This is a genomic window from Gemmatimonadaceae bacterium, assembly GCA_019637445.1.
Taxonomy (GTDB): Bacteria; Gemmatimonadota; Gemmatimonadetes; order Gemmatimonadales; family Gemmatimonadaceae; genus Pseudogemmatithrix.
This window is the reverse complement of the sequence record JAHBVS010000001.1, coordinates 2,017,077-2,132,419: the sequence shown is the minus strand read 5'-3', so window position 1 is coordinate 2,132,419 and position 115,343 is coordinate 2,017,077. Positions and strand designations below refer to the sequence as shown.

The following is a 115,343-nucleotide window of genomic DNA, read 5'->3' as shown; positions in this document are numbered from 1 at the left end:
GGTGCTGGTCTCACCGATGTGGCTCATCGCCTCCTACCTGTTCCAGACCATCGGCGAGCTCTGCCTGAGTCCCGTGGGCCTCAGCTCGATGACCAAGCTCTCGCCCCGCAAGTACGTCGGCCAGATGATGGGCATCTGGTTCCTCGCCTCCTCGGTGGGCAATCTCGTCGCCGGCCTCGTCGGCGGACACGTGGATCCGTCGAAGCTGGAGCAGACGCCGGCGGTGTTTACCGGGACCACGGTGGCGCTGGCGGTCGCGACGCTCATCCTCGGCCTGATGATTGTGCCAATCCGCCGGATGATGGCGAATGTGAGTTAGGCGCTACTCGCGCCCCAGCTTCTTCTTCAGCGCCTCGAGCGCGGCGTCCGCAGCGACGTCGCGCTCTTGGCGTCTCTGGGAGCGCGCCAGCCCATCCAGCTCGCTGCGCAACGGCGCATCGTCCGGCAGTCCCAGGTCCGCATCCGTCAGCGGGCGATTCCTCGCGTCCAACGCTGAGCCCGCCCCAAGGCTCGCCTGCTTGAGCTGCTTCAGCATCTCGTCGTAGTCGCGCTCGGCCAGTCCTGCCTCGGCCTGCTGCACGTCGAGCTTTCGCTCCAACACGGCGATGCGCTCCTGGTGTTGCGCCTCATACTTGCCCGCCAGCTCTGCCGTCTCCGCGTCGTTGATGCCTTCGGCAAGACCGCGACGTCGCGATGCCGTCGCCAGCTTTTCGCGCTCCTCGGCCAAGCGCTGGCGCGTCACCTCAGCGCTGGCCTGCAGGTCCTCCACGCCAAGCTTGGCCACGGCCAGCGCGCGCTTCATCTCGCCAATCACGGTCCGCCGGTCGGCCGGCGCCACGCGCCCGCCAAGCAGGTCGGCGATGGTTGCCTTGAGCTGCTCGAACATCAGCCGGCGCGCCGCCAGCGCGCCTCGTCCTGCACCTGCCGCATCAGTCGCTCCGGGGAGTGGTTCCTCGGGAACAGTAACGCATCGCTGATGCGGTTGAGGGCGATGCGCAACTGCGGGAATCGGGCGGCGGCGAGCGCGAAGAGCGTGGCGACGCCGTGCTCAGTGGCCAGGCGGTGCTCGGCAGCCATCCGAAACCCGCGGCGCCCCATTTCCTCGAAGTATCCGAGGTTCGGCCCACCGCGCCGATGCTCCCGTTGCGCGATGTGGTCGGGAAACATCCCGCTCATCCACAGGGCGTAGTTGCCAAGGTGTGCCCGGACGAGGAAGGCGCGCCGTGGCTCGGAACGCTCCGCATCCTGCAGCAGCGCCGCCAGCGTGTCGTAGGTCGCATCATCGGCATCGTGGATCCGCTGCGCCCGCCCGCGCAGCCCGAAATGCAGCACGATGCTCGCGGCATAGTCGGCCAGTACGCGGTCCTGCTCGCCGACCTGCAGGAGGGCGTGTCGAACGAGCACGTACGCGAACAGCGGCAGCGAGGCCCGACCGCCGCGAGGCGTCTCGACGAGGGCCGGGAGGAGCGCCGGATCGTCGAGCAGGGCATCGAGCCCTTGCTGGCGCAGGGTGTCCTCGCTGCGATCGCGCGCCTCGCTGCCGTGCTGCGCAATCAGCGAGAGAACCAACGCGACGTCATCGCGCGTGAGCCGGGAGCGGACATCGGCAACGATCATGCGGCGTTCCCTCCGTCGAGTTGCGCTATCATACACCACGTGCCTACCAGCCGACAGCCGTGACGACGCGTGTTGCCGCCGCTTCGCCCCGCATCCTGCTCGTGGACGCGGGCACGACCTGGCGCGGTGCGCAACGCCAGTTGCTGCTGCTCGCCCACGGCTTGCGGGCGCGGGGCATCGAACCGCTGGTCTGCGTGCCGCCCCGCTCCCGTTTGCTTGACGAGTGCAAGCGCGCGGGAGTTGCAACCGCCGTCCGTGCGATGCGCGCCGGGTTCGACCCGCTCGCCGTGCGCGGCCTGCGACGGCTCATTTCGACCTGGCATCCGGCGCTCGTGCACGCCCACGATCCCCGCAGCCACGCCCTGCTGCTGGCCGCGTTGGCGGCCCGGCGCGACCCCGCGCCGCTCGTGGTGACCCGGCGGATGGCAACGCCGCCGCGCGGCCGCTTGCGTCACGGCCAGCGCGTCGCGCGCTTCATCGCCATCACCGAGGCCGTGCGCGGCGCGCTGCGGGACGGCGGCGTCGCCGACAATCGCATCGTTCTCGTCCATCCCGGCGTGGCATTGCCCGACGTCGAGGCGCCACGCGACTGGCGATCCGAGGCGGGCTGGGCGCAGGGTCGCCTCGTCGCCGGCATTGTCGGACCGCTGACGGACGGGCACCACGAGCGGAGCCTCGAGCAACTCTGCGCGGCCTGCGCGCCCGCGCTGCGCCAGCGCGCCGCGCTCGTCGTGCTGGGCGGCCCTGCCACCGGCCGAACGGAGCTTGCCGGCATCCCCGCGTATCGCGCGGGATTTGTCCACGATGTTCCGGCGGCGCTCGCCGGACTCGACCTGCTGCTCCATCCCGGTGGCGCGGAGGGCCTCGGCACGGCGCTGGTGGAGGGAATGGCACTGCGGGTGCCGGCCGTGGCGTTTGCCACGGGAGGCGTCGGCGAAATCGTGGTTGACGGCGGGACGGGCCTGCTCGCCGCTCCCGGTGATACCGGCGGCTTTGCCGCTGCCGTTGCGCGAATCGTGGACGATGAGTCCTTGCGACGACGCCTCGCCGAGGCCGGGCCGCAGCGCGCCCGGCAGTTCAGCGACTCCGTAATGGTGGAGCGCACCTGGGCCCTGTACCGGGAACTCCTGGGCGCTCCGGATGGCTCTATCGGCGGGTAGTACGCCCAACGACCCCCTCATACCTTTAGGACCGTGCTGTACGTCTGCATTCCGACCCACAATGAGGCCGAGACCATCGGCCTGCTGCTCTGGCGCATCCGCAAGGTGTTCCAGGAGTACCCGCGCGAGTACGAGGTGCTGGTCTACGACGATGCCTCGTCGGACAGCACGCGCGAGGTGCTGCAGCCGTACGAGCGGGCCCTACCGCTGACGCTGATCGGTGGCCAGGAACGCGTGGGCTATGCGCGCGGCGTCGAGGCGTTGCTTCGAGAGGCCTCGAAACGTACGAACTATCCGCGGCGCGATGCCGTCATCGTGATGCAGGGCGACTTCAGCGACCGCCCTGAGCACATTCCGGACCTGGTGAAGCGCTTCGAGGGAGGCGCCGATGTCGTCGTCGGCGAGCAGACGCTGCCCGCCGACGCACCCGAGGCCGAGCGCCGCCTGCGCCGCTACCTCTCGTGGCTGCCACGCGTCTGGATGCTGCGGAACGCCGTCACGGTGCCTGGCGCCAGCGATCCCTGGAGTGGCTATCGCCTGATGCGCATCACCGTCGTGCGCGACGTGCTCCGCTCGATGGAGCGCAGCCCCGTGCGGGCGGAGTCCACGCTGCAGGCAAACCTCGAGATGCTGCGCACGACCTTCCCGCACGCGCGGCGCATCGAGTCGGTGCAGGTGACGCCGCGCTTTGATCTCCGTCCTCGCGCATCGCGCCGGCTCGAGGCCTGGCCCCAGGCCTGGGCGCTGGCGAAGGCCGCGTGGGCAGTCCGCAAGCAGCCGCTCGAGCCCCGTCCCGCCCCGCCGGCACGGACACGGCCCGCCTAATGTCGACACTGCGAGGTGCCACGCTGGCCCTCGCCCTCGGCGCCCTCGCCGTGGGGGACATGCGTGCGCAGACAAACCGCGGATCCCCAGTCGGCGCCGCGTCGCCAACCGCGACCGCCGCACGAGTCCCGTTCAACGTCGGCGAGGCGCTCACCTATGATGTGCGGTTCGGTGCCATCAAGGTCGGCACGGGCCGGATGCGCGTCGTGGGGAAGGAGGAGGTGCGCGGCCGCGAAGCCTGGCACGTGCGCTTCAGCGTCAGTGGCGGCACGTTCTTCTACAAGGTCAACGACGTCTACGAAAGTTGGATGGACGTCGTGACGTTGAATTCCCTGCGCTACGAGCAGGACCTGCAGCAGGGCTCCCGCGACCGCGAGCGGAGCTTCGAGATATTCCCGGAACGGGCCGTGTACCGCGAGACATCGCGCAACGGCAACGAGCGCCCGTCCGTGCCGAACCCGCTCGACGATGGGTCCTTCCTGTTCTTCATCCGGACGGTCCCCCTCGAAGTCGGCAACACCTACACGTTCAACCGATATTTTCGGCCCGACCGAAACCCGGTGATCATCCGCGTCCTGCGCCGCGAGACCGTGAAGGTGCCCGCCGGCGAGTTCCCAGCCATCGTGATCCAGCCCATCATCAAGACCACGGGCATCTTCGGCGAGGGCGGTCAGGCCGAGATCTGGCTGGCCGACGACAGCACGCGCATGATGCTGCAGATGAAGTCGCGCCTGCCGTTCGGCTCGCTGAACCTGTACCTGCGCTCGTATCGCCTGCAGGCAGATACGGCGACTGCCGTCCCTGAGGAAGATCCGCCCACCTGACGGGACCACTCGCGAGAAAAGCAGAAAGGGCGCGGCGACCGATTGGTCGCCGCGCCCTTCGCTGTAGCGTCGGAGGGCCGCAGAGCAGCCCTAGCGCTTCACGACTCCGACCCGCCGAACTTCTCGCGCATCCCCTTCGCCGTGTCAGGCGCAAAGATCAGCATGACCACGTAGATGAGGGCACCGATCACGAGCACCGGAATCGCCATCCCGAGGAGCGCGAAGAAGATCCCGAACAGCCCGCCGAGGATGCCGAAGACAAGCTTCAGCGCAAAGAGGCCGACGAGGGCGATGATGCCAAGGGTGAAGATGGTGCGAAGCATAGGTGCGTCCCGAGTTGGGGTCTGCCCAATCTACGAAGATCCTGGCGGCCCGGTTTCAGCACCCCTCCCGCATCCGTCTTCCGCGTCCGCTCCCCGCATCCGTCCCCCGCATCCGTCCCCCGCATCCGTCCCCCGCATCAAATCCCTCACCCCGCATCATCCCGAATCCCGTTCCCGCTTCCCTCTGCGCAGTTCCAACCCGCATCGCCGTTCGCATCCCGCAACCCAACCCCGCAACCTCATTAACCTTCAATAGTAAATAATGAAGGTTACGCGAAATGGCCGAACCCCCCCGCATCCACTATCGTAGTCCCATATGGCAGAGCACCTCTACCAGATCCTCGGCCGACACCAAGCCCAGCAACTCCCGCATCGCAAGCCGGAGTGGCTCAAGGTCAAAGCCCCGGGCGGCACGAACTATCTCCGCCTCAAGCAGCTGATGCGCGACCTCGACCTCCACACGGTCTGCGAGGAAGCCCACTGCCCCAACGTCGGCGAGTGCTGGGAACACGGCACCGCCACCTTCATGATCCTCGGCGACGTCTGCACCCGGAACTGCGCCTACTGCGCCGTCGCCCACGGCCGACCGCCCAAGTTCGACCCCGCCGAGCCCAGCCGCGTGGCCGAGGCCGCCAAGGCGATGAACCTGCAGCATCTGGTCATCACCTCCGTGGACCGAGACGACCTCCCAGACTTTGGCGCCTGGGCCTTCGCCGAGACCATCCGCCAGGTGCACGAGTCCGTGCCGGGCTGCTCCGTCGAGGTGCTGGTCCCCGACTTCCAAGGCAACGAGGACTCGATCCGCTCGGTGCTCGAGGCTCGGCCTGAGATCTACAACCACAACACCGAGACCGTCCCGCGCCTCTATAAGAAGGCGCGCCCCGGCGGCCGCTATCAGCGCGTGCTGGAGATCTTCCGCACCGCCAAGCGCATCGCCCCCGACATCCCCACCAAGACCGGCATCATCCTAGGGATGGGCGAGACCAACGAAGAGGTCCTCGACACCATGCGCGAGCTGCGCACGGTGGACGTCGACATCCTCACGCTGGGCCAGTACCTCCGTCCGTCCAACGACCACATCCCGCTTGACCGCTACGTGACGCCCGCCGAGTTCGCGATGTTCCGCGAGCAAGGCAAGAAGATGGGCTTCAGGCACGTGGAGTCAGGGCCACTGGTGCGGTCGTCGTACCATGCTTGGGAGCAGGTCCAGGCTGCGGAGCTGACGGGCAGATGAAGGACGGAGGATGAAGGGGGCGAGGCCGTGCGGCCTCGCCTTCCCGCATCAAGCCCCGCATCAAGCCCCGCATCAAGCCCCGCATCAAGTCCCGAGCCCCGCATCAAGTCCCGCATCAAGCCCCGCATCAAGCCCCGCATCAAGCCCCGCATCAAGCCCCGCATCAAGCCCCGAGCCCCGCATCATCCCGCATTCCGTTCCCGCTTCCCTCTGCGCAGTTCCAACCCGCATCGCCGTTCAACTCCCGCCTTCCGCATCCCAAGAATGGCCGCCAAGAAGAAACAGGACTCCAAGTCCAACGAGAGCCCCGAACTCCTGAGAGAACTCCTCCACGGCATGCTCCTCCAGCGCCGCTTCGAGGAGAAGGTCGGCGAGGCCTACGCCCTCGGTAAGATCGGAGGCTTCTGCCACCTCTACATCGGCCAGGAAGCCGTCTCCACCGGCATCATCTCGATGCTGCGCGAGGACGACTACGTGATCACGACCTACCGTGACCACGGCCAGGCCATCGCCCGCGGGATGACGCCGCGCTCCGTGATGGCCGAGCTCTTCGGCCGCGTGGACGGCTGCTCCAAGGGCAAGGGCGGCTCGATGCACCTCTTCGACCGCAACGTGAACTTCCTCGGTGGACACGGCATCGTCGGCGGGCACGTGCCGCTCGCGGCCGGTGTCGGCTTCGCCATCAAGTACCGTGGTGGCGACCAGGTCATCGTCTGCTTCATGGGTGAGTCGGTGGTGAACACCGGTGCCTTCCACGAGGCCTTGAACATGGCCGCCCTGTGGAAGCTGCCCTGCCTGTTCGTCATCGAGAACAACAAGTACGGCATGGGCACCGCAGTCGAGCGCGCCGCCGCCATCAAGGACCTTTCGCGCCGCGCCGATTCGTACGACGGGATGTACTCCGAGCACGTGGACGGCCAGGACGTGATGAAGGTGCGCGAGGCCACGGCCCGCGCCCTCGAACACGCCCGTAAGGAAGGCAAGCCCTGCCTGCTCGAGGTGCGCACCTATCGCTACATGGGCCACTCGATGTCCGACGCCGTCTCCGGCACCTATCGCACCAAGGACGAGCTCGACGAGTACCTCAAGCGCGACCCCATCAACCTCCTCAAGGCCCGCATGATCGACGCCGGCGACCTGAGCGACGACGACTTCGCCGCGATGGAAGAGGAGATCAAGGCCACGGTGCAGGACTCCTGGGACTTCGCCGACGCATCGCCCGAGCCGCCGCTCGAATCGCTCTTCGAAGACATCCTCGTCACCACGGAGAGCTGAGCGATGGCCATCATCACGTATCGCGAGGCGCTCAACCAGGCCCTGCGCGAGGAAATGGCGCGCGACGACCGCGTCTTCCTGATGGGCGAGGAAGTCGCCCGCTACAATGGCGCCTACAAGGTCTCCAAGGGCCTGCTCGAGGAGTTCGGCGAGATGCGCGTCGTGGACACGCCCATCACCGAACTCGGCTTCGCCGGCGTCGGTGTCGGCGCGGCGATGGTCGGCCTGCGCCCCATCATCGAGTTCATGACCTGGAACTTCGCCGTGCTGGCGCTGGACCAGGTGATCAACGCCGCCGCCAAGATGCTCTACATGTCCGGCGGCCAGTATCCGATCCCGATGGTCTTCCGCGGCCCCAACGGCGCCGCGCTGCAGCTCTCCGCGCAGCACTCGCAGGCCTTCGAGTCCTGGCTCGCGCACATTCCCGGCGTGAAGGTCGTGACGCCCGGCACGCCGTACGACGCCAAGGGCCTGCTCAAGGCCGCCATCCGCGACGACAACCCGGTCATCGTGCTGGAGGGCGAGATGCTCTACAACACCAAGGGCGAGGTGCCGGAGACGGACTACATCGTCCCCATCGGCAAGGCCGAGCTCAAGGCCGAGGGCGATGACTGCTCGATCATCACCAACGGCAAGATGGTGCTGGTGGCCATGAAGGCCGCCGACGAGCTCGCCAAGGAAGGCATCAAGATCGATGTCGTCGACCTCCGCACCGTCCGCCCGATGGACACCGAGGCCATCTACGCCTCGGTGCGCAAGACCAACCGTGCCGTCGTGCTCGAGGAAGGCTGGGAGCTGGCCGGCATCGGCGCGCAGGTGGTCGATTACATCCAGCGCGAGTGCTTCGACGACCTCGACCACCCTGTGGTCCGTGTCCACCAGGCCGACGTGCCGATGCCCTACGCCAAGGGCCTCGAGAAGGCCGCCAAGCCCGACCTCGCGAAGACAATCGCGGCGGTCAAGAAGGTGATGTATGTCGACTAAGGTCTTTATGGAGGCCCTCAGCCCCACGATGGAGGAGGGGCGCCTGGTGAAGTGGAACAAGGCCGAGGGCGACGCCGTGAAGAACGGCGATGTGCTGGCCGAGGTGGAGACCGACAAGGCGGTGATGGAACTCGTCGCGCGCGGCGAGGGCATCCTCCGCAAGCGGCTGATCGAGGAAGGCATCACCGCTGCCGTCGGCACGCTGGTCGGTGTGATCGCCGGGAAGGACGAGGACATCAGCGACGTGCTGAAGGGCGCGGGCGGTGGCGCCAGTGCCGCACCAGCCGCTGCACCCAAGGCCGCCGAGGCTGCGCCCGCCGCGGCTCCGGCCTCGGCGCCGTCAGCTTCGTCGTCTCCCGCGGCACCTGCCGCGGCCGCGGTTTCCTCGGGCGGCCGCGTGACGGCCTCCCCGCTCGCCCGCCGCATGGCCGGCGACCAAGGCCTCGACATCAACGCCATCCAGGGTTCCGGTCCCGGCGGCCGCATCATCAAGCGCGACATCGAGGCCGCGATGGCCGGCGGTGGCGCGAAGGCGGCTCCAGCGGCGTCCGGTGCCGCGGCCCCGAGCGGCGCCCGCCGCATCGCCGTCGACGGCGCCGAGTTCCAGGACGAACCGCTCACCCAGATCCGAAAGACGATCGCGCGGCGCCTCAGCGAGTCCATCGGCCCGATCCCGACGTTCTATCTCACGGCCGAGTTCGACCTCTCCCGCGCCGCCGAGATGCGCGCCGCCGCCGCCGAACTCGGCGACGCGTTCAAGTTCAGCTTCAACGACATCGTATTGAAGGCGACGGCCACGGCGCTGATGCAGCATCCCGAGGTCAACGCCCACTGGCTCGGCGACAAGATCCGCTACTTCAACACCGTGCACCTCGGCATGGCCGTCGCGACCGATGACGGCCTGATCGTCCCGGTGATCTTCAACGCCGAGCAGAAGCGGATGTCGGAGATTAGCGCCGAGGCCAAGGTGCTGGCGAAGAAGGCCCGCGAGCGGAAGCTCAAGCCCGAGGAGTTCACGGGCTCGACCTTCTCCGTCTCCAACCTCGGCATGATGCAGATCGACCAGTTCACGGCGATCATCAACCCGCCCGAGGTCGGCATCCTTGCCATCGGTGCCATCGAGGACAAGGTGATTGTCGCCCCCGACGGCAGCTTCGAGGTGAGGAAGAAGCTCCGCGTCACGATGAGCTGCGACCATCGCGTGATTGACGGTGCGGTGGGCGCCAAGTTCCTGCAGACGCTGCGCCGACTGATCGAGAATCCGCTGTTGCTGGTGTTTTGACCTGCTGACGAAAGACGAAGGACTAAGGACGGAACACTCCGTGCGTTCTTCTCCTTCGTCCTTCGTCCTCCGTCCTCAAACTCTTATGAACCATGGCGAACTTTGATGTGATCTACCTAGGAGGCGGCCCGGCGGGATACGTCGGCGCCCTCCGCTCCGCCCAGCTTGGCCAGTCCGTTGCCGTCGTCGAGCGCGAAGGGCTCGGCGGCACCTGCGTGCTCTGGGGCTGCATCCCCGCCAAGGCGCTGCTCGAAGCCGCCAGCATCGCGACCAAGGTCGCCAAGGGCAAGGAGTTCGGCGTCACCGCCGAGAAGGTCACGCTCGACTACGGCGTGGCGATGAAGCGCTCCCGCGGCGTGTCAGCCCAGAACTCCAAGGGCGTCGAGTTCCTCTTCAAGAAGAACAAGATCACTTGGCTCAAGGGCACGGGTACGCTGGGCCCGAACAAGTCGGTGAAGGTCACCGGCGCGGATGGCAAGACCGAGACGCACACCGCAACCAAGGGTGTCGTGATCGCCACCGGCAGCCGCGTGAAGGGCCTGCCGCAGATTGGCCTCGACCTCGACAAGCAGCTGGTGCTCTCGTCCGACGAGGCGCTGACGCTGGAGAAGGCCCCCGAAACCATCGCCGTGATCGGCGCCGGCGCCGTGGGCTGCGAGTTCGCCGACGTGTTCAACGCCTTCGGCTCCAAGGTCACGCTGCTCGAGGTGATGCCGCGCATCCTGCCCGTCGAGGACGAGGACTGCTCGGTGGAACTCACCAAGGCGTTCAAGAAGCGCGGGATCGAGGTCATCACGGGCGCCAAGCTCGGCACCGTAAAGAAGGGCAAGAAGAACGTCACCATCCCCGTCGAGGTGGGCGGCGAGAAGAAGGACATGACCTTCGACCTCGTGCTGGTTGCCGCCGGCCGCGCGCCGAACATCGAGAACATCGGCCTCAAGGAAGCCGGCGTGCAGACCACCGAGCGCGGCTTCATCAAGATCAACGACAAGTTCGAGACCAGCGCCAAGGGCGTGTACGCGATCGGCGATGTTGCCGGCCCGCCGATGCTGGCCCACAAGGGCTCGCGCGAGGGCCACGTGGTGGCCGACATCCTCGGTGGCCACAAGCATCACCCCGTCAACTACGGCAACATCCCCAACGCCACGTACTGCCACCCCGAGGTCGCGAGCATCGGCCTCACCGAGGCGCAGTGCAAGGAGAAGGGGCTCAAGTACAAGGTCGGCAAGTTCCCCTTCTCGGCGAACGGCCGCGCCCGCACCAGCGGCGAGACCGAAGGCTTCGTGAAGGTCATCCGCGACGAGAAGTACGGCGAGATCCTCGGCGCGCACATCTGTGGAGCGCACGCCACCGAGATGATCCACGAGTTCGCCGTGGCCCGCGAGAACGAGTACACGGTGGAGGAGATCGACCTCGCTATCCACGCGCACCCGACCTTGAGCGAAGCCATCGCCGAGGCAGTGCTCGACTCGATGGGGAAGATGCTGCACGCGTGAGCGCGCGCATCAACGTGCAGTGACGGAGTTTCTCGTTCACGACCTTGGCCTCCGCAGCTATGCGGAGGCCTTGGCGTTTCAGCGCGAGTTGGCGGCGAAGCGGATCTCCAAGGAGGTCACGCAGGACGTGCTGCTACTGGTCGAGCATCCACCGGTGGTGACCCTGGGCCGCTCGACCAAGCAGGAGAACCTGCTGTTCACGCCCGAGTTGCTCACGCAACGAGGCGTCGAGCTGTTCGAGGTGGAGCGTGGCGGGGATGTCACCTTCCACGGGCCCGGACAGATCGTGGGTTATCCGATCGTGGACCTCGCGGAGCACAGGCAGGACCTACATTGGTATCTGCGGCAACTCGAGGAAGTCATGATCCGCGCGGTGGCGCCGTTTGGCGTTGTCGCGGAGCGCGTGTCGGGGAAGACGGGCATCTGGACGCGACCGGCGCTCGACGACGCCGGAACGGTGGTGCGGCCCGCGCGGAAGCTGGCGAGCATCGGCGTACACGCGCGGCAGTGGGTGACCTGGCACGGGTTTGCGCTCAACGTCACCACGGACCTCAGCTACTTCGACCTGATGGTGCCCTGCGGGTTGCCGGGAGTCGACATGACGTCGGTGCAGCGCGAGATGCTGGAGCTGAGAGAGAGCGGGCTTTGCATGGCGCCTTCGCCGACACTGTTGGACGATGTTCGCGAGGCAACCGTCAGCGCGTTCTCGGCGGTGTTCGAGCGCAGGCCGCGTGCGGAGGCTGCGCCGACGCTGTAGGCGCTCGGCTGGCACGACGGCAGGTCCCTTGAAGTTCAGGCGGGAACGCCATGATTTCGTCGGCGGGCGCTTGGTGTCGCCTAGCCACAGCTTCGGGATATATTCAGGGTCCGATGTCCGGCGACCCCCGCGCCTACCCGCCCCGTGAGCGAACCGTCGAGCCACGCCGTACGGTGGACTTCGCCGGTGAGCTCAACGACGCGCAGCACCAGGCGGCCACGCACCCAGACGGGCCGCTGCTCATCGTAGCGGGCGCTGGCACGGGCAAGACCCGCACACTGGTCTATCGCGTCGCGCATCTCATCGAGCGGGGCGTCCCGCCCCAGCGCATCCTCCTGCTGACCTTCACGCGCCGCGCCGCGCAGGAGATGCTGGCCCGCGCCGAGCGCCTGGTCGGCAACACAAGCCGCGGCGTGCACGGCGGCACCTTCCACGGCACGGCCCATCGTCTGCTCCGCCGCTTCGGCCCCGAGGCCGGCCTGCCGGGCGACTTCACGATCCTCGACCAGTCCGACGCCGAGGACCTGATGGGCCTCTCGCGTACGGCACTCGGGCTCGGCGACAAGACCAAGCGCTTCCCCAAGAAGGAGACGCTGCACCACGTGTACTCGCGGCACGTGAACACGGACATCCCGGTGGGCGCGATCCTCCGCGAGGAGTATCCGCGCTTCATCGAGTTCGAGGACGAGGTCGCGAAGGTGTTCGCGGACTACACACAGCGGAAGCAACAGCGCGACCTCGTCGACTATGACGATCTGCTGCTGTACTGGGCGATGCTGCTCGAGCACGTGCCAGCCGTGGCGGACCGCGTGGCCGCGCTCTACGACCACATCCTGGTGGATGAGTACCAGGACACCAACGTGCTGCAGGCCCGCATCCTCAAGGGGATGTGCCGCGTGCACCGCAACCTCACCGTGGTCGGCGACGACGCACAGAGCATCTATGCCTTCCGCGGTGCGACCATCCGCAACATCCTCGACTTCCCGCGCGACTATCCCGGCGCGTCGGTGGTAACGCTGGAGGAGAACTACCGCTCCACGCAGCCCATCCTCGACGCGACAAACCTGCTGATCTCCCGCGCCGAGGAGCGCTACAGCAAGGAACTGTTCACCAAGCGCACGGGCGGTGAGAAGCCTTGGCTGGTGACGGCGCAGGACGAGTCGCAGCAGACGCGGTTCGTCGTGGACCGCATCCTCGAACTGCACGAGGAGGGCATCCCCCTGCGTGAAATGGCCGTGCTCTTCCGTGCGGGCTACATGAGCGCGGACCTCGAGATCGAACTCACCGCGCGCAACATCCCCTTCGACAAGTGGGGCGGGCTCAAGTTCCTCGAGGCGGCGCACGTGAAGGATGTGCTGGCCTTCCTGCGCGTGCTGGAGAATCCACGCGACGAGGTGAGTTGGTACCGTCTGCTGCTGTTGATGCCCGGCATCGGCGAGGTCACGGCGCGGAACGCGGTGCAGTCGATGGCCGACCTCGCGTGGTCGCACGAGTCCTTCGGGCGCTTCACACCCCCGCCCCGCGCCCGCGAGGCGCACGCCGCGCTGGTGCGGCTGCTCGCCGACCTCCGCACGCAGTCCGGCGGCGACGAGGGTCGCGTCGGCCGCGAGATCGCCCGCGTCCGCGCGCTGTACGACGACATCCTGCGCGAGCGCTACGACCGCGTGGATCCGCGCCTCAGTGACCTCGACCAGCTCCAGACCATCGCCGGCGGCTACCCCGACCGCGGCAGCTTCCTCTCAGCGCTCGCTCTCGAGCCGCCCAGCGCCACCAGCGACTTGGGCTTCGGCGGAGACACGGAGGACGACACGCTCATCCTCTCCACCGCACACAGCGCCAAGGGCCGCGAGTGGGACGCCGTGTTCGTCATCTGGGCCGTGGACGGCTGGTTCCCGATGTCGCGCGCGCTGGGCTCCGACGAGGAGATCGAGGAGGAGCGCCGCCTGATGTACGTCGCGATGACCCGGGCGCGGAACCACTTGGCCGTGAGCTATCCGCTCAATGTCTACGACACGCGGCGCGGCGCGGACTACTCGCTTGATCAGGTGTCACGCTTCTTGGACCGCGGGGTCCGCAGGGCCTTCCAGAAGGTCGTATTGCGGAATGAGATCGACACGGCGGGGTCCAACGCCTCCGACGCCCCGCCCCCCGCCGTCGAGGTGGACGTCCGGGCCTTGCTCCGAAACCGCTTCGGTCCGGGCACGCAGTAATCCGGCCTCCGCTGGCGGCACAAGCCAGGCGAACGCGGAGTCAGCCATCGCCGCGGGAATCAGGTGGCCACCCGTGTGCGTGATCAGCCTCGTCGGATATCCCCATGTCTCCAGCTGCGGGATGATCTTATCCGTCACGTTCGAGTACGGGAGGATTGGGTCGTGCGTCCCGTGCATCAGCAGGACCTCTGGCCGACCGCTGCGCTGCGGGGCAACCAAGAATCCCGCCGCAAACGCCGCAATCTTGGAGAAGCGGTCGCCGTTCGCGATCCCGAGCGAGAGGGCGTAGGTCGCACCATCGGAGTGCCCGGCAATCCAAGTCCGACTGCCCTCCACCCGCGAGCGCCGCAACACGTACTCCACCGCCTCGGAGATGCGCTCGATGTCGTGGCCGAACGCACCGGTGGCGATCACGTCCCAGGTCTGGAAGCGCGACTCGGGGGCGAGGATCAGAATTCCCGACGATTCGGCGTAGGGGACGAAGGCCTCGAGGATGTTCGCGGAGTGGCCACCGGCGCCGTGGAGCAACACGAGCATCCCGATGGGCGCGTCCGCTGCGTAGGTGGTCGGCGCATACACGTGCCCGAGGATCGTGGCATCCGCCCCGAGCACCGCGGATGTCCCGACGGGAAGCTCGCCGCTGCGCACGGGGTCCCAGCGCAGGGAGAGTCGCGCGTCCCCGAGCCCGCCGCCGCGCCCCGGGGCGAGGGCGCAGGAGGCGCAGACGACCACGCTGAGGACGGCCACGCGGAGTCGAACCGATCGATGCATCATTCGCGAGTCGTGAGAATCGCGGCGATCGCCGCCGGCAGGCGCCCGCCACTGGAGGAAAGCGCGGCTTCGAATTCCTCGATGCCGCTCAGATACACCCGCCGCGCCAGCAAGGCGGCGTTGTCCAACGGCACACGCGCTGCGTACTGCGCTGGGATGGTCCGGAGTCGTGGCCCAACCTCGGTCACCAGCGCCGTCCGGGCCGCCGTGTACATCGAGTCGCGGATCGCCATGCGCCGACCGCGCGCTGGATCGCCGGGGTTGGCCTTGAACGCCGAGTCCATCGACAGGTAGAGCCGCTGCCAGAAGCCAGCGAGCAACTGATCGTCCGCCCAGCGAGCAGCTGCCCGCAGCGCGTTTGCCGAGTCGCCCCGAGTCAGGAAGAACCACTCGGCCCCACGCGCTCCGACAAAGTTTGCGAAGCTCTCGTTGAACGTGGCGTCGCCTGGGATGAACACCCGATTGTGTGTGATTTCGTGGATGACGGTGTTCACCAGGTCCGTGGAGTCGGCGCGCGCCGTCGTGGACAGCAGGGGATCGTTGAACCAACCGAGCGTCGAAAAGGCCGCCGCGGGACGCAGGTAGGTGTCGAAGTCCTCGTCCTCGAGCGCCTGCCGCGCGTCCAACGCATCGCCACGCCGAAAGAACCCCTTGTACGGCAACCGCCCCACGAGGGGATAGCGCCAGAGCTTTGGGACCAGCGCGTCGCGTCGCGCGCCTGACAGAACCAACACCAGCGTATCCCGTTCCAACTGCGTGAACTGCGTGAACGCCTCTCGCACCGGGAAGCCCAGCGAATCCGCGGCGAAGGCGCGCGCCTCGAGCACCAGGGCCAGCTTGTCGCGCAGTTCCGCGCTCACCGTCGGATCGGCCACCACCTCGGCGATCGGACGGCGCGCCGCGAGGATCTTGCCCTCCTCCCACCCGGCGCGGACCAGATAGCGCCCCAGCGGGGTCGCCGCGAGCAGCGCGAGCCCGAGCGCGAGCAGCGTGCCCAGCCCCAAGCCGAGTCGCCGCAGCCACTTACGCCACCCAACCGTCGCCGTTGTCAAGAGGAAACCAGTCCCAAGTTCACGCCCCAAGCGGATGCGTCAGGCCCCCGACGCGGCTATCCTATTTCTGTGTCCTTCGTCCACCTGCACTGCCACTCCGAGTACTCGCTCCTCGACGGCGCGAACCGGATCGATGACCTGATCAAGCGGGCCCAGGAGTTCGAGCAGCCCGCCCTCGCCATCACCGACCACGGCAACATCCACGCCGCCTGGGAGTTCCAGGAAAAGGCCCGCAAGGCCGGCGTGAAGCCCATCATCGGGATGGAGGCCTACGTCGCCCCCAGCGACCGCCGGCAGAAGACCCGCGCCCAACAAGGCGAGAAGAACTATTTCCACCTCGTCCTACTCGCCCGGGACCTGCAGGGTTACAGAAATCTCGTGAAGCTCACGTCGCTGGGCTACACGGAAGGCTTCTACGGAAAGCCGCGGGTGGACCGCGAGCTGCTCGCCAAGTACAACGAGGGCCTCATCGTCTCCTCGGCCTGCATGGCCGGCGAGGTTGCGCAGCACCTGCTCGAGGACCGCTACGAGGAGGCCAAGGCCGCCGCCGCCTGGTACGCCGACGTCTTCAAGGACCGCTACTATCTCGAGGTGCAGGCCCACGAGGCCGGCGAGCAGCGCAAGCTGAACGACCTCGTCTTCAAGCTGAGCCGCGACCTCTCCCTACCCGTGGTCGCCACCAACGACGCGCACTTCCTGCGCGCCGAGGACCACGAGTCGCACGACGTGCTGCTCTGCATCGGGCTCAAGAAGGACCGGCTCGATGCCGACCGCATGCGCTACGATCGCGGGCTCTACTTCAAGAGCGCCCCCGAAATCGCGGCGCACTTCAAGGGCCACCCCGAGGTTCTCGAGAACACGCTCAAGATCGGCGACGACGTCAACGTCATCTTCGACAAGAAGTACTACGTGCCCTCGTTCCCGCTACCCAAGGGTGTGAAGAGCGAGAACGACCTGCTGGTGAAGATCTCCACCGAGGGCGCCAAGCAGCGCTACGGCGATCCGCTCCCGGCCGAGGTGAAGGAGCGCCTCGACTACGAGCTCGGCGTCATCACCAAGACGGGCTACGCAGGCTACTTCCTCATCACGGCGGACTTCATCAAGGCCGCCCGCGACCGCGGCATCCCCGTGGGCCCCGGACGCGGCTCGGCGGCCGGCTCGCTGGTCGCTTACGCCACCGGCATCACGAACGTCTGCCCGCTCAAGTTCGACCTGCTGTTCGAGCGCTTCCTGAACCCGGAACGCGTCTCGATGCCCGACATCGACGTCGACTTCTGCGAGGAACGCCGCGCGGAGGTCATCGAGTACGTGCGCAACAAGTACGGGCGCGACTCGGTGGGCCAGATCATCACCTTCGGGACGCTCAAGTCGCGCGCCTGCATCAAGGACGTGGGCCGCGTCCTCGGGTTCTCCCCGGCAGAAACAGACGCGATCGCCAAGCTGATCCCCAACCAGCCGAACTTCTCGCTCACGGTGGCCGAGGCCATCGAGAAAGTGCCCGAGGTCCGCAAGCTCTACGAGCAGGACGAACGGCACCAGCAACTATTCGACTTTGCAATTGCGCTCGAAGGCCTCTCGCGCCACGCCGGCGTGCACGCGGCCGGCATCGTCATCGCGCCTGGCCCGATCGATGAGTACGTGCCCGTCTGCACGCAGGAGTCCAAGGGCTCCGGCAGCGACGGCGATGAGCGCGTGGTGGTCACCCAGTACGACATGGTCGCGCTCGAGAAGGCCGGGATGCTCAAGATGGACTTCCTCGGCCTCACCACGCTGACCATCCTCACGGACGCGGTGCGCGCCATCAAGGAACGCCGCGGCGTGGAGATCGACCTCGACGCCCTGCCGCTGGACGACGAGGCTACCTACCGCATGCTGCGCGCGGGCCGCACCGCCGGCGTGTTCCAGTTCGAATCGCCGTTGGCCACCGACATGGTCCGCGCGATGCGTGCCGACCGCTTCGACGACCTCGTCGCCTCCAACGCGCTGATGCGCCCCGGCCCGCTCGACGCCGGGATGCACAAGGTCTACCAGCGCCGCAAGCGCGGCGAGGAACCGGTCAGCTACCAGCTGCCCGAGCTCGAGGAGATCCTCTCCGCCACCTACGGCGTCATCACCTACCAGGAGCAGGTGATGCGTATCGCGCAGCGGCTGGCGGGCATCTCGCTCGCCGAAGCTGACGTGCTGCGCAAGGCGGTGGGCAAGAAGGACGTCGAGCTCATCCTCAAGGAGCTCGGCAAGTTCCAGGAAAAGGCGGTCGCCAACGGCTTCCCACCCAAGGTCATCGAGGACATCGCCGGCCAGATCGAGACCTTCGGCCGCTACGGCTTCAACAAGTCGCACTCGGTCGCCTACTCGATCCTGTCGTACCACACGGCCTACCTCAAGGCGCACTATGCGCCGGAGTTCATGGCCGCGGTGCTCTCCGCGAGCATCGGCGACACGGACGCGGTCGTGAAGTACATCAACGAGGCCCGCGACCTCGGCCTCGAGATCCTCCCGCCAGACGTCAACGAGTCGGGCTGGAAGTTCACCGTGGTCGGCGACACGCGCATCCGTTTCGGACTCGGCGCCATCCGCAACGTTGGCCACAGCGCCGCCGAGAGCATCAGCTCGGCGCGCACCGAGAAGCCGTTCAGCTCACTCTACGACCTTACCGAGCGCGTCGACCTGCGCACCTGCAACAAGCGCGTCTTCGAAGCGCTGATCCACGCCGGCGCGCTCGACTCCCTGCCCGGCCACCGCGCGCAGTTCCTCTCCGCGCTCGACGGCGCCATGCAGCATGCATCGCTCGCGCAGGCGGAGATTGCGACTGGACAGGGCTCGCTGTTCGGCGACCTCGGCGGCAGCGAGGACGACGCGCCGCCACTCCAACCGACGCTGCCGACGGTGAAGGAGTTCAGTGAGAGCGAGCGCCTCACCGCCGAGAAGGCCATCCTCGGCTTCTACATCTCGGGGCACCCGCTCGAACCGTTCCGCGCCGAGTGTGAACTGCTCGCAACGCACACGGTCGCGCAGTTGGGCGAGTGGAGCCCCGAGGCCATGGCCCTAGGTGGCGTGATCACCGCCGTGCGCCGTCAGATCTCCAAGAAGTCCGGCGCAGAGTTCGCCCGGCTCACGGTCGAGGACTTTGCCGGCTCCGCCGAACTGCTGGTCTTCCCCGAGGCCTGGGCCGCCATCGGCGACCGCGTGCAGACCGACGTGCCGGTGCTCATCAAGGGCGGCTACTCGCGCCGTGATCAGGGCGCCGACAACCCCACCTTCATCGTGGAAAGCATCACGCGCCTGGCCGAACTGCGCGCCACGGGCCAGTTCGCCGTCTCGCTGGACCTCGACGCCGAGTTCAGCCTGCCGGCCGAGGTGATGCGCGACGTGCGGGCGGTGGCCGAGGCCCATCCCGGTTCCGCCCCGTTGGAGCTACGTTGGAAGGGTATCGATGGGAGCCCGGCCCGCCTGCGGTCGAGCTCCCTCAAGCTGTCCACCGCCGGTCCGGCCCTGCTGGAGCTCCGCTCCCTGCTCGGCCCCGAGCGCGTGCGCCTCGTACGCGGGAGCTGACTTGGGCACCTCTGCACTGGAATTCGAGAAGCCGCTGGCCGAGCTGGAGAAGCAGATCGAGGAGGTCCGCCGCGTCGCCGAGGAGCAGAAGCTCGACGTCGACAAGCAGATCGCCCCGCTGCAGGAGAAGCTCGGCGAGATGCGGCGTAGCATCTATCAGAACCTCACGCCGCTGCAGCGCGTGCAGGTCGCGCGCTCGGCCAAGCGGCCGTTTACGCTGGACTATCTGCGCCTCGCCTTCAGCGACTTCATCGAGCTGCACGGCGACCGCGCCTTCCGCGACGATCCGAGCATCGTCGGCGGCTGGGCCCGCCTCGACGGCGAGACAGTCATGGTCATCGGCCACCAGCGAGGCCGCGACACCAAGGAGAACCTGCACCGCAACTTCGGGATGCCGCATCCCGAGGGGTATCGCAAGGCACTGCGCCTGATGAAGCTGGCCGAGAAGTTCCACGTGCCGATCATCACGATGATCGACACACCAGGGGCCTGGGCCGGACTCGGCGCCGAGGAGCGCGGCCAGTCGGAAGCCATCGCGCGCAACCTCTATGAGATGAGCGACCTCCAGGTGCCGATCGTCGCGCTGGTGATCGGCGAGGGCGGCTCGGGCGGCGCACTCGCGTTGGGCGTGGCCGACCGTATCCTGATGCTCGAGAACTCCGTCTACTCGGTGATCACGGTCGAGGGCTGCGCGGCCATCCTGTGGAAGGACGGCAAGAGCCCGGAGATGCGCGAGAAGGCGGCCGCCTCGCTGCGCATCACGGCGGACGACCTCGTGAACCTCAAGATCGTGGACGAGATCATCCCTGAACCGCCAGGCGGGGCGCACGTCAATCACGCCGAGACGGCCAAGGCCGTGCGCGAGGCAATCCTGCGCAACGTCGATGAGCTGCGTGGGCTGAAGCCCGACAAGCTCGTGCGCCGTCGCCGCGAGAAGTACCTCAAGATGGGTGCCTTCAGCGAGTGACCGCTCCAGCCGTCGAGACGCAGACGCACCTCGTCGAAGTCGAGTTCAAGGGCAATCGGCGGGTCTTCTACCAGTTCCAGGCGGAGACCGCGCCGTCGCCCAAGGCCGCTGTCATCGTGCAGGTGGACCGCGGCGAGGACCTCGGGCGAATCTACAGCACCGGCGAGTTGGCCGAGACGCGAAAGGTGGGCACCACGCACGGCAAGGCTGCGCCGAGCGAACTGCCCAAGGTGGTCCGCCTCGCCAAGCCCGAGGAAGTCGACCGCAGCATCCGCCTGCGCGCCGACGAGCACGCGGTGCGCAAGGCAGCCATCGAGTTCGCCCGCGAACTGAAGCTCGACCTCAAGGTGAGCGACACCGAGTGGCAGTGGGACCGCCGCAAGATGACGGTCTACTTCACGGCCGAGGAGCGTGTCGATTTCCGCGAGCTCGTGCGTCGCCTCGAGCGCCGATTCTCGACGCGGGTGCACATGTGGCACATCGGCGTGCGTGACGAGGCGCGGCGGCTCGACGGCATCGGACGCTGTGGGCGGCAGTTTTGCTCCGCGTCCTGGCTGCCGGAGCTGCGTCCCGTGAAGTCGAGCACGGCCAAGGACCAACGCCTCTCCACGCTCAATCCGTCGCAGATCTCCGGCACCTGCGGCCGCTTGATGTGCTGCCTGCGCCACGAGCACGAATTCTACGTGCAGCAACGCAAGCGCTTTCCCAAGGAAGGCAAAGTCATCCAGACCGCGCTCGGCGAGGAAAAGGTCGTCAGCAACGACATCTTCCGTGACCTGGTGACGTTGCGCACGGTGGCGGGCGAACACCGGACGATCCCGCTGGCGCAGCTGCGCAAGGAAACCGCGCCGGGGGTGGTCCCGACCGACGACGAGGCCGCCGCGATGGCGGGCACGCTCGTGACGCTGGGACGCGGCGGCGAGGACGATGCAGACGACCAGCACGAATCCGAGTCGCACGACGGCGCGACCGCCGAGCTTGACGACGAGGCACTCGCGGAGGCCCGCAGGACGCGCGCGCTCGGAATCTCAGTCGACAAGACGCCCCGGGAAGGTGACCCCGGCTCTGGTCCGTCGAAGCGGTCCGCGGAGCACGTCGGGGCCGTCCCAGACAGCGCCGAACGTGATCAGGCCGAGCCTGACAGCGCGGAGCCCGACAGCGCGGAGCCCGACAGCGCGGAGCCCGACAACGCGGAGCCCGACAGCGCCGCGCCCGCAGGGTCCGACGGCGAACGCCGCCGACGGCGGCGGCGCGGACGCCGCGGGGGTCGGCGCGGACGTGGTCCGCGCGGCAACGGAGAGCCTGGCAGCGGCCCGTCCGGCGGGCCGGGCGGCGCCACACCGCCGCAGTAACTTTCGCCGATGGCCCGCTTCTACCTCACCACCGCCATCGACTACGCGAACGGCGCACCGCACCTCGGTCACGCCTTCGAGAAGATCGGCGCGGATGCCATCTGCCGCTTCCGCCGACAGGCGGGCGACGACGTCTGGTTCTTGGTCGGCATGGACGAACACGGCCAGAAGGTCGCCCGGACGGCCGCAGACGCAGGCCTCGAGCCCCGGGCCTTCGTCGATCGCATCGCCGAGCAGTTCGCAGCGATGTGGGCGCGGCTCTCGCTCTCGCACGACCAGTTCATGCGGACGTCCGCGCCCGAGCATCACGCGGCGGTCACACAGCTGCTGGAGCGCATCTTCGCCACCAGTCCCGACGACTTCTACGAGCGGTCGTACACAGGGCTCTACTGCGTGGGCTGCGAGAGCTTCAAGCAACCGGCGGATATCGTGGATGGGCGTTGCACGCTGCACCCGACGCGCACGCTGGACGAGGTGACGGAGCGGAACTGGTTCTTCCGGCTCTCGCGCTACGCCGACGCGCTCAAGGCGCATATCCAGAAGCACCCGGCGTTCATCCAGCCAACCTCGCGACGCAACGAGATCCTGGCGCTGCTCGACGAGGGCCTGGACGACATCTCGGCCAGCCGGGCGCGCTTCGACTGGGGCGTCCCCTTCCCGCGGCCGCTCTCCACGGGCGAGCGACAGACAACCTACGTGTGGTTCGACGCCTTGCCGAACTACTGGTCCGCGCAGTTCTTCCCGGGATCTGGCGCCACGTGGCCTGCCAGTGTGCACGTCATCGGCAAGGACATCACCCGCTTCCACGTGGTGATCTGGCCGGCCATGCTACTCGCCGCCGGGCTTCCGTTGCCGGAGCGCGTGTGGGCGCACGGCTTCGTCACGCTCGGTGGCGAGCGTTTTTCGAAGAGCGCCGGTGTAAAGCTTGAACTGGGTGAGGCGGTCGAGCGCTTCGGGCCCGACGCCTTCCGCTACTTCCTCCTCCGCGAGATTCCGTTCGACGGCGACGGGTCGTTCTCCTGGGAGCGCTTCGAGGCCGTGTATACGGCCGAGCTGGCAAACGGCCTCGGCAACCTCGCAAGCCGAACCATCGCAATGGTCGAGAAGTACTGTGAGGGCGTCGTGCCGGCTGGAGATCCGACGGCCAGCGATGTCGCCGATCGGGCGGACTACGAGGCGGCACGCCGGGCTATGGACGGCTCGCGTGGCTACCTGATCCACGAGGCCCTCGAAGCCATCTTCAACACCGTGGCGCGCGCGAACCAGGCGATCCAGGACGCCAAGCCATGGGTGCTGGCCAAGGACCCCACGCAGCGCCCGGCACTGGAAACGGTGCTGGCCTCCCTGATGCGTCAGCTGGCCCGTCAGGCTGTCTACCTCGCCCCTGTCATGCCGGGAAAGGCGCAGGCGCTCTGGGACGCCCTGGGCGGGCCAGGGAGCGTGCACGGCATCCGTTTCGACCAAGCGGACGCTCTGGACTGCGCGGGGTGGCATGTCGCCAAGGGAGAAGGGCTGTTTCCTCGACCCGAACCCACAGGTGGGGCGGCCGCGCGCTGAGCGGCCGATACTTGGGGAGACTGACCGACCTCCGGTGACCGGGGCCAGGGCCTAGCGGTCATCTCCAATGCCCAGACTCAGCAGCCACTGAGTCGTATCGGATTTTCTTCGGTCCTGACCAAACCCCTGTCCGCGTAGATTTCTGGGATGCCCGCGAAGCGCCGCTGGACCCTAGTCCTAGTACCACCCCGCAACGAGAATGCCCGGACCTTTTCCCTCCCGGTCTGGACGTTTCGTGCGTTGGGTTGGTCGCTCGCGGGCGGCATCCTGCTGGTGGGATGGGCCGTGGTCGTGTTGTTCACGCCCTGGGGCACGCCGGGAGCCCGCGTGGTCGCGGCGCAGAACGAGGCGCTGCAACAGGACATCGCGCTCATCGAGCAGCGCTTCCGCGTCCTTGACGATACCCTCCGCTCCATCGCGCGGCGCGAGGAGCAGATGCGGATGCTTGCCGGCCTTCCCGTCGAGGCGTCACCGGTTCGCGAGGCCGACATCGGCGAACTCGACAGCGAGGCGAGCACTGAAGTCGTCGCGCTCGACGCCAGCCTCAGCGACGTCGGCGGCGGCTCACGCCCGACGGCGAGACGACCCTTCCTCGGCCGCCTGGGATGGAGCGCGCGCCCGGACATCGACGGCCTTATCAACCGCGCGAGCTCGCTGGCCAGCGGCTTCCGCGACGTCTCGGACACGTTGGAGAGCAACTTCCGGCGCTTTGCCAACACGCCGAGCATCCTGCCAACCGCAGGCTGGCTCTCGAGCCAGTTCACGAAGAGCCGCTTTCACCCGATCCTGCACGAAAATCGTCCGCACAAGGGCATCGACGTCACGGCCCCGACGGGAACACCGATTGTCGCGCCCGCCGCGGGACGCGTCGTCTTTGCCGGCAACGACAAGGGCTACGGCCTGACGGTGGAAATCGACCACGGCAACGGGATTCGCACGCGCTTCGCGCATTGTTCGCGACTGGCCGTGCGCGTGGGGCAGCAGGTGACACGCAATCAGCTGATCGCCGCGGTAGGCTCTACCGGCCTCTCCACGGCGCCGCACCTGCACTACGAGATCCACGTCAATGGCCGGCCGGTGGATCCGCTCACGTACGTGTTGCCGGACGCGGGGCCGTAACGGCAACAGCACCTGCTTGCCAAAGAGACACAGAGGGCGTCGACGCGAGACCCCTCTGTGTCTTCTTTCTTTGGAACTGATTGGGGCGCGGCGGAACGTTTTGTCCGCCGCGCCCCTTAGGCTGTTGCAGTTGGTTTGGAGACAGAGGCGAACCTGCATTCTCAAACCTCTGTGTCTCTGTGCCTCTGTGGCGGCCGTTGCAGTTCAGACGCTAGAACTTCACTTCAGGCGCCTCACGCGCTCCTGGCGAGGTCACCTCGAAGTACTCCCGCGCCTTGGCCCCGGTGACCTTTGCCGTCAGCACCGCCGGGAAGCGCCGGATGTACGCGTTGTAGTCGCGCACCGCGTTGTTGTAGTCCGTGCGCGAGACCGCGATCCGGTTCTCGGTCCCCGTCAGTTCGTCTTGCAGGCGCAGGAAGTTCTGATCGCTTTTCAACTGTGGGTAGTTCTCAGCGATCGCCAGCAAGCGACCCAAGGAGCCGGTGAGGCCTTCATTGGCATTGGCCATCTCACCGATGTTGCCGCCCCGCACCGCACCCGAGAGCGCGGCCCTGGCCTGGGCCACTTCGGTGAAGATGCGCTCCTCCTGCGCCGCGAAGCCCTTCACCGTGTTGACGAGATTCGGCACAAGGTCCGCACGGCGCTGCAGCTGCACCTCAATCTGCTGGCGCGCGGCGGCGGCGCCCTCGTCCATCGTCTGGATCGTGTTGTAGCCGCAGGCCGAGAGCAGCAGCGGCAGGACCAGCAGGTACCACTTGGCCTTCATCGGGATACTCCTCCTGGAAGTCATTGGAAGATAAGGCGCGGGCACGGTGCAGGCTCAGTCGATGCCGGAAGATCCCGGGTGCACCAGCGCGTCGACGTAGGCAACAAATCGCTGCAGCCCTGCGTGGTACGCGGTCAGCAGCTGCGTGACCCCTGCAGCATCGAGGGCCGCCGTCCCCGCAGTGTGCGCCAGCAGGCGCTCAAACGGCAAGGCCTCGAATCCCGCGATCGCGGCAGCGGCCTGCACGACTGCCTCGGGCTTTGGCGGCACCTCCCAGCCCTCCAGGCGCAGCAGCGTGCGGAAGAGCGTGAGGACCGTTCCCTTACTGACCAGGAGCAGTTGCAGCGAGCGTTCCGCGTCGCCGGCACCCACCAGCATCCCCTGCCGAAGGTGGATCAGCGCGCCCATCGCCTCGTACTCGAGCTGGCTACGCAGGTCCTCCGGGGAGGGGGCGGGCTCTGCGGGCAGCTGCCCAGCCACGAGCTCGTGCCGGGCGGCAATATCTGCGTGCTCCATCGCGAACACGTCGCGCGTCGACCGCCACTCGCCCTCCGTCAGGATCAGGGGTGCCGGCTGGCCTGAGGCGGTCCACTCGCGCACCGCCTCGCCAGCCGCGGCACTGGTGGCGTCACGCCATCGTCCGACCAGCACCAGCAGGTTCATCGTGCCACGGCTGGGCTCCGGGCGACCAACCGCGGAGCCGTAGAGCACCACGGCTCGCAACTCCTCGCCAAACGCCGTCGCTAGCCGGTCTGTGAATCCCCGCAGTGTCTGCTGGGCCATCCTAGAACCCCCCACTTGAGCCGCCGCCAGAGAAGCCGCCACCGCCACCGAAGCCGCCGAAGCCACCACCGCCAAAGCCACCGCCCCCGAAGCCACCACCGCCGAACCCGCCGCGACCCATCGGCAAGATCACGATGCCGCCGCGCCGCCGCCGGCGCCCGCCGCGACCACCTCGACCGCCACCGCCGCTCAGCAACGCCACGAGCACGAAGAACGCGATGATGATCAGGATCGGCGGAATCCCACGCTCGCGCACCTGTCTCCGCGGCGGCACCAGGGCCGAGTCCAGCGAGAACCCGAACTCTGCCGCGTACCGCTCGGCGAGCCGGGCCGTGATCAAGGCGAGCCCGCCGCCGTAGTCCCCGGCGGCAAGCAAGGGAGTGGCCTCACGACGAATGTCGCCGGCCACCGCATCCGGGACGAAGCCCTCAGCGCCTTGGCCGACTTGGATGCTGATGTGTCCGCGGCCGTCCCGGCTCGTCTCGCGGGGCACCAAGAGCACCACGATGCCCGCGTTCCGCGCGCGGTCGCCGACATCGGCACGCGCGCCGACGCCCCAGGCCCGACCAATCTGCAGCGCGATATCCCCGACATCGCGTCCCTGGATGTCGGCGAGGGTCACCACCGCAATCTCGCCGCGCGAGCCCGCACGGACTCGTTCGATGAGCTCCGTGATCTGGGCTTCGCGATCCGCTGGGATGACGTTCGCCACATCGGTGACGAATCCGCTGGGTCGCGCGGGGAACAGCGGCTCCTGCGGCAGCGCGAGCGCGGCCGCGAGCGCCAACGTGAGGATCACTGCGGCGGGCGACGGTCTTGCATACGGGCGGTGTAGAGCATCACCACGCCGTGCTGCGCACGATTGCCGTAGGTAATCAGGGCCTCGGTGGGCCCGATGACCGCGACGAACTCGATGTCGCGGACGTTGATCTGGTTGAAGGTCACCTGCCCAAAGTACTGGTCGTCGATGAACACCGTCATGCAGCCGTTCGTGACCAGGCTCCGGATGCAGTTGGCCGAGATCATAACGCTGGACAATCCCAACGCCTTCAGCATCGCATCGAGGTTCATCGCCCGCTCACGGATCGGACGGACCCGCTCGGGGGGATAGACGCGCCATCCACGGCTCCGCGCGTTCCGCAGCCGCTCCTCCGTGGCGACACTCATGGTCTCCGTGGTGCGACTCTCCTCGAGGATCGCAGGGCTCTCGTCGACCAGGAGATCCACGTCCACGGTATCGCGATCGACAAACTGCAGGGCGTCCGTCAGGGTCGGCGTAATGCCGATGCGCCGGATGCGAATCCGGAACTCGCCGAGGGTCGTCACGTGCAGCATGAACTGGCCTGCCGAGTCGGACCGTGCCGCGGCGACCACCTGCCGTAGCGTGTCCAGGGCCTCGACCGTCGCGTTCGCCATTGGCGTCCGGGACTGGTTGGAGATGATGCGGCCGCGGACCACCTGGGCTGCGGCGTCGGCGGCCGAAAGGGCGCCGAGGCCGAGTGCAAGAACAAAAAACAACGCAACACGCGGGACCCTCAGGCGAGGGCCCCGCGTGCCGCGAGCTGTGCTGCCAGAACCGAGCACGCCCGTCCGCTTATTCCGGAACGGTCGGCGGCGGCTGGCGATCCATCACGATCGAAACAGAGTTCGCCGCCGCGCCGGTGCCCGGCGCGAAGAGGAACGCGGACATCTGCGAACCGGCCACGCTGTAGCCACCGATCGGATCGGCGGTCTCCGTCCCTGCGAGCCCGACGAACGGCGTGGCGCTGGCCAGCGACACCAAGGTGCCGTTGGCGGCCGTGTGCAGCGTGAACGTCGTCAGCGCGGCACGCGCCGCGTACGTCGTCTTGGTCCCGGTGGCCACGTTCGCGAACAGCGGCGTGCCAGCCGGCGCACCGATGAACACGTCCTGAGCGGCCATCGAGGCGTTGGTCACGCTGATGTGCGTGCCGGCATCCTGGGTCGGGAGGGTTTCCGTGATCAGGACGACGGAGTTCGACGCCATCGTGCCACGGTGCAGGATCGTGTACCGGGTGCCGGCGACGAAGTTCGTCGTGCCCTCGGCAACGACCTGCTGCGCGATGTTGATGTCCGTGGAGTTGCGGAAGACCTTCCACTGACGGTTACCAGCCTCGACACCCTGATAGATGCCGATGGTGCGGTAGGTCGAGTTCGCGTAGTGCGGCGAGTACTCGATCTGGTCAACGAACTTGAAATCCAAGGCCGCTGCATCGGTCACCGCGTGGACGTAACGGATGTACGCCAGCGGCGGCCGGTTGGCGACGGTCACGGACGCATCTTCTGCGCACGCGCCCGCGAACACCAAGGCTGCCAGTGGAAGGATACGGAGAAATCGCATGAAGGGCTCCGAAAAGTGCATTAAAGGAGTGTATGCCCAGTGCTTCAGGGCAACAAACGAACCGATTGACCCTCCGGCGGAACACCGGGAGACGTATCCCGGCCACCACCGATCAGGCTGCGAGACATCACGAATACAGCGAACGCCCCCGCGGCGGATGCCACCGCCACGACACTCCGCTGTTTGTCCAGGCTGCGCTCGGACACCATCTCCACACCGTCAACCGGCACATTCACCATCTCGCCGGTCCACGTGAAGACGTCGCCGCGCACATTGGTCAACCGATACACCGCCATCGAATACCACTCAGCCGTCTGCTCAACGACACGGCCTTCGACGGTACTGGCGCCAGGGCCCAGGGTGCGATTCATCGCAACCCGACCCTGATCATTCAACCGAAGCTCGACCCGCTGATCCGTCACAGGCCGGCCCGGCTCTGTCGCCGTGTACTGGTAGCAACCACTGGACAGGAGCGCCGCGGAAGCCACGGCTACCCGCCCGACGTTACGCCGCATCCGTGAGGACGAGGCGAGACCGCGCAGGAAGGACACCGTGGCTCCGAGGATGAACATCGATCAGTACCCGTAGGTCCCGACGCCAGCCGTCTTGCCCGTAGCACCCGGGTACGGCATGTCGTAGAACGCCTGGTTACGCGTATCCATCTCCGCGTTCGGGACCGGCCACTCCAGCACCGTGCCCTGCACCAGGTCGCCCCAGCGGCGGGAATCGAGGAACCACGCCATGTAGCCCGTCAGCTGGGTCTCCATGCGCTTCTCGTACTTCATGGCCTCGCGCAGGTTGCCGCAGGCGCCCGTGGGGAGCGTGGGCACGCAGTCCGGAGCCGTACCGGCCGGATCCGCGAAGGCCGCAAGGCCGTGCTGCGTACGCGAGTTGTTGACCAGCGTCATCGCCGCCGGACCGTTGCCAAGGGCGAGATTCGCCTCGGCCGCGATCATGTTGATCTCGTCAACGTCGATGAACGAATAGATGCCCACGCCGCCATTGTCGCGGATGGACCACCAACGGCGGCTCTCATACTGCGAGGAACCCCAGGGGTTCGTGCCGTCGAAGAAGTCCTCACCCTGACGGTTGGCGATGTACTGCCCCGCCGGCAGCGGCAGGCTGGAGTTCGCCTGCTGGGCGGCGCGGGTCGCACCGGCCGGCCAACGGGTGTCCGGCGTCACGACGAGCGTCGTCGGGCCGGGACGCGAAAGCAGCGGGACGGCCGAGAACGCCACGAAGTTGCCGGAGTTGTCAGCCATGCCGTTGTACATCAGCGAGATCTGGTGCCAGCTGCCGGGCACATGGTACTGCCCAGCGTCCATCGCCGACGACCACGTGCCACCCAACGCGATCTGGTGGTCAGCCGTGATGCCGTTGGTGGCGTCGGCCAACACCAAGGCCCAGTCAATCGTCGCGCCAGGCGTGCGCGCAACCGAGATCCGGAACTTCGCCTTGTAGGTCCGAATCAAACGAACCAGCTGCGCAGGCGTCAGCGCCGTTCCACCCATCCACTCGAGCGGAATCGTCGCATCGGCCGTCGACGGAGCAGACTGGATGATGGCGATGGCGGAGTCGAGCACCGACAGCGCCGTCGTCATCGCTTCAGCGGGACCGACGAAGCCCGGGATCGCCGAGGTCGGCGTCTGGGCTGTGGCGATGGCCACCGAGTCGTAGATCGTCGCCAGCGTACCCATCGCCAGGCCGTTCACCATCATGGCGAAGGCGCGGGCGCGCAGGTCGAGGCTTGGCGTGCCCAACGTCGCATCCTTGTCGAGGTAGGCGTCGATCGCCTGCACGACGGTGGCGGACGTACGCATCAGGCGCGAAAGGCTGTTCCACTCCGCCTGGTTGCCACCATTGACCTGGTTGCCACGCTGGTTGTTGATCGGCAGACGCGGGATTGCGGAGCGAATGCCGTTACCGAAGTTCGCGAGAGCCGAATAGCTCTCGAGGGACAGCATATCAGACTGCGGCTCGATGCCGCCGTTGCCTGCCGTGCCCTGGTGATACGAGCGGTAGAGCGTCGAAACGACGCCCTCCACGCCGGACGGATCCGCGTACACACGCGTCAGGTCCGGGTTGTTCTCGTTGGAGACCTGGAGGTTATCAGCGCAGGCCGTCATTGCGACGGACGCCAGCGCGAGAACCCCGAGGTGCCGAAGCTTGAATCGCATCGTGAAGTAACTCCTCAAGAAGGGGACCCGACCGGGCGGCAAGTTGCTGCCGCCCGGCCAGGCGCTGTCGTCAGAAGCCAACGTTGAACTGCAGCGTGAACGTGCGGAGGTTCGGGAAGTTGAACGCATCCGCGGCGTTCAGGATGCCCGAGCCGTTCGAGCCACCGCCCAGGCCGGTCTCGGGATCGAAGCCCGAGTAGTCCGACCAGGTCAGCAGGTTGCGACCCACGACGTTCACCGTCCAGTCACCGTAGCGGCCGAGGCGGCCGATGCGGTAGCCAACGGAGAGCTCGCGGAGCTTCACGAACGAGGCATCCTCGGTGGTGTGGCTGGTGGGCGCGAGGAAGTCATACAGACCGCCGACGCCAGTCGCGTCGGGCGGCGCGCCACGCCAGTAGTAGCCGATCGGCTTGGCGTTCTCGACCGACTTGCCGAACTGGTCCACGTCACCATTGGAGAAGTCACCGTAGTTCCAGTGCTTCACGAGATTGAACACCGAACGACCCTGCACGGCGTCGAACAGGATGTAACCCGTGAACTTGTTCCACGACACGTTGTGGCCCATCGACCAGCGCATGCTGGGGATCGCCGAGCCGAGCTCCTGGTTGAAGCCAGTACCGGTCGAGTCACGCTCGATGATGTTCATGCCCCAGTTCAGGCCGACGCCCCAGGGGGAGTCGCTGCCGGGGTTGGCGCCATTCCAAAGGTTCTTGGTGATGCCATCGCGCCAGGTGTTGCCGGCGCCGACCCACACGATGCGGCCGTCGTCGTTCTTCTGGTACTCCTTGCCCTCGCCGCAACGGGCCTGGAACGAGGCCGGCAGCTGGGTGCACTTGGTCACGAAGCCACGGCCGTAGATCACGCCGTAGTCGTTGCCAGCCGCGATGCGGAACATCGAGGTCGTGCCCTGCGCGCCAGCGGCGCTGACGAAGTACGGGAGCACGTCCAGCTGGGTGATCTTGCTCTCCGGACGGTCCATCGCCATACGGGCCGACCAGGACACGCCGCGGAAGCCCTCGAGGATCGGCACGTTCACCGCGGCCTCGATGATCTTGTTCTCAAGCGTACCGGCGTTACGCCACTGCGAACCGAAGCCAGTGACCGCAGGGGTCGGCACGTTCAGGATCTGGTTGTCCGCCTTGGCGTTGATGTACGAGAACTCGATGCCGTAGCGGTTGAACAGCTCGGCGTCGAAGCCGATGTCCGTCTCGGTGATGACCTCGGGACCCAGCAGCGGGTTGCCGAGCACGTTCGGCGTCAGCGTACCGCCCGAGCCGATCGAGAGGGTCTCATACTGGGCGCTGAAGATCGGGCGGTTGCCGGCGGTACCGACCGCCGCACGCAGCTTCAACTCGTTCACGATGTCCTTGGCCGGCCACCAGGCCTCCTCGGACGGACGATACAGCACCGAGCCACGGCCGTAGGTCTGCCAGCGGTTGTCCGAACCGAACACCGACGCACCGTCCTGACGGATCAGGCCGTCAAAGATCAGCTTGCCCTGGTAGTCCAGGCGGCCGGTGAGGAAGATGCCGATCTGCGAGATGCGGCTCTGGCTCGAGCCCACGCCGATCGACTCCTGCAGCGAGATGGCGTCCGCCGTGCGCAGGCCGGCCACGACGAGGTTGGTGCCACCAAGGTTGTCACCCTTGAAGTCCTGCTGCTCGTACAGGTAACGGAGCGAGATCGTGCCGTTGATGTCCTGCGTCAGCTGACGACGCATCGTCAGGTTGAGCGAGGTGTTGTACGAGATGGAGAAGCCGTTGCTGCGCGAGAACGAGCCATTGGTCTGCGGGCCGTTCTGCGCCGAGGTCCGGAAGCCCTTGTCGCGGAGGAACTCGCCCCAGCTCGACGAATAGTCGTAGCCGAAGTTCCACTCAGCGTCCGCCCAGGTCACCGGGCGGTACTTCACCGCCAGCGAGCCGAGGAAGCGGCTGTCGTCGTTGATCTGCTTGGCGCCAATGGCCTCGACGACGGGGTTGTAGTTCTGGTTGCCGACGTTCGTCGGGTTGTGCCGCGGCATGTAGCGACCCTGCGAGTCCTTCGCCAGGATGTTCGCAAACGCCGGCGTACGCGACAGGCCGAACCACACGCGGTTGTTCGAGCCGACGAAGTTGCCACCGTCGGACTTGCTCTTCGAGAAGAAGGCCGTGCCGCTCACGGTCCAGTCCTCACCGATCTGCTGGTCGGCATTGAGGCGGAAGCCGTTACGCACGAAGCCATCGAGGAAGCGAACCGAGCCTTCCTGCGAGAGGTTCGACAGCGAGGCGTAGACGTTGGCCGACTGGATGCGGCCGGACATCGACACGTTCGTGTTGAGGAACTGGCCGTTCGTCAGCAGCTGCTTGATCGGCTCATACGACACCGGGAACGGCGTCGACATGAAGTCGTGGCGCAGGCGCGTCGAGGACGGCGGGGCGCCGAAGCCAAGGTCACCCACGAAGGTGCGGGTGGTGAGCGTCAGCGGACCCGGGATGTCATTCACGCGACGGAGCTCCTGCTCCATCGTCGTGGTCCAGGTGCACTCACGCTGCGTGCCGACACCGGCGCCCGAGGGGACGACGCAGTACCGGTCGTAGGTCTCGTTGAAGCGAATCGTCGTCGCGCGCGCCAGGTCATACTCGCGCTCGATGTCCGACTGGCCGTACTCGGTGTTCACGTTGAAGCGGATGCCGTCTGACGTGGCGCCCTTGCCCTTCTTCGTGGTGATCTGGATGACGCCGTTACCCGCGCGCGAGCCGTAGAGCGAGGCCGCCGCGGCACCCTTCACGACCTCGATCGACTCGATGTCCTGGGGGTTCACGTCATTGATGCCACCGTTGAAGATGATGCCGTCAACGATGACCAGCGGGCCCTGACCACGGCCCGAGCCGTTGATCGAGAGCGGCGCGCGAAGCAGGATCGCCGGGTCGGAACCCGGGCGGCCGGTGGTCGACGTGATCTGCACGCCGGCGACCTTACCCTGCAGCTGCGCGAAGGCGTTGGTGCCCGGCACCGGCATGTCCGCCGCCGTCACCGTGGCAACCGTGAACGGCACCTTGGTCTTCTCGGTGCCTTCCGCCACGCCGGTCACGACGACCTGGCTCAGGCGGTTCACGTCCTGACGCAGCACGAAGTCGTGCGTCTGGGAGCCTTCTGATACCGTGATCGACTTCACCTGGGGCGCATAACCAAAAAGACGCGCCCGGAGCACAACCTGCTGCCCACGAACGCGCGCGCCCGGAATGGTGATGGTGTAACGGCCGTCCTCGCCCGTTCCCACCTGGATGGCAAGGGCCTCGATACCGACGCCCGCCCCAAAGAGTGGCTGCCCGGCCTCATTCGTCACCGTGCCAGTGATCGTCGCTGCGCCCTGCGCAGAAACGACATCGGCTGATGCGAACGAGAGGAGCACTGCGAGGATGGAGGCGCCTAGCCTCCGAATCCCGACTCGTTCCAGCATGTGCATACCTCGTGAAGGGGGTTTCCGACCGACGATCACGTGCTGCCACGCGTCGTCTCCCAGCGACGAATCCGTGATCGCTGGGAGCGAAACACGGGCACAACACCAACACCCCTCCAACGAGGAGGGGGGAACCGAAGGCGTGGTACGGTAACTTCTCGGTAACTGGGCCGCAACCCTGTGCCCCAGAAGCACATCCCCCCGGGGGGTCGGCCTGCCGGTCAGGAGGCCGCTTCCACCCGGTGTGAGACTCGTCACACGGAACCCTCGGATTCTGTCACGCTCTACCCAGACCTAGGTCGCCGCGTCACAATCCCGCCCGGGGACCCCTCGACCGGCCCTGGCCCGTTCTCCCCCAGCCCGACGGCCCTCACTATCCTTATCTATATGTATTCACGCCACGCCCGGACCCTGCTCGCCACCAGCCTGTTCGCGGTCGCCCTCACGGCCTGCGGGGCCGCCGACGCCGAGCCCCGGCGGGCCGAAACTGCCTCCCCGAGCACCCACGGGGCCCCCAGTGCCGCCGACTCCGCCCGGGACGCCCTCATCGCCCGGGCCGACCTCGGCCGCATCAAGGGCAGCGACTCCGCCAGCGTCTGGCTCGTGGTCATCTCGGACTTCGAGTGCCCGTTCTGCAAGCGGTGGCACGACGAGACTGCCCCGCGGATAGACCAGGCCTACGTCCGCACGGGCAAGGCCCGCGTCGCGTACCTGAACTTCCCGCTCAACACGCACCCCAACGCCCAGCCGGCCCACGAGTTCGCCATGTGCGCCGCGGAGCAGGGTGAGTTCTGGCGCGCCGCCGATCGCCTCTTCGCGACGCAGGACCTCTGGAAGCGACGCCGCGATGCCGCCGCGTATTTCGACTCGCTCGGCGTGGCCCTGCGGTTCGATATGCCGCGTCTTCGAGCCTGCGTGGGTGACGGCGTCCTCAAGGAACTCATTGCGGCCGACTACCAGCGCAGCGTGCGGATCGGTGTCGGCTCGACGCCAACCTTCCTTGTCGGCGACCAGGCAATCATCGGCGCCCAGCCCTACGAGGCGTTCGCCGCGGCGCTGGACGCCGCGATTGCGGCCGCCGCGTCGCGCCCCTCTCGTTAGCCACGGCGGCCGTCGCCGCGATGCATCCCCTGCTCAGGCTTCCGTACGCCGCGCTCGGCTGGTCGGCCGACGGCCTCGCCCGACTCCCGCTCCGAGGCGAGGGGAAGATTGCGCGGAGCCTGCGCGCGCGCCGCGATGCGGTGGCCAAGTTGGTGGCGTGGGCCGAGACACATCGCGACCGCTCACGACCCCTCGTCTGGATGCACGCGCCCTCCGTGGGCGAGGGCCTGCAAGCGAGACCCGTGCTCGAGCGCATGCGCGCGCGGCATCCCGAGTGGCAACTGCTCTACACACACTTCTCGCCGAGTGCCGAGCGGTTGGCGGCCTCGCTCAACGTGGACGGACACGGCTACCTGCCGTTTGATCGTGCCGTTCACGCCACGCGGCTCTTCGAGAGCCTGCATCCGAGCGCGTTGGTCTTCGCCAAGCTCGACGTGTGGCCGGTGCTCACCGAAGCGGCGGCGGCGCACGGGATCCCTGTGGCGGTGGTGTCCGCCACGATGAGCGTCCGCTCAGGCCGCCGTGGCCACGTGGCGCGCGCGCTATCACGCGATGCCTTCGCCAGTCTCTCGCGGGTCGGTGCCGTTGACGCCTCGGACGCCGAACGCTTGGTGGCGACTGGTGTGCGGCGCGACGCCATCTCGGTCACGGGCGACACACGATACGACCAAGTCGCGGCACGCGCCGCGTCCGTGCGATTCGACGCAGCGCCACTCGCGGCGCTGCGCAGCGATCGCCCCACGCTGGTCGCTGGCTCAACCTGGCCGGCGGACGAGCGCGAACTGTTGCCCGCCTGGCGCGCCCTGCGAGAGCGCGTGCCCGACGCCCGACTGATCATTGCACCGCACGAGCCGACGGCCACTCACTGCGCGCCCATCGAGCGCTGGGCCCGCGATGCCGGTCTTTCGCTGGCGGCCATCGACGTGGCGACCGCCGAGACCGACGTGGTGCTGGTGAACAAAGTCGGCGTGCTTGGCGACCTCTATGTCCTCGCCACCGCAGCCTTCGTCGGCGGCGGCTTCCACGCGGCCGGTCTCCACTCGGTCTTGGAGCCGGCCGCCTTCGGCAGCCCCGTGCTGTTCGGGCCACGCTGTGACGCGAGCCGCGACGCGGTTCTCCTGCAGCAATGCAAGGGTGCCGAGTCCCTGCGCAACACCGACGAGCTGGCCCGTGCCCTACGAATCCTGCTCACCGAGACGGACACCCGCGCGCGTGCAGGCCGCGCCGCACGGCAACTGGTGGACGCGGGCCTAGGAGCGTCGGATGCGAGCGTGGCCCTGGTCGAGGCGCTGGTCCGGCAGCCACGCTAGCCGGTCCGCAAACTTCGACGACCACTGGAGTGGACCGGGGCGGCATCTCGTCGAGATGCCGCCCCGGTCCACTCCAGTGGTCAGACGTGCCTTAACGCAGGCCGCGCGGCGACCACGCAAACGCGAAGCCAACGGAGTTCCCGTCACCCAACGTCGCCGCGAGTCGGATCTGCATCTGCGCGTTCAACTCGAAGTTCGCGCCGATGTCGAGGTCGAGATTCGTCTCGCTGTTGTCGCCGAAGCCGTCCACCGACACGCGGTCATACGACAGCCGCGGATGCACATACGGCGAGATGGCGAAGCTTCCCTCGAGCGGAAAGCGGTGGCCAATGGCCACGCCAAACGGCACACGCAGCAGGTTGAAGTTGTCGTGCAGCGTCATTCCGAGGCCACCGCCGAGCACCATATCGAACGGCATGTCCTGCGAGGCCGTCGTGAGCTGGTAGTGCAGCGAGCCACCGATGATCAGGCCGGTCTCATCTCCCACATCGGAGAGGCCGACATCGCCGGTGAACTGCAGGCGCGGGTTCCCCAGCCCTTCGCGCCACTGCGCGATGAGCGCGGTGCCGCCGTCAAAGTCGGCGAGACCGAAGTTGTACTCGCGCTCGGCGATACGCGTGGGCTGGAACGACGGATAGGTCGAGGCCTGCGCCTGCAGCGCGGCCGGAGCGATCAGGAGCAGTGCGGCGAGAATCGAAGTCTTGCGCATTGTGATGGGGTTTCGAGGAAGAGATTCATGCGCCGATGCGGCGCTTTCGTGATAGACGCGTAAACCGTGGGGTGGGTTTCTGTTCCTGTGATCTTGGCCACAGAGGCACAGAGGGCGCAGAGAACTGCGGATGCGAGCGGCGGGATGCGGGACAACGACGAAAGGCGGTGCGGGAACTGCAACTACCATGTGAAGGGGTCCCGTGGACAGATCTGCGCGCGGCGGACCCCTAAAGAAGCAGTTGCGTCTCCAGCATCGCCCCTCGCCGTTGTCCCGCATTCGCAGTTCATCCCGCATCCGTAGTTCTCTGTGTCTCCGTGTCTCTGTGGCAAAAAAACTCAGGGCACCAATCCCGAAGACCCCGAGACCGATGCCCTGCGTCACTTCAAGCCCACACGGCGCCTAGAGCCGCGACGCCTTCTCCGTCACGACGCGCACGACGTTGTCGACCACCTGCAGGAACCCACCCTCGACGGCGAAGCGCGACGCGCCATCGCCGACCGTGAGTGTGCCTTTGCCCAGCGTCGTCACCATCGGCGCGTGGTTCTCGAGGATGCCGACCTCGCCGTCGAAGGCCGGCGCCGTCAGCGACGACGCCTTGCCCTCGAACAGCGTCGCCTCGGGCGAGATGACCGAGATCGTCAGCATCAGCCCTGCAGCGCCTTGGCGTTCTCGACCACGTCGTCGATGCCGCCCGCCATGAAGAAGGCCTGCTCCGGCAGGTGGTCGAACTCGCCAGCCACGAGGCGCTCGAACGAGCTGATCGTCTCCTCGAGCTTCACGAACTTGCCCGGGCGGCCCGTGAACTGCTCGGCCACCGCGAACGGCTGCGACATGAAGCGCTGGATGCGGCGGGCACGGCCCACGATCTTCTTGTCGTCTTCCGAGAGCTCGTCCATGCCGAGGATGGCGATGATGTCCTGGAGCTCCTTGTAGCGCTGCAGGATGCGCTGCACCGAGCTGGCGACGTTGTAATGGCGCTCGCCGACGAACTGCGGGTCCAGGATGCGCGAGCCGGAGGCCAGCGGGTCCACGGCCGGATAGATGCCCAGCTCCGTGATGGCGCGCGAGAGCACGACCGTCGCGTCGAGGTGGGCGAAGGCCGTCGCCGGCGCCGGGTCCGTGATGTCGTCGGCGGGCACGTAGATGGCCTGCACCGAGGTGATCGAGCCGTTGCGGGTCGAGGTGATGCGCTCCTGCAGCTCACCCATCTCCGTCGCGAGCGTCGGCTGGTAACCCACGGCGCTGGGCATACGGCCGAGCAGCGCGGACACCTCGGAACCGGCCTGCGTGAAGCGGAAGATGTTGTCGATGAACACCAGCACGTCCGCGTTCTCCTTGTCGCGGAAGTACTCGGCCACGGTCAGGCCGGCGAGGCCCACGCGGAGACGCGCGCCCGGCGGCTCGTTCATCTGCCCGTAGATCAGGGCGACCTTGTCCAGGATGTTCGCTTCCTTGAACTCGAGGTAGAGGTCGTTGCCCTCACGCGTGCGCTCACCCACGCCGCAGAACACGGACTTGCCGCCGTGCGCCTTGGCGACGTTGTTGATGAGCTCCTGGATGACGACCGTCTTGCCCACGCCGGCGCCGCCGAAGAGCCCGATCTTGCCACCCTTCACGAAGGGGGCGATGAGGTCCACGACCTTGATGCCCGTCTCGAAGACTTCCGTCTTCGGCTCGAGGTTCACGAAGTCCGGGCGCTTGCGATGGATCGGCCAGCGCTCGACCGAGGCCGGGATGTCGGCGCCCATGTCCACCGGCTCGCCGAGCACGTTGAGGATGCGGCCGAGGGCGGCCTCACCCACCGGCACCGCGATGGCGGCGCCCGTGTCCACGGCGTCCATGCCGCGCGTGATGCCGTCGGTGGAGCTCATGGCGACGGCGCGCACCTGGTTGCGGCCGATGTGCTGCTGCACCTCGGCTACGACTCGGACGTCCTGGCCCGCGTCGGTGCGGCCCTTGATCTCGAGGGCGTTGTAGAGCTCGGGCAGCTGCTCGGCCTCGAACTCGACGTCGATGACGGGTCCGATGACCTGGACGATCTTGCCCGTGGTGTTGGCGGTAGCGGTAGTCATAGTGGTCAGCCCTGGAGCGCAGCGGCACCGCCGACAATCTCGGCGATTTCCTGCGTGATCTGCGCCTGACGGGCGCGGTTGTAGGTGCGACGGAGGAGCGTGAGCATCTCGCCGGCGTTGTCGGTGGCGTTCTTCATCGCCGTGCGGCGCGCGGCCTGCTCGGCCGCGGCAGTCTCGACGAGCGCGCGGTAGACCGCATTGCGCACGTACGAGGGCAGCAACTCGGTGAGGATCTCCTCGGCCGAGGGATACAGCAGGTAGTCCTTCTGTCCGCCCTTGGCGGACGGCGGCGTCACGGGCAGCACGCGCTCGGTGGTCGGCGGCGTGGAGAGCACCGAGTTGAAGCGCGAACCGACTACATACACAGCGTCGAGCTCGCCGTCGACAAAGCGCTGCATCAACCCGTCCACGAGGGAGGCGGCGTCCCGCGCGCTCGGCCGGTCCGTGATGTCCGTGCGCGGCACGGCCACGGCTCGGCCGATATAGCGGAAGAACCCGAGGCCCTTCTTGCCGACGACGTGCAGTTCGACCGCCGTGCCCGCCTTCTCCAGCTTGGCGAGCGCAGCCCGCGCTTCCTTGATCAGGTTGGCGTTGAAGGCGCCGGCGAGACCGCGATTCGACGTGAGCAGCACCAGCGCCGCCTTCTTCTCCGCCGCCGGCTGGCGGAGCAGTGGGAAACGCTCCGCGAGGTCAGGGTTGTACAGCGACGCGATCACATCCGCGAGCGCATTCGCGTAGGGGCGAGCGGCCACCACGCGATCCACCGCGCGCTTCATCTTGGACGTGGCGACCATCTCCATCGTCCGCGTGATCTTGCGGGTGTTCTCTACCGTCTTGATGCGGCCTTTGAGTTCGCGACCTTTTGCCATGATTCAGAGTTGAATTCGACGGAGGACGGAGGACGGAGGTGGCGAGGCCGTACGGCCTCGCCTCTTTCGTCCTTCGTCCTATGTCAGCCCTTGGTCTGCTTGTACTGCTCGATCGCGCGGCGGAGCTCGGCTTCGGTCTCCTTCGAGATCACCTTCTCCTTCTTGATCGCGTCGCCGACCTGCGGGAACTGCGCCTTCATGTAGGCGTGGAAGCCGGACTCCCACTCGCGGACCTTGGAGACCTCGACGTCGTCGATGAAGCCGTTGGTGACCGCGAAGATGATCATGGCCTGCTGCTCGAAGCCCATCGGCTGGTACTGACCCTGCTTCAGGATCTCAACCGTGAGGGCACCGCGCTCGAGCTGCTTCTTGGTGGCGGCGTCGAGGTCGGAGGCGAAGGCCGCGAAGGCCTCCAACTCGCGATACTGCGCGAGGTCGAGGCGGAGACGGCCGGCCACGGACTTCACGGCCTTCGTCTGCGCCGCGCCACCCACGCGCGACACCGAGATGCCGACGTTGATCGCGGGGCGGACGCCGGCGAAGAACAGGTCGGACTCGAGGAAGATCTGGCCGTCGGTGATCGAGATGACGTTCGTCGGGATGTATGCCGACACGTCGCCGGCCTGGGTCTCGATGATCGGCAGCGCGGTCAGCGAGCCGCCGGGCGCGAAGATGGTCTTGTTGTCGACGATCTTCTGGTCGTTCGAGAGCTTGGCGGCGCGCTCCAGCAGGCGGCTGTGGAGGTAGAACACGTCGCCCGGGAAGGCCTCGCGGCCCGGCGGGCGGCGCAGCACCAGCGAGAGCTGGCGGTAGGCGGCGGCCTGCTTGGTCAGGTCGTCATAGACCGCCAGCGTCGCCTTGCCCTCGTGGTACATGAAGTACTCGGCCATCGCCACACCCGAGTAGGGGGCGATGTACTGCATCGGGGCCGGGTCGGAGGCGGCGGCGACGACGACGATCGTGTACGACATCGCGCCGGCTTCCTTGAGCTTCTCCACGACGCTGGCGACCGTCGAGGCCTTCTGGCCGATGGCGACGTACACGCAGATGACGCCGCTGTCCTTCTGGTTGATGATCGTGTCGATGGCGATGGCGGTCTTGCCCGTGCCACGGTCACCGATGATGAGCTCGCGCTGGCCGCGGCCGATCGGGATCATCGCGTCGACGGCTTTGAGGCCGGTCTGCAGCGGCTCGCCCACCGGCTGGCGGACGATGATGCCGGGGGCCTCGGACTCCACCTTGCGGCTCATGGTGGTGTTGATGGGGCCCTGGCCGTCGATGGGGCGGCCGAGCGCGTCCACGACGCGACCGATCATGGCGGGGCCGACCGGCACCTCGAGCACGCGGGCGGTGCGGCGGACCTCGTCGCCCTCCTTGAGCTGGAGGTAGTCGCCGAGGATAACGGCGCCGATGTTGTCCTCTTCGAGGTTGAGCGCGAGGGCCGTGATGGTCTCGCCGGTCTCGGAGGACTTGATCTCGAGCATCTCGCCGGCCATCGCCTTCTGGAGGCCGTAGATGCGGGCGATGCCGTCCTTCACCTCGAGGACGGAACCGACTTCCTCGACGTCGAGGGTGTTGAGGTCGGCCGCTTCGATCTCGCGAAGCAGGATGTCCTTGATCTCGCCCGGGCGCAGCGCCGTCTGGGAAGCCATATCGGTCGTCGGAAAGAGCGTTTATGAAGCGTGATTCGTGCGCTCGTCTATGCCCTTGGAATCAGGGTTCGAGCGCGGTTCTTGTATAGCTTGTGAAAATAATCACAATCCCGGCTGGTTTGCAACTCATGCGGGGTTGGCTTTGGGACTGGTCGAGGCTGGATTCTGGCGTCCCCGCTCGGATGGCTTTGCGGGGGCTGCCACAGAGACGCAGAGGCACGGAGAACGGCGGATACGGGACCGACTGCAGATGCGGGACAACGGCGAACTGCGATTCGGGAACTTCAACTGCCTCTGGGGGGTCCGCCGCGCAGGGATCTGTCCCAGGGACCCCCAAAGTCAGTTGCCGTTGCCGTTCCCGCACCGCCGTTCGGGGTTGCCCGCATCCCGCACCGCGCATCCGCAGTTCTCTGTGCCTCTGCGTCTCTGTGGCAAGAAACTCAGCGCACAGAACCAGAACTACGAACGAGACCGCCCCCGCCCCTGCTTCACGAACCGGTCCATGAGATCCGCCGGCCGCAACCGAGCCAACGACGAACTCTTCACGCCGAACAGCCGCTGGCAGCAGGCCGAGAGGTGCGACGCGGAGGCGAAGCCGAGGATGCGCGAGACGTCCGGCAGGTCCAAGCCGGGATTCTTCGCCAAGGCCGCAGCCGCCAGCAGGCGGACGAGGTCGATCACGCGTTTCAGATTGGGAGCGCCATCCGACGAGAAGCGTCGGCTCAGGTGCTCGCGCGTCAGGCCCACCGCGTCGGCGATGGCTTCGGTGCGAACGATGCGGCCACCCTGCGCAACGATGTATCGCCAGGCCGAGAGTTGCACCGGAGTCGTCAGGCCGATCCGTGCCGGCGCATCCTGGAGCGCAGTTGCGAAGCGCACGGTAAACGTCGCCGGCAGCGTCAGCTCGCGAAGCACCTCGTCCTCCGCGCCCTCCACAAGGCAATCGACCAGCTCAAGCTTCGCCGCCCGTGCCTGCGTCGCCGCGTCCGCGGGACGCAGCGGGGCATAGCCCAGGAAGGGGATGCTGGGGTAGTCGCGGGCCAGCGCGGCCTGCGCCCAGGTCTCGTCGGTGGGCTGGGCGAGGTCCACCACCACCGCATCGACGAAGGCGGTCGCCAGGGTGCGGCGGAGCTCATCCGCCGTGCGCACGAGGAAGAGGTGGCCCCGGCGGCGCGGCAGGGCGCGGCGAAAGGCGTCCCGTGCGCGATCTCGGCCGGTGGCGGCGATGATCCCTGGGGCCGAGAGGGGCCCGAGCAAGCGGTCGGGCACGGTCAGGACGCGGCGCTGACGTCGCTGGCGGGCAGCACCGCGGCATCATCCGGCCCGACCGCGAGGAGTGCGTGTGCAGACTCTAGCACGGCGCGGGCGTTGTCGTAGGCGAGCATCTTGGTCGCCTGTTCGTACGAGGCCCAGCGGCAAGCCGTGATGCCTTCCTCACGCTGCGGCACGGTGCGGCGCTGCTCCGTCTCCATCAGGAAGAAGTGGCAGACCTTGTGGATCTTGCGGCCGCGAAACCGAAAGGTCCAATCGATGGTCTCCACGGGCGCGCGGATCTCGAGTCGGCCGATGCCCGTCTCCTCGGCCACCTCACGCAGGGCGGCGGACGATGGTTCCTCGCCGGCTTCGAGATGGCCCTTCGGGAAGCCCCAGTTGCGATAGGGATCGCGGATGAGCAGGTAGAACGTGCGCTCGCCGTCGCGGCGGAACACGATGCCGCCGGCCGAGACCTCCTCACGGGGCTTCTTCTTCCGCGTCACCGCGCGACGGGCTCGAACGGCTCCAGCTCGGCACGGCCTTCGATGAACTGCCTGACGATGGGATCCGTCGTGGCCTTGATCTCGTCGACGGTGCCGACCTGGCGCACCTGTCCCTCATAGAGCATGGCGATGCGCGTGCCGACAGTGTAGGCGCTGCGCATGTCGTGGGTAATCACGATGCCCGTGACCCCGAGCTGCTTCTGCATGCGGACCATCAGCGCGTCGATGATGGCGCTGGTGACGGGATCGAGGCCGGTCGTGGGTTCATCGTAGAGCAGGTACTTCGGGCGTAGCGCGATGGCGCGAGCGATGCCAACGCGCTTGCGCATACCGCCCGAGAGTTCGGCGGGGAGCCGCACGCCGACGTCGTCCTCGAGGTCGACCAGCTCCAATGCCTCGTGCACGCGATCCTTGATCTCGGACTCGGTGAGCTGGCCCTGCTTGCGCAGGCCCATGGCCACGTTGTCGGCGATGGTCAGGGAGTCGAAGAGCGCGGCGAACTGGAACACGTAGCCGATCTTGGCGCGGAGCTTGTAGAGCTCCTGTCGCGAGAGCTTCTGGACCTCGACGCCGTCCACGAAGACGCGACCGAGGTCGGGGTCGAGCAGCCCGACGATGTGCTTGATCGCGACCGACTTTCCCGTGCCCGAGTAGCCGATGATGACCATGGTCTCGCCCTCTTTCACCTCGAGGGAGAAGCCACGGAGCACTTCGTTGTCGCCAAAGGCCTTGTGGAGGTTGTCGAAGACGATCACGTGAGGGCGGACGGAAGACGAAGGACGGAGGACGGAAGCTTTGGGAATATGCGCCACGGAAGCGGCATCCGCATCGCGGAGCGGTGCAAAGGAAAGGGCGGCCCGAACGGGCCGCCCTCCTTCGTCCTTCGTCCTTCGTCAGCCGTTATGCGGCGAACGACCCCAGCGCGCGCCCCACATCCCCTTCACGGAGCCGCTTGAGCGCACGGTCACGCAGCTGCCGGACCCGCTCACGCGTGACGCCGAGCATGGAACCGATCTCCTCGAGCGTGTGCTCGCGACCGCCTTCGAGCCCGAAGTAGAGGCGCAGCACCTTGGCATCGCGGGGCGGCAGGGTGTTGAGGGCGTGCTCGATCTCGTCGTTGAGGAAGCGGTTCATCGCCTCTTCCTCGGTGTCGGGCATCTCGTCGGCGACGAAGCGCTCGATCAGGGAGCGATCGCCGTCGGGATCCATCGGGGCATCGAGTCGGACGTCGCCGGTGTTGAGCGCGGCGAGCGACTGCACGACGTCCACGGACAGTCCGGTGACCTGCGAGAGCTCTTCCGGCGTTGGCTCGCGGCGCAGCTTCTGGCGGAGGATTTCCGAGGCCTTGATGATGCGCGAGAGGTCGGCGGTGCGGTTGAGCGGCACGCGGACCGTGCGGCCCTGGCGGGCCAGCGAGCTCAGGATGGCCTGGCGGATCCACCACACGGCGTAGGAGATGAACTTCACGCCCTGGTCGGGATCGAACTTCCGGGCGGCGGTGAGCAGGCCGACGTTGCCCTCGCCGATGAGATCGATGAGGGGCAGGCCGCGGTTCTGGTACTTCTTGGCCACCGAGATGACGAAGCGCAGGTTGCGCTTGACCAGCTCCTGGAGGGCGTCCTGGTCGCCAGCGCGGATCTTCCGCGCGACCTCAATCTCCTCGTTCCCCTTCAGGAGGGGGTACGTGGAGACTTCGTAGAGGTACTGGTCGAGAATGTCGCGCTCGGGCTCGCTCGGGGCGATGCCAGCAGGCGCGGTGCGCCGCTTCCGACGCTTTACTTCGGTGGCCATTTCGTATGGATTCCTGGGCGCCAAGGGCGGCCCGGCTCAATTCGACAGCGAAAAGCGAACCCTAAGATAAGGATTTCCTGCGGTAGCGCCAGTCAGACCGCTTGACCGCCTACATATACCCAGATAGCTTCTACGGTTCCTGTCGGACACGCTCTTGAGCGTGCGTCGCGCGGGGGCGTAGCTCAGTTGGGAGAGCGCTTGAATGGCATTCAAGAGGTCAGGGGTTCGATTCCCCTCGCCTCCACTCCCCGCCCAAGGGTCCGGGCGGCGTGGATCGTAGGGTTCCAGAGGGTGCAATGACGCGGTGGCGGCGGTTGCGCTCCCGTCTGCGGGAATAGCTCAGTTGGTAGAGCACAACCTTGCCAAGGTTGGGGTCGCGGGTTCGAGTCCCGTTTCCCGCTCTGTCGCCACCAGCAGTATCGGCGACCGCAGTGCAACGCTTGATGCCGTCGGAACGTTAGACGTCGGCGTCGGGTATCCACGGGCGGTTAGCTCAGTTGGTTAGAGCGCCACGTTGACATCGTGGAGGTCACAAGTTCGAGTCTTGTACCGCCCATCGCCTCACGAGGTCATACTCGTGGGGCGTTCGTTTCTCCCCCCGCCGCTGGCCGTCGGCGTCCGCTGTCGGCCGGGCACTCCCCCAACTCCGCGACCGATGTCCCTTTCCATCCGCCTGTCCGCCGTCGCCGCGCTCGCCGCCCTGGTCCCCGTGACCGTGGCCGCGCAGGCCACTGAGTGCTCGGTGGACCTCTACAAGCCGTCGCAGCTCGCGCAGGCGACCATCTTCATCCAGCAGGCCGCCAACAATCCCGAGGGTGAGGACGGCGCCAAGGCCCTTCGCGACGCGGCCCGCCTCCTGCAGGACGAGCGCCGCTTCGCTTCGAACCCGAACGGGTTGGCCTACGCCAAGGGCCAGATGTTCATCCTCTGGCTGCACCAGGATGACGCGCCGGTCTCCATGACCGAACGCGACCTGAACCTCGGCCGCGACCGCGAGCGGCAGATCGACCTCGTGCACGCTGCCGACTCGATGTTCTCGATCGTCGAGCGCGCCGCGCCCGAATGCGAGCCCGATGTGGACCGCTGGCGGCAGTCGAAGCCCTGGAACGAGCGCATCAGCGAGGCGTACCGCCTGCTGAACGAGGGCGACGTCGATGGCGCGGAGGACTTTGCGAAGCAGGCCTTCCAGCTCGACCGCCGCTCGCCGTTCGTCTACAACGCCTTCGCGCAGATCGCCGCGAAGCGCAACGACGTGGACGGGATGCTCACACAGCTGGACAAGGCGATCGAACTCGCCTCGAAGGACACCGCGCTCGCCGAGACGACGCGCCAGCTCCAGACGCAGTACGCACAGACGCTGCAGACCCAGGCGATGTCGGAGTCGGCCGGCCCCGTGCGGAACGAGAAGCTGGCCAAGGCCGCCCGGATGTACATCGCGCTGGGCAACAACGATCCGATGGGCCAGGATGGTCCGGCCTACTTCTCGGCGGCGATGGACATCGCCTCGATGACGCAGAACCAGGCCTTGATGGCGGAGATCCTGCAGCCGCTGAAGGAAGACCCGTCGATCTATCCGGACCTCACACTGTTGATTGCGGCGGAGACCTCCCGGCTGCTCAACAAGAACGACGACGCGATGGCCTTCTACCAGGCCGCGCTGGAGAAGAACCCAAACATCCGCGACGCCAACTTCTTCCTCGCGTACATGTTGATCGAGGCCAAGAAGTCGGCGGAAGCGCTGCCGATGCTGGAGCGCCTGAAGACGCTGGACCCGGGCAACCCCGACAACCTGATGATGCAGACGATGGCCGCGCGCCAGGTCGCCGAGGCGGAGCAGAACACCACGCGCCGCGCCGAGCTCATCAAGAACGTCGAGGCCCTGATGCGTCAGGAGACGGCGATGCAGCACCGGGTGCAGATCACCCGCTTCGAGCGCCGCGCCGAGGGTGCGGTGGTGTCGGGGTCGGTGGAGAACCGAGGACGCGCCGCCAAGACGTTCACCCTGGAGTTCCAGTTCCTCGACATCGAGGGCAACGTGGTGGAGACGCTGACGACGACCACGCCGTCCGCCGAGCCGAACGGAATGTCGGAATTCGAGATCACGGCGACCCAGCCGGGCATCGTCGCCTGGAAGTACGTGATGAAGTGAGCCCCGCCGTGGCCGGCGGGAGTCGGACGGGGGGCGGCGCCAGCGGCGCCGCCCCCCGTCTCGTTGACTGCCCCTCCGGGCGCGCTTATCTTTGGGATTCCCTCGGAAACGTGTACGCCGTGTTTGCGTGGGTGCTGCGCGCTCGTAGCTCAATTGGATAGAGCATCTGACTACGGATCAGAAGGTTGGGAGTTCGAGTCTCTCCGGGCGCATTCCTTCTAGGACGAAGGTGGTAGGACGAAGGACGAAAGAGCACGATCGGGGCGTAGCTTAGCCCGGTAGAGCGCCTGCTTCGGGAGCAGGAGGTCGCTGGTTCAAATCCAGTCGCCCCGACTGGTATACATAGAGGCCCCGCAACGCGCGATGCGTTGCGGGGCCTTCTTGCTGCCATCTCAGCGCCCGCGCCGGGTCAGCGCCAGGGGTTCAGGCGGTATCCCTCGGCGTAGAACACGTTCAACGCCGTCATCGCGCTGATGGCGAGATCGACACCCGGCAGCAGTTCCTCGCGCTTCACGCCTCGGAACGCCGCCGTCTGCCCACACATCGCCAGACGCGCGCCCTGCTTGAGCAGCTCCTCGACCAACGGCCGGCTGGGGTTGGGGCGCCCGAATCGCGCAATGTGCGCGGAATCCGTGAGCAGCGCGTACCAACCGGTTCCGTGGAAGACCGCGGCCGCGTGCAGGCGCTCGACCGGGATCCCGTTGCGCGCGTGCAGGTTGTAGAACCGCGCCACGGTGCCGAGCTGCTGGTTGGCCAGGGAGTCGACGCCGACGTTGATCTCCCACATCACCTTGAAGACGTGGCCGTCCGGGATCTTGAACGTGGCGTCGGGCACGGCGGCGGACATCCCGCCGTTGCGGATGACCGGCCCGCTGCGCTCGATGCCCGCCGCCGGCGGCGCCTGTTGCGCCACCAACCGGCCAACCGGCAAGACGAGGGTTCCAGCCAACGCGAGGGCCGCGAGTCGGCCGGAGTCCGAAGCGCGACTCACGGTACCGGCTTCCCGTCGGCGTCGAGCGTGACCAACTGGTTCCAGTCCACGCGTAGCGACGTGCTGCTCTTCTTGCCCATCACTTCCCAGGACAACTCCACCGTGGTCAGCGCGGGTAGGTCGCAGAGGACCCAGTCCCCGCGATTCGAGCTGATGGCCTCACGGATCTCATCGCGCCAAAGGGGCACTTCGCCACCGACGTCGACGGCGACGCGCCAAGTGGCGCGGATACGGGAGTTGGCCACGGGCCGATCCTGCCACGTGAGGCGCCCGCGGGCCGCGCCGGTGCGGGCAAAGATCACTCGCTCCGAGCAGGCGCTGCGGATTGGTCCTTCGCGATCGTCATTGGCTGCCGCCTCGCTCATGAAGATGCGTCGCGATCCTTCCAGCAGTGCCGTCGTCTGCCAGGACAACAGCTCGTGGCCCATCACCTCGGGTTGCAGCACCCGGGCACGGTCCTGGGAGCGGAAGGTCTCAAGCTCAATGAACCCGACCTGCGGGAAGCGGATGAACCAGTCGGAGACCAGCCAGGTACCGCCGGCAGCACGGGCGAAGCCGACCCGCCCACCTCCGTCGCGCTTGTCTTCATCCGACGTGAGTCCTACGTACCGGTAGTTGATCTCCTGCAGGGCCATCGTAGCGCGTTCAATAAGCAGGGTGCCCTCGACGTCCACGTAGTCCCGCTTCCGTTCCTTCGGCTCGAAGCTCACGGTGAATGCGGTCGCCGACCCTTCGCGCGCCGTGAAGCAGTAGGAGCTCGCGAACCAAGGCGACAGCAACGTCGTCAGGTCGAAGCCGCGGAAGATCCGGTCCTTGCCGGCGACCACCACATAGCCGGAACGCTGCAGCTCCCCCAATACGGGAGTGCCGAACGCCGCGACCGGCGCTCCACTGCGGCGCGCGATCAGGAAGCGCGCCGTATCGCGCGCGTTGGCCGCGAGCCGGTGGTCGGTCACGGCCCAGCGTGCGACGACGCCCTGCCGAGTGGACGTGAGGTGCGCCGCCGTAATGGCCTTTCGTACCTCGTCCATCAAAGTCGCGACGTAAGTCTGGTCCACGGCCGAGTTGCCGCAGGAGCTCGGGGCCACGGATGAGCGCAGCGGCAGCACCCGAACGCTGGCGCCCAGCGTGGGATCCAGCGACACGATCTCGCCGGCCGCGACCGCCTGTTCCAGCGCGACCGTACGCTCGTACCCAACGCGCTCCAGCACGACGCGGGTGTAGCCCGCTCGCGGAAGGGGCAAGGCGTAGCGTCCGTCGTCGCTGGTCACAACGCGCAGCACTTCAGTGCCCGCGCTGTCCTGCGCAACCACAATCACGCCTCCGCCGCCGGTCGCGCCGCCGGGAAGCTTTACCTGACCGGAGACACGCTGTCCGAGCAGGGCCGCTGGCGACAGCAGCAACACGAGGGCCCCCGCTGCGGCCCTCAGGCGGCGGAGCGCGCGGCTCATCTCGCCCGGCGGCCGGTCGCGGCCTGGAACGTCATCCGGTTGTTCACCCACTCGAAGCGCAGCTGCGCCGCCTGCTCGATGGCGCTGATGGCTGCCTGCGACGACTCAAGTGGCACATCCATCGAGACGGGCTTCGCCGCTGAGGCGGAGTCAGCCAACATGATGTCGAGTCCGTACCAGCGATACAGCTTCTGCAGCGCGTCGCTGACCGGAAGCTCCTGCATCACGAGGCGATTCTCGGTCCAGCTCAGTTCGCGCTGGACGTCGGCGGCGCTGGCTGCCTGCGAGTTGCCGTCGCGGTCGATGGTCACGGCCGCGCCTTCGGCAAGCGTCTGCTCGGCATCACCCACCTTGATGCGGGCGCTGCCGGAGTCGACGCGCACCACGCGGATCATCTCCTCGGCATAGTCACGAACCGTGACGACACCGCCGGAGGAGAAGACGGAGACGTCGCCCAGCCTGGCCTCGAACTGCTCGGGATTGCCGCTTGCCACACGGAATCGCGCAGTACCCGAGACGGTGAGCGTGCGATACTTGGCGCCGAACTCGGGGACGATGACGAGCCGGCTCTCGGGACCGAGGTTGGCGACGCTGGCGTCGCCCAAGGTCACGCTGCCCAGCTGGCCGGCGCGAGTCGAGATCTGCTCCGCCTCCGCCGAGCCGAGCATCTGGTTGATGACGGAGGCGCGGCTGGCCATACCGAACCAATAGGCGCCGCCCAATGCCATGACGGCCGCGACCACGGCGATGATGACGGGCGTCTTCCAGTTGCCGCGCTTGGCGACGGTGTTGATGTGTTCGGCGACCCCGTGCGAGCTATGCTCACGGCGCCGCTTGGCGGCGGTCGCGGCGTCGACCTGCGGCTTGTGCAGCTCCGCGACCAGGTCGCGCCAGATCGCATCGGCGCTCGGCGCGGCGTGGGCGCTCGCCTGGACCCCCTCGGCCTTCTCGAAACGGTGGACCGCGGCCATACGCGCGCGCGTCGCGCGGGCGCGATGGCGCATCTCCTCGTTGAAGAAGGCCTCGATCTCGCCGCTATTGTGGAAGCCGTCGCGCTCGGCCCAGAACTCGCGCAGCGTGGCGATGAGCAGCCGCGGTGCGGCCGCGTCCTCGCCCTTCAGCCGTTCCAGTGCACGGGCCAGGAGCCAGTCGTAGTTGGAGCGATAGATCGTCTCCAGCGCCTGCTCGCTCCCACCGTTCAGTGCGGTGATGGTTGCGGCGTCAATGGGCGCGAAGGTGGCCGACATCAGGCAGTCCTCTTGTATTCGGGGGATGCGCGGGCGACTCGCGCCCTGGCGGGGTGTGCATACAATAGCCCGCGGGGCGTGGTGCCGCATCCCAGCAGAGGGCCCGGCGACCCCGGCCACCTACCCCGTGGCAGCCGAGCGGACTAGGTTTCACGGTTCGCGCGAGTAGCTCAGCTGGATAGAGCGTCGGCCTCCGGAGCCGAAGGTCGTGGGTTCGAATCCCGCCTCGCGCATCCATTCCCCTTCCGTCGCGCCCCTCCCCTCCCCGCCCCGATGTGCGGGCCGGCGCCGACCGTCGCGAGCTTCCCCCTCCAAGCCTCCCCTTCGCGTGGAAATCGCTTCCCTCCGCCACATGTCGGTGGACGAGTTGCAGGCCCTCGGTGCCTCGCTGGGCGTGGACACCGACGGGCGACAGCCCCCCGAGGATCTCTCGCTTCGCGTGAAGCGTGCGCTGCTCGCGACAGGCGAGCCGTTGATCGCCGAGGGCGCGCTGGAGCTGGTGAAGGGTGGTCACGGGTTTCTCCGCAGTCCGGAGCACAGCTACCTCGCCGGGCCGGACGATGTGTACGTGTCCTCGGCACAGATCCGCCGACTGGGTATCCGCACGGGTGACATGGTGCGCGGCCTCGTGCGGCCAGCCAAGGCCTGGGAGAAGTTCCTGGCCCTGATGCAGGTGGAGAGCATCAACGGCTTGCCGCCGGAGCAGGCGGCGCAGCGCGTCCCCTTCGACGCGCTTAAGCCTCGGTATCCCGACCAACGCATCCGACTCGAGTCCAAGTCTGGCGGACTGTCGATGCGCGTGGCCGACTTGATTGCGCCGCTGGGCAAGGGGCAACGCGGGTTGATCGTCGCTCCGCCGCGCGCGGGCAAGACGCTGTTTCTCCAGCGGATGGCGAACGCGATTGCCGAGAACCATCCGGAGATCGAGCTGATCGTGCTGTTGATCGACGAGCGGCCGGAGGAAGTGACCGACTTCATCGCGACGGTACCCGAGGCGGAAGTCGTGGCCTCCACCTTCGACGAGATGCCGAAGCGGCACGTGCAGGTGGCGGAGATGGTGATCGAGCGGGCGAAGCGCCTGGTCGAGGCCGGGCGTGACGTGGTGATCCTGCTGGACTCGATCACGCGTTTGGCGCGGGCGCACAACGCGGTGATCCCGATGTCGGGCAAGATCCTCTCGGGCGGCGTGGACGCGAAGGCGATGGAGAAGCCCAAGCGTTTCTTTGGCGCGGCGCGGCGCATCGAGAACGGCGGCTCGCTGACCATCGTGGCGACGGCACTGGTGAACACCGGCTCACGCATGGACGAGGTGATCTTCGAGGAGTTCAAGGGCACGGGCAACCAGGAAATCGTCCTCGACCGGGACATCGCGAACCGCCGGATCTATCCGGCCGTGGAGATCAACAAGTCGGGGACGCGCAAGGAAGAGCTGCTGCTCACGGACAAGGAGCGGAACCGCATCTTCCTGCTGCGACACTTCCTCGGCGACATGCCGCCCGAGGAGGCGACGCAGTTCCTGCTGCGCAAGCTGGCGGTGACCGCGACGAACGAGGAGTTCTTCCAGAAGATGGCCGAGGGCGGCTGATGCGACGCGCGCGTCGGTGGGTGGCGATCGACCTCGGCGATCGGCGCATCGGGCTCGCAGTGAGCGACCCGACGGGCATGATTGCCTCGCCGGCCGGGCACGTGGTGCGGCGCGCTGGAAAGCGTCCACCGTTGACGGCACTGTTGGCCCGCGTTCGCGAGTTGGAGGGCGAGGGATTGGTGGTGGGACTCCCACTCGACGGCCAGGGTGAGGACACGCCGCGTGCGGCGGAGGCGCGACGACTGGCGCAGGAACTCTCGACCCGGCTTGGCCTTCCCGCCGAGTTGGTCGACGAACGCTTCTCGACGGCGGCGGCACTGCGCGCGGTGCAGGAGATGGAGGGTTCGACGCGCGGCCGGAAGGGCGACGTGGATGCGTTGGCGGCGACAGTGCTGCTGCAGCACGCGCTGCGGGCGATGGAGCTGCAGGAGTCGCCGGCCGAGTCCGGTGGGGTCGCGGATGCGTAGCGCCGCGCGCTGGCGGCGCTTCTGCGTGGCGACCGGCGTGGCAGTGGTCGCCGGCTTCGCGGCGGCCTGCGGCACCGACGACCGCACACAGGTCACCGTGAATATCCGGAAGGGCTCGAACTTCCCGGAGGCCGCCGAGTCGCTGGCGGCGCACGGCGTGATCAAGAACCCGCGTCTCTTCGGCTTCTACGCATCGCGGCTCGGGCGCGACCGCAGCATCCGCTACGGGATGTACCTGCTGGAGCGTGGATCCTCCTGGAGCGACGTGTTGGACGCACTGGAGAAGGGCGAGGGGATGGTGACCCGCGTGCGCATCATCGAGGGCTGGGCGCTGTGGGACATCGTGCCAGAGCTCGCAACGAAGCTTGAGGTGCCCGAGGAGTCGGTGCAGGTGGTGGTGCGCGACACGGCACTGCTGCGGCGTCTGCGCGTGCCACGAGGGATCCGGGACATGGAAGGCTATCTGTTCCCGGACACTTATGACTTACCGGTAGGCGCGACGGCGCGCCAGGCGATCATCTACATGATCCGCCGCTTCGAACAGGTGTGGACGCCGGAGTGGGAAGCGCGCGCCGCCGAGCGGAAGATGACGCGCCACCAAGTGGTGACCTTGGCGTCGATTGTCGAAAAGGAAGTGCGGCAGGGCGCGGAGCGGCCGACCGTGGCCGGCGTGTACTCCAACCGCCTCACGCGCGGCATGCTGCTTCAGGCCGACCCGACGATTCAGTTCGCATTGAAGCGTCGGCGTCCGGCGCGTGTGCTCTTCCGCGACCTGCGCGTGGACTCGCCCTACAACACGTATCGACGGGCTGGCCTGCCGCCGGGCCCCATTGCCTCGCCGGGTGCGAAGTCGATCGAAGCGGCGCTGTATCCGGCCGACGTGGACTTCCTGTACTTCGTGGCGCATCCGGACGGACACCACGAGTTCCGACGCACGTATCGCGAGCACCTCGAGGCCATCCGGATGGTGCGCGACATCGCGCGGCGTGACACGCTGGAGCGTCGGCGGCAGGCGGCGCAGGCGCGGGTGGACTCGGCGCTGAGTGCCGCCGCGGCAACGAAGGTCCCGACCAAGGCGCCCAGCGATGCCGCCACAAAGACGGCGACCAAGGTGCCGCCCGACACGACCGGCCGGCAACGCGCGCCTTAGTCCGCCATCAGGTCGGCGCGGAGCAGCACGGCGTCGCGCAGGTACACGTGCCGGACTTCATTGCGCGCCAGCCGGCACTCGGCGTGGACCAGCACACGGATGCAGTGCGTCAACGCGCCCGGCACCGGCAGTTCCTGCGCGCAGAGCAGCGGGATGTCCGTCCAGCCGTAGAGTCGCGCCGCGTAGGCTGGAAACTCGCTGATGAGATCGGGCGTCGCGGTGAAGACGGCGGAGATGATGTCGGCGGGGACGAGGTCGTTGTCGTCGAGCACCGCCTCCAGCAACTCGGTGACCGCCTCGCGGATCAGCTCGGGGCGGTCGGCGCTGACGGTTGTGGCGCCGCGGACGGCGCGCACGCCGCGAGGACGTTCGGGGCGACGCTTCATCGCCTCGAAGATGCGGGCGGCGCGGTGAACTGTCCACGGCTGCGGTCGCAGATGCGCAACCGACGCTACCCTGGCAGCGCGGCGCCAGAGCGAGGCTCGACTCAGCCACGGTAGATTCCGGAATGTCGCGAGTTCAGCACGCAGTCGTCTCCACCCGCGGTGCCAAGCGCTGGCAGGGCGGGCATCCGTGGATCTTCCGTTCCGATGTGGTCGAGCGGCCGGCGGCGCCGGCAGGCACGGTCTCCGTGGTGGACCAGGCGGGCCGCGCGATCGGCGCGGCGCTGTGGAGCCCGGAGTCCGAGATCTCGCTGCGGATGCTTTCACGGGACGATGCGGCCCTCGCGCCCACCTGGTGGGCGGAGCGCCTACGCAGCGCCTTGGACCGTCGCCACGGTTTGCTTGATGCGGACACGAATGCCTGTCGCCTGGTACACGGCGAAGGCGACGGCCTGCCGTCGCTCGTGGTAGATCGCTACGACCGATGGCTGGTGGTGCAGTTGCTCTCGGCGGGACTCGAGGCGCGGCGCGACACGATTGTTTCGGTGCTGCGGGAGCTGAGTGGCGCCGAGGGCATCCTCGCGCGCAACGACGCGTCGGTTCGTGCGCGCGAGGGCCTTCCGAAGGCGGTGGAGCCGTTGTATGGCGATGTGCCGGCGACGGTGGAGGTTCGCGAGCACGGCGTGCGGTACCTCGCCGCGCCACACAGCGGCCAGAAGACCGGCGCGTTCCTCGACCAGCGGGAGGCGCGCGTGCTCGTGGGCAGCGTGGCGCGTGGTCGGGCGCTCGACGTGTTCAGTTACCACGGGTCCTTCGCACTGCACCTGGCCCGGCGTGCGGATTCGGTACGCGCGGTGGATGCCAGTGGCGCGGCGCTCGCACGCGTGCGGGAGAATGCATCGCTGAACGGCTACACGAACATCGAGCCGGTGGAGGCCGATGCGTTCGACTTCCTGCGTGCGGAGGAACGTGGCGGCTCACGTTACGAGACTATCGTGTTGGATCCACCGGCGTTCGCGAAGAACCGCGCCTCGCTGGCGGGTGCTGTGCGCGGCTACCGCGACATCAACCTGCGGGCGATGCGCCTGCTCGCGCCCGGCGGCGTGCTGTATACGGCGAGCTGCTCCTACCATCTCGGCAAGTCGGACTTCCTGGCGATGATCCAGGAGGCGGCGGCACACAGTGGACGCCGGATGATCCTGCGCGGGCTGACCGGGCAGCCGGTGGATCATCCCGAGGTGCTGACGATCCCCGAGACGGGTTACCTCAAGGGCGCGTTGCTGGAGGCGGGTGACTGAGGCTTTGGCGGCGAGTGACATCGCCCGCGGCTGACGCCCCATAAGCCGACGGGCTCAGCGCGCTTGGCAGCGCGGGCAGAAGTAGGTGCTGCGCCCCGCCTGCACGATTCTCCGGATGGCGCTGCGGCAGCGTCGGCAGGGCTCGCCCTCCCGGTCGTACACGCGAAACGGTACCAGTCGCTCGCCCCTGTGATAGCGGCCCGCGTTGACGTGGCCGTCGGCCAACGCGGCGCGCAGCCCCACAAGCAGGCGTTCGACGCGCGGCAGCGTGAGCGACTGCGCCGCCACCCGCGGCGAAAGCCGGGCGTGCCAGCAGGCCTCGGCCGCATAGATGTTGCCAATGCCGGCCAGCAGGGCCTGATCGAGCAGCACGGGCTTGATCGGCCCTCGGCGGTCCGCGAGACGCGCGCGCAGCACGGTGGCATCGAGTGCGGGGTCCTCCGCCTCCGGGCCGAGCCCGAGGTCGGGCAGCGCGGCATCCGGGTGCCAGGAGACGGTGCACAGCGCACGGGAGTCCACCAGCGTGACGCGACGCCCGTTGTCGAGATCGATGCTCACGCGGGCGTGTGCCGGCAATGCGGTGGCCGACCGCCCGAAGTGCCAGTCCCCGTTCATGCGGAAGTGCACGAGCAGCGTAGCGGAGTCGGCGAGATGGAGTAGCTGGTGCTTGCCGCGGCGTTCTACCTCGACGACGCGCTGACCGACTGCCCGTGCCGCGTGGGGCGGCGGTAGCTGCCGCGTTTGCGAGCGGTGATGTGTGCGCAACGCGACGATCTCGCGTCCGCGGATGGCGCGCCGCAGTCGCCGCGCGGCGTACTCGACTTCCGGGAGTTCTGGCATCGCCGTGAATGATGGGCCGCGTCACGCGCGAGGGAAGGGTTGTCGGGTGCGCAGAAGCCCCTAGCTTGCAGGCAGACCTTCCCACCCCGCCCCGCTGCCATCCCCGATGGGCCACCGCGCCTCGCCACGCTCGCTCCGCGCCGAGTACGACCTGTTCGTGGAACGCGAGGTCGAGGACTACAAGAACTCGGTCTCGACCGCGTTCCTGCACAGCATCGCGACCGAGGCTGCGCGCACACTCGAGGAAGGCGCACAGCTCGGAATGCGCGAAGTGATGCTGGCGGCGGAGGTGGACCGGATCATCGCCAAGCGCCTGCGACTGCCCAGCTACGAGACCTGGCGGCGCCGCCGATTGAAGACGGAGAACGAACTGCGTCGCCCCGAGCATTGGGGGCTGCGTCCCGACACGCCGCTGCACGAGGCGCTGCAGGCACCGCGTCCGGCAGCGACGGTCTTGGTCGCCGGCCCGCGCGTCGAGGGCTCGGCGCTGTACCTGGCGGCGAACGGTTGCGAGGTGACGGCGGTGGAGTCCGAGGTGGCGGTGGTGAACCGCGTCGTGCGGGCGGCCCAGGAGTCGGGGTTGATCGAGAAGCTGCGCGGGTTCGTGGCGGACCTCGTGAGCTACACTCCCGACGGTCCGCTGGCAGCGGTTGTGTGTACGCCGGCTGCCTTCGCCGGACTCTCGCCGGTTGAGCGCGAGCAGGTCATCGCCTTGTTGCAGCAGGCGACGGCGGACGGCGGCGTGCATTTGATCGAGACCATCGTGGCCGGGCAGGCCGTGCTCACGGAGGAGGAGCTCCGGTCGCGATACAGCGGCTGGGAGATCAAGCTGGTGCCGGAGCCTGGGGCGTCGAAGACGTTCGTCGCGAAGAAGCACGTCGCGTAACGCACTGACACGGTTCGGCGATTGCCCCCGTGTCTCGATGCGACACCGCCTTGCCCAGGGACACGCGTTGCACAGTCTAAAACCTTATCCTGCAATGCGTTAGCTCGGCCTGGAAACTGGCATTCTCCCTGCACCGTCTACCATATGAAGTCGACCCGGTTGCGGTCGATGATTTTGTCATCCGTCCCAAGAGGGGACACTTATGGTGGAGCGAGCGATGCAGTCCGAGATGATGGAGCAGGAGCCGGTGGGTATTGTGATTTCCCGTGGCAGCCGAGACGAGGCGACGCCGCGGTTCTCCGCATATGTGTGGGGTCCAATCCCTGAGGAACTTGAAGCGACGACCACGACGCCGACTCGCGCGGCCTGAGTCGCGCGGATCACTGGGAGTGCAGCGGGGGCGACCGGACGGTCGCCCCCGCTTTTTTCGTTTCGGGCGGGGGATCGCTTCGCGAACGTGGGTCCGCCGCGCCGCGAAGCGACATCGCGGGACGCGCGCCGCCCAAACGCCACGAGGGGACCGGCGTTTCCGCCGATCCCCTCGTGTGTGAAGCTGGACCGCTTACTTCTTCTTCGCGGCCTTCTTCTTGGTCGCCTTCTTCGCGGCCTTCTTCTTCTTGGCAGCCATTGTACTATCTCCTTAAAGGAGGTTCGTCCCTGCCGATTCCCCGGTGAATCGGTGGGTTCCGCGAAAGTGTCGCCACCTTCGCAGCTCGTGCGATCCCGATACTTTGGAATCTCAAATCAAACAGCCTCGGACAGGCTGGTAAACGTAAAGTCTCGCACCTTCAGGGCCGGCATCACCACGCTGCCACCTGCTTCCGTCCCTGCGAGTCGCTCTGCCCGGCCGAGCATTTCCAGATTGTTCAGCATGAACAACGGCGACTCATTGAACCGCAAATTCCGAATTGAACGCGAAATTCTTCCCTGTTCGATAAGGAAAGTCCCGTCGCGTGTCAAGCCTGTATAAAGAATGGTGCGTGGATCGACTTCGCGCAAATACCACAATCGCGTGACCAGGATGCCGCGTTCGGTGCTTCGGATCATCTCGTCCACCGAACTCGAACCGCCGGCCATCTTCAGCGACGTCGCACCGCCGGTTGGCGTGCGTCCCTGCTTCTTCGCCCAGAAGCGCGACGTCTGCAACTGCTTCAGTTCACCGTTCTCGATCCACACCTGGCGGGCGAGCGGCATGCCCTCGCCATCGAACGGCTGCGCCAGCAACTGCGGATCGGCAGGATCGGAGAACATCGTCACCCGCGTATCGACGATCTTCTCCCCGACTTTGTTACCGCCCCCCTGCTTCGAAAACGGCGAGCGTCCCTCATCGGCAAGACGCGCGTCGGCGTAGAACGCCACCAGTTGCACGAGGTCGCCGACGGCCTGCGGCTCGAGAATCACCGTGTAGCGACCGGGTTCGACGGCGGCTGGCTGCCGCGAACTGCGCGCCTTGTCGATCGCGCGCGACGACACGGCGTTGAAGTCGATCTGCCGCCAGTCGGGATGGTCGGCCGCCGCCCAACCGCTGCCGGTGCCGTCCGTGGTGCGCACGGTGAGCGTGTAATTCACGTTCGTCCCGTTGTGGTACGCGAACATTCCGGCGCTGTTGGCCAGCGCGGTGGCGTTCGCGCCCATCACGAGGAAACCCGCCGCCTTGAGGTCGCCGGCGCGGCGCGCCGGTCCCAAGGCCGACATCGCGGCCTGCGCGCGCTCCGCGGCGCCGATGTTGGCCGTCGCGTCGATGAACGCCTCGACCGGCCGGTACTGCTGCGGCTCGACCAAGGGCATCGCTTCGGGATCGTCGGGCGCGAGGCGCGCCAGACGCTCGCTCTCCTCCACGCAGCGGCGGAGGCTGGCCTCCGACAGGTCGTTGGTCGTCACCACCGCGTGCTTCGGGCCGAACCAGCTCTGCACCACCAACCCACCGTCCGTCAGCGCGCCGGCCGTGCTCATCTGGTTGTCGGCGAAGCGGACGTTGGTCGTGTGGTTCGACGCGAGGTTCACGTCGATGCCGTCGGCCTTGGAGAACTTCATCACGCGTTCGGCAATGGCCTGCGCGTCCGCGCGGGAGAGCACCGCTCCCGCCGGAATGCCGTCGCGGAGTCGCTTGGGTGCGCTCATCCCTTCCTCCCGGTGTTGATCACGTTGACCTGGCGGAAGCGGGCCGGCGGTGAGCCGTGGCTCACGGCGTTGACCTGTCCCGGCTGTCCCTTGCCGTCGAAGAATGACCCGCCGAGGCGATACGTGTCGCGCCCGCCGAGTCCGTCGAGGGCGTTCCAGAAATCTGGCGTGCGAATCTGGTAGGCCACGTCCTTGAGCATCCCGGCGATCTTGCCGCCGCGGATTTCATAGAACACCTGGCCGCCGAACTGGGCGTTGTAGCGCTGCTGGTCAATCGAGAACGAGCCGTCGCCGATGATGGCGATCCCGCGGTCGACGCCGGCCACGAGGTCGTCCCAGCTGGTGTTGCCGGACGACGGGAGCAGCGAGACGTTGGGCATGCGCTGGAATGCCACACTGCCCCAGGAGTCGGCGTACGAGCAGCCGTGCGAGCGCACGGCCTTGCCTTGGCTCGCATACCAGTCCTTGAGCCAGGGCGCCTGCTCGCGCGTCGTCTGGTAGTCGTTGAACATCCCGTCCTTCACGATCAGGAAGTCGTCCGGCCGCTCGCCGTCGTCGTCCCAGCCGATGGTCGCCAGCGCGCCTTCCTGCGTCCGGTCGCCCTGGATGTTCATCATCGAGGGGCCGTACTTGAGTTTGCCGAGGTGCTCCTCCGGCGGCGCGACGAAGCTGGTACCGGCGTAGTTGGCCTCGTAGCCCATCGCGCGGTCGAGCTCGGTGGGATGCCCGATGCTCTCGTGGATGGTGAGCCACATGTTGCCCGGATCGAGCACGAGGTCGTAGCGCCCGACCTCGACCGGCTTGGCTGAGAGCTTTTCGACCGCCTGCTCGCCCCACTTCCTGGCGTTGCCGGGCAGATCGCACTGCAGGACGTACTCCCAGCCGCGCCCCATCGGCGCGGCCTCGACGCCCTGCCGGTTCTGGAAGTCGGAGAAGTCGGGAGCGACCGCCGTGGCGGTAAACAGCGGCCAGCTGCGGACCAGGGTCTGGTCGGTGACGGTCCCCTCGGTGGACGCGAACTGCTTCTCCTGCTTTACGAAGAAGAGGATGGAGTTCACGAAGCGGACGTTCTGAATCTTCATCGCCTCTTCGTTCGCCGAGAGCAGGAGGTCGACCTTCTGCTCCAGTGGCACCTCGAAGGGGTCGGTGGTGAAGGCCGACTTCCAGGTGCCGTTGGGATACGCGCGCACCGGGGCGAGCTCGACGGAACGGTCGCGCGCCACGCGATTCGCCTTGGCGATGGCCACGGCCTCGCGGGCGGCGGTCGTGACGGCGTCGCGGGTGAGGTCCTTCGTGGCGGCGAAGCCCCAGCAGCCATCCACGAGGGCGCGGACACCGCAGCCGAGGGTGTCGGTGTCGACCACGTTCACGATCTGCTTCTCACGCGTGACGACGAAGTTCTGCCGGATGCGCGCGATGCGGGCGTCGGCGTAGGCCGCACCCGCCATCTTGGCGGCGTTGATCGCGTCCATCAGCAGTTCCTTGGACGCGCCGCTCTGGAAGCGGTCCAGGTCATCGAGGGCCGGGGCGGCGCCCGCGCGTCGTGGCGTGCTCGCGAGGGCGATCGCGGCGGCCGCGGCTCCGGTGGTCCGGAGGAAATCGCGGCGGTCAGTCATCTCAGATGGCGTCGCTGATTGAGGTGAAGGTGAAATCGCGGACCTTGAGCGGAGGCACCATGATGGCCTGGCCGGGCCCGCCGGACTCCGACGCGCTGACGCGGACGGGACGTCCCATCGCCAGCACGTTGTTGAGCATGAAGATGGGTGACTCGTTGTAGCGCAGGTTCTTCACCGGCCGCGTCACGCGGCCGTTCTCGATCAGGAAGGTGCCATCGCGGGTGAGGCCGGTGAACAGGATGGTGCGTGGGTCCACGCCGCGGATGTACCAGAAGCGCGTGACGAGCAAGCCGCGCTCCGTGCTGCGGATCATCTCCTCCACCGACGTGTCGCCACCCGACATGGCCAGCGTGCCGCCGGTCGAGCGCGGAGTGTTGCCCGTGCGCTGCGCCCAGAAGCGATCGTAGGCGAGGTTCTTCACGACTCCGTTCTCGATCCACGTCGTCTTGCCGTTCGGCATGCCGTCGAAGCCGACCGTGTTGGCCGGAACGCGCGGGTCGAAGGGGTCCGACACGAGCGTCACGCGTTCATCTACGACCTTGTCGCCAATCTTGTTTCCGCCGCCGGCCTTGGCGAAGAACGAGCGGCCCTCGTCGGCACTGCGAGCGTTGAGCGCCCCGCCGATCAGCTGCACCAGGTTCGCCACCGCGGTCGGCTCGAGCACCACGGTGTAGCGGCCTGGCTCGATGGCCGCCGGGTTCACGCTGCGCTGGGCCTTCTCGATGGCGCGAGCCGCGAGCTCACGCGGGTCGATGCGTGAGAAGTCGTTGTCCGAGGCGCCTGCCCAGCCCGAGCCCGTGCCGTCCGGCGTGCGCACGGTGGTCGTGAACGCACAGCCGGTGCTGCGCTGGTAGGCGAACAGCCCCTTGCTGTTGGCAATCGCAAAGGCCTGTGCCTGCGCCTCGAGGTAGCCGGTGGAGATGAGACCCGCATACTGCGCCGGCTGCGTAATCGCCCGCACCGCCTCGGCGCGCGCATCCGGCTCCAACGACGCCGTGGCGTCGCTCCAGACGATGGAATCCTCGTAGGACTGCGGCCCGAGCTCGGGCAGCAGTTCCGGATCCTCCGGCGCGAGCCGGGCGATGCGCTCGCTGTTCTCGACCGCGGCCTTGAGCGCGGCCTCGTCCAACCGATTCACCGTCACGTTGGCGACGCGCTTGCCGAACACCGAGCGGATGGTGACCGCGTTGTTGTAGTTGTCGCCGGCGGTGGAGATCTGGTTCACCGCGAAGCGCGTGTTGGCGCGCACGCCGCTGAAGATGCTGACGCGGCACTCGTCGGCCGACGAGAAGCCCAGCACGCGCTTGGCGATGGCCTCGCACTCGCTGCGGGAGAGGTAGCGCGCGACGGCCTGTAGGGATCGGGGCGCCATTACGCGTTCCTCCCGGTGTTGATCACGTTGATCTGCTTGTGGCGGGTGGGCGGGCAGCCGTGGCTGACCGCGTTCGACTGCGAGGGCTGGCCCTTGCCGTCGCCGAAGGCGCCGCCCATCTCGTAGCTGGCCTTGCCGCCGATCATGTCCATCGCGTTCCAGAACTCCGGCGTGCGCATCTGGTAGGCCACGTCCTTCAGCATGCCGGTGATCTTGCCGTTCTTCACCTCATAGAACAGCTGGCCACCGAACTGGGCGTTGAAGCGCTGCTGGTCAATCGAGAACGAGCCGTCGCCGACGATGGCGATGCCATTCTCCGTGGCGGCGATGAGGTCGTCCCAGGAGACATCCGCCTCGCCCGGCATCAGGTTCACGTTGGGCATACGCTGGAACTGCACGTCGGCCCAGGTCTGGGCATACGAGCAGCCGTGCGAGCGCGTGGGCATCTGCCGCTGCTTGTACCACCAGTCCAGCCACATCGCCTGCTCGCGCGTGGTCTGGTAGTCCACGAAGATGCCGTCCTTGATGATGTGGAAGTCCTCGGGCTTCACACCCTCGTCGTCCCAGCCGGCGGCCGACAACGACCCCGGCGTGCTGCGCTCGGCCACCACGTTCATGAAGTCCGGGCCGTAGCGGAACTTGCCGAGGTAGTCCTCCGGCGGCGCGAGGAAGCTGGTGCCGGCATAGTTGGCCTCGTAGCCGTAGGCGCGGTCGAGCTCCGTGGGATGCGCAATGCTCTCGTGGATGGTGAGCCAGAGATGCGTGGGGTGCAGGATCAGGTCATAGCGGCCGACCTCGACCGGCTTGGCACTGAGTTTCTGCCGCGCCTCCTCGACCCATCGCGCGGCGTGCGACTTGAGGTCGGCGTCGAGCACGTGCTCGTAGCCGAGGCCACGGGGCTGGATGTCGGTGGACTGTCGCGTCTGGAAATCGCGGTTGTCCGCCGAGACCATCGTGATATTCATGCCCGGCTGGGCGCGGAAGATCGTCTGCTGCGTGACGGTGCCGAGGCTGCTCGCGAAGGTCTTCTCGTCCTTGAGGAAGAACATCTGCGAGTTCACGAAGCGTGCGCCGGCCTCCATAGCTGCCGCATTGGCCTCGAGCAGGTAGGCAACCTTGTCCTCGATGGCGACCGTGAAGGGGTCGATGCGCGCAGGCGAGCGCCAAGTCCCGTTCGGCACGGGCGGGTGATGGATGGGCGCCAGCTCCAGCGGCTTCACCATCGCCACGCGGTTGGCGCGGGCCTGGGCCACGGCCTGCCGTGCCACACGCGCGATCTCATCGACCGTGAGTTCGCTGGACGCGGCGAATCCCCAGGACCCGCCCACCAGCACGCGCACGCCGAAACCAAACGTCTCATTGTCGCCGATGTTGGTGACGCGGCGCTCGCGGGTGCCGAGGTTCTGCGAGCGGGCGCTGGAGATGCGGCAGTCGGCATAGTCGGCGCCGGCGGACTTGGCGGCATCGATGGCGCGCAGCGCGAGTTCACGATGGCTGCTGTCGCCTTGCCACGGGGCGGAGTCGGGGGCCTGCGCCGGCGCGCGGTGGCCGATGAGCCCGACGGCAGCCGCGGCGGCGGCGGACTGTTGGAGGAAGTCCCTGCGTGAAGCGGTCACGACGCATCCTCTTTGGTAGATGTCGAAATCCAATGTAGCCGCATTGTGTACGTGCGGCGCAGGTGCCAACGTTCAGACGTCCGCGACCCCCTGGAGAGTTTGCTTCGATGCCCACGTTGACGATCGACGGCCGCTCCTGTACTGCCGCCGAAGGCGCCACCATCCTCGACGCCGCGCGTGCGGCGGGCATCGACGTGCCGACGCTGTGTTGGTATCCGCAGCTGCCGACGGTGGGCAACTGCCGCATCTGCCTCGTGAGCGTGGACGGCACGGGGAAGCTGCTGCCCGCCTGCGCCACACCGGCGGCGGACGGCATGGTGGTACACACGGAGTCGCAGGCCGCGGTGAAGAACCGACAGGGCGTGCTGTCGCTGCTGCTCGAACGCTACCCGGTGGAGCAGGTGCCGGAGGACCGTGGTCGCAACGAATTCGAGCAACTGGTCCACCGCTACCAAGTGCCGCTGCGACGCTCCGCCGAGCTGCCGCTGCGCGTTGGCGACTCTCGCGCCGGCGACCAGATCATCCAGCACGACATGAGCACCTGCATCCTCTGCACCCGCTGCGTGCGGGCCTGCGAGGACATCCAGGTCGTTGGTGTGCTGGAGATGGCCGAGCGCGGCGAACACGCGCAGATCGTCGTGGGTGCCGATGGCAACCCGGAGCACGCGGGCTGCACCTGGTGCGGCGAGTGCGTGCGCGTGTGCCCCACGGGCGCGATCCACGACATCCTGCCGCTGGCCAAGCTGCGCGCGGGCACGATGGACGAGCCGGCGCGCACGGTGCGTTCGGTCTGCCCGTATTGCGCCGTCGGTTGTCAGCTGGACCTTGAGGTGCGCGGCGGGCAAGTCGCGCGCGTGACCTCGCCGTGGATCGAGGAGCCGACACCGAACGCGGGCTCCACCTGCGTGAAGGGGCGCTTCGGCACGGACTTCATCCTGCATCGCGATCGCCTGACGACGCCGCTGATCCGCCGCGGCTGGCAGCGCGACGCGGACGGCGCGTGGCACTACGACGCCTCAAGCGATCCGGCGGCGGCACAGTGGCCCCGTCGCGGTGGTCCCTGGGAAGCGGTCGAGGCCGAGGGTGCCGCGCCCAAGGGACGCGCGCCGCGCACGAATCCGCTGCGCCGCCGGGCCGATCCGGGCGCCGAAGCGGCGCTGGCCGATCCGCGTGACCGCCTGGCGACGCCAGCCGAGTGGTTCTCGCCATTCCGCGAGGCGACCTGGGACGAGGCACTCGAGCTCGCCGCGCAGCAGCTCGCGCGCCTCCGCGACACGCACGGTCCCGACAGCCTCGCGACCTTCGCCTCGGCCAAGTGCGCCAACGAGGAGAACTACGTCCTGCAGAAGATGTTCCGCGCCGGCATCGGCACGAACAACGTGGACCACTGCACGAGACTCTGCCATTCGTCCTCCGTGAGCGCGATGCAGCGCGCGCTCAGCACATCGGCGGCCAGCGGGTCGATGCGCGAGGTGGAGCACGAGAGCGACGTGATCTTCGTGCTGGGTGCGAACACGACGGAGAGCCATCCGGTGTTTGGCGCCGCGCTCAAGCGCGCGTTGAAGCGCGGCGCGACGCTGATCGTCGCCGACCCGCGGCGGATCGAGTTGGCGGCCCGTGCACACCATCACCTGCAGTTGCTGCCGGGCACGGATGTGGCGTTGCTCAACGCGATGTTGCACCACGTGCTGGAACTGGGGCTGGAGGACCGCGCCTTCATCGCGGCGCGCACAACGGGCTTCGATGAAGTGCGCGCGGCGGTGGCGCGCTACACGCCGGAGATGGCGGAGAGCATCACCGGTGTGCCGGCGGAGACGATCCGCGCGGCGGCCGAGGCCTATGCGCGCGGCCCGAAGTCGGCGACGCTGTGGGCGATGGGCCTCACGCAGCACCACACGGGCACGGACATCGTCACGTCGCTGCTCAACCTGATGCTGGCCTGCGGGATGATCGGCCGCTGGGGAGCGCCGATGATTCCCATCCGCGGGCAGAACAACGTGCAGGGCGCCAGCGACATGGGGGCGATCCCCTTCGCCATCACGGACTATCGGCGCGTGGACGATGCCACGGTGCTGGCCGAGTACGCGGGCGTGTGGGGGGTGCCGGTCGAGAAGCTCTCCACGCAGGTGGGCCGCAAGGTCACGGAGATCGTCGGCGCCGACTCGCCGGTGCGCGGGCTGTACATCATGGGCGAGAATCCCATCATCTCCGACCCTGACGTCGCGCACGCGGAAGAGTGGTTCCACGGGCTGGAGTTCCTCGCCGTGCAGGACCTCTTCCTCACGGAGAGCGCGCGCTGCGCGGACGTGGTGTTGCCTGGCGCGTCGTTCGCCGAGAAAGACGGCACCTTCGTGAACACCGAGCGTCGCATCCAGCTGTCCAACAAGGCCGTGGAGCCACCGGGCGACGCACGGGCGGATCTGGACATCGTGCTGGAGCTTTCACGGCGCCTCGGAGTCCCAACGCCGTACAGCACGCCGGCCGAGGTCTTCGATGAGATCGCGCGGGTGACGCCAAACTGGCGTGGCGTGTCCCACGCGCGGTTGGCTGAGCGCATCGGCGGACTGCAGTACCCGGTGCCGGACGCCGCGCACGAAGGCACGGACTTCCTCTTTGCCGATCGATTCCCCACGCCGGATGGCCGCGCGCGTCTCGTCGCCACGGAGTACCTGCCGCCGGCCGAGCTGCCGGACGAGGCATATCCGTTCTTCATGAACACGGGTCGCCAGATGTACCACTGGCACACGGGCACGATGACCCGGCGCTCGACGGCGTTGGACGCGCGCGAAAGCACGGCGACGGTGGAGCTCAATCCCGCGGACGCCCGCGAGCTGGGAGTGCGCGACGGCGAGGAAGTCACGATCAGCTCACGACGCAACAGCATCCGGATCGCCGTGCGGTTGTCGGAGCGGGTGGCGCGCCGGCAGGTGTTCGTGCCGATGCACTACCGCGAGGCGGCGGCGAACCTGCTTACGAATCCGGCATTCGACGGTCCCTCGGGAATTCCCGAGTTCAAGGTTTGCGCGGTGCGTATCGAGGCCGACCGACTGAGCACGGTCTAGGGCGAGGCCGGACCTAGCGCGCGAGGCGGACGACGACGCGGCAGAATACGCGGCGGCGTCGCCGCTAGGCCTCTGCCGCCGGCAGGAAGACAATGAAGGTGGTCCCGCGTCCAACCACGGAATCCACGGTGATGTCACCGCCTGCCTGATGCACGATCCCGTGCACAGTGGGCAGTCCAAGTCCGGTGCCCTTACCTAGCGGCTTCGTCGTAAAGAACGGCTCCCAGAGGCGCTTGAGGACGTCGGGTGTCATCCCCGTCCCCGAGTCCCGAACCGCGAGGCGCACGCCACGCTGCTCGCCGCGCAGGTCGTTGGTCAGCTCGATGCTGAGCTTGCCGCCGCCCGGCATCGCATCGCGCGCGTTGACGGCGAGGTTCATGAGCACCTGCTCGAACTGCGTCGGGTCGAGGCGCACCGTCGGTAGCGTGGGATCCGTACGCACCGCGAGCTGCACGCCGGAACCCAGCAGCGGCCGCAGCAGCCCCGTGAGGCCATCCACGAGCTCGGCGAGATCCACCAGCCGCGGCTCGATCATGCGGCGCCGCGCGAAGGCCAGCAGCTGCTGCGTGAGTTCGCCGGCGCGGGACGCGGCCTTTTCGATCTGCCGGAGGTCGTCCTGCCGCGGATCACCACTGGGCAGCGACTGCTGGAGGATCTCGGTGTAGCCGATCACCGCGGTCATCAGGTTGTTGAAGTCGTGCGCGACGCCGCCGGCGAGTCGCCCGACGCTCTCGAGGCGCCTTGCATCGGCGTCCTCGGCTTCGCGGCGCCGGCGCTCGGAGATGTTGCGAACGACCTGGCTGGCTCCAACCACGACGCCCTGCTCGTCCCGCACCGGTCCGTAGGTGATCTCGTAGTCGGACCGTAGTCGCGCGACCTCACCGATCTCCCGGATCACGGTAAAGCGCTCGCCATTGAGCGCGCGCCGCCAATGGGCCAGCGAGTCCGCGGCATCGCCGGGCAGTGGTGCCAGGGCGTCGGCCATCCGGATGCCAGCGCGCACGCGCCGGCCGCTCAAACGCTCGAACTCATCCACCCAGGCCGAGTTCACGGCAATGATGGTCAGGTCGCGATCGACCGCCGCGATGAGGTCGCCGGAACCCTCGATGATGGCGGCCAGCTGCGCGAGCGTTCCGCGTATCCGCGATTCCGCCACCCGGTGCTCAGTGAGCGCGATGGGAAACAGCATCGAGGGGCCGACGAGCGAGGCGAGGTAGATCCACGCGCGGCGACCGCGCTCGGGCACCGTGGCGCCGAAAATGTTGAATGGTCCGACGTTGATGACGGCCGACGTCACAACTGCGGCAATGAACAGCACCGCCGCAATGCAGAACCCACGGACGCCGAAACGGAAGCCAGCCCACATCAGGAATGGCAGCGTGGCCACCGCTGGCGGAATCGCGATCCAGAACTGCCCCAGGTGCAGGAAGGCGTTCAGCAGCACCGCGGCATATGCGGCGCAGAGGAGGAAGAACTCCAAGGAGACCAGGGATCGTAGCGCGCCCGCCGGCTGTGGCGGCGCGTTGACCACCAGCAGGACGGGCGTGAGCGCGATGATCGAAGTCATCGCGGCAATGAGCCAGTGGCCTATGTTCCAGCCGGGAACGTAGTCCGGTCCGACGATGCTGACCGTCAGGTGTGCGATGATGGTGGTCGGCAGCACGCCCACCACGCTTGCCGCGAGGAATCGCGAGTAGGCGATGGTCCCGCGCAGCGGGTGGCGTCCGGCCGTGAGCCGATCATAGAGCTCGACGACCACGAGCGTCTGGCCAACGAGAAGGGCGGCAGCCCCAAGGGCTCGCGGAGCCGTTGCGCCCTCGAACACGGCCCCAAGCGTCGCAGACAGCAACACGAGGACGGCGGTGAGGTTGCGGTGCACTCGCTGCGCCGAGAGGAGGAGCGCAAGCGCGAGGCCGTGCGCGGGCCAGGGAATCGCCGCGCCCTCGAAGTGTCGCAGCACGGGCGAGCCCAGCCACGTCAGGAGGCCGAGTCCGACGACACCGATAACGACCGGTGCCAGCGGAGAGCCCGCGAACGCGGATGGATGCGTGGCGTTGTGTGTCTGAGTTGCCATCGATTGCCCTTCGCCCCTTTCATCCCCTGACCTGCGGGGCGACGTTTCAGTATCGCTCAACCACCCACAATTCTTGAGTTTCTGCGTGCGCGCACTGGTAAAGGAATCCCCCGCCGCGGGGTTTGTACTGAAGGAAGTCCCCATCCCGGAGATCCGGGCCGATGAAGTCTTGATCCGTGTCCACCGGGCCGGTGTCTGCGGCACGGACGTGCACATCCACGAGTGGGACGCCTGGGCCCAGGGTCGCTGCCGGCCTCCCTTCGTGGTCGGCCACGAGTTCGCCGGCCAGGTGGAGAAGGTGGGCGCCTTGGTCACAGATGTGAAGGTGGGCGACCGCGTGACGGCCGAGGGACACATCGTCTGCGGGATGTGCCACCTCTGCCGCACGGGCAACGCGCACGTCTGCCCGAACACGAAGATCATCGGCGTGGACCGCGACGGCGCGTTCGCGGACTACATCGCGATGCCGGCCACCAATGTGTGGCCGCTGGACGACAACGTGCCCTACGAGATCGGCGGCATCCACGACCCGATGGGCAACGCCTTCCACACGGCGCTCCACGGCACGAACCTGCCGGGCAAGACGGTGCTGGTCACGGGTTGCGGCCCGATCGGCATCTTCGCGGTGGGCATCGCCAAGGCGGCGGGCGCCTCGCACATCGTGGCCAGCGATGTGAACCCGAAGCGACTGGCCTTGGCGACGGCGATGGGCGCGCACAGCGCGGTGCATCCGAAGGACGCAGACGCGGCCGTCAGTGCGGCCACACAGGGACTGGGCGTGGACGTGGTGCTGGAGATGAGCGGCGTCCCGGCGGCGATCCATCAGGCCTTCAAGCTGGTCCGCGTGGACGGCCGCGTGCAGATGCTGGGCATCCCCGCGAAGCCAATGGACGTGGACTTCGCCACGGAAGTGATCTTCAAGGGCGTCACGATCTACGGCGTGGTCGGCCGGCGTATGTACGACACCTGGATCCAGATGACGCAGTTCCTGCGCTCGGGGCAGTTCGATCCGACGCCGGTGATCACGCACCGGTTCCCGCTGGAGCAGCATGCGGAAGCGATTGCCGTGATCAAGTCGGGCGAGGCCGGAAAGGTGGTCTTCGAGATTGCCTGAACTGCTTTGCCACAGAGGCACAGAGACACAGAGGGATCGGGGCTCCGCTTGACCACCTCTGTGCCGTTCGAGTGAGCATCTTGGGGGTCCGGGTGGACAGATCTGTCCGCCCTGACCCCCTTAGTTTGTTGTAGTCCTCTGTGTCTCTGTGCCTCTGTGGCAATCAGTTTCCATCCATACAAAGAAGCCAGAATGAACAAGGCATTTGTCTCCGGACTCCAGACAGAACTCGACGCCCTCAAGGCCGCCGGCACGTACAAGAAGCTCAACCATCTGGACTCGCCGCAGTCGGCGCGCGTGCAGATGGAGGGGCGCGGCGAGGTGCTGATCCTCTCGTCGAACAACTACCTCGGGCTCTGCGACGAACCTGCCGTGGTCGAAGCCGGAATAGAGGGGCTCAAGAAGTTCGGTGCCGGGACCGGCAGCGTGCGCTTCATCTGCGGCACCTTCACCGTGCACCGCGAGCTGGAGACGGCGATCGCGCGCTTCGTCGGGACGGAGGCCTCAATGAGCTACGTGTCCGCTTGGAACGCCAACGAGGGCCTCACCGCCAGCGTGGTACAGGAAGGCGACTTCGTGATCTCCGACGCGCTGAACCACGCGTCGATCATCGACTCCATCCGGCTCGCCAAGTCCATCACCAAGTGCAGCACCGCCGTCTACAAGCACTCGGACCTCGATGACCTCGTCGCCAAGCTCTCGGCCAACAAGGCCGCCAAGCGGCGGCTGATCTGGACCGACGGCGTCTTCTCCATGGAAGGCAGCGTGGCCAAGCTGCCCGAGCTCATCCAGATCGCCCGCGACCACGACGCCGTGCTCATCATGGACGACTCGCACGCCACCGGCGTGCTGGGCGACAAGGGCCGCGGCACAGCGGAGCACTTCGGCGTGCTCGGCGAGGTGGACGTGATCACCTCCACGCTCGGCAAGGCGCTCGGCGGTGCGGCGGGCGGGTTCGTGGCCGGACCGGCGGCGCTCTGCGACTCGCTAACGCAGCGCTCGCGGCCGCAGCTCTTCTCCAACGCCCTGCCGCCCACCGTGGCGGCCAGCGCGCTGGCCAGCATCGAGTTCATCGAGGCGCATCCCGAGCGCGTGCGCCTGCTGCGCGAGAACGCGGTCTGGTTCCGCAACGCCATCAAGGAGGCGGGCTTCTCGCCGCTTGACGGCGACACGCCGATCGTGCCGATCATCATCGGAGAGACCGCCGATGCCATCCGGATGAGCGAACTGCTGCTCGACGAGGGCATCTTCGTCACCGGCTTCGGCTTCCCGGTGGTGCCGCAGGGGACGGCGCGGCTGCGCTGCCAGATCTCGGCGGCGCACACTCGCGAGGACCTCGAGCGCGCGGTGGCGGCGATCCGGAAGGTTGGGCTCAAGACGGGAGTGATCAAGTGAGGCTACCGTCTGTGTATTTGCTGGCGTTGGCGGCGGCCTGCGCGGCTGCGCCGGTTGCCACCGAGGCGCAGAGCGGCGACCTGCCGCCCGCTGTGAGTGTCGAGTGGCTCGCCGCCTCGCTCGCGCAGCCAGGACTCATTGTCCTGCAGCTCGGCGACGATTCGTCCTTCACCGCGGCGCACATTCCCGGTGCGCGGCGGCTGGACTACCAGGGCGTGCTCTCGGCGCCAATGACGGAGGGCGGCCTACGACTCGAGTTGCCGAGCCCGGAGCGCCTGCAGGCCGACCTGCGTGCACTCGGCCTCCGCAACGACTCGCGCGTCGTGATCGTGTTCGACGACGCGAGACGATTCCACATGGCGGGACGTGCGTTCTTCACGCTGGAGTGGGCGGGCCTGCGCGGGCGCGTGGCCGTGCTCGATGGCGGCTTGCCGGCGTGGCAGGCCGCCAATCAACCGTTGCGTTCAGGCGCACCTGCCACGGCTACCGGCCCCGATGCGTCTGGACGGCGGCCGGCCGCGACGGCCCCGGGTGACATCGAGGTGCGTCCCGTGCAGGGGCTCGTCGCCACGCGCGACTCCGTGCTCGCCGCGGCCCAAGGCCGCGGCCGTCGGCTGGTGGACGCGCGCACGCCGGAGTTCTACGGGGACACGCGCGCCAACGGCATGCCGCGCGGCGGCCACATTGCGTCGGCGGTGAACCTGCCTTTCAACTCCGTCGTGGACGACCGCGGGCTGCTCAAGCCGCGGGCCGAGCTCGAGCGCATGCTCGGTGTCGCCGGCATCGGCGCCAACGAGGCGCTGACCACCTACTGCCACATCGGGCTGCAGGCGTCATGGGCTTACTTCGCGCTGCGCACCCTCGGGCGCGACGTGACCCTGTACGATGGGTCGTTCGATGAATGGAGCCGGGACGCGAACCTTCCCGTCGAGGGGCAACGCTCGTCGCGCCCCTAAGGGCCGACGGCGGGGACCTCGAGTCCAGACTGCGCGGGGCCAGAAGAAAAAACAGAGGCGGGGCACACCGGATTCGGTGCGCCCCGCCTCTTCGCCTTCCCACCGGACGACGGCTACTCGGCCGTCGCTTCGGCCTCGACCTTGTCGGCCTTCTTCGTCTTCTTGGCCGCGCGCTTCGCCTTCGGCTTGGCGCCGTTGGACTCGGCCTTGGTCGCCGACTTGGACGCCGTCTTCTTGGCCCGCGTCTTCTTGGCCGGCTTCTTCTCCTCGGCCTTGGGCTCGTCGGCCGCCGACTCTGACTTCGCCGCCGGCGCGTCCTCGACCACGCCGAGCAGGAGGAGGTTCGGCGGCGGCGCCTTGCCGCCACGACCCTTGCTCGGGATTCCGCGCGGGCCCATTCCACGGGGGGCGGGCGCCGCCGGCGCGGCAGCCGGTGTATGCGCCGCCTCGGCCACGGCCAACTGGTCAGCGATGCTGGCGGCGGCCACGGCCGTCACCTCGAAGGCCTCACCACGCTTGCGCAGGTCGAGCAGGCCGGCATCGTGCGCGTCCTTCAGGATGCGCGCGAAGTTGCGCGACGACAGCGACTCCGAGTCGCGACCGAGTAGCTCGAAGGCCTTGGCGCGGACCGTCTCGCTCGGCACGGGATCGTCGCCAGCCGTCACGGCGGCGACGGCATCGCGCACGAGCCCGAAGGCCTCATCGCGCGTCAGGCGGATGCCCGACACGCCGATCGTGCTGTCTTCCGCCGGAGCGGCGACGGCGGGCTTGGCCGCCTCGGCCGCCACGGGCTCGGCGCCTTCGGGCGGCGTCTTGCGGTCCTCGCGGTCGCGACCACGGCCACCGCGGCCACGACGCCCGCGCCGACCACGGCCCTCACGCTCCTCGCCTTCGGCGCGTTCACCGCGCTCGGGACGCTCGGCGCGCGGCTCGGCCGCCTTCGCGGCCTCGGCGCCCTTCTTCGCCGGCCCGACCTCGAGCTGGCCGTTCTCCAGCTTGGCCACGTGCAAGAGGCCCTTCTGCGCGGCCTCCATGCAGAAGCGCGAGAACTTCGACATGCCAAGGTCCTTCTCGTCGAAGGTCGCGTCGATCTCCTGCATCACCTGCTTCAGGCGGTCGGCGCGCATAACGTCGCCGTTCTTCTGCATGCGACCGATGGCCTCGGTCACCAGCTCCCAGGGATCCCACTTTTTGGTGCTGGGCTCGTCGCCGCTCTTCACGAGGCCGGCGAGCGCGTTGTACGAGTAGTACTCGTCGCAGTTCTGCACGAGCAGGTCGCTCGAGCTCTCGCGGATGCCGACGCCGATCACGTACTTGCCGTACTCCTTGAGCTTGAGCACGAGCGACGAGAAGTCGGAGTCGCCAGAGAGCAGGATGTAGGTACCGATCTCCGGACGCGTGAACACCAGTTCGATGGCGTCCACCGCAAGGCGGATGTCCGTCGCGTTCTTCTTCGACGAGCCGTAGGCCGGCGCGAAGATGAGGTCGATCGACGACTCGCTCAGCGGCACGATGTACTGCGGGTAGCGGCGCCAGTCGGCGTAGGCACGCTGGACGGCGACCTTGCCCGAGATGATGGAGCTGCTGAGGAGGTTACGGAGCTCCGTCTGAAGATCGGAGCGGATACCCATCGTGACGTTGTCGAAATCGATGAGCAGGGCGGCGTTGGGCGCGTGGGCAGTTGTGGTGCCGAGCGCGCTCGCCTGCGGCCCCCGGTGGACGGGGGTCACCGCACCGCGCGCGGGGCGCACGGCTGCGGCTGCAGCGGAACGTTGGTGCATCTGAAATCCTGGCGTCTAGCGCCGAATGAGTGCCGGCGCCTTCCGCCGGTAGGGGGGTTCGCCAGCTAGACGTGCCGATGGTCGCGCGCACCGTGTGGGCAGCAGATCATCGACGCGCCGAGCGCGTCCCGCCTCGAATATTAGTCGGACAGGGCGCAAATGTCAGTGGGGTGGGCACTTCCGCCCCTGCGGCGGGGCCTCCAACCGCCTAGACTTGGGGGGTGCGCCAGCCCCGTTTCCGCACCCGGCTCTTCGTCATCCTGGCCCTGTTCGCCTTCATTCCGGCGATTGTGCTGACGTTGGCGTGGTCCGGTGTCGCGGCCCGCTTGCTCCCCCGCTTCAGCGGCGAGGCGGCCTGGGAGGCGGTGGCCGAGGGAGGCCAGCGCGCCATCGAGGCCGCGCGGACGGCCCCGCAGGACCCGCGGACCCTAGAGTTGCTGTCGGAGCACGAGGCCAATCTCGGCGAGTCACGGGTGCAGGCGCGGCGATTCTCGTTCCTCGCCGAACGGACGGCGGTGCTGCTCCTGGTACTGGGGCTGCTGGTGCTCGCGGTGCTCACGTTCGTGGCATCGCGCGTGGCCGGCCACCTGAGTCGACAACTCTCGCGTCCGCTCGATGAGCTGGTCGGCTGGGCCGACCGCATTGCCGAGGGCGATCGGTTACCCCTGCCCACGGATCGCGAATCGAAGGGCGCGCCCGAGTTCGGTGTCCTGCGCGACCGGATGCGGACCATGGCCGCGCAACTCGAGGAAGGCCGGCGGGCCGCCATCGAGGCCGAGCGGCTCTCCGCGTTCCGGGAGTCGGCGCGCCAGGTGGCCCACGAGCTCAAGAATCCGCTCACGCCCATTCGTTTCGCCTTGGCAGCCCTGCGCAGCAAGGTCGGGCCGGAGCACGCCGACACGCTCGGCGTGCTCGACACCGAGACGGCGCGCCTCGAAGCGATGGCCCGCAACTTCGCGCAGTTCGGACGCCTGCCCGAGGGCCCGACGGCCGAGCTCGATCTTGCCGACCTCGCCCGCGAGACCATCCGCGCCACCTTGCCGGCGTCCATGTCGCACGAAGTCACGGTGGAAGGCGATGGCGTTCCCCTCGTGCGCGGCCAGCACGACGCCCTGCTGCGCGCACTGGCCAACGTGCTGCTGAATGCCGTGGACGCCACCGATGGTCGCGGTCGTGTGCGCATCGTGGTGGCCGCGCGAAACGGCGAGGTGTCGCTCAGCGTACGGGACAACGGCATCGGCATCGCGGCGGAGGCCCTCGACCGCATCTGGGATCCCTACGTGACGGCCAAGACAGGCGGCACCGGACTCGGGCTTGCCATCGTCAAACAGACCGTCCTCTCGCACGGCGGCCGCGTGGGCGCCTCCAGCGTTCCCGGCGAGGGGACGGAAATCACCCTGCACATTCCGGCGTCGTCTGGCGACGCCCACGCGGAGGTTGGATGACCGAGGACATTCTCGCCATTGGCGGATTCTTCTTTACGGTGATCGTGCTCAGTCTCGGCATCCCGCTGATCCGCGGCTGGAACCGCAGGCGCGACAATCAGCCTCCGAAGATCGTGACGCAACTCGACGAACGCCTCGCCCGAATGGAGACGGCTATCGACACGATGGCGGTCGAGGTCGAGCGCATCGCGGAGGCCCAGCGTTTCGTGACGAAGCTGCTGGCCGAGCGCGAGAAGGCGCCGGCGGCACTCCCGCGGGAGCGCGACGCTTGATGCGCAGCCCTTCGACACTCTCGGCCTAACGCCATGCCTTCAGTTCTGATCGTCGACGACGAGCCGAATATCCGACGCATGGTGGGCGCACTGCTCGGCGCCGAGGGCTTCGAGGTCCACGACGCACCCGACGCAACCGCGGGGTTGGCCAAGGCCGTGGACGTCGATCCCGACCTTGTGTTGCTCGACCTTATGATGCCGAACCCCACCGACGGGCTCGAGCTGCTCGAGAAGCTCCGTGAGCGCTCGCCGGACCTACCGGTGGTGATGATGTCCGGGCGTGCTGGACTGGCCGATGCGGTGAAGGCCACACGTCTCGGCGCGGTGAACTTCCTCGAGAAGCCGCTGACGCCAGAGGGCGTGCTGCTTGCGCTGTCCAGCGCGCTTGAGCTGCGTCAGGCGCGTCGCGAACGCAGTGCGCTGCGCGCCGATCTTGGGTTGGCTGGCCAACTCGTCGGCACCAGTCCCGCCATGGAGTCGCTGAAGGCGATGATCGCCCGCGTGGCACCCAGCGAGGCGCGCGTGTTGATCACCGGCGAGTCCGGCACGGGCAAGGAGCTCGTGGCCGCCGCCATCCACGCGCAGAGTGCGCGGCGCGACAAGCCCTTCGTCCGAGTAAACTGCGCCGCGATCCCGCGCGATCTCGTGGAGAGCGAGATGTTCGGCCACGAGCGCGGCTCATTCACCGGTGCGACCGAGCGGCGCATCGGCCGCTTTGAACTGGCCCACACGGGCACGTTGCTGCTCGATGAGGTCGGTGAGCTGAGCGCCGAGGCCCAGGCCAAGTTGCTGCGGGCCATCGAGGCGCGGGAGATCGAGCGCGTGGGCGGCGGACGGCCGATCAAGGTGGACGTGCGCGTGCTCGCCGCCACCAACCGTGATCTGGCCAAGGAAGTCCGCGAGGGACGCTTTCGCGAAGACCTGTACTTCCGACTCAACGTCATCCCGATAGCGGTGCCTGCGCTGCGCGAGCATCCCGGCGACATCCCGGACCTCGTGCTGCACTTCGCGATGATGTACCGCAGGCGCAGCGGCCAGGCGCCACCAGCGTGGTCCGACGAGGCGGTCACCGCGCTCTCGCGCTATCGCTGGCCCGGCAACGTGCGCGAGTTGGCCAACATCGTCGAGCGCCTCGGCATCCTGCACGCCGGCCAGAGCATCTCGACCGCACACGTGCGCGAGGTGCTGCCGGCCACGGACATCGCCACCTCGGCGCCAGCAACGCTGCCTGATGCTGCACGGTTGGAGACCAGCCTGACCGACCAACTCGACGACTATGAACGCCTGCTGATCCAGCGGGCGCTGCAGGCCGCGAACGGCGTGGTCGCCGAGGCCGCGCGCCGCCTGCAAACGGATCGACCGAACCTGTATCGCCGCATGCGCCGGCTCGGCATCAACGGGGTAGAGTGACGCCATGACTTCACGAGGAGCCCCGATGCGAGCAGTTGTTCTGGCCGTCCTGGCCCTGGCGTTCACGGTGGGACCGGCGCAGGCGCAGCGCGATCTCCGCAGCATCACCGACGTCGCCGTGCGCACCTGGAACGCCCGCAGCACCACGCGCGTCACCGGCGCCTACGACGTGGACGCCGGCCAGACTGTTCCTGGTACCGTCGCCGTGCTCAACGGTCCGATTGTGCTGCGCGGCGCGATCACCGGATCTCTGGTGGCCATCAACGCCGACGTGCGGCTCGAGACGGGCGCACGCATCGACGGCGACCTGATTGTCGTCGGCGGCACGGTCAACCGCGACGAGGGCGTCACGGTGCGCGGCGAGATCCGCAGCCAGGTCGAACTGCTGCGCTACCGGATGGACGGCGAACTGATGGTCGCCGAGGAGAGCGTCTGGGACGACTGGCGCCCGCAGATGCGGCGTGGAATGTCGGACCGCGATGGCTACACTGACCTCTTCTTCGTCGCGGCGCGCACGTACAACCGCACCGAGGGTCTGCCGATCGCCATCGGCCCGCGCTTCCTGCGCCGCACTGACTGGGGGCGCATCTCGGTCGAGGCGCTTGGCGTCGTGCGCACTGCCGAGCCGGTGCGTTGGGACCGCGGCACGCTGGGCCACGACGCGCGCGCCGAGCTGCGGGTGGGACGCGACTATGGCTTGGTGTTCGGGGCCCGCGCCTTTGACGTGATCCAGCCAATCGAAGACTGGCAGTTGCAGAACGTCGAAGCAGGGCTGGCGTCCTTCCTGCTGCACCGCGACCTGCGCGATCACTACGGCCGGCACGGCGGCGAGGGCACGATTGGCGGCCGCATCGGCGAAGAGGTTTCGCTGCACGCGGTGTTCGGCACCGAGCGCTGGCGGTCGGTGGACGACCGCCGTCCGTTCAGCCTGCTTCGCAATGACGAACCCTGGCGCGCCAACCCGGGAATCGACGAGGGCACGGTCGACCTCCTCGGCCTGCGATTCAATGTTGATACGCGGGAGCGCACGCGCTCGCCGTGGACGGGCGGCTGGTACGTGAAGGCGGATCTCGAGAGAGGACGTGGCACGATCGCGCGAGCCCTGGAGCTCTCGTCGAGTGCCACGCCGACGCCTGAGGACGTGAACTACACGCGCGGCTTCATCGATGCGCGCCGATACACGCGGGTCTCGCCGGGCACCGAGCTGAACTTCCGCGTTGTGATGGGCGGACAGCTGGGCGGCGATCGACTGCCGTTGCAGCGGCGATTCTCCATCGGCGGCCCGGGATCGGTGGAGGGCTATGACTTCCGCCGCTCGCCTTACGACGACGACGTATTCACCTGCGGTGGCATCGCCACCTTCGAGGGCCGCGCGACGCTCTGCGACCGTATGGCGCTCGGCCAAGTTGAGTTGCGCCAGGACTTCCATATCGGCTGGGTGCGCACCGACCACAACGACGATTGGTGGCGACCCGGCTTCAATGGCCGTGGCCAGTGGGTGGTCTTCGCCGACGCCGGCCGCGGCTGGACCGTGAACTCCGGCGCGGCGGAGATCCGCCACGACAAGGGCGTGCCGCCGCTCAACACCTTCCGCACCTCGCTGGGCCTCGGCGTGGACTTTGGCGACATCGGCTTCTACTTCGCGAAGGCGCTGACCACCGGTCGTGAGCCCGTCAACTTCCTCGTGCGCTTGGGACGACGCTTCTGACGTGAGACGGCGCGCCCTCCTCCCCACCCTGCTGCTCGCCACAACGCTGGCGGCGTCGATCGCGACGCCGGCGGGAGCACAGGGTTCTACCGCGCCACGGTTGGAGATCAGCCTGCCGGTCGCGGCGCGGCTGACGGCGGAGGGGCCACTGGTCCGCGCTGAGGGCGTCTTGTCGGACGCGCGCATGCGCGAGCTGCTGCGCAGTGGGTTTCCCGCGCGGCTCTCGTACCGCGTGGAGCTCTGGTCCAGCGAACGCTGGTTGGACCAAATGCACCGCGTCGTGGAGTGGGAGGTGCAGGTGCGCTGGCGCGGCGTGGACCAGAAGTACGAGGTCACGCAGTTCGTGGGTGGGCAACCGCTCTCGCTTGGGGCGTTCGAGAAGGTCGAGGACGCCGAGGCGGCGGTGGAGCGGCCGCTGCGTCCGCCGATCTCAGCCCCGATCTCGCGTCGGCGTTTCTATTACCAAGGCACCCTCGAGGTACGGACGCTCTCCGTGTCGGATCTCGACGAGGTCAACGGTTGGCTGCGCGGCGAGTTGCAGCCGGCCGTGCGCGGCGAGCGCAACCCGGGCACGGCGTTCACCCGTGGGTTGCGCTCGCTTACGACGCGGCTATTGGGCGGCGAGCGCCGCGAGTACGCGACGCGCACAGGGACGTTCAGGATTCCGCGCTAGTGCGATTGCGGTCGAATCCCCGCGACACTCAGGGCACGTGGCGGCCGCTCACGCGCTCCTCGGCGTAGCTACCATCGCTGAACTGCCGCATCGGCACCACGGCCACCGCCCAGGGAGAGCCGGCCTCGGCAACAAACGGAAAGTCGTGCGTGAAGCCGCGGATGCCCCAGGCCTCGTTGCTGAGACCCGCCAGATAGATCATCACGTGGGGACGCCAGTGGCCGAAGCGCTGGCCCAGATCCTGGTGCGGTGAGGTCATGTATGCCATTGCACCAGCGGCGGGGACCTTGAGTCGGCCAGCGTCGATGTCCTTGTGCAGTTCGGCGTCCACCCGTTCGGCCGGCGTGCCGGCGAGCACCAAGCGGGTCCGCCCGACCTGCCAAGGCCACACGCTCTCGACCGCCATCGGATTCAGGCAGTGCGGCGCACGCAGCTTGGGATCGAATACGTCCGGATGCAGGCGCCGTTCCTGCGGCGGTCCGATGACAATCGGGCCCGACCAACCACGCCCCACAAAGCACAGCCAGCCGTTGGAACCCTTCGCCGCCTCGCGATAGCCAGATCGGGTGAGCACCCAGACGGACGCGGCCGCCCCGATCTCGCCCGGCGCGGATGACCGCGCCATCGCGATCTCCTCGGCCTCGGGCATCAGATACTCGGCGATGTCCCCGAGCGCACTCCGCTGTGCGGCGATAGAATCGGCGAGAGCGGCGATCGCCGCGACGGCGACGAGGACAGTGCCTGCTCGCGCAGCACACGCGGAGCGCGAAGGAAGGAATCGGCGTGCCAACACAGGAGCCTCACAGTCGTGGTGCAGAGCGCGCGCCGCGCGGCGCGGACGCCGCCCAGGTGCGGCCCCACTTGTGTTTGACGTTGGATCGTCGCGGTCTCTTCCCGGCGCTACTGCGCCGCGCGACCTCGCACGAGGATTCCGCCGTAGTCGAGATGCGGACTGTGCCGCGCGATCTCCACCGCCTCGGCGTACGAATTCGCGCGGACGAGGAAGAATCCGCTGTAGGTCGCTTCGTGGCGGGTGCCGGCGGGCAGCTCGCCCAGCGGCATCGCCGCGCCGCCTGGCGCGACGAACCAGCCGGCCGAGCCATCGAAACGCGCGCCGCCGGCAAACACTCCAGCCGCGTCGAGCGAGTCCATCCACGGCACATAGCCCGGACGCATCTGTGCATACGATGGTGCGTCTGGCACCAACGGCTCCTCGAGGAACAGCGCGTACACTGACCGTGTGTCGGGCGCTGGTGCGGGTGGCAGCGGAGGAGGCGGCGTGAAGCGCGAGACGCCCGCCGCACCGAGCACGAGCCCGACGAGGCCGGCGGCGAGCATTCGCGGCCAGACCGCGCGCGGTGCCAGCGGCCGAGGGACGGGCGCGGGTGCCGCGGGTGGTGCAGGCACATCGCCCCAGCTGCGCAGTGCGGCGTCCGCCGCCTGCATCTGCTTCCACTCACCGCGGCATTCGGCGCATCCCGCGAGATGCGCGTCCACGGCGCTTCGGGTCGGCGCGTCGAGGGCCGCGACCAGCCCTTCCACGCAGCGCTCCAGGCATTCCTCGTGTGTCATAGCGAGCCCTCGTTGATTCCCTGTTCCGCCAGCACGGCGCCCAGCAGCCGCAGCGCCCGGTGCAGACGCGAGGCGACGGTACCGGCCGAGCATTCAAGCGTGGCGGCGATCTGTTCGTAGTCCAGCCCACGCACGTAGCGCAGGATCACGGTTTCGCGCATCGACGCCGGCAGTGCCTGCACGGCGAGTCCGACGCGTTGTGCGCGGTCGGCGGCTTCCGCCGCCTCATCGGGGCCTGCGTCTGGCGCGGGCATCTCATCCAGCTCCTCAAGGGAGACCAGCGCACGCTCCCGCCCCGCGGCGCGCTTGCGGTCGTGGCAGAGATTGAGCACGGTGCGGTAGAGCCAGGTCGCGACCCGGGCATCGCCGCGCCACGTGGCCAGCGCGCGGTGCAGTCGCGCAAAGGCCTCGTGGGCGATCTCTGCCGCGGCGGCCGGATCGCGCGTGAGGCGCCAGGCCACGGCGCGGGCGCGCGACTCCTCGGCTTGAACGAGCGCGGCAAAGGCCTTCGCGTCACCGCTGGCCGCGGCCTGCACCAGCAGCTGTTCCTGTTCGCGTGAGTGCATCGACGGGGGGATGGGTGCCTGCACGAGCTTCTCCCCCGGATTAGACGTTCACGTCGCGCGCGGGCTTCCTTCCCGCGGACGGCGCAGGCGCTACAGCGCCTGCGCCTCGGGCGGCAGCGCCCCGCCGTGCCGGCGCTCCATCGCCTCCAGCTGCCGAACCACGTCGCCACCATAGAACAGCTTGATGTAGCGCGCCTGGATGGGCGTGAGCCGGCGCACCGCCCAGGACAGATGCACGAAGTGCGGCTCCACCGGTGCGTGCGCCAGATGCATCCCACACTCGTCGATCAGATGGTTCGACTTGCGCGTGTTGCAGCTGGAGCAGGCGGTGACGACGTTGGTCCACACGTTCAACCCGCCCCGCGAGATCGGGATCACGTGGTCGCGCGTCAGCGACTCGCGCTGGCGCAGCTCGAAGTTCGCGCGACCGCAATACTGGCAACGGTAGCCATCGCGGGCAAAGAGGAAGGTGTTGGTCACCTGGCGACGGAAGCGCCGCGGCACGTGCACGAACTTGCGCAGCCGGATGACCACCGGCCGCGGCAGCGCGAGGTGCTCAGAGCGAATCTTCCGCCCGCGATCCGACTCGACGATCTCCGCCTTGCCATCGATGACCAGACGCAGGGCCCGCGTGAGCGGAACCATGGTCAGGGGCTCGAACGATGCATTCAGCGCGAGACAGCCGACGGTCACAGACACCTCCTCCTACTGCGTGAGGGCGCCGAGTCGAGGGGACCGTCGGGTGACGGTCAACTCCTCAGCGCCGCGGTGGGCACCGGGGTGAGCCAGCCTCTACTGTCAGGGGCCTTCCCGGTGGCGATGGCGAGGAACTGCTGTTGGATCTTGTGGGTGATGGGGCCTCGCCTCCCCGCACCCACGGGACTGTGGTCGATGCTCTTCACCGGCGTGATCTCCGCCGCAGTCCCCGTGAAGAACACCTCGTCCGCCACGAGCAGGAACTCGCGCGGCATCAACATCTCGCGGACCTCGTACCCCAGGTCGCGCGCAATCGCCACGACGGCATCCCGCGTGATCCCGCTGAGGATGCTTGCCGAGAGTGGCGACGTGTAGAGCACGCCATCCCGAACGGCGAAGAGATTCTCGCCGCTGCCCTCGGACACGTGGCCGTTGACGTCGAGCATGATGCCTTCGACATAGCCATCGGCCTTGGCTTCCATCTTCGTCAGCTGCGAACCCAAGTAGTTGCCGCCCGCCTTGGCCAACGCCGGAATCGTCCCCGGCGCCGCACGCCGCCAACTCGAGATCGTCACGTCCACGCCCTGCTCGAGCGCGTCGTGCCCAAGGTAGGCACCCCAGCGCCAGCAGATCACAAAGACCTCGACCGGTGCCGCGGTCGGCAGCACGCCCATCTCCTGTCCCGCGCGGATCGCCAACGGCCGGATGTAGCAGGCCTCGAGATTGTTCGCCACGATCGTGTCGGTCACCGCGGTGCACAGCGCATCCAGCGAATACGTCATCGGCATCTTGTAGATCTTTGCCGAATCGAGGAAGCGCCGCATGTGCTCGCGCAGGCGGAATACCGCGCCGCCCTCGTCAGTCTTGTAGCAGCGGACGCCCTCGAAGATGCTCGACCCATAGTGCACGACGTGACTCATCACGTGGAGCGTCGCGTCGTCCCAAGGGACGAGCGTGCCGTTCCGCCAGATCAGCTCGGTCGCGCCGGAGCCTCGAGTCATTGGTCGGGGGCGTAAGGGGAACACGGGCGCATCGAGACAGCCTGCCGCCGGCGATGCACCACTCTCCGGGAGAAGCTAACCGGGCGGCTGCGTCCGGCGCCACCGCTCGGCCTTGGCGGCCGCCGCCTGCACGCGGCCGGCGACGGCCGCATCAAGTCCGATCACACGGCCGTCGCGCACGCGTTCCCGGCCCGCAACGACGACGCGCGCCGCGCGCATCCGCGGCCCGAAGGCCAAAGCCACGTGTGGATCGGTGACCGGTGCGTGATGCGGCTCGATAGTGAACGCGGCGAGGTCGGCTTGCTTGCCGGTCTCCAACGATCCGATGGCGCCATCCAGGCGAAGCGCCTCTGCGCCACCCAGCGTCGCAAGACGCACGGCGGCCCTGGCCGTGACCGCATCGTGACGTCCAAGCCGCGCGCGCTGCTGGTGGCTGGCGAGCCGCGCCTCCTCAAGAATGTCCAAGCGATCGTTGCTGGCGACGGAGTCGCTGCCGAGTCCGACGCGTGCACCCGCTCGCAGAAACTCGTGCAGCGGCGCGATACCGTGCCCGAGCCGCGCGTTCGAGGCGGGGCAATGGGCCACGCCGCATCCCGAGGCCGCGATGGCCTGCACCATTGCGGTGTCCACGCGCACGCAATGGATCAACAGCGTGTGGGCCCGCATCAGGCCGGCGCGCTGCAGAACTTCGGCCGGCTGCGGGCCGCGTGGAACTACAGGAATCCCGCGCCCTCGCAGGAAATCGGCGAACTGTCCGGCGCCCTCCGCGACCAGCGCCGTCTCCTCAGCGCTCTCCGCGATGTGCACAGCCACCGGCAGCAGTTCTCGCTCAGCGTACTCGGCCACCGCGGCGAACAGCGCGTCGCTCACCGAGTACGGCGCGTGCGGCGACACGCCGACGCGGACGAGGTCCGTCTCGCGCGGACGCATCGCCGCGACGTGGTCCTTGAGCGTGGCCAGCGAGGCCGCGGCCTGCGCCGGGTCCGGCCCGAACACCTCGCGATACGCGATGCCGCGCACGCCCATCGCCAGCATCGCATTGAAGGGTGCATCGCCGGGCGCGGTGTCGGCGTAGGTCGTGATGCCGGCCGTCAGTCCTTCGGCGATGCCAAGGGTCGCCGCATCCGCGAAGTCGCGATCATCCAACGCCTCGCGGGTCAGTCGCGTGACCGTGCGGACCCAATCGAAGAACGACAGGTCCTCCAGCAGTCCGCGCAGCATCGTGAGGTCGAGATGCGTGTGCGCGTTGACCAAGCCTGGTGTGAGGATGGCGTCGCCGAGTTGCTCGTCGCGTCCGCCGACCGGCGCGCTCGCGCGCGGACCTACCCAGGCAATCCGATCACCATCCGTGACGACCGTTCCGTCCGCTATCGGCGGCGCCGCCACTGGGACCACCCAGCGTGCGTGCCAGCGGACGCGGTCGTTCACGGATTGAAGAAGCTCTGCAGCAGCCCCCGTCGTCCGCACTCGGCGGTGGGTTCGGTGCCGGGCAGGAAGTATTCGGTGATGATGGCGTCGGACACACAGCCGGGGCCGGCACGCAGGCCGGTCTCAGGATCGATTGGGATCGCGAGGATGCCCGGCGGCCTCGGCCAGTCGGGCGGCGTCGGCTTGCGCTCGTAGACTTCCTTCATGAACGACACCCAGGCGGGCGCCGCGAGGCGGCCGCCCTGCGCGTTGCCCATGATCTGCTTCGGCGCGTCGAAGCCGATCCACACGCCGGCCACGAGATCCGTCGTGAAGCCGACGTACCACACGTCCGTGTAGTCGTTGGTCGTGCCCGTCTTGCCGCCGCTCGGGATATGGAAGCCACTGTTCCAAACCGCCGTGCCCGTGCCTCGCCGGACGACGTCCTTCAGCATGTCGGTGAGGATCCAGGCTTCTTCCCGGGAGAGCACCTGAATGCGCTCCTCCTTGGCTTCCCACAGGCGGCGGCCGTCCAGCGTCTCGACGCGCAGGATCGGGTTCGGTTCCGTGCGCCACCCGAGGTTCGCGAAGGTCGAATACGCGGAGATCATCTCCAGCGGATACACATCCGCCGAGCCCAGCGCGATGGACGGATACGGCGGCACACGCGTGGTGATGCCGAAGTTGCGCGCAAGGTCGGCGATGCTGCCCTCGCCGATCTCCATCGCGAGGCGGATGGCCGGCAGGTTGCGCGAACGGATCATCGCGCGGCGCAGTGAGACGCGGCCCTCGAACGTGAGATCGTAGTTCTGCGGCGTCCACAGGGAGCCGTCGAGCTGCGGGACCTCGATGGGCTCGTCGTCGAGGAAATACGTGGTCGGGCGCCCGGAGCGGATGGCCGCCGAATAGACGATGGGCTTGAAGGTCGAGCCCGGCTGCCGCGTGGCACGCACGGCGCGGTCGAACTTGGAGTCCTCGAAGTCGCGGCCGCCGACCAGTGCGCGCACCGCGCCCGTGCGCGGATCCAGCGCCACGAACGAGGCCTGCAGGTACGGCGAGTTGTTGCCGCTGCCATCCACGTCGCCGGCGGCGACGCGCGCGAGGTATTCCTCGTAGGTCGTGTGCTCGTAGTTGCCCCAGGTGCCGGCCTCGATGGCGCGCAGCTGCCGCTCCACCGCGCGCTCGGCGGCGCCCTGCATGTCGAGGTCCAGCGTCGTGAGCACCCGCAGGCCGTTCTGGTAGACCTGCTTGCCGAAGCGGCGCTCGAGCTCGGCGCGCACCCATTCCACGAAATACGGGGCGGTCTCACCCGAACCGCGCGAGGCGCGATTCAGCCGCAGCGGGTAGGCCTTGGCCACCGAGGCGTCCGCGTCGGAGAGCGCGTCGCCGCGGCGCATCAGCTCGAGGATCGTGTTGCGACGCTGGATGGCGCGATCGGGGAAGCGACGCGGATTGTAGCGGGACGGTGCTTTCGGCAGGGCCGCGAGCAGCGCGCCCTCAGCCACCGTGATCTCGCTGACGGGGCGCCCAAAGTAGCGCTGCGACGCAGCCTCTACGCCGAATGCACCGGCGCCGAGTGCGATCTGGTTCAGGTAGAGCTCGAGGATCTGCTCCTTGGTGAAGCGCTTCTCGAGCCGCCGTGCAACCTTCGCCTCGCGGAACTTGCGCACGAGGGTGTTGTACGCGCTGCCCGCGCGCGAACGCGAGGGCAACTGCTCGGGGAACACGTTGCGTGCCAACTGCATCGTGATCGTCGAGAAACCCTCGGCGAAGCCCATCGCGCGAATGTTCGCGATGAGCGCACCGAGCACCCGCGTGTAGTCCACACCGCGGTGGCGGTAGTAGCGCTTGTCTTCGGTAATGACGAAGGCGTCCACCACGTGGCGCGGAATCTGGTCCAGCGTCACCACGGAACGGCGCTCGAGCCCGATCTCACCGATGAAGCGGCCGTCCGCGGCGTAGAGGCGCGCGGGCTGGGCTGGCTTGTACTCGGCGAACTGCTCGATGCTCGGGCAGGTCTCGTCCGAGCACAGGAAGAAGCTCCACCAGACCAGAAAGGTCAGGCCGCCGACGAGCGTGAGGGCGGCGGCAGTGATCAGCCCCCAACGGAGCGTCTTGCGTACGTAGGCGTGCACGGAGGGAAGCTAGAGGGACGTGGGGGGCTGGGCAACGCGCAGTGGTACCCGGGACGACGTGAGCTGACCTCGCGGCCACTGATGGACGCGGGAGCGGCCGTGGCGGTGACTTCCCTCCCCTTGGCCCATAGTTTTGTGCGGATGACGACGCTGCACGAGGAGCTCCGCTGGCGCGGACTGCTGCACCAGGCGACCGAGGGCTGCGAGGCGCAGCTTTCCAAGGCCCCCGTGAAGGGCTATTGCGGATTCGACCCCACGGCCGAGAGCCTGCACGTCGGCAACCTCGTGTCGTTGATGGGCCTCGTGCATCTGGCGCGCGCGGGCCACACGGCCATCGCACTCGTGGGCGGCGGCACGGCCATGATCGGCGACCCCAGTGGCAAGAGCGAGGAGCGCCCGATGCGCTCTGCCGAGGAGATCGCCGCCAACGCTCAGCTCATCTGGCAGCAGATCCAGCGCGTGGCGACCAACGCGCTCGGCGAGGCGGGGGCCAAGCGATTCCTCGTGCGCGACAACGCCGAGTGGTTGGCCAAAGAGGGCTTGATCACGTTCCTGCGTGACGTGGGCAAGCACTTCACCGTGAACTGGATGCAGCAGAAGGACTCGGTGAAGTCCCGGATGGAGAACGCGTCGGGCATCAGCTTCACCGAGTTCAGCTACATGCTGCTGCAGGCCTACGACTTCCAACGCCTGCACGAGAAGGACGGCGTGTCGCTGCAGATCGGCGGTAGCGACCAGTGGGGCAACATCACGGCCGGTACGGAGCTGATTCGGCGCGCGTCACGTGGCGAGGCGCATGGGCTAACGTTCCCGCTGCTCACAGACTCTGCGGGCAAGAAGTTCGGCAAGACCGAGGCTGGCGCCGTGTACCTCGATGCCAAGCTCACCAGCGTCTACAAGTTCTATCAGTTTTGGATCAACGCCGAGGATGCGGACGTCGGGCGGCTGTTGCGCACCTTCACCTTGCTGGATGCAGCCGAGATCACCGCAATTGAGGCAGCACACACCGCGGCACCGCACGAGCGCGGGGCGCAGAAGCGGCTGGCCGCCGAGGTGACGACGCTGATCCATGGTGCCGAAGCGGCACGCGTGGCGGAGACGGTCAGCCGCACCGTGTTCGACAAGAAGGCCGACGCGCAGGCGCTCAGCGACGAAGTGTTCGCGATGCTGGCGGCGGAGATGCCGTCTGTTCAGGCCGAGGCTTCGTCGGGGAGCGACGTGGACGTCGTCGACGCACTGACCCAGGCCTTTTCGCTCTCGAAGACAGCGGCCCGCAAGCTGGTGCAGCAGGGCGCCGTCAGCGTGAACGGCACGAGGCTCGCCGCAGACGCAACGACCGCGCCGGCATCGGATGCCGTGCGCGGTCGTTGGATGCTGCTGCGGAAGGGTGCGCGCGAGGTCGCGGTGCTCGACCTCGCGCGCTAGGCGCTAGCGCGCCGTCATCCGGAAGTTGCTGACCGTCAGCTCGAGGTTGTGGCTGACGCGGATGCCATAGACCCCGTCGAGCGCCGTGAGCTTGTCCGCCGAGACGACCTGGGCGCGCTCAAAGGTCTTCACGACCGTGCCGTTGATGACGCAGGAGGCACGGCCACCCTGCACGCGCCAGCCGATGGTGTTGGTAGCCTCGCCACTCTCACCAGCCTTGACCAGCGCCGTCGAGGCCTCACGATCCACCAACGTCTGCACGTTCTCGCCGTGGAAGGTCTTCACCGAGTACGTACCGTTTCCGTAGGCGATGCAGTACATCAGGGTCTCGGTGTCGCCTTCGAGGTTCGCACCGCCGATGAACACGCCGTACGAATGCGGGTGCGAGGCGGCCATCTTGTGTTCCTTGAAGGTCCCGCTGACTTCATAGTTGCCGTGCGCGTGATTTGACGGGTTCCAGAGGTTTCCGGCGGGACCGATCGAGAGGCGCAACGCGCCATTCTCCATCCGTACGCGCGAGTCGTTCACGGTACGGCCCTGCGAGGCGGCGCGACGGTCCACGCGGCCTTTCCAACCGTCAATCTGGATTCCACCGCCGACCACGCGGTCGGCATCTTGGGCGATGGCCGGGGCAGCGAGCAGCAGCGATGCAGCAACAGCGACGAACGTACGCATTGCACTCTCCAGGGAGTTGGGACGGCGGGAATATACCCCAGCTGGAGCGGCATGGCCCGCGCGGCGGCGGCGGGATGCCACGGAGACCCGGCAGCGCTCCGTCGACGAACTGCTCGCCCTACGGCGCCTCGGTATGGAAGGTCAGCCCTACCTCAGCGCCCTTCTCCAACGCCCAGCGCAATCGCCATTCGTCACGGAAGACGAGTACCGGGTGTCCCTTGGAGTCGTTGAGCAGCGTGAGGTCCTGCATCTCCCCAAGCTTCTGGATCTCCTTTTCGGGCCCAGTGAGCCAGCGCGGGAAGCGATACGGCAGGTTCTCGAGCGTGCAGGGCGCACCGTACTCGTTCTCGAGCCGATGCACCATCACATCGAATTGCAGCAGGCCGACCGCGCCGATCACGGGCTGGGGCCCCAGCACCGACTCGGCGAAGAAGGCCTGCGCCGCGCCTTCGTCCGAGAGTTCGCGCAGGCCCTTGTCGAGCGCCTTCCGGCGCAACGGATCCTTGGAGAGAATGCGCGCGAAGTGCTGCGGCGCGAAGCGTGGGATGCCGACGTACTCGAGCAGCTTGCCGTTGGCTTTGGGTGCGCCCGGTGCGGCGAGCGTGTCGCCGATGCGTAGGCTGCCGCGGTCGTGCACGCCCACAACATCCCCGGGCAGCGCTTCCTCGGCAAACGCGCGTTCGCGGCCCATGAACTGCTGCGGCGGCGCGAGCTTGAAGCTCTTGCCGGTGCGCACGTGCGTGACGTCGAGGCCGGCCGCGTAGCGCCCGCTGCAGACGCGCAGGAAGGCGACGCGGTCGCGGTGCCGCGGATCCATGTTCGCCTGCACCTTGAACACGAATCCGGTGAAGGCCTCCACCGAGGGCTCGATCACGCCGGCGTTGCTCTCGCGGCCGACCGGCGAGGGCGCGAGTGGCAGGAAGTCCTCGAGGAAAGGCTCGACGCCGAAGTTGGTGAGCGCGGACGCAAAGTACACGGGCGTCTGCTCGCCGCTGATGATCGACGCGGCGTCGAACTCGTGGCCGGCCATGTCCAGCAGCTCGACATCGTGCGCGAGCTTGGCTGCTGCCTCCCGCGCCTCCTCGCTGTCGCCAAGCGCCTTGGCGAGCGCGGGGTCGTCGGGGCCCGAGAGTTCCAGCGTCGTGGTGGCGACCTTGTCCGCACCGTGCTTGTCGTCGCGGGCAAAGAGGTAGGCGCGCCTGCGGCGACGGTCATAGACGCCACGGAACAGCGTGCCGTGCACCGCATCTGACATATGGATGGGCCAGTGCGCCGCCACGGCGATGATGCCGAGCTCAGCCTCGACGTCGGAGACAAGCTTGAGCGGATCCTCACCCACGCGGTCACACTTGTTCACCACGGTGAAGATCGGCATCCGCCGGCGGCGGCAGACGTCGAACAGTTGCCGCGTGCGTTCCTCGACGCCCTTACGGTTGTCGAGCAGCATCACGACCGAGTCCGCGGCGACCAAGGTGCGGAAGGTGTCCTCGCCGAAGTCGGCGTGGCCGGGCGTGTCGAGCAGGTTGACGTTGTAGCCCTGGTACTCGAACTGCAGCACCGAACTGGTCACGGAGATGCCGCGTTCCTGCTCGAGCGCCATCCAGTCGGACGTCGCGTGACGCTGCGCCTTGCGCGCCTTCACGGAACCCGCCTGGTGGATGGCGCCGCCGTAGAGCAGCAGCTTCTCCGTCAGCGTGGTCTTGCCAGCGTCGGGATGCGAGATGATGGCGAAGGTGCGGCGTCGCGCGATCTGGGCGGCGAGCGGGGCACCGGAAGTGGCGGGGGCGGTCACCCGTGGAATCTAGTCAGGCCCGGGGGCAGACCCGAGCGGCAGCGCAGCCCTGCCCCCGACGTCGACGTCAGCTCTCCAGCGCAGAAATCGCCTTGCCGATATCCGCATCCGTATTGTGAAAGTGCGGCGCCAGCCGAATCGCCCCCTCTCGCACCGCGTGCACCACGCCCGCCTCGCGCAACCGCTTGGAGTCCGCGTCCAGCCGAGGCGTCGCCAACGCAACGATGCCTGCGCGCTGCGCGTCGTTGCTCGGCGTAAAGCAGGTAACGTCCGGCCGCAGCGCCGCCCAATCCAGAATCGGCCGCGTGATCGCCGCCACGTGCGCCTGGATCGCCGACGGCCCGAGCTCCAACTGTAGCTCAATCGACGCGTTCATCCCGACGAAGTCCTGGATCGGCAGCGAGCCCACCTCGAAGCGCTGCGCGTCGCCGCGCCAGGCGGGATCGTAGTCGAGGAAACGCGCGAAGTCGCCCGCCGTCGCCTGCGACAGCCAACCCGCCGCCGGCGGCTCGAGCCGTGCGATCAGCTCCCGGCGCACGTACGCAAACGCCGCACCCCAGGGTGAGCACAGCCACTTCTGCGCCCCGCAGCTGAGGATGTCCACCGGCGTCTTCGCCAAGTCCAGCGCCAATGGCCCGAGCCCTTGAATCGCATCCACAGCGAACCACACGCCGCGCGCCCGGCACGCCGTGCCGATGCGGTCGAGGTCGATCCGATACCCGCTCCAGAACGACACCCAGCTTAGCGCCACGCCCTTCACGCGCGCATCGCTCGCCACGCGTTCGACGATCGCGTCCTCGTCCACGCCGCGTCCGAGCATGGGCACGAGCTCGAAGCCGAACCCGCGCGCCTTCGCCGCCGCCATCCATGGATACACATTCGCCGGAAACTCGCCGGCCGACCCGAGCACGATGTCGCCTGGCCCGAGCGGCAGTGCGAAGGCCGCGAGGTTCACGCCCCACGAAGTGTTCGTCGTGAGTGCGATTTCATCGCCGCCCGCACCGATCAACCGTCCGACCAACTCTCGTGAGCGGTCGAGTACCGGGAAGAAATCCTCGGCGCGCATCCGGTACATCTCGGCGCGCTTGTCGTTGTAGGCGCTGACGGCATCCCGCGCGCGCTGTGGGATGGCCCCGATGCTGGCGTGGTCGAGATGCCTGGCCTCGCCGCGCGCCTCGAAGCCGAACTCACGGCGGCGCAGCGCATCGAGGGCCTGCGGGTGCGGATACCGAAGCGGGGCGTTGTGCACGGTCGTCAGGGTTCGCGGAGATGGGGCGGCGTGTCCGGCGGCTGTCGCTTCCAGCGCCGATGCTGCCAGAAGTACTGCTCCGGATACTCGCGCACAAACTGCTCGATCACGTCCGTGTAGTTCTGCACCGTCTGGTCCACGTCGCGCTCGCGGTCACCTGTGTTGGCGATCGGCACCTCGCGTACGATGATCTTGTAGCGCGCGTCGGGTTGGCGCACGGCGGCGAAGAACAGCAGCGGCGGCCCGTTGCGTAGCGCGAACACGGCCGCGCCACGCGGCGTGCGCGCCGGTCGGCCAAAGAAGTTGGCATAGGTCGCGGCCAATCCCTTGGCGCCCTGGTCGGACACCAAGGCCACGATGTTCCCGTCGCGAAGCACGCGGGGGATGCGGCGCACGGCGTCCTCGTCGAAGGTGACGGTGGTCCCGAGGCGCTCACGCGTGCGCTTGAGGAACGCGTCGCTGTACGGGTTCGCCATGTGCATGGCGATGCCCTCGATCTGCCCCGTGCGCGCCGCGACGTAGGCGCCGCTCAGCTCCCAGTTGCCAAAGTGCGCGGCCACCAAGAGCACACCCTTCCCCGAGGCCTTCTGCCGCTCGATCAACTCCCAGCCCTCGGGCTCCACGAACTTGTCGAGCACGGATTCCCCGGTCGCCTTGGACAGATAGATGATCTCCATCGCCATGCGGCCCATGGACGCATACGATCCCTTGGCCACCTCGCGCACGCGTGCGTCGCTGAACTCGGGGAAGCAAGCGCGCACGGCGCGCTCAACCCGGTCCGCGCGGATCCGCAGCGGCCGCCAGCCCAGCGCCCCGATCATCGCCCCCACGCGCGAGGCGCCGAAGAACCCCAACGGCCGAACCAACGTGCTCGCCACGCGCAGCGCGGCGTACTCGAGCCGCATCGCGAGGGTCGGCTTGGGCGGCACGTAGCCGCTCACGCCTCGACCCCCTGTCGCTGCTGCATCGCGTGCAGGCGGGCATACGCCCCACCACGCGCCAGCAACTCGGCGTGCGTGCCGCGCTCCACGATCCGCCCGGCCTCCAGCACGAGGATCTGCGTGGCGTGCACGATGGTCGACAGCCGATGGGCGATGACGAACGTGGTGCGCCCCTCGAGCAATCGGTCCAGGGCCTCCTGCACCAGGCGCTCGCTCTCCGTGTCCAGCGCCGACGTTGCCTCGTCGAGGATGAGAATCGGCGGATCAGTGAGCAGCGCGCGGGCGATGGCGAGGCGCTGGCGCTGACCGCCGGAAAGGCGCGTGCCCCGCTCGCCGAGCACAGTGTCATAGCCCTCCGGCAGCGCAGCAATGAACTCGTGCGCGTTCGCCGCGCGCGCCGCCGCCTCGATCTTCTCCTGCGAGTACTTATGCTCCGCCCCGTAGGCAATGTTGGCCCGCACCGTATCGTTGAACAGCACGGTGTCCTGGCTGACGATGCCGGTGAGCGCACGCAGCGACGGCAGCGAGATCTCCTGCGTGTCCACGCCGTCGAGAAGGATTCGCCCCGACGTCGGTGCGATGAACCGAGGGATCAGGTCCACCAACGTGCTCTTGCCCGATCCGCTGGCACCCACAAGCGCGATGATCTCGCCCCGCTTCGCCGTGAACGACACCTCGTGCAGCACCGGCGCATCGCCGTAGGAGAAACCGACGGCCTCGAAGGCAATGGACTCGCGAAGCCCGTCCACCGTCTTCGTGCCGCGGTCCGATTGCGCCTCCGTGTCCTCGTCAAGCACCTCGAACAGCCGCTCGGCTGCCGCCAGCGACTGCTGCGCCGTTGTCGGCGCCTGCGAGAGCTGCTTGAGCGGCTGCAGCAGCCGCATCACCAGGACCATGAAGGCGATCAACGTGCCGCCGTCCATCGTGTTGGTCTGCAGCACTTCGCGCGCGCCGAGCCAGAGCACCGCGACCGCGACCACGGTGCCGAGCACCTCGGTGAGTGGCCCGCTCAGCAGCGAGAGCCGCTGGATGCGGGTCATCCCCTTCGAGTAGCGCGCCGAGGCGCCGAGGAAGCGACCGTCTTCGTAGGTCTCGCCACGGAAGGACTTCACCAGCCGAATCCCGCTCACGACTTCCTGCAGCACGCTGGTGATCTCGCCGTACTCGGCGCGCAGGCGGCGATGGCCCTTGCGCAGCTTGCGCAGGATGGGCTGCAGCAGTCCGATGATCAGCGGCGCCACGACGATGGAGTACAGCGTGAGCCGCGGCGACATCGTGTAGAGGATCCAGACCGTGACCACGAGCTGCGCGGCGTTCTGGATCGTCCGCGTCGCGACCTCAGCCAGGATCGCCTTGGTCTGCTCCGTGTCGGTCAGGATGCGCGCGATGATCTGGCCCGTCTTCGTGCGGGAGAACCAGCGCATCGGCAGCCGCTGCATATGCGTGAACACGGCGGCGCGCAGGTCACGCGTGATGTACTCCTGCAGCGAGGCGCCGAGCTGCCCGCCGGCCCACAGGAAGAAGTTCTTGAGCGCGACCATCGCGATGATCACGAAGATCACGCCGCGCAGCGAACCCATCGGGTCCGCCGGATCCATGAACGAGCCGATGAGCCGATCCTGCACCGTGGTCAGCCAGCCCATGTCGCGGGCGATGGCGCTGGGCAGGCCGAAGAGCGTGTTCAGGAACGGGATGAGCAGCGTGAACGCGATGCCGTCGAGGGCGGCCGCGATGACGTTGAGCGAGACGTTCCCGACCAGGCGCCAGGTGTGCGGCCGGAGGAAGACGAGGAGGCGGCGGTAGAGCCGCATCAGCGGGGCCGTGGGTGGGCGAGGTCGAGCGTATGCATGCAGGAGGGGAAGATAGCCCCCTTCCCGTGGGCTCGGTGCTGCGGCACGTTTGGCCTGTGACCGCCCCGACGCCCCCGTACGCGCCCGAACGGGCGACGCCCGTTGCTCCAGCGCTGGCAGCGGCCGCTGCGCGCGCCGCCTTGGGCGGACCACGCGAGGCCCTGCTGGGCACGCTGATGTGCGTGCGGCTGGCTCAGGGATTGCTCGGCGTGCATCCCCTGCCATCAACGGTGCGGAGCACACGGGCGGGCGGAGCCCGCAACTGGCTGACGGCGCTCGCCGTTCCCTCGCGTACGCGCACGGCGTTCCAGAAGGCGATTGCGGCCAGCGCCGGCGAGGACCGCGCTGTGATGGCCGATGCCCTCGAGGGGGTGACTGAGGTCACCGCGCCACACCTCGACCGAGGCGCACGTTCAGAACTGACCCAGGCCATCGCCGCCCTTCGTCGCTGAGGGGCGGTGCTTGCCGCGCTCGCGCGCAGGCCCGTAGGTTTTTGCCTGCGCTTCCTGTATAAGAGAGGCCGACCTGCGCAGTAACGACATCTCCCCCATTTCCCGCGTCATGCGGCGGGTGGACCTCGCCTCGGACGGTGAGCCGTCGACCGATTCGGTCGCCACCGGCTTTCCGAGCGTGGACCGCTGGCTTGGCGGCGGCATTCGGCAGGGGGATCTGGTGGTGCTCGGCGGCGATGTCGGCAGCGGCAAGTCGGCCTTGGCGCTGGCGATGGCGCTACGCATGGCGCAGTCCGGCACCAAGGTTGCGTTCCTGACTGGCGAGATGACGGCCGAGCGCGTGATGGAGCGCGCGTTGGCCCTTGAAGGGCGCGTGCGCGTTGACGACCTGCGGCAGGGAAAGCTGGACGAGCTGACCCGGGCTGGCGTCGGAGCAGCCGCGTTGCGGCTGCGGGACCGGGCGCCGCGGATCGAGGCGCTTGGGGCCGACCCCTTGGACGGTCTGGTGGAGCGGTTTCGCGCATTGGACGCGCAGGTGGTTGTGGTCGATGCGTTGCAGGCATTGGCTGGTGCATCGGCGACGAAGGATGAGGCACTCGCGGCGGCGGTGTGGGCATTGAAGTCGGCCGCACTGTCGCTCAGCGTGACAGTCCTGGTCACGGCACACCTGCCGCACTGGACGCGGGGTCGACAGGATCCGCGGCCGGCACTGGAGGATTTCGGCGCGCTCGATGCCGTGAAGCAGCACGCGGACATCGTGCTCGCCATCTACCGCGAGGAGATGTACGCGCCCGGCTACGGCGTGGAAGGCGGCACCGAGTTGCTCGTACGCAAGAACCGAAACGGCACCACGGGTTACGTGGACCTGTATTTCTACAAGCAGTGGTTGCGGTTCGAGGATATGCTCGACCCCGATCGCTAGGAGATGTGATGCGCATCCAACGAGTCCTGCTTGTCCTGTCCCTGCTCGCGTTGGCCGCCCCCGCGGCTAAGGCGCAGCGGTCTGACCCGATCGCGCGGCTGGAAGCCGCCCGCGCGGCGAACCCACGCAACGTCGCGGCGCTGCGGGCGCTGGGCGTGGCCTATTACAAGGCTCAGCGCTATGCCGACGCGCGCACGGTGCTGGACCAGGCGCGACAGCTGGACCCACGCGACGGCGTCAGCGCGCTGTATGCCGGGCTGAGCGCCGAGCAACTGCAGGACTACACGGGCGCCCGCAACGCCTACGACAGCTACCTGCGCGTCGGTCGGACGCGTCGCGTGCGCAACCAGATCCGTGAGCGCCTGGTGGCGATGTCGGCGGCCGAGGCGGAGGCCGCGGCAAAGGCGGCGGTGGCCAATGAAGCCCGGCTCTCGCAAACGCCCGGCAACCCGCGCACCATCGCCGTGCCGCCCTTCAAGTTCGAGGGTCCTGATGCCGAACAGCTGGCCCCGCTTGAGCGTGGCCTCGCGGATCTCGTCATCACAGACCTCTCACGCTCGTCGCAGCTGACCATCGTGGAGCGCGACCGCATGCAGGCACTCGCCGACGAGATCGCACTGGGCCAGTCCGGCCGAGTGGATTCGAGCTCTGCGGTGCGCGCCGGCCGCCTCATGCAGGCCGGGCGATTGGTGAACGGTTCGATGATTCAGGGCGGCAACGAGCTCACCCTCGCGTCGCGGATCGTGGACGTCTCCACATCGCAACTCACGGCGCCGGTGCAGGTCACGAACTCGCTGGACAACATCTTCGCGATGCAGAAGCAGTTGGTGTTCCAGATCTTCGATCAGCTCGGCGTGACCCTGACGCCGGCCGAGCGGCAACTGGTGGACCGGCAGGCGACGAGCAACCTGAACGCCTTCCTTGCCTATAGCCGCGGCCTGCAGGCCTCCGACGACGGCCGCTTCGAGGACGCCTCACGATTCTTTGACGAGGCGCGCGGACTGGACCCGGGCTTCGGTGCGGCATCCGCGCGGTTCAACGCGGCGCAGGCGGCGATGGCGGGCGCGCAGATTTCGACTGCCAACATCGAGTCCAGCCTCTCGGGCAGCAGCGAGGGCCAGCAGGTCGCCGCCGCCGAACGGGGCATCGCCGATGCGCCGCTGATCGAGAACACCCTGCGCAACACGGTGCAGGACGTGAATCCGCCGACCGTCTCGCCAATCTCGAACACCAACAGACCCAGCGGCTCACCGGCGGCACCGCAGCGTGATCCGACCAGCACGACGACCGGCACTGACTCACCGGTGGCCCGCACGGGCACCGTCACCGTCATCATCCGCCGCCCGTGATCCAGACCTCACACGCCACTCGCCGGCTGGCTCTGGCGGCCGCCCTGTTCGTCGCGGCGCCGCTGGGCGCGCAGGGACTCGAGGAGACCGCGGTCATCCTGCAGCCGACCTACGCGGGGCTGACCTTCGGCTCCGGCGCGGCAAAGCGCAGCGTGGACCAGTTCGCGATTCCCATCGTGCTGGTGCTGCCGTTCACGGAGCGCTTCACCGTTGACATCACGACGGCCTACGCCACCAGCACGGTCAGCGCGGGCGACAGCACCGTCAGCGAAATCAACGGACTCACCGACACGCAGTTGCGTGCCAACCTGCGCCTCTTCTCCGACCAGGTGCTGTTCACACTTGGCCTGAACCTGCCGACGGGCCAGTACTCTGTCGCGGAAGATCAGCAGGAAGCGGCGGGGCAGATTGGCAACGACTTCCTGTTCTATCCCATCTCGTCGATGGGCAACGGCTTCGCGGCCACCGGCGGCCTGGCCTATGCGCGCCCGGCTGGCATGTGGAACCTCGGCATCGGCGCGAGCCTGCGGAAGTCGGCGGAGTTCGCGGCCTTCACGGTGGCGTCAGACGAGTTTCGCTTCCAGCCAGCGGATGAGTACCGCCTGCGTCTCAGCGCCGACCGGCCAGCGGGCAACGGACAGGTGCAGCTTGGCCTCACCTACTCCGCGTTCGGCGAGGATCTCGCGGACACCACGACCTACAGCACGGGCGACCGGCTCATCGCCACGGCGGGCTGGAGCTTTCCGTTGCGCGGCACCGACGTGTTCCTCAGCGCCTGGAACCTGTATCGCCTCGAGGGCCAGCAGCTCGGCGGCGATGCCCCGAAGGAGAACGTGTTCAACGTGGCGGGTGCGGTGAGCTTCGAGGTCGCGAACTTTCTCGTGCAGCCGAACATCGAGACGCGGCTATGGCAGGTGGGCGGCGCACGTGCCGGCAACCTCACCAGCCTTGGGTTCCGCGTGCGGGTGCCGGCTGGTGCGATCTCGCTGTTCCCAGGGCTCGGCTACAGCACCGGCACCGTGTACTCCGTGGCGGATGGAACGGGGACCAAGGTGAGCGGCCTGCGGTTCACGCTCACGGCGCGCTACAACTGATAGGTGCGGCCTGAGGCGGGGGGCGGTTGCCACGCGGCGACCGCCCCCCGCTGGTTTTAGATTCCCTGCAGGTTGCGCGGCCCCTCTTCGGCACCGCGCCGGATTCCCCTCAGCGTACGTCCGATATGGCTGGCCATAGCAAGTGGAAGCAGATCAAGCACTACAAGGCGGCCGCCGACGCCAAGCGCGGCGCCAAGTTCACGAAGCTGCTGCGTGAGATCACCGTCGCCGCCAAGGCTGGTGGAGGCGATCCAGCGGGCAACCCGCGCCTGCGCACCGCCATTGAAAACGCCAAGGCACAGTCCTGCCCCAAGGAGAACATCGAGCGTGCCGTGAAAAAGGGCACGGGCGAGCTCGAGGGTGTGGACTACAGCGAGGTGCTGTATGAGGCCTACGGACCGGGCGGCGTCGCCCTGATGATCCAGGCGCTCAGCGACAATCCGACGCGCACCGTGGCCGAGGTCCGTGCGAAGCTCTCGCGCGGCGGCGGCAACTTGGGCGCCGTGAACTCCGTGGCATTCATGTTCGACCGCAAGGGCCAGATCTACGTGGCCGCCGAGGGTCGCGACGAGGACACGGTGATGGAGCAGGCGCTGGAAGCCGGCGCCGAGGACTTCGTGGCCGAGGACGGCCAGTTCACCATCAGCACGGCACCCGCGGACCTGCACGCGGTGAAACAGGCGCTCGAGGAGGCGGGCTTGGTGGCCAGCGAGGCCGAGCTGGCCTGGATCCCGAAGAGCACGGTCCGCGTGGAGGGCGAGCAGGCCGCGCAGCTCGTCAAGCTGCTGGAAACGCTCGAGGACCTCGACGACGTGCAGAAGGTGGACGCGAACTTCGACATGGACGTCTCGGAGATGTCGCAGTCGTGACCGCGGCGACGCGCCGGCCGGCGTGCTGATCCTCGGGATCGACCCCGGCACCGCGGTCACTGGCTACGGCGTGGTGCGCGCGGGGACCACGCCGGAGTTGGTCGAGTGTGGCGTGATTCGCACCAAGGCCGACCGCCCGCTGCCCGAGCGTCTGCGTGACATTGCCGACGGCGTCGGCGAGCTGGTGGAGCGGCACCGTCCAGGCGCCATGGCAGTCGAGGACGTCTTCTACGCGCGCAACGTGCGCACGACCTTGGTGCTCGGCCACGCTCGCGGTGTCATCCTGCTGGCCGGCGCGCGCGCGGGCATCGAGATTCACGAGTATCCGCCGGCAGAGATCAAGAAGGCGATTGCCGGCACCGGCGCCGCGACCAAGACCCAGATCCAGTTCATGCTCACCAAGCTTCTGCGCCTGAAGACCGCCCCGCAGCCCGCCGACGCCGCCGACGGCGTGGCGGCAGCGTTGACCTGTGCGATGCGGCTACGCGTCGAGGGAGCGATTGCCGGCGCACGCCGGGACAGGAGCGCGAGATGATCGCTGCCAGCACGGACGCACGCTGTCATCGCCGTACGCAGTCTCGCGGAGACCGCCGATGATCTCGCGGCTCGCCGGCACGCTTGCCGGCCACGGCATCGATCGCATCGAACTCACCACCGGCGGCGGCGTCACCTACGAAGTCCTGGTGCCGCTGGGCGTGCTCGAATCCCTGCCCCGCGTGGGCGGCGAACTCTCGCTGCACACGGCGATGGTCGTGCGCGAGGATGCCACCACACTCTACGGCTTCGCCACGGCAGAGGAGCGCAAACTGTTCCAGCGCCTGATGGGCACCACAGGCGTCGGCCCCGCGCTCGCGATGAACCTGCTCTCCACGCTCACCGGCGCGCGACTCGTGCGCGCGGTGCGCGAGGGCGACCTCGCCACGCTGACGCGAGTTCCCCGCGTGGGCAAGAAGCTCGCTGAGCGTCTGGTACTCGAGCTGCGCGACAAGCTCGACGCCGCAGCGAACGGAGCGGCGCCCGGCGCGCCGATTGCCAGCGGCGGCCCGTCGGCCGACGCTGTGCGCGCGCTTCTGGCCCTGGGCTACCAGCCCGCCGACGCCGAGCGTGCGGTGCGCGCCTCACTGGATGGCGCGCCGAAGGGCGAGACCACGGCGGACCTGATCCGCCGGTCGCTGGCGGCGCTCGCCAAGTAGATTCCCGACGATGAGCCGCGCCGAGATCACCACACCGGAATCGCTGGCCGACGAATCGGTCGTCGAACTCTCGCTGCGCCCACAGCGCCTGGCCGAGTTCATCGGCCAGTCCAAGGTGAAGGATGCACTGCGCATCTATGTGGACGCCGCCCTGGCACGGCGCGAGCCGCTGGACCACACGCTGCTCTTCGGGCCACCGGGGCTCGGCAAGACCACGCTGGCCGAGCTGATTGCCCGCGAGATGGGTGTGAACATCTACGCCACGAGTGGACCTGCGCTCGAGAAGCCCGGCGACCTCGTCGGTACGCTCACCAACCTGCGCGCCGGCGACATCCTCTTCATTGATGAGATCCATCGCCTGCGGCCGGTGATCGACGAGTTCCTGTATCCGGCGATGGAGGACTGGAAGATCGACATCCGGCTCAGCGAGGGCCCGAAGGCGCAGACGATCACAATGCCGATCGAGCGCTTCACCTTGATCGGCGCGACGACACGGCTGGGCATGCTCACCGCGCCGCTGCGTGCGCGCTTCGGCATCGAACTGCGGCTGAACTACTATCCCGCCGAGGAGGTCGAGGAGATCGTGCACCGCACGGCAGCGGTGCTCGGCTCGGGCCTCGACGCCGCCGGCGCGCAGGAGCTGGCACGCCGCGCGCGTGGGACGCCCCGCGTCGCGAATCGCCTGCTGCGCCGGGTGCGCGACTACGCCCAGGTGAAGGCCGACGGGCACATTTCGCGCGACGTCGCCCGTGAGGCGCTGGCGATGCTCGACGTGGACGAGTTCGGGCTCGACGAAATGGACACGCGCCTGCTGCGCGCCATTATCGAGAAGTTCGACGGCGGGCCGGTGGGCGTTGGGACGATCGCCGCGGCGGTCGGCGAGGATGCGGACACGCTCGAGGAGGTCTACGAGCCCTTCCTCGTGCAGCACGGCTTCCTGCAGCGCACGCCGCGCGGGCGACAGGCCACGGCGCAGGCGTATCGCCATCTCGGCTTTCCGCCGCCGAATCGGCCGGCGGATGCGCAGTCGGATCTCTTCTAGGGACTGATGGCGCGCCGCGCGCAGCGGTGTCGCCTCGACGCCGGCCGCCGCCCCGCACCCCGTCCCACGATTCGCCGATGACGCGCGGCCTTCGCACCTCCGACTACGACTTCGAGCTTCCGCCCGAGCAGATTGCGCAGTCGCCGCTGGACCGTCGCGACGAGAGCCGCCTGATGGTCGTGGACCGCGCGAGCGGCCGGATCTCGCATCACCGCTTTCGCGACCTGCCGCAGTTCCTCCGCGCCGGCGATGCGCTGGTGCTCAACACCACGCGCGTGTTTCGTGCGCGACTGCTCGGCAAGCGCGACTCAGGCGCGCCGGCCGAGGTGTTGCTGCTGCGGGAGGCTGGCGACGGCTGTTGGGAAGCCATGGTGCAGCCGGGCGCGAAGCTCAAGCCGGGCCGCATCGTCACGTTTGCACCTGGTTTCCGCGCCGAGATCCTAGCGCCGACCGATCGCGGGACGCGTCTTGTCCAGCTGCACGTCGAGGGCGCCGCCGCCGGAGACCGCAGCGCCGAGCGCCGCGCGGTCGCCGAGCACGGTCACGTGCCGCTGCCGCCGTACATCGAGCGCGCAGATCGCCCAGCGGACGTGGAACGCTACCAAACGGTCTACGCGCGACAGGAAGGCTCGGTCGCCGCACCAACCGCCGGGCTGCACTTCACGCCCGAGCTGTTGGCTGCGCTCGACACAAAGGGTGTGCGCCGCGCGGAGGTGCTGTTGCACGTCGGGGCCGGCACGTTCAAGCCCGTCGAGGTCGAGAACCCCGCCGAGCACCAGATGCACGAGGAGTGGTACGACGTCCCGGTGGAGACGGCGCGCCTGCTCGAGGAAACGCGACGTGCAGGCAATCGCGTCTGCGCAGTGGGCACCACGTCGCTACGCACGCTGGAGAGCGTCTGGCGCCCAGACGGGTCGTACGCGGCCGGCAGCGGCGAGACCCGCATCTTCATCCGGCCCCCGGCCGCAGTGCAATCCGCCAACCTGCTCGTCACGAACTTTCATCTGCCCCGCTCCACCCTGCTGATGCTGGTGGCGGCCACCGCCGGCTACGAGCTCACCATGCAGGCCTACGAGACCGCCGTGCGCGAGGGCTACCGCTTCTACTCGTACGGCGATGCGATGCTGCTGGCCTGATTAGCTTTCAGCGAACCTCGAACCAAGACCAGAATGTCCGCACTGCATCTCATCTTCGCGCAGGCTGCCCCCGCTGGCGGCGGCTCCTCGCTCGCCCCGTTCCTGTTTCAGATCGGCGCGATCTTCGCGATCTTCTACTTCCTGATGATCCGTCCGCAGCAGAAGCAGCGGAAGGCTCACGAGGCCTCAATCCTCGCCATCAAGAAGGGCGACCAGGTCGTCACCGCCGGCGGCATCGTCGGCGAGGTCATCCACATCAAGGAAGGCCTCAAGGACGGCGCGCCACAGTCCGGGCTCGGTGACCACATCACCATCAAGTCGGGCGAGTCGCGACTTGTCGTGACGCGCGGGCGCATTGCTTCGGTGGGCGGCAGCGAGGCCGCCAGCTAATCAGTATGGCGGTCCTCCCGATCACCGTCCTCGGCGCGCCGATCCTCCGTCAGGTCACCACGCCGGTGACGGAGGTGACGGACGAGTTGCGCCAGCTCGCTGCCGACATGTTCGACACGATGCGCGCCGCCGACGGCGTGGGGCTCGCCGCGCCGCAGGTGGGGCGCAACGAGCGGCTCTGCGTGGTCGAGGTCGGTGATGTATCGGTGGCGCTGTTCAATCCCGAGATCATCGCGCGCGACGGCAAGATCAAATGGGAAGAGGGCTGTCTCTCCATCCCAGAGGTCTTCGGCTGGGTAGAGCGCTCGGCTTACGTGAAGGTCCGCGCGCTGGGGCTTGATGGACAGCCCTTCGAGGTCGAGGGAACGGAGTTGCTCGCCGTGTGCCTACAGCACGAACTGGACCACCTCGACGGCAAGCTGTTCATCGACCACCTGAGCTTCCTGAATCGTCGGCGCGCCCTGGGGACCTGGGATGACGAGAAGGAGAAGTACCCGAACCTCCTGCGCATCCTGAAGCCGGGAGACCGGGAGTCGAAGCCGGCGACCACCGCCGACGCGACCGGCGACTCCGGCGCCGCTGCAACTCCCGCCACGGACCTCTGACGCCGGCCGCGCTGCGGCCGCGCACCCGCCGGTGTCGCCGCGGCCCGTGCGGCCTGGAGCCCGCCACTACAGTTTTCGTGTATGCGGATCCTCTTCTGGGGCACCCCTGACTTCGCCGCGCCGCCGCTGCGCGCGCTGATTGGCGAGGGCCACGACGTCGTGGCCGTGGTGACCCAACCCGACCGTCCGCAGGGCCGCTCGCGCTCCACGCTGGTGCCGCCGCCAGTGAAGGAGATTGCGCTTGCCGAGGGCATCCCGGTGCTGCAGCCGGAGCGGCCGCGCGGCGACGAGTTCATTGCGCAGATCAAGGCCTTCGAGCCCGACCTCAGCGTCGTCGTCGCCTACGGCCACATCCTGCGCCAGGATGTGATTGACGTGCCCGCGCGCGGCACGGTGAACATCCACGCCTCGCTGCTGCCGCGCTGGCGAGGCGCCGCTCCGATCCAGGCGGCCATACTCGCGGGCGATGTCGAAACCGGCGTGAGCATCCAGCGCATGGTGCTGCAGCTGGACGCGGGACCAGTGCTGCACGAATCGCGAATTCCAATCCCCAAGCAAATGACGGGCGGCGAGCTCACGCTCGCGCTCTCGGAGCTCGGCGCCGAGACCATCATCGAGTTCCTCGCGTTGTCGGAGCTTGGGGCAATCGAGGAGCGCGAGCAGGACGCGGCGCTGGTGACGTTCGCGCCCAAGATCGACCGCGCGATGGCGCGCCTCGACTTCCGGCGGCCCGCCGTCGAGGTGGCGCGGGCAATCCGTGCCTTCGACCCGCGGCCTGGCGCCTGGAGCTCGGTGAACGGCGTCGAGACGCGGCTCTTCGGCGTGCGCGTGCTGAGCGATCGCCGCGGCGGGCCGGGAGAAGTGCTCGAAGTCGGCGAGATGGGGATGGTGGTCGCCTGCGGCACCGGGGCGGTGGCCGTGGAGACCGTGCACCCCGCCGGACGACGTCGGCTGGCGGCGCTCGACTGGGCTCAGGGCCGCGGCGTGTCCGTGGGAGACGAGTGGGCGCTGCCAGAGTAGGGAGCCGCCCCCAAACCGACTATCTTTCGAGGGTATGCCCAGTACCCTCTCCCTCGTGACCGACGCCCGCATCGCCGCCGCCGAGACCCTCACGGATCTCCGTGGTGGGATGCTGCTTGATGCCGCCTTCGACCGCCGCGCCGCGGAGCTCGATGCCCGCGACCGCCGCTGGACGCAGGAACTGGTGTGGGGGATGCTGCGCAAGCGCGGCTGGATTGACCATCTGCTCTCGACGCGCGTGCGCGGTGGGATTGCGCGCCTCGATGCGGACCTGGCCGACCTGCTGCGGCTCGGCACCTACCAGCTCTTCGAGATGAACAGCGTGCCCGCTTACGCCGCCATCGCGCAGACAGTGGAGCTGGCCAAGCAGCGGCACGGAATCGGCGCAAGCAAGTTGGCCAACGCCGTGCTGCGGCGACTGGACCGCGAGCGCGAGGATCTCGGCACCGTGCTGCCGTCGGATCCGGTGGAGGCCTTGGCCATCGAGTACTCGCATCCGCGTTGGTTGGTGGCGCGCTGGGTGGCCCGCTGGGGCGCCGATGAGACGCGCGCGCTGCTCGAGGCAAACAACCGCGAGGCGCCGCTGATCGTGCGGCCCTGGGGCGTCGTGCGCGAGCAGCTCGAGGCCATGCTCGAGAACTCCGGCGTCGCCGTCAGCGATGCCCCCTTGGTTGATGACTCACTGACGCTGGCGCCGGGCACCGTGCTCACTGCGCTGGGCGCGTTCCAGCAGGGGCGCTGCTTCGTGCAGGACCCGGCGGCCACGCTGGTGACGCGTTACGCCGCTGTGCCCGAAGGCGCACGCGTCGCCGATGTTTGCGCCGCGCCGGGCGGCAAGTCGGTCGAGCTCTCGCGCCGCGCTGCCCACGTCACTGCCGCGGACGCCAACGAGAGCCGCATCACGCGGATCATCGAAACGATCAACCGGCTGGAGCTCGAGAACGTGGACCCCGTCGTCGCCGACGCGCGCGACGGTACGCTCGGCGAGTTCGACGCCGTGCTCGTGGATGCGCCCTGCACCGGCACCGGCACCTTCCGTCGGCATCCGGACGCGCGCTGGCGCCTCAAGACCAGTGACCTCGCGGTGATGGGCGCCACGCAGCGCGCCGTGCTGCGCGGCGCGGCCAAGTGCGTGAAGCCCGGCGGCCTGCTCATCTTTTCCACCTGCTCGCTGGAGCCGGAGGAGAACGACGCACAGGTCGAGTCCTTCCTCGCCGATCATCCGGGCTGGACGCTGGAACCGCCGCCGGCTGGCACCGTGCCGGAGACCGTGCTCGACGCCGGTCGCCTGCGCGTACTGCCGCAACGCCACGGCGCCGATGGATCCTTCGCCGCGCGTCTCCGCCGGGGCCAGGCCTGATGCCCGCCCGCAGTGTTCGCATCGCACCCTCGCTGCTCTCGGCGGACTTCGGCAAGCTCGCCGAGGACCTCGCGATGCTCGAGGAAGGCGGCGCCGACTGGCTGCACGTGGACGTGATGGACGGCGTCTTCGTGCCGAACCTGACCTTCGGCGCCAAGGTCATCGAGACCTGCCGCAAGCTCACGAAGCTTCCGCTCGACTGCCACCTGATGGTGGTGGAGCCGGAGAAGTACTTCGAGAGCTTCATCAAGGCCGGTGCCGAGACCATCACGATCCACGTCGAGACTGCGCCGCACCTGCACCGCCAGCTGATGCGCATCAAGGAGCTGGGCGCCAAGGCGGGCGCGACGCTGAATCCGAGCACTTCGCTGGACATGCTGCGCGAGTGCGCCGCGGATTTGGATCTCTTGCTCATCATGAGCGTGAACCCCGGCTTCGGTGGGCAGAAGTTCATCCCCGGCTCGGTGGACAAGGTCGCGCGGGCGCGGCAGCTGCTGGACGCCACGCGTTCCAAGGCCGTGCTGGAGATCGACGGCGGCATCGCGCGCGAGACCATCACCGCCTGCTGGCGCGCGGGCGCCGAAACCTTCGTGGCGGGCAACGCGGTCTTCTCCGCCAAGGACCCGGCCGCCGAGATCCGCGCCCTGCGCGCGCTCTGCGCGGAACAGGCGTGACGCTGCGCGGGCAGTGGGGCGTGGTGGGCGCCGTGGTGTTGGTGCTCGGCATTGGCCTATTCGTCGCCAGCTCGCAGTTGGGCGCCGAACTCTTCCCACTGCGTATCGGCGATGACGCACCGGACTTCAGCGCCGTGCCAATGGCCGCTGGCGCTGAGGCGAAGGGCATCGACGACTACGAGGGCGAGGTCGTCCTGCTCAACATCTGGGCCACCTGGTGCGGCCCCTGCCGCGTCGAGATGCCGTCGATGCAGGAGTTGGAGGAGCAGCTCGGTCCCAAGGGCCTGCGCATCGTTGCCGTGAGCGTTGACGTGGCCGGTATGGAGCGGGCCATCAACGATTTCGCCGAGGAGTACAAGCTCAGCTTCGAGATCCTCCACGACGCGCCGGGTCGCATCCAACAGGAGTACCAGACCACCGGTGTGCCGGAGACGTTCATCATCGGGCGTGACGGAAAGCTGCGGCGACGGGTGATCGGTGCCGACAACTGGTCCAGCCCGGCGAACGTCGCGTTCCTGGAGCGGCTGCTCGCGGAGCCGGCGCCGCGATGAGCGCCGCCGCCGCGCCGCGCTCGCGGTTTGTGGCGGCCTTCACCGAGCGGCTGCCGACCAAGCTCGCGGCCCTCGTCCTTGCCCTCTTGCTCTGGGTGCTGGTGCGCGGGGAGGAACCACGTGAAGTCGTGATGACCGTGCGTTTCGCGCCCGTGGTCGACGGGGCGATGGAGCTCGTGGGCGGCGCACCGGACTCCGTGCAGGTCGTGGTCTCCGGACGCACTCGCGAGCTGCTCAAGCTCAGCACGCATCCGCCGATCGTGCGGCGGCGCGTGGAGGAGAACGGGAGCACGCGTGTGCGCCTCGTCCTCCAGCCGGCGGACGTGGAGTTCCCGCTGGGCGTGCAGGCAACCGCCCGCGAGGTGCGGCCGAGCGCGGTGACTCTGCGCCTGCGGTCCATTTCCGCCTCGGACGGGGACCGCTGACCGTGCGCGTGCTCGGCATCGAGAGCTCCTGCGACGAGACCTCGGCCGCCGTCGTCAGCGGCACGGCAGCCGAGCCACGTCTGGAGGCGCTGGTCATCCTCTCGCAGGATATCCATCGTGTGTTCGGCGGCGTGGTGCCGGAAATCGCGTCGCGGGAGCATCTCACGGCCATCGTGCCCGTCACGCATCAGGCGCTGCGCGATGCGAATGTCTCGCTCGATGACATCGACGCCATCGCCGTAACCCACGCGCCGGGACTCGTCGGCGCGCTGCTGGTCGGCGTGAGCTATGCCAAGGCGCTCGCCTTCGCGACGGGCAAGCCGGTGGTTGGAGTGCACCATATGGAGGGGCACCTCTTTGCCACCGCGCTTGAGCATCCGAATGCCACGCCTCCGTTCACGGCCTTGCTTGTGTCCGGCGGCCACACGCTGTTGCTCGACGTTCCCGACTGGGGCCGCTACGAACTCCTCGGCCGCACGCGCGATGACGCCGCCGGCGAGGCCTTCGACAAGGCGGCGAAGCTGCTCGGGTTGCCCTACCCGGGCGGTCGCCATCTCGAGGCGCTCGCGCGCGACGGCGACCCGAAACGCCACCGTTTCACGCGTCCGATGCTGCACGGCGGCCAACGCGAGGGGGATCGCGACTACTACGACGTCTCATTCAGCGGCTTGAAGACGGCGGTGCTGCTGGCCGTGCAGGGCGCCGCGGACCTCGAGGCCGAGAAGGCGCACATCGCTCGCGGATTCCAGGACTCGCTGGTGGACACGCTCGTGACCAAGACCATCCGCGCGGCACGCGCCAAGGCGCGAGAGCGCATCGTGCTCGGCGGAGGTGTCGCCTGCAACGGCACGCTGGTCGCCGCGATGCGTGAGGCGGCTGCTGAGCTTGGCGCCGAGGTCTTTGCACCCACGCCGCGCTTGGCAACCGACAACGCCGCGATGATCGCCGCTGCGGCGCTCTTCCGCCTGGAGCTGGGCCAGCGCGACGACTGGTCGCTCAACGCCTACTCATCGCAACCGATTCCGGGGCTCGTCGCTGCCCCCGCGGCTGCGCGTTAGCTTCAGTTCGGCACATCGCTGCGGCCGACGCCGAGCCGCCCAGTCACCGCCTCACCCGCCTCAATGTTCACGCACATCCCCTTCGCCTACGACTTCGGCCCGCTGCAGCTCACCGGCTTCGGCGTGGCGATGCTGCTCGCGTTCGTGATCGGCCAGATGGTGGCCAGCGAGAACCTTGAGGCGCGCGGCGAGGATCCGAACATCATGGGCGACGTCACCGTCGCGGCGGTGATTGGCGGGCTTGGCGGCGCGAAGCTCTACTACGCGATTCTCACGGGTGACCCCACGGCGATCTTCTCGCGCGCCGGCTTCGTGTTCTGGGGCGGACTCATCGGCGGCATCGTGGCCTCGGCCGGCGTCATCCTCTACAAAAAGGCCAGCTTCGCGCAGATCTCCGACGCCTCGGCGCCGGGTCTCGCGGCGGCGTACAGCGTGGGCCGCAGCGGCTGCTGGGCGGTGGGCGACGACTACGGCCGCGCCTGGGACGGTCCGCTGGCCGTGGCCTTCCCCGACGGTGCGCCGCCGAGCACGGTGGCGAACCTGATGGAGTTCGGTGCGAAGGACCTGGCCGGGTTGCCACCGACGCAGGTGATGGCCGTGCACCCCACGCAGCTCTACGAGACGGCGATGGGCCTGCTGATGTTCTTCATCCTCTGGCGCTTCCGCGACCACAAGCACGCCACGGGCTGGCTGTTCGGAGCCTACTGCGTTCTGGCCGGCCTCGAGCGCTTCGTCGTGGAGTTCTTCCGCGCCAAGGATGACCGCTTCTTCGGTCCCTTCACCGTCGCGCAGATGATTGCGATCGGCTTCGCCTGCGCGGGCCTGGCCTGGATGGCGATGCGGGCCACCCCGGGAGAGGGGCGGCCCGCAATCCGCAAGGCATAGTCGCGTGTCGCGGCGGTGGCATCGGGACCACCGACGGCGCGCCTCGCTTACGGATTGAACCAGTACGACATCTTCAGCAGGAAGGTGTTGTTGGGGTGCAGGGCCAGTAGGTCGCCGAAGTCGCGGCGGAAGCTGAAATCCGTGGGATTTCCGGCGAAGGCGTCGCGCCCCTGCTGCCAGACCAGGAAGAGGATCGAACCTGGGCGATACTCCCAGCGCAGTACCGTGTTGGTGCGCAGCTGCTTGAAGTTCACGCCACCCGGATCCGCGCCGCCGCCGTAGGGCTGGAAGCGATCCGCATAGCGCGTGGCGCGCGGGGTGTCGCTGAGCTCCTTCCACTCGGAGAAGTCGCCGACGCTCGCGAATGGCTGGGCATAGACCTGAAGCGAGAGGTTCGGCGTCACCGTGTAGTTGATGCGCGAGGTGATGCCGACCGTCCACTGGTCGAGCTGCGCGAAGGTCACGTGCGCCGTGTCCGTCGAGACGTCGCCGAAGTTCTCGAACCACTGCGAGTCGTTGAGGCTACGCTGGGCGTTGAGACTGAGCGAGGCCGAGAACTGCGGGCCGGCGCGGAACTGGAAGCCGGCATCAAGCCAGCCGCCGCGCGAGGCCCACTCGTCGCCGCGCCACATACCGCCGAACAACACCGGGGTGTACCAGACCCGCCGGTCGCCTTCCCAGCCGCCCCAGACTTCGAACGTGGACGCCCGACGGAAGGCCACGCCGCCGCGCGCGCTGCGGTCGTCGAAGGTGCCTGGGAGGTCGCCGTTGAGCCCAAAGTGCAGCCAATGCGTGTTCGGCAGCTCCATGTGCCAATTGGTATTCAGGCTCTGGCGCGTCGGGAGCCCCTGCGTGGTCCAGGTGCTCATCGTGTTGAAGTTCATGAAGAAGCGGCGGAACGCGCGCGTCGGCGTATTGAACTGCAACGAGAACCAATTCCGCAGCATCTGCTCGTCCGCGCGCGTCTGAAATCCGAGGTCGTTGATCTCGAAACCGGGCGAGAAGCGCTGCAGCACGGTCTGGAAGCGGGTGATGCCGCCGCCGAACTTGGAGACCGTCAGGCGCTGGGCGTCGCCGAGCAGCTGCGTGCGCGTCGGATCGTAGGTCAGGCGGTCGTCGCGCCGTTGGTAGCGGTGCACGCCGTCGCGCTGCGTCGCGGCGATGGCGTCCGCGCTGCCATCGATCACACTGCCGCTGAGCGAAGCCGTAAGCTCGTACCTGTTCTCGAAGAACCGTTGGCGCAGGTCGAGCCCACCTGTGTAGGCCGACTGCCGCAGAAAGTCCTTCGTGTCGGCGTCGAGGCTGCGATTGACCGCGGTGAACATCGCCCCCACGCCGCTGCGGCCCTCGTTGAGGTCCTGCAGTAGCCGCACGACGGCGTAGTTCGTCTGCGGCTCGATGGTGCGGCCGAGGCTCCCGTGCTCGTCGGCGGTCACCGCGTTGAGCACACCGATGTTCAGCCCGTTGGACAGCCGCCCCGACAGCTTTGCCGCCCCGAGCACGCGCGAGGAGGTGGCGTTGCCGGCCGCGCTGTAGACGCCGCCAAGCTGCGGCGCGCGACCGATGCGGCGGGAGTAGAACAGCCCGCGGCAGCCGGTATCGATGTCGCCGCAGGAGGTGCGGAAGTTGAAGATGCCCGCACCCTCGAGGAAGAACGGACGTCGCTCCTCAAAGAACTGTTCGAAGGCCGAGAGGTTGAGCACGGCGGGGTCCGCTTCCACCTGCCCGAAGTCCGGATTCAGCGTGGCGTCCATCGTGAGGTTCGAGGTCAGCCCCCATTTCACGTCCGCGCCGATGGTCTGCTCCTGCGGGTGCGACCAGCCGCCACCCGCCTGCGGCAGCGTGACGTTCTTCGTGACGAGATACGGCAGCACCTCGAGCCGGCGGGGCTGTGACAGCCCCGCGATGCCCGAGATGTCGCCCGCCTGCGAGACGTAGCCCTGCTTGTTTCGGTCGAACAACGGCCAGGAGATGCGTTGCCGGGTGCGGGCGACGTCACGCACCACCAGCAGTCCGAACGTGTGCTCGTCGCGCTCGGCGAAGCGCATCTGGCTGAACGGAATCCGGAACTCCGCCACCCAGCCGAGAGAATCCACGCGCGCGGCACCATCCCAGACGGCATCCCAGGTCGCGTCCTCGGTGTTGTCGTTGTAGACGTAGAAGTCGCGCTTGGTGCCCGCCGGGTTCAGGATGAACTGGTAGGCCGTGCGGCGGTCGTGGTAGGAATCGATGACCAGCTTGAGCTGCTCGGATTCCGTGCGCACGTCACGCCGACTGAGTAGCGAGATGATGGAGTCGGGCGCCGGATCGAACATCCGGCCCATCACGTACAGGTAGTGGTCGTCGTAGAGGACGCGGATCTCCGTGCGGAAACGCGGTTCCGCCCCCATCTGCGGTTCGTACTCGAGGAACTGGTCGATCACCGGCGCGTCGCGCCAACCGGCGTCGTCGGGGCGGCCGTCGATGGTCGGCGGAGTCTGCGTCCGCGCCGCCTGAGCGCTGCGGGCGCCGGCAACCGAGATCGCGGCTCGCGTACGGGCTGCCGTGCTGGGGCTGGCATCTTCCTGGGCGGAAGCTGCGGTAGCGGTGGCCGCGAGCATAGCGGCGACGAGAACGGTCCGGTGGGGCCGCAGGCGCATCGTGTGAGGGGCGAAGGGACAACCCCTACGACAGCACTTACCGGAAAATGGTTTCGCTTGCGACCGGTTTGCCGCTAGACACGCTGCCGCGTCCGCTCCCAAGGCAGCGGGACGCGCCACTCGCGCGTGTCCACGAAGCCGCCGCGCACGGCCCTCGGCTCTTCCACGGTCACCATCGCCACCCGGTCGTGGTCGTCCACCACGCGCATCACAACCTGCACCTGCGACCGCTGCACCAAGGTGTGCAGGACGTCCACGGCACCCGAGCGGCCCTCGCCGCGAATCACGGTGACGCCGAAGCCCAGGTCGCGCAGGGCCGTGGCAATCGCATCCCCGTGTCCGCGCGTGATGATGCGCACCTGCGCCACGCCGTAGGCGATGAAGCGCTCGATGGTGATGCCCGTCATCGTGCCGGTGGCGTAGCCGGCCGCATAGGCGACGACGTGCACCCAGCTATCGAGATGTCGGATGGCCGCGCCGACGGCGAAGATCCACACGAGGGCCTGAATGAAGCCCAATAGCGCGGCGATGCTGCGCTTGCCCCGCACGGTGAACAGAACGCGCATCGTGTCGCAGGAGACGTCCACGATGCGCGCGAGGTAGATGAACAGCGCCCCCCACGGGGACGCGAACAGGGCTTCCATACCCGAAAGCTAAAGCCCGGCCTCAGCCTCCGCCGCGCGTGGCGCCGGCGAGTCGGTGCTGGCCTGCGGGGCCGCGGCAGCCGTGGTCGCAGGGCGCGAGCGCAGGGTCAGCACCAAGGCGACGATCGCAAGCAGCAGCATCAAGCCCTGGCCGACGAGCGTCTCCACGCTTGGGAAGATGCCAAGCGCCCCCAGATAGGGCCCGCCTTCGATGGGCGTGATGCCGAGCAGGTTGCCTTCCTGCAGCTCGCGCAGGCCCTTGCCCATGAAGATGAACGCCAGCGTGTAGAGCAAGGCGCTGGTAGTGCCGAAGAAGGCGCGGAGCGGAATGCGGAGCCCAAAACGCTGGATCCCGACCCACAGCGCGACGAGCAGCAGCGAGCCAAGTGCGAGGCCGCCCAGCATCGGCGGGATCACCTGCGGGCCCCGCGAGAGCAGCGCCTGGTAGAACAGCGCGGTCTCCGCGCCCTCGCGGAATACCGCGAGGAATGCGGCCGATGCCAGTGCCGTGGCGCCGCCAGCCGAGAGCGCCGTACCGACTTTCTCGCGGATGAAGCGCTGCCACGCCGCCACTTCAACCTTGGTCAGCAGCCAATACGAGACCGAGAACAGCACGGCCACCGCAACGAGCATCGTCGCTCCTTCGATCACCTCGCGGCTGGCCGGAGCATTGGCCAGCGCCGTGCGAAGGACCACGGCCAGCACGGCGCTGGCCAGGACGCCGACACCCACACCCGCCCAGACCTCGCGCACGCGCGAGCGGTTGTCCGTGCGCACGAGGAAGGCGATGATCGCGCCGACGATGAGGATTGCCTCGAAGCCCTCGCGCAGGATGATCAGCAGCGACTCGAGGAACGCGCCCCAGCCGCTCGGCGCGCGCTCGGCGCGCTCCACGATCTGCGGCAATCCACCGGAGATGCGCGCACGCGCCGTGCCGGCGCCGACGACGTCGCCGCGCACGACCGCGCCCTTGAAGTCGGCGAAGTGGCGCTCGAGCATCGCGACAAGGCCGGGGTCCTGCGTGCGCACCTTGGCCTCGAGTGGCTCGAAAGCCACGTAGGCGTCGAAGGCCAGGTCGCCAGCCGCCGACGCGTTGCCCTCGTTCGCAGTCGAGATTGCGCGATCGAGGATCGCAAGCACTTCGGCGGCAACGACGCGGGGTGTGCGCGTGGGCAGTTCGACCACGCGGGGATTCGCGCGCAGCGCCGCTACCACGGCGCGCGCCTCATCGCCATCGATCGGATGGTGCGCGTCGAGACCAAGCTCGACCTCGCCGGCCGCCAGCGCGGTCAGCAGCTGCTGGTCGTGCCGTTCCGCGAGCCAGCCAAAGGTGTGGCCGGCGGGCACCGCACCATCACCGCAGGTCACGCATCGCTCGGCGAGCACGGCGGCCCCGCGGCGGACTTCCTCAGCGCTTGCGCGCAGCGTGTTCACGTAGGTCACGACAGCCCAACGCTGCGCCGGCGTCAGGTCGCCGGCGCCCGCCATCGACGTGCCGCGGATGCCGACCGACACCACG

The 115,343-nt window shown here is 68.0% G+C and carries 99 protein-coding genes and 6 tRNA genes (2 of these 105 cut by a window edge); 58 read left to right on the top strand and 47 right to left on the bottom strand.

The annotated features are described in order from the left end of the window. Positions 1–319: the end of a peptide MFS transporter gene (locus KF709_09500; protein MBX3174635.1), read on the top strand. Its footprint begins 1,256 nt before the window's first position; only the last 319 of its 1,575 coding nucleotides appear in the window; its start codon lies off the left edge, out of view; the stop codon is at positions 317–319. 3 nt (positions 320–322) lie between these two features. Here the strand turns inward: KF709_09500 and KF709_09495 are convergent, their stop codons facing one another. Together KF709_09495 and KF709_09490 are read right to left on the bottom strand one after the other, a co-directional pair. Next, the gene (locus KF709_09495) at positions 323–886 is read right to left on the bottom strand and encodes a hypothetical protein (GenBank protein ID MBX3174634.1); all 564 of its coding nucleotides are present in this window, start codon (positions 884–886) and stop codon (positions 323–325) included. Then, entirely contained in the window at positions 886–1,617 is a 732-nt protein-coding gene (locus KF709_09490; protein ID MBX3174633.1) for a hypothetical protein, read from the bottom strand. The genes KF709_09495 and KF709_09490 overlap by 1 nt, the downstream gene beginning before the upstream one ends. Before the next feature lie 59 nt (positions 1,618–1,676). Here KF709_09490 and KF709_09485 point away from each other — a divergent pair, with 59 nt between their 5' ends. Genes KF709_09485 through KF709_09475 form a run of 3 tightly spaced genes read left to right on the top strand, consistent with a single transcriptional unit; the run spans position 1,677 to position 4,426 of the window. Then, positions 1,677–2,777, top strand: coding sequence for a glycosyltransferase family 4 protein (locus tag KF709_09485; GenBank protein MBX3174632.1), 1,101 nt, complete (start codon positions 1,677–1,679; stop codon positions 2,775–2,777). A gap of 33 nt (positions 2,778–2,810) precedes the next feature. Then, the gene (locus tag KF709_09480) at positions 2,811–3,602 is read left to right on the top strand and encodes a glycosyltransferase family 2 protein (protein MBX3174631.1); all 792 of its coding nucleotides are present in this window, start codon (positions 2,811–2,813) and stop codon (positions 3,600–3,602) included. Next, positions 3,602–4,426, top strand: coding sequence for a DUF3108 domain-containing protein (locus KF709_09475; GenBank protein ID MBX3174630.1), 825 nt, complete (start codon positions 3,602–3,604; stop codon positions 4,424–4,426). Before KF709_09480 ends, KF709_09475 begins: the two co-directional genes overlap by 1 nt. 98 nt (positions 4,427–4,524) lie before the next feature. Here the strand turns inward: KF709_09475 and KF709_09470 are convergent, their stop codons facing one another. Next, the gene (locus KF709_09470; GenBank protein MBX3174629.1) at positions 4,525–4,749 is read right to left on the bottom strand and encodes a hypothetical protein; all 225 of its coding nucleotides are present in this window, start codon (positions 4,747–4,749) and stop codon (positions 4,525–4,527) included. Between the two features lie 316 nt (positions 4,750–5,065). Here KF709_09470 and lipA point away from each other — a divergent pair, with 316 nt between their 5' ends. From lipA to KF709_09435, 7 genes are all read left to right on the top strand, one after another. Continuing rightward, complete coding sequence (gene lipA / locus KF709_09465) at positions 5,066–5,983, top strand: lipoyl synthase (GenBank protein ID MBX3174628.1); 918 nt, start codon at positions 5,066–5,068, stop codon at positions 5,981–5,983. A 264-nt stretch (positions 5,984–6,247) separates the two neighbouring features. Next, entirely contained in the window at positions 6,248–7,258 is a 1,011-nt protein-coding gene (gene pdhA / locus KF709_09460) for a pyruvate dehydrogenase (acetyl-transferring) E1 component subunit alpha (protein ID MBX3174627.1), read from the top strand. A gap of 3 nt (positions 7,259–7,261) precedes the next feature. Then, positions 7,262–8,242, top strand: coding sequence for a pyruvate dehydrogenase complex E1 component subunit beta (locus tag KF709_09455; GenBank protein ID MBX3174626.1), 981 nt, complete (start codon positions 7,262–7,264; stop codon positions 8,240–8,242). Next, positions 8,232–9,524 carry a pyruvate dehydrogenase complex dihydrolipoamide acetyltransferase gene (locus KF709_09450; protein MBX3174625.1) on the top strand — a complete coding sequence of 431 codons (1,293 nt, stop codon included), beginning with the start codon at positions 8,232–8,234 and terminating at the stop codon, positions 9,522–9,524. The genes KF709_09455 and KF709_09450 overlap by 11 nt, the downstream gene beginning before the upstream one ends. Before the next feature lie 92 nt (positions 9,525–9,616). Further along, positions 9,617–11,020 (top strand): dihydrolipoyl dehydrogenase, encoded by a 1,404-nt coding sequence (lpdA, locus tag KF709_09445; protein MBX3174624.1) that lies wholly within the window; start codon positions 9,617–9,619, stop codon positions 11,018–11,020. A 19-nt stretch (positions 11,021–11,039) separates the two neighbouring features. Continuing rightward, complete coding sequence (gene lipB, locus KF709_09440) at positions 11,040–11,777, top strand: lipoyl(octanoyl) transferase LipB (GenBank protein MBX3174623.1); 738 nt, start codon at positions 11,040–11,042, stop codon at positions 11,775–11,777. 113 nt (positions 11,778–11,890) lie between these two features. After that, on the top strand, positions 11,891–13,987 hold the full coding sequence (locus KF709_09435; protein MBX3174622.1) for an ATP-dependent helicase: 2,097 nt from the start codon (positions 11,891–11,893) through the stop codon (positions 13,985–13,987). Positions 13,988–14,757: 770 nt separating this feature from the next. Here KF709_09435 and KF709_09430 read toward each other — a convergent pair. Continuing rightward, a complete protein-coding gene (locus KF709_09430) occupies positions 14,758–15,810 on the bottom strand; it encodes an aminopeptidase (protein MBX3174621.1) in 1,053 nt (350 codons plus the stop codon). Between the two features lie 69 nt (positions 15,811–15,879). Here KF709_09430 and dnaE point away from each other — a divergent pair, with 69 nt between their 5' ends. The 5 genes from dnaE (at position 15,880) to KF709_09405 (ending at position 24,357) form a co-directional block, all read left to right on the top strand. Further along, positions 15,880–19,362, top strand: a complete 3,483-nt coding sequence (gene dnaE / locus KF709_09425; protein MBX3174620.1) for a DNA polymerase III subunit alpha — start codon at positions 15,880–15,882, stop codon at positions 19,360–19,362. Then, entirely contained in the window at positions 19,244–20,329 is a 1,086-nt protein-coding gene (locus KF709_09420; protein ID MBX3174619.1) for an acetyl-CoA carboxylase carboxyltransferase subunit alpha, read from the top strand. Before dnaE ends, KF709_09420 begins: the two co-directional genes overlap by 119 nt. Further along, positions 20,326–21,681, top strand: a complete 1,356-nt coding sequence (locus tag KF709_09415) for a hypothetical protein (protein ID MBX3174618.1) — start codon at positions 20,326–20,328, stop codon at positions 21,679–21,681. Before KF709_09420 ends, KF709_09415 begins: the two co-directional genes overlap by 4 nt. Before the next feature lie 9 nt (positions 21,682–21,690). Beyond that, positions 21,691–23,238, top strand: coding sequence for a methionine--tRNA ligase (locus tag KF709_09410; protein MBX3174617.1), 1,548 nt, complete (start codon positions 21,691–21,693; stop codon positions 23,236–23,238). 147 nt (positions 23,239–23,385) lie between these two features. Beyond that, positions 23,386–24,357, top strand: coding sequence for a M23 family metallopeptidase (locus KF709_09405; GenBank protein ID MBX3174616.1), 972 nt, complete (start codon positions 23,386–23,388; stop codon positions 24,355–24,357). Between the two features lie 211 nt (positions 24,358–24,568). Here KF709_09405 and KF709_09400 read toward each other — a convergent pair whose 3' ends face one another. The 8 genes from KF709_09400 to KF709_09365 form a co-directional block, all read right to left on the bottom strand. After that, a complete protein-coding gene (locus KF709_09400; GenBank protein MBX3174615.1) occupies positions 24,569–25,123 on the bottom strand; it encodes a LemA family protein in 555 nt (184 codons plus the stop codon). 54 nt (positions 25,124–25,177) lie between these two features. Beyond that, positions 25,178–25,906, bottom strand: a complete 729-nt coding sequence (locus tag KF709_09395; GenBank protein ID MBX3174614.1) for a hypothetical protein — start codon at positions 25,904–25,906, stop codon at positions 25,178–25,180. A gap of 1 nt (position 25,907) precedes the next feature. Beyond that, positions 25,908–26,705 carry a TPM domain-containing protein gene (locus KF709_09390; protein ID MBX3174613.1) on the bottom strand — a complete coding sequence of 266 codons (798 nt, stop codon included), beginning with the start codon at positions 26,703–26,705 and terminating at the stop codon, positions 25,908–25,910. After that, entirely contained in the window at positions 26,702–27,424 is a 723-nt protein-coding gene (locus KF709_09385; GenBank protein ID MBX3174612.1) for a carboxypeptidase regulatory-like domain-containing protein, read from the bottom strand. Before KF709_09385 ends, KF709_09390 begins: the two co-directional genes overlap by 4 nt. Before the next feature lie 76 nt (positions 27,425–27,500). Beyond that, on the bottom strand, positions 27,501–28,196 hold the full coding sequence (locus KF709_09380) for a DUF4397 domain-containing protein (GenBank protein ID MBX3174611.1): 696 nt from the start codon (positions 28,194–28,196) through the stop codon (positions 27,501–27,503). A 113-nt stretch (positions 28,197–28,309) separates the two neighbouring features. Continuing rightward, positions 28,310–28,816, bottom strand: a complete 507-nt coding sequence (locus tag KF709_09375) for a hypothetical protein (protein MBX3174610.1) — start codon at positions 28,814–28,816, stop codon at positions 28,310–28,312. A 24-nt stretch (positions 28,817–28,840) separates the two neighbouring features. Further along, positions 28,841–30,442, bottom strand: a complete 1,602-nt coding sequence (locus KF709_09370) for a hypothetical protein (GenBank protein ID MBX3174609.1) — start codon at positions 30,440–30,442, stop codon at positions 28,841–28,843. Positions 30,443–30,512: 70 nt separating this feature from the next. Further along, positions 30,513–33,833: a SusC/RagA family TonB-linked outer membrane protein gene (locus KF709_09365; GenBank protein ID MBX3174608.1), complete on the bottom strand. Its 3,321-nt coding sequence runs from the start codon at positions 33,831–33,833 to the stop codon at positions 30,513–30,515. A gap of 435 nt (positions 33,834–34,268) precedes the next feature. On the opposite strand from KF709_09365, the gene KF709_09360 reads away from it, so the two are divergent. Continuing rightward, on the top strand, positions 34,269–34,982 hold the full coding sequence (locus KF709_09360; protein MBX3174607.1) for a thioredoxin domain-containing protein: 714 nt from the start codon (positions 34,269–34,271) through the stop codon (positions 34,980–34,982). A 20-nt stretch (positions 34,983–35,002) separates the two neighbouring features. Beyond that, the gene (locus tag KF709_09355) at positions 35,003–36,292 is read left to right on the top strand and encodes a hypothetical protein (GenBank protein MBX3174606.1); all 1,290 of its coding nucleotides are present in this window, start codon (positions 35,003–35,005) and stop codon (positions 36,290–36,292) included. 91 nt (positions 36,293–36,383) lie between these two features. Here KF709_09355 and KF709_09350 read toward each other — a convergent pair whose 3' ends face one another. From KF709_09350 to KF709_09310, 9 genes are all read right to left on the bottom strand, one after another. Beyond that, complete coding sequence (locus tag KF709_09350) at positions 36,384–37,001, bottom strand: autotransporter domain-containing protein (protein ID MBX3174605.1); 618 nt, start codon at positions 36,999–37,001, stop codon at positions 36,384–36,386. A 402-nt stretch (positions 37,002–37,403) separates the two neighbouring features. Further along, positions 37,404–37,649, bottom strand: a complete 246-nt coding sequence (locus KF709_09345; GenBank protein ID MBX3174604.1) for a F0F1 ATP synthase subunit epsilon — start codon at positions 37,647–37,649, stop codon at positions 37,404–37,406. After that, positions 37,649–39,076, bottom strand: a complete 1,428-nt coding sequence (gene atpD, locus KF709_09340) for a F0F1 ATP synthase subunit beta (GenBank protein ID MBX3174603.1) — start codon at positions 39,074–39,076, stop codon at positions 37,649–37,651. Before atpD ends, KF709_09345 begins: the two co-directional genes overlap by 1 nt. A gap of 5 nt (positions 39,077–39,081) precedes the next feature. After that, positions 39,082–39,945 carry an ATP synthase F1 subunit gamma gene (gene atpG, locus KF709_09335; GenBank protein ID MBX3174602.1) on the bottom strand — a complete coding sequence of 288 codons (864 nt, stop codon included), beginning with the start codon at positions 39,943–39,945 and terminating at the stop codon, positions 39,082–39,084. An 83-nt stretch (positions 39,946–40,028) separates the two neighbouring features. Further along, complete coding sequence (gene atpA, locus KF709_09330) at positions 40,029–41,597, bottom strand: F0F1 ATP synthase subunit alpha (GenBank protein MBX3174601.1); 1,569 nt, start codon at positions 41,595–41,597, stop codon at positions 40,029–40,031. Between the two features lie 459 nt (positions 41,598–42,056). After that, positions 42,057–42,866 (bottom strand): helix-turn-helix domain-containing protein, encoded by an 810-nt coding sequence (locus KF709_09325; GenBank protein ID MBX3174600.1) that lies wholly within the window; start codon positions 42,864–42,866, stop codon positions 42,057–42,059. A 2-nt stretch (positions 42,867–42,868) separates the two neighbouring features. Then, the gene (locus KF709_09320; protein ID MBX3174599.1) at positions 42,869–43,354 is read right to left on the bottom strand and encodes an NUDIX domain-containing protein; all 486 of its coding nucleotides are present in this window, start codon (positions 43,352–43,354) and stop codon (positions 42,869–42,871) included. Next, positions 43,351–44,109 (bottom strand): ATP-binding cassette domain-containing protein, encoded by a 759-nt coding sequence (locus KF709_09315; protein ID MBX3174598.1) that lies wholly within the window; start codon positions 44,107–44,109, stop codon positions 43,351–43,353. The genes KF709_09320 and KF709_09315 overlap by 4 nt, the downstream gene beginning before the upstream one ends. 145 nt (positions 44,110–44,254) lie before the next feature. Next, positions 44,255–45,145, bottom strand: coding sequence for an RNA polymerase sigma factor RpoD/SigA (locus tag KF709_09310; GenBank protein MBX3174597.1), 891 nt, complete (start codon positions 45,143–45,145; stop codon positions 44,255–44,257). A 171-nt stretch (positions 45,146–45,316) separates the two neighbouring features. On the opposite strand from KF709_09310, the gene KF709_09305 reads away from it, so the two are divergent. The 6 genes from KF709_09305 (at position 45,317) to KF709_09280 (ending at position 47,627) form a co-directional block, all read left to right on the top strand. Continuing rightward, positions 45,317–45,389: transfer RNA gene (locus KF709_09305), tRNA-Ala, on the top strand. An 84-nt stretch (positions 45,390–45,473) separates the two neighbouring features. After that, positions 45,474–45,546 (top strand) — tRNA-Gly (locus KF709_09300). A gap of 81 nt (positions 45,547–45,627) precedes the next feature. Continuing rightward, a tRNA-Val gene (locus tag KF709_09295) sits at positions 45,628–45,701 on the top strand. Between the two features lie 99 nt (positions 45,702–45,800). Further along, on the top strand, positions 45,801–47,294 hold the full coding sequence (locus KF709_09290) for an FxLYD domain-containing protein (GenBank protein MBX3174596.1): 1,494 nt from the start codon (positions 45,801–45,803) through the stop codon (positions 47,292–47,294). Between the two features lie 138 nt (positions 47,295–47,432). Beyond that, positions 47,433–47,506 (top strand) — tRNA-Arg (locus KF709_09285). Positions 47,507–47,553: 47 nt separating this feature from the next. Next, a tRNA-Pro gene (locus tag KF709_09280) sits at positions 47,554–47,627 on the top strand. Positions 47,628–47,703: 76 nt separating this feature from the next. On the opposite strand, the gene KF709_09275 is transcribed toward KF709_09280, so the two are convergent. From KF709_09275 to KF709_09265, 3 genes are read right to left on the bottom strand one after another with little or no spacing between them, the layout of a single operon-like run. Beyond that, the gene (locus KF709_09275) at positions 47,704–48,285 is read right to left on the bottom strand and encodes a DsrE family protein (GenBank protein MBX3174595.1); all 582 of its coding nucleotides are present in this window, start codon (positions 48,283–48,285) and stop codon (positions 47,704–47,706) included. Beyond that, complete coding sequence (locus KF709_09270) at positions 48,282–49,736, bottom strand: carboxypeptidase regulatory-like domain-containing protein (protein ID MBX3174594.1); 1,455 nt, start codon at positions 49,734–49,736, stop codon at positions 48,282–48,284. Before KF709_09270 ends, KF709_09275 begins: the two co-directional genes overlap by 4 nt. Then, a complete protein-coding gene (locus tag KF709_09265; protein ID MBX3174593.1) occupies positions 49,733–50,983 on the bottom strand; it encodes a FecR domain-containing protein in 1,251 nt (416 codons plus the stop codon). The genes KF709_09270 and KF709_09265 overlap by 4 nt, the downstream gene beginning before the upstream one ends. Positions 50,984–51,142: 159 nt before the next feature. On the opposite strand from KF709_09265, the gene KF709_09260 reads away from it, so the two are divergent. The 4 genes from KF709_09260 to mltG all read left to right on the top strand — a co-directional run bounded on the left by KF709_09260 (position 51,143) and on the right by mltG (position 54,185). Further along, positions 51,143–51,216: transfer RNA gene (locus KF709_09260), tRNA-Arg, on the top strand. 95 nt (positions 51,217–51,311) lie between these two features. Beyond that, positions 51,312–52,568 (top strand): transcription termination factor Rho, encoded by a 1,257-nt coding sequence (rho, locus tag KF709_09255; GenBank protein MBX3174592.1) that lies wholly within the window; start codon positions 51,312–51,314, stop codon positions 52,566–52,568. Further along, positions 52,568–53,035 (top strand): Holliday junction resolvase RuvX, encoded by a 468-nt coding sequence (gene ruvX, locus KF709_09250; protein MBX3174591.1) that lies wholly within the window; start codon positions 52,568–52,570, stop codon positions 53,033–53,035. Before rho ends, ruvX begins: the two co-directional genes overlap by 1 nt. Continuing rightward, the gene (gene mltG / locus KF709_09245; protein ID MBX3174590.1) at positions 53,028–54,185 is read left to right on the top strand and encodes an endolytic transglycosylase MltG; all 1,158 of its coding nucleotides are present in this window, start codon (positions 53,028–53,030) and stop codon (positions 54,183–54,185) included. Before ruvX ends, mltG begins: the two co-directional genes overlap by 8 nt. On the opposite strand, the gene aroH is transcribed toward mltG, so the two are convergent. Then, positions 54,182–54,571, bottom strand: a complete 390-nt coding sequence (gene aroH / locus KF709_09240) for a chorismate mutase (protein MBX3174589.1) — start codon at positions 54,569–54,571, stop codon at positions 54,182–54,184. The two genes, mltG and aroH, sit on opposite strands and share 4 nt — an antisense overlap. A 122-nt stretch (positions 54,572–54,693) precedes the next feature. Here aroH and KF709_09235 point away from each other — a divergent pair, with 122 nt between their 5' ends. Beyond that, positions 54,694–55,866, top strand: a complete 1,173-nt coding sequence (locus tag KF709_09235) for a class I SAM-dependent rRNA methyltransferase (GenBank protein ID MBX3174588.1) — start codon at positions 54,694–54,696, stop codon at positions 55,864–55,866. Positions 55,867–55,920: 54 nt separating this feature from the next. On the opposite strand, the gene KF709_09230 is transcribed toward KF709_09235, so the two are convergent. Then, positions 55,921–56,706 (bottom strand): hypothetical protein, encoded by a 786-nt coding sequence (locus KF709_09230; GenBank protein ID MBX3174587.1) that lies wholly within the window; start codon positions 56,704–56,706, stop codon positions 55,921–55,923. 106 nt (positions 56,707–56,812) lie between these two features. Between KF709_09230 and KF709_09225 the strand changes: the two genes are divergently transcribed. After that, positions 56,813–57,592, top strand: coding sequence for a hypothetical protein (locus KF709_09225; GenBank protein MBX3174586.1), 780 nt, complete (start codon positions 56,813–56,815; stop codon positions 57,590–57,592). Between the two features lie 744 nt (positions 57,593–58,336). Here the strand turns inward: KF709_09225 and KF709_09220 are convergent. From KF709_09220 to KF709_09205, 4 genes are read right to left on the bottom strand one after another with little or no spacing between them, the layout of a single operon-like run. After that, entirely contained in the window at positions 58,337–59,713 is a 1,377-nt protein-coding gene (locus KF709_09220) for a TldD/PmbA family protein (GenBank protein MBX3174585.1), read from the bottom strand. Continuing rightward, positions 59,710–61,329, bottom strand: coding sequence for a TldD/PmbA family protein (locus KF709_09215; protein ID MBX3174584.1), 1,620 nt, complete (start codon positions 61,327–61,329; stop codon positions 59,710–59,712). Before KF709_09215 ends, KF709_09220 begins: the two co-directional genes overlap by 4 nt. A gap of 1 nt (position 61,330) precedes the next feature. Next, positions 61,331–62,701: a TldD/PmbA family protein gene (locus KF709_09210; protein ID MBX3174583.1), complete on the bottom strand. Its 1,371-nt coding sequence runs from the start codon at positions 62,699–62,701 to the stop codon at positions 61,331–61,333. Next, complete coding sequence (locus KF709_09205; GenBank protein MBX3174582.1) at positions 62,701–64,317, bottom strand: TldD/PmbA family protein; 1,617 nt, start codon at positions 64,315–64,317, stop codon at positions 62,701–62,703. Before KF709_09205 ends, KF709_09210 begins: the two co-directional genes overlap by 1 nt. Before the next feature lie 107 nt (positions 64,318–64,424). Between KF709_09205 and fdhF the strand changes: the two genes are divergently transcribed. Continuing rightward, the gene (fdhF, locus tag KF709_09200) at positions 64,425–67,379 is read left to right on the top strand and encodes a formate dehydrogenase subunit alpha (GenBank protein MBX3174581.1); all 2,955 of its coding nucleotides are present in this window, start codon (positions 64,425–64,427) and stop codon (positions 67,377–67,379) included. 64 nt (positions 67,380–67,443) lie between these two features. Here the strand turns inward: fdhF and KF709_09195 are convergent, their stop codons facing one another. Continuing rightward, complete coding sequence (locus tag KF709_09195) at positions 67,444–69,453, bottom strand: PAS domain-containing protein (protein ID MBX3174580.1); 2,010 nt, start codon at positions 69,451–69,453, stop codon at positions 67,444–67,446. Between the two features lie 85 nt (positions 69,454–69,538). On the opposite strand from KF709_09195, the gene tdh reads away from it, so the two are divergent. The 3 genes from tdh to KF709_09180 all read left to right on the top strand — a co-directional run bounded on the left by tdh (position 69,539) and on the right by KF709_09180 (position 72,918). Further along, positions 69,539–70,567 carry an L-threonine 3-dehydrogenase gene (gene tdh / locus KF709_09190; GenBank protein ID MBX3174579.1) on the top strand — a complete coding sequence of 343 codons (1,029 nt, stop codon included), beginning with the start codon at positions 69,539–69,541 and terminating at the stop codon, positions 70,565–70,567. A 192-nt stretch (positions 70,568–70,759) separates the two neighbouring features. After that, the gene (locus KF709_09185; GenBank protein MBX3174578.1) at positions 70,760–71,962 is read left to right on the top strand and encodes a glycine C-acetyltransferase; all 1,203 of its coding nucleotides are present in this window, start codon (positions 70,760–70,762) and stop codon (positions 71,960–71,962) included. After that, entirely contained in the window at positions 71,959–72,918 is a 960-nt protein-coding gene (locus KF709_09180) for a sulfurtransferase (GenBank protein MBX3174577.1), read from the top strand. The genes KF709_09185 and KF709_09180 overlap by 4 nt, the downstream gene beginning before the upstream one ends. A 113-nt stretch (positions 72,919–73,031) precedes the next feature. Here the strand turns inward: KF709_09180 and KF709_09175 are convergent, their stop codons facing one another. Next, positions 73,032–74,699 carry an NYN domain-containing protein gene (locus KF709_09175; GenBank protein MBX3174576.1) on the bottom strand — a complete coding sequence of 556 codons (1,668 nt, stop codon included), beginning with the start codon at positions 74,697–74,699 and terminating at the stop codon, positions 73,032–73,034. A 221-nt stretch (positions 74,700–74,920) separates the two neighbouring features. On the opposite strand from KF709_09175, the gene KF709_09170 reads away from it, so the two are divergent. Genes KF709_09170 through KF709_09150 form a run of 5 tightly spaced genes read left to right on the top strand, consistent with a single transcriptional unit; the run spans position 74,921 to position 80,207 of the window. After that, positions 74,921–76,144, top strand: a complete 1,224-nt coding sequence (locus KF709_09170; GenBank protein ID MBX3174575.1) for a HAMP domain-containing histidine kinase — start codon at positions 74,921–74,923, stop codon at positions 76,142–76,144. Beyond that, positions 76,141–76,416, top strand: a complete 276-nt coding sequence (locus KF709_09165) for a hypothetical protein (protein MBX3174574.1) — start codon at positions 76,141–76,143, stop codon at positions 76,414–76,416. The genes KF709_09170 and KF709_09165 overlap by 4 nt, the downstream gene beginning before the upstream one ends. Positions 76,417–76,449: 33 nt before the next feature. Further along, complete coding sequence (locus tag KF709_09160; GenBank protein ID MBX3174573.1) at positions 76,450–77,826, top strand: sigma-54-dependent Fis family transcriptional regulator; 1,377 nt, start codon at positions 76,450–76,452, stop codon at positions 77,824–77,826. A 25-nt stretch (positions 77,827–77,851) separates the two neighbouring features. Next, positions 77,852–79,534: a BamA/TamA family outer membrane protein gene (locus KF709_09155; GenBank protein MBX3174572.1), complete on the top strand. Its 1,683-nt coding sequence runs from the start codon at positions 77,852–77,854 to the stop codon at positions 79,532–79,534. Between the two features lies 1 nt (position 79,535). Then, complete coding sequence (locus tag KF709_09150) at positions 79,536–80,207, top strand: hypothetical protein (GenBank protein ID MBX3174571.1); 672 nt, start codon at positions 79,536–79,538, stop codon at positions 80,205–80,207. Positions 80,208–80,235: 28 nt separating this feature from the next. On the opposite strand, the gene KF709_09145 is transcribed toward KF709_09150, so the two are convergent. From KF709_09145 to KF709_09115, 7 genes are all read right to left on the bottom strand, one after another. Further along, complete coding sequence (locus KF709_09145) at positions 80,236–80,856, bottom strand: hypothetical protein (GenBank protein ID MBX3174570.1); 621 nt, start codon at positions 80,854–80,856, stop codon at positions 80,236–80,238. Positions 80,857–81,107: 251 nt separating this feature from the next. Continuing rightward, complete coding sequence (locus tag KF709_09140; protein ID MBX3174569.1) at positions 81,108–81,779, bottom strand: hypothetical protein; 672 nt, start codon at positions 81,777–81,779, stop codon at positions 81,108–81,110. Beyond that, on the bottom strand, positions 81,776–82,345 hold the full coding sequence (locus tag KF709_09135; GenBank protein ID MBX3174568.1) for a sigma-70 family RNA polymerase sigma factor: 570 nt from the start codon (positions 82,343–82,345) through the stop codon (positions 81,776–81,778). The genes KF709_09140 and KF709_09135 overlap by 4 nt, the downstream gene beginning before the upstream one ends. Before the next feature lie 90 nt (positions 82,346–82,435). Beyond that, positions 82,436–83,038, bottom strand: a complete 603-nt coding sequence (locus KF709_09130) for an HNH endonuclease (GenBank protein MBX3174567.1) — start codon at positions 83,036–83,038, stop codon at positions 82,436–82,438. 56 nt (positions 83,039–83,094) lie between these two features. Beyond that, positions 83,095–84,042, bottom strand: a complete 948-nt coding sequence (locus KF709_09125; protein MBX3174566.1) for a branched-chain amino acid transaminase — start codon at positions 84,040–84,042, stop codon at positions 83,095–83,097. 75 nt (positions 84,043–84,117) lie between these two features. Then, positions 84,118–85,470, bottom strand: a complete 1,353-nt coding sequence (locus KF709_09120; GenBank protein ID MBX3174565.1) for an amidohydrolase family protein — start codon at positions 85,468–85,470, stop codon at positions 84,118–84,120. Further along, positions 85,467–87,584, bottom strand: a complete 2,118-nt coding sequence (locus KF709_09115) for a PBP1A family penicillin-binding protein (protein ID MBX3174564.1) — start codon at positions 87,582–87,584, stop codon at positions 85,467–85,469. Before KF709_09115 ends, KF709_09120 begins: the two co-directional genes overlap by 4 nt. Positions 87,585–87,725: 141 nt before the next feature. Here KF709_09115 and KF709_09110 point away from each other — a divergent pair, with 141 nt between their 5' ends. Next, entirely contained in the window at positions 87,726–89,009 is a 1,284-nt protein-coding gene (locus KF709_09110; GenBank protein MBX3174563.1) for a tyrosine--tRNA ligase, read from the top strand. Between the two features lie 3 nt (positions 89,010–89,012). Here the strand turns inward: KF709_09110 and KF709_09105 are convergent, their stop codons facing one another. The 5 genes from KF709_09105 to KF709_09085 all read right to left on the bottom strand — a co-directional run bounded on the left by KF709_09105 (position 89,013) and on the right by KF709_09085 (position 95,477). After that, a complete protein-coding gene (locus KF709_09105) occupies positions 89,013–89,684 on the bottom strand; it encodes a hypothetical protein (protein ID MBX3174562.1) in 672 nt (223 codons plus the stop codon). Between the two features lie 118 nt (positions 89,685–89,802). After that, positions 89,803–91,485, bottom strand: a complete 1,683-nt coding sequence (locus KF709_09100) for a peptide chain release factor 3 (GenBank protein ID MBX3174561.1) — start codon at positions 91,483–91,485, stop codon at positions 89,803–89,805. 58 nt (positions 91,486–91,543) lie between these two features. Further along, entirely contained in the window at positions 91,544–92,725 is a 1,182-nt protein-coding gene (locus KF709_09095) for an aminotransferase class V-fold PLP-dependent enzyme (GenBank protein ID MBX3174560.1), read from the bottom strand. A gap of 5 nt (positions 92,726–92,730) precedes the next feature. After that, on the bottom strand, positions 92,731–93,666 hold the full coding sequence (locus KF709_09090) for a lysophospholipid acyltransferase family protein (protein MBX3174559.1): 936 nt from the start codon (positions 93,664–93,666) through the stop codon (positions 92,731–92,733). Beyond that, positions 93,663–95,477, bottom strand: a complete 1,815-nt coding sequence (locus tag KF709_09085; protein ID MBX3174558.1) for an ATP-binding cassette domain-containing protein — start codon at positions 95,475–95,477, stop codon at positions 93,663–93,665. The genes KF709_09090 and KF709_09085 overlap by 4 nt, the downstream gene beginning before the upstream one ends. A gap of 95 nt (positions 95,478–95,572) precedes the next feature. On the opposite strand from KF709_09085, the gene KF709_09080 reads away from it, so the two are divergent. The 18 genes from KF709_09080 (at position 95,573) to KF709_08995 (ending at position 110,541) form a co-directional block, all read left to right on the top strand. After that, positions 95,573–95,968, top strand: coding sequence for a hypothetical protein (locus KF709_09080; protein MBX3174557.1), 396 nt, complete (start codon positions 95,573–95,575; stop codon positions 95,966–95,968). Between the two features lie 109 nt (positions 95,969–96,077). After that, complete coding sequence (locus KF709_09075) at positions 96,078–96,890, top strand: DnaB-like helicase C-terminal domain-containing protein (GenBank protein MBX3174556.1); 813 nt, start codon at positions 96,078–96,080, stop codon at positions 96,888–96,890. Between the two features lie 8 nt (positions 96,891–96,898). Continuing rightward, positions 96,899–98,239 carry a tetratricopeptide repeat protein gene (locus KF709_09070; protein MBX3174555.1) on the top strand — a complete coding sequence of 447 codons (1,341 nt, stop codon included), beginning with the start codon at positions 96,899–96,901 and terminating at the stop codon, positions 98,237–98,239. Beyond that, positions 98,236–99,333, top strand: coding sequence for a hypothetical protein (locus KF709_09065; GenBank protein MBX3174554.1), 1,098 nt, complete (start codon positions 98,236–98,238; stop codon positions 99,331–99,333). Before KF709_09070 ends, KF709_09065 begins: the two co-directional genes overlap by 4 nt. Before the next feature lie 125 nt (positions 99,334–99,458). Continuing rightward, complete coding sequence (locus tag KF709_09060; protein ID MBX3174553.1) at positions 99,459–100,202, top strand: YebC/PmpR family DNA-binding transcriptional regulator; 744 nt, start codon at positions 99,459–99,461, stop codon at positions 100,200–100,202. Between the two features lie 22 nt (positions 100,203–100,224). Then, on the top strand, positions 100,225–100,737 hold the full coding sequence (gene ruvC, locus KF709_09055) for a crossover junction endodeoxyribonuclease RuvC (GenBank protein MBX3174552.1): 513 nt from the start codon (positions 100,225–100,227) through the stop codon (positions 100,735–100,737). A gap of 58 nt (positions 100,738–100,795) precedes the next feature. Further along, positions 100,796–101,395, top strand: a complete 600-nt coding sequence (gene ruvA / locus KF709_09050) for a Holliday junction branch migration protein RuvA (protein MBX3174551.1) — start codon at positions 100,796–100,798, stop codon at positions 101,393–101,395. A gap of 10 nt (positions 101,396–101,405) precedes the next feature. Further along, the gene (gene ruvB, locus KF709_09045) at positions 101,406–102,437 is read left to right on the top strand and encodes a Holliday junction branch migration DNA helicase RuvB (protein ID MBX3174550.1); all 1,032 of its coding nucleotides are present in this window, start codon (positions 101,406–101,408) and stop codon (positions 102,435–102,437) included. A 77-nt stretch (positions 102,438–102,514) separates the two neighbouring features. Then, positions 102,515–103,573 (top strand): tRNA preQ1(34) S-adenosylmethionine ribosyltransferase-isomerase QueA, encoded by a 1,059-nt coding sequence (queA, locus tag KF709_09040; GenBank protein ID MBX3174549.1) that lies wholly within the window; start codon positions 102,515–102,517, stop codon positions 103,571–103,573. 33 nt (positions 103,574–103,606) lie between these two features. Further along, complete coding sequence (gene yajC, locus KF709_09035; protein MBX3174548.1) at positions 103,607–103,963, top strand: preprotein translocase subunit YajC; 357 nt, start codon at positions 103,607–103,609, stop codon at positions 103,961–103,963. 5 nt (positions 103,964–103,968) lie between these two features. After that, positions 103,969–104,568, top strand: coding sequence for a peptide deformylase (gene def / locus KF709_09030; GenBank protein MBX3174547.1), 600 nt, complete (start codon positions 103,969–103,971; stop codon positions 104,566–104,568). Positions 104,569–104,649: 81 nt separating this feature from the next. Continuing rightward, positions 104,650–105,588 carry a methionyl-tRNA formyltransferase gene (gene fmt / locus KF709_09025; GenBank protein MBX3174546.1) on the top strand — a complete coding sequence of 313 codons (939 nt, stop codon included), beginning with the start codon at positions 104,650–104,652 and terminating at the stop codon, positions 105,586–105,588. Between the two features lie 34 nt (positions 105,589–105,622). Then, entirely contained in the window at positions 105,623–106,948 is a 1,326-nt protein-coding gene (gene rsmB / locus KF709_09020; protein ID MBX3174545.1) for a 16S rRNA (cytosine(967)-C(5))-methyltransferase RsmB, read from the top strand. Further along, positions 106,948–107,622 carry a ribulose-phosphate 3-epimerase gene (locus KF709_09015; GenBank protein MBX3174544.1) on the top strand — a complete coding sequence of 225 codons (675 nt, stop codon included), beginning with the start codon at positions 106,948–106,950 and terminating at the stop codon, positions 107,620–107,622. Before rsmB ends, KF709_09015 begins: the two co-directional genes overlap by 1 nt. Beyond that, positions 107,619–108,173, top strand: coding sequence for a TlpA family protein disulfide reductase (locus KF709_09010; GenBank protein ID MBX3174543.1), 555 nt, complete (start codon positions 107,619–107,621; stop codon positions 108,171–108,173). The genes KF709_09015 and KF709_09010 overlap by 4 nt, the downstream gene beginning before the upstream one ends. Beyond that, positions 108,170–108,598 (top strand): hypothetical protein, encoded by a 429-nt coding sequence (locus KF709_09005; GenBank protein ID MBX3174542.1) that lies wholly within the window; start codon positions 108,170–108,172, stop codon positions 108,596–108,598. The genes KF709_09010 and KF709_09005 overlap by 4 nt, the downstream gene beginning before the upstream one ends. A gap of 2 nt (positions 108,599–108,600) precedes the next feature. Beyond that, entirely contained in the window at positions 108,601–109,656 is a 1,056-nt protein-coding gene (gene tsaD / locus KF709_09000) for a tRNA (adenosine(37)-N6)-threonylcarbamoyltransferase complex transferase subunit TsaD (GenBank protein MBX3174541.1), read from the top strand. Positions 109,657–109,719: 63 nt separating this feature from the next. Next, a complete protein-coding gene (locus tag KF709_08995; protein MBX3174540.1) occupies positions 109,720–110,541 on the top strand; it encodes a prolipoprotein diacylglyceryl transferase in 822 nt (273 codons plus the stop codon). Between the two features lie 47 nt (positions 110,542–110,588). On the opposite strand, the gene KF709_08990 is transcribed toward KF709_08995, so the two are convergent. From KF709_08990 to KF709_08980, 3 genes are all read right to left on the bottom strand, one after another. Then, positions 110,589–113,141, bottom strand: a complete 2,553-nt coding sequence (locus KF709_08990; protein MBX3174539.1) for a carbohydrate binding family 9 domain-containing protein — start codon at positions 113,139–113,141, stop codon at positions 110,589–110,591. Between the two features lie 113 nt (positions 113,142–113,254). After that, positions 113,255–113,824, bottom strand: coding sequence for a DUF2179 domain-containing protein (locus tag KF709_08985; GenBank protein MBX3174538.1), 570 nt, complete (start codon positions 113,822–113,824; stop codon positions 113,255–113,257). A gap of 9 nt (positions 113,825–113,833) precedes the next feature. Continuing rightward, a protein-coding gene (locus KF709_08980) for an FTR1 family protein (protein MBX3174537.1) crosses the window boundary here: on the bottom strand, positions 113,834–115,343 show its 3' portion. Its footprint extends 548 nt past the window's final position; the window shows 1,510 of its 2,058 coding nt (coding positions 549–2,058); its start codon lies beyond the right edge, outside the window — the gene reads right to left on this strand; the stop codon is at positions 113,834–113,836.

What these genes read in the sequence shown, in the direction of transcription:
- KF709_09495 (MBX3174634.1), bottom strand. Translation starts at nt 886, where the DNA reads ATGTTCGAGCAGCTCAAGGCAACCATCGCCGACCTGCTTGGCGGGCGC.
- KF709_09490 (MBX3174633.1), bottom strand. Translation starts at nt 1,617, where the DNA reads ATGATCGTTGCCGATGTCCGCTCCCGGCTCACGCGCGATGACGTCGCG.
- KF709_09475 (MBX3174630.1), top strand. Translation starts at nt 3,602, where the DNA reads ATGTCGACACTGCGAGGTGCCACGCTGGCCCTCGCCCTCGGCGCCCTC.
- KF709_09470 (MBX3174629.1), bottom strand. Translation starts at nt 4,749, where the DNA reads ATGCTTCGCACCATCTTCACCCTTGGCATCATCGCCCTCGTCGGCCTC.
- lipA (MBX3174628.1), top strand. Translation starts at nt 5,066, where the DNA reads ATGGCAGAGCACCTCTACCAGATCCTCGGCCGACACCAAGCCCAGCAA.
- pdhA (MBX3174627.1), top strand. Translation starts at nt 6,248, where the DNA reads ATGGCCGCCAAGAAGAAACAGGACTCCAAGTCCAACGAGAGCCCCGAA.
- KF709_09455 (MBX3174626.1), top strand. Translation starts at nt 7,262, where the DNA reads ATGGCCATCATCACGTATCGCGAGGCGCTCAACCAGGCCCTGCGCGAG.
- KF709_09450 (MBX3174625.1), top strand. Translation starts at nt 8,232, where the DNA reads ATGTCGACTAAGGTCTTTATGGAGGCCCTCAGCCCCACGATGGAGGAG.
- lpdA (MBX3174624.1), top strand. Translation starts at nt 9,617, where the DNA reads ATGGCGAACTTTGATGTGATCTACCTAGGAGGCGGCCCGGCGGGATAC.
- KF709_09435 (MBX3174622.1), top strand. Translation starts at nt 11,891, where the DNA reads ATGTCCGGCGACCCCCGCGCCTACCCGCCCCGTGAGCGAACCGTCGAG.
- KF709_09420 (MBX3174619.1), top strand. Translation starts at nt 19,244, where the DNA reads ATGGGAGCCCGGCCCGCCTGCGGTCGAGCTCCCTCAAGCTGTCCACCG.
- KF709_09410 (MBX3174617.1), top strand. Translation starts at nt 21,691, where the DNA reads ATGGCCCGCTTCTACCTCACCACCGCCATCGACTACGCGAACGGCGCA.
- KF709_09405 (MBX3174616.1), top strand. Translation starts at nt 23,386, where the DNA reads ATGCCCGCGAAGCGCCGCTGGACCCTAGTCCTAGTACCACCCCGCAAC.
- KF709_09400 (MBX3174615.1), bottom strand. Translation starts at nt 25,123, where the DNA reads ATGAAGGCCAAGTGGTACCTGCTGGTCCTGCCGCTGCTGCTCTCGGCC.
- KF709_09395 (MBX3174614.1), bottom strand. Translation starts at nt 25,906, where the DNA reads ATGGCCCAGCAGACACTGCGGGGATTCACAGACCGGCTAGCGACGGCG.
- KF709_09370 (MBX3174609.1), bottom strand. Translation starts at nt 30,442, where the DNA reads ATGCGATTCAAGCTTCGGCACCTCGGGGTTCTCGCGCTGGCGTCCGTC.
- KF709_09360 (MBX3174607.1), top strand. Translation starts at nt 34,269, where the DNA reads ATGTATTCACGCCACGCCCGGACCCTGCTCGCCACCAGCCTGTTCGCG.
- KF709_09355 (MBX3174606.1), top strand. Translation starts at nt 35,003, where the DNA reads ATGCATCCCCTGCTCAGGCTTCCGTACGCCGCGCTCGGCTGGTCGGCC.
- KF709_09350 (MBX3174605.1), bottom strand. Translation starts at nt 37,001, where the DNA reads ATGCGCAAGACTTCGATTCTCGCCGCACTGCTCCTGATCGCTCCGGCC.
- KF709_09345 (MBX3174604.1), bottom strand. Translation starts at nt 37,649, where the DNA reads ATGCTGACGATCTCGGTCATCTCGCCCGAGGCGACGCTGTTCGAGGGC.
- atpD (MBX3174603.1), bottom strand. Translation starts at nt 39,076, where the DNA reads ATGACTACCGCTACCGCCAACACCACGGGCAAGATCGTCCAGGTCATC.
- atpG (MBX3174602.1), bottom strand. Translation starts at nt 39,945, where the DNA reads ATGGCAAAAGGTCGCGAACTCAAAGGCCGCATCAAGACGGTAGAGAAC.
- atpA (MBX3174601.1), bottom strand. Translation starts at nt 41,597, where the DNA reads ATGGCTTCCCAGACGGCGCTGCGCCCGGGCGAGATCAAGGACATCCTG.
- KF709_09310 (MBX3174597.1), bottom strand. Translation starts at nt 45,145, where the DNA reads ATGGCCACCGAAGTAAAGCGTCGGAAGCGGCGCACCGCGCCTGCTGGC.
- KF709_09290 (MBX3174596.1), top strand. Translation starts at nt 45,801, where the DNA reads ATGTCCCTTTCCATCCGCCTGTCCGCCGTCGCCGCGCTCGCCGCCCTG.
- KF709_09270 (MBX3174594.1), bottom strand. Translation starts at nt 49,736, where the DNA reads ATGAGCCGCGCGCTCCGCCGCCTGAGGGCCGCAGCGGGGGCCCTCGTG.
- KF709_09265 (MBX3174593.1), bottom strand. Translation starts at nt 50,983, where the DNA reads ATGTCGGCCACCTTCGCGCCCATTGACGCCGCAACCATCACCGCACTG.
- ruvX (MBX3174591.1), top strand. Translation starts at nt 52,568, where the DNA reads ATGCGACGCGCGCGTCGGTGGGTGGCGATCGACCTCGGCGATCGGCGC.
- mltG (MBX3174590.1), top strand. Translation starts at nt 53,028, where the DNA reads ATGCGTAGCGCCGCGCGCTGGCGGCGCTTCTGCGTGGCGACCGGCGTG.
- aroH (MBX3174589.1), bottom strand. Translation starts at nt 54,571, where the DNA reads ATGAAGCGTCGCCCCGAACGTCCTCGCGGCGTGCGCGCCGTCCGCGGC.
- KF709_09235 (MBX3174588.1), top strand. Translation starts at nt 54,694, where the DNA reads ATGTCGCGAGTTCAGCACGCAGTCGTCTCCACCCGCGGTGCCAAGCGC.
- KF709_09230 (MBX3174587.1), bottom strand. Translation starts at nt 56,706, where the DNA reads ATGCCAGAACTCCCGGAAGTCGAGTACGCCGCGCGGCGACTGCGGCGC.
- KF709_09225 (MBX3174586.1), top strand. Translation starts at nt 56,813, where the DNA reads ATGGGCCACCGCGCCTCGCCACGCTCGCTCCGCGCCGAGTACGACCTG.
- KF709_09220 (MBX3174585.1), bottom strand. Translation starts at nt 59,713, where the DNA reads ATGAGCGCACCCAAGCGACTCCGCGACGGCATTCCGGCGGGAGCGGTG.
- KF709_09215 (MBX3174584.1), bottom strand. Translation starts at nt 61,329, where the DNA reads ATGACTGACCGCCGCGATTTCCTCCGGACCACCGGAGCCGCGGCCGCC.
- KF709_09210 (MBX3174583.1), bottom strand. Translation starts at nt 62,701, where the DNA reads ATGGCGCCCCGATCCCTACAGGCCGTCGCGCGCTACCTCTCCCGCAGC.
- fdhF (MBX3174581.1), top strand. Translation starts at nt 64,425, where the DNA reads ATGCCCACGTTGACGATCGACGGCCGCTCCTGTACTGCCGCCGAAGGC.
- KF709_09195 (MBX3174580.1), bottom strand. Translation starts at nt 69,453, where the DNA reads ATGGCAACTCAGACACACAACGCCACGCATCCATCCGCGTTCGCGGGC.
- KF709_09185 (MBX3174578.1), top strand. Translation starts at nt 70,760, where the DNA reads ATGAACAAGGCATTTGTCTCCGGACTCCAGACAGAACTCGACGCCCTC.
- KF709_09175 (MBX3174576.1), bottom strand. Translation starts at nt 74,699, where the DNA reads ATGCACCAACGTTCCGCTGCAGCCGCAGCCGTGCGCCCCGCGCGCGGT.
- KF709_09165 (MBX3174574.1), top strand. Translation starts at nt 76,141, where the DNA reads ATGACCGAGGACATTCTCGCCATTGGCGGATTCTTCTTTACGGTGATC.
- KF709_09160 (MBX3174573.1), top strand. Translation starts at nt 76,450, where the DNA reads ATGCCTTCAGTTCTGATCGTCGACGACGAGCCGAATATCCGACGCATG.
- KF709_09155 (MBX3174572.1), top strand. Translation starts at nt 77,852, where the DNA reads ATGCGAGCAGTTGTTCTGGCCGTCCTGGCCCTGGCGTTCACGGTGGGA.
- KF709_09145 (MBX3174570.1), bottom strand. Translation starts at nt 80,856, where the DNA reads ATGCCCGAGGCCGAGGAGATCGCGATGGCGCGGTCATCCGCGCCGGGC.
- KF709_09140 (MBX3174569.1), bottom strand. Translation starts at nt 81,779, where the DNA reads ATGACACACGAGGAATGCCTGGAGCGCTGCGTGGAAGGGCTGGTCGCG.
- KF709_09135 (MBX3174568.1), bottom strand. Translation starts at nt 82,345, where the DNA reads ATGCACTCACGCGAACAGGAACAGCTGCTGGTGCAGGCCGCGGCCAGC.
- KF709_09125 (MBX3174566.1), bottom strand. Translation starts at nt 84,042, where the DNA reads ATGACTCGAGGCTCCGGCGCGACCGAGCTGATCTGGCGGAACGGCACG.
- KF709_09110 (MBX3174563.1), top strand. Translation starts at nt 87,726, where the DNA reads ATGACGACGCTGCACGAGGAGCTCCGCTGGCGCGGACTGCTGCACCAG.
- KF709_09105 (MBX3174562.1), bottom strand. Translation starts at nt 89,684, where the DNA reads ATGCGTACGTTCGTCGCTGTTGCTGCATCGCTGCTGCTCGCTGCCCCG.
- KF709_09085 (MBX3174558.1), bottom strand. Translation starts at nt 95,477, where the DNA reads ATGCGGCTCTACCGCCGCCTCCTCGTCTTCCTCCGGCCGCACACCTGG.
- KF709_09075 (MBX3174556.1), top strand. Translation starts at nt 96,078, where the DNA reads ATGCGGCGGGTGGACCTCGCCTCGGACGGTGAGCCGTCGACCGATTCG.
- KF709_09070 (MBX3174555.1), top strand. Translation starts at nt 96,899, where the DNA reads ATGCGCATCCAACGAGTCCTGCTTGTCCTGTCCCTGCTCGCGTTGGCC.
- KF709_09060 (MBX3174553.1), top strand. Translation starts at nt 99,459, where the DNA reads ATGGCTGGCCATAGCAAGTGGAAGCAGATCAAGCACTACAAGGCGGCC.
- ruvA (MBX3174551.1), top strand. Translation starts at nt 100,796, where the DNA reads ATGATCTCGCGGCTCGCCGGCACGCTTGCCGGCCACGGCATCGATCGC.
- ruvB (MBX3174550.1), top strand. Translation starts at nt 101,406, where the DNA reads ATGAGCCGCGCCGAGATCACCACACCGGAATCGCTGGCCGACGAATCG.
- queA (MBX3174549.1), top strand. Translation starts at nt 102,515, where the DNA reads ATGACGCGCGGCCTTCGCACCTCCGACTACGACTTCGAGCTTCCGCCC.
- yajC (MBX3174548.1), top strand. Translation starts at nt 103,607, where the DNA reads ATGTCCGCACTGCATCTCATCTTCGCGCAGGCTGCCCCCGCTGGCGGC.
- def (MBX3174547.1), top strand. Translation starts at nt 103,969, where the DNA reads ATGGCGGTCCTCCCGATCACCGTCCTCGGCGCGCCGATCCTCCGTCAG.
- fmt (MBX3174546.1), top strand. Translation starts at nt 104,650, where the DNA reads ATGCGGATCCTCTTCTGGGGCACCCCTGACTTCGCCGCGCCGCCGCTG.
- rsmB (MBX3174545.1), top strand. Translation starts at nt 105,623, where the DNA reads ATGCCCAGTACCCTCTCCCTCGTGACCGACGCCCGCATCGCCGCCGCC.
- KF709_09015 (MBX3174544.1), top strand. Translation starts at nt 106,948, where the DNA reads ATGCCCGCCCGCAGTGTTCGCATCGCACCCTCGCTGCTCTCGGCGGAC.
- KF709_09005 (MBX3174542.1), top strand. Translation starts at nt 108,170, where the DNA reads ATGAGCGCCGCCGCCGCGCCGCGCTCGCGGTTTGTGGCGGCCTTCACC.
- KF709_08995 (MBX3174540.1), top strand. Translation starts at nt 109,720, where the DNA reads ATGTTCACGCACATCCCCTTCGCCTACGACTTCGGCCCGCTGCAGCTC.
- KF709_08990 (MBX3174539.1), bottom strand. Translation starts at nt 113,141, where the DNA reads ATGCTCGCGGCCACCGCTACCGCAGCTTCCGCCCAGGAAGATGCCAGC.
- KF709_08985 (MBX3174538.1), bottom strand. Translation starts at nt 113,824, where the DNA reads ATGGAAGCCCTGTTCGCGTCCCCGTGGGGGGCGCTGTTCATCTACCTC.